The following is a 115,343-nucleotide window of genomic DNA, read 5'->3' as shown; positions in this document are numbered from 1 at the left end:
CTGCTCTGGCGCGGCATCGTCGGCCGCGGCGCCGAGCGCGTGAGCTTTGACGGCGCTACCATCGGCGTGGCTGAGCCGATCCACACCCGCAAGCTGCCGGCGCAAGGCGAGCCCTGGATCGCAGCGGTGAGCCGCTCGCACGGCGATCCCAGGAGCGAAGCGTTCATCGATAACAGGCCCAACGCCGTCAGGCGGACGGTCGGCTCGGCCGTGAAATTCGGCCGGATCGCGGAAGGCAGCGCCGACATCTACCCCCGCTTCGGGCCCACTTGTGAATGGGACGTCGGGGCCGGCTCTGCGGTCGTGACCGCGGCCGGCGGCAAGGTGACCGACGGCAAGGGCGGCGAGCTCCGCTTCGGCGAGCGGCACGCCAGCGGCTTCATCATCCCGGAGTTCATCGCCTGGGGCGACCCGCGGGCGGCCAAACTCTGAAGGCTGCTACTGACCGAGCCTGTCCTGAAGGGCGGGCCAGCGTTTGCCGACCTCATAGAGGAACCGCTCGGGATTGGCGGCGAAGGCGTCGCGATTGGCTTCCCGGCTGAACAGATAGAGCCGCTGCGCCACGATCGCGAAGAAGCGGGGATTGCCGGCGACGGTCACCCCGCGGGCGATATCGGCGGGGTCGTAGCCGCCGAATTGCGGCCCATAGATTTCGGGATAGGCCAGGAAGGAAGCGCGGTTGCCCTCGTTGCGAAAGCGCCAGACCGCACCCCAGAGGTTCGCCTCGAACTCCGCCGTGCCCCGCAAGGCCCGGCCATCGACGAAATAGGCGACGGGGTCGAACCCTTCGATGGCGACGCCGGTGAAGCGGTTGACGACGACCCGCTCGGTGGTGGCGGCCCCGGCCGGCGTGACCGGGCCGGTGACCCATAGGCCCGACAGCAGGCAGACGAGGAGGCCGATCAAGGCAATTCCGGGGCGCAAAGGGCTATCTTCCTGCCGTTGTGCCGTCATAGTTGCTGCGGATAACATCCGAGTCGAGGGGACATCCGGCGCAACCTAGAGCCTCGCCTGTTGGCGTCAGGTTAAGGAAGCGACCGGTTTCGGTACCAGGGGTTCTTTTATGACTTTCGCATCACGCCTTGCTGCGCTCGCGCTTGCCGCGATGGTCGGCTGGATCGTGCCGGCCTCGGCCCAGCAGGCGCCGCCGCCCAATCTGCCGCCGCCGCAGCGGACCCCGACGCCCAGCACCTACGGGCCGGATGAGCTCGTCGGCGCCGGGCACCGTTTCTTCGGCAACGTCTCGCGCGGGCTCGCCTCCATCATCGAGAAGGCGATCAGCCAATGGGGCCTGCCCAACGGCTATATCCTGGGTGAGGAAGGTTCCGGCGCGTTCGTCGCCGGCCTGCGCTACGGCGAAGGCACGCTCTACACCAAGAACGCCGGCGACTTGCGCGTCTACTGGCAGGGCCCCTCGCTCGGCTTCGACTGGGGCGGCGACGGCGCGCGCACTATGACGCTGGTCTATAACCTGCCCGCCACCAACGCGATCTACCAGCGCTTCGCCGGCCTCGACGGCTCGGCCTACATCATCGGCGGCTTCGGCATGACGGCGCTCACCGCCAACAACATCGTGCTGGTGCCGATCCGCTCCGGGCTCGGCCTCAGGCTAGGCGCCAATATCGGCTATCTCAAATACACGCCGCGTGCGACCTGGAACCCATTCTAAGGTTTTCCTCTCCCATCGGGCTTACGGATCAAGGTTAACGACAGGCCGGGGCTGGCTTTTTGCCGGGCCGCCATGGCATGGTCGTTGGTGAATTTTTCCTTAAGCTTGGGAGTTCTGCCCCATGGTCGAACCGATCATGTACCTGGCGATCGGTTTCCTGCTGTCGATGCTGTGCGGGCTCGCGATCGTGCCGCTGGTGCATAACCGCGCCGTGCGCCTGACCACGCGCCGGTTAGAGGCCGCAACGCCGCTGTCGATGGCCGAGATCCAGGCCGACAAGGACCAGCTCCGGGCCGAATTCGCCATGTCGGCGCGGCGGCTCGAGATGAGCGTCGACCAGCTCAAGAACAAGACCACGAGCCAGCTCGCCGAGCTCGGCAAGAAGAGCGACGCCATCAACCGCATGAAGATCGAGCTCGGCGAGAAGAACGCCACGATCTTCGCGCTGGAGGCGCGCGAGAAGGCGGTGAAGGAGCAGCTCCGCGCCACCGAAGAGGAATTCAACGCCAAGACCGAAGCCTTGCGCGCGGCCGAGAACGCGCTGACCGACAAGCAGAACGAGCTCGCCAAGATCAACTCCGAACTGTCCGACCGCTCGATGATGGCGGAGAGCCGCCAGGTCGAGCTGGTCGCGGTGCGCGCCCAGATCGAGGAATTGAAGAACCGCGTCGGCGATGCCGAGAAGGAATTTGCCGCAACCCAAGCGCGCCTCGCGCAGGAGCGGACCGAATCCGAGACCGCCTCGCGCGAGCTCGGCGATGCCCGCGGCCGGGTCGAGAATCTGAGCCAGCGCGTCACCGAGCTCGATCGCCAGCTGATCGGACAGGTGAAGGAAGCCGAGATGCTGTCGGGCCGCGTCGCCGACCTCGAGGGACGGCTCGCGACGCAAGGCAAGCTGCTCGCCGAGCGCGACTATGAGAACAACCAGCTCCGCCAGGCCCATGAGGGCGATGAGCGCACCATCAAGGAGCTGCGCGTCCAGATCGCCGCCTTGAGCGGCGGCAAATCCTCGGCCGCCATGGAAGCGCTGCGCGCGGAAAAGACCGCGCTCGAGGAGCAGCTGCGCACCGCCCGCGACGAACGCGCCAAACTCCAGCGCGACATCAACGCGATCCAGCAGCAGGCGGAAAGCTCCTGGGCGACCGAGCGCATGGAGAATGCGCTGCTCCGCGAGCGCATCAACGACATCGCCGCCGAGGTGGCAAAACTCGCGATGCAGCTCGAAGGCCCGAACTCGCCGATCGAGGCGCTGCTGGCGGCCGAGGCCGGCCAGCCGCCGAAGCCGGCGCCACGCCCGGCCAACGACGCCGCGACCAACGGCGCGGCCGCAGGCAGCCTGCCCGAAGGCGGCGGAACGCTGGCCGAGCGCATCCGGGCGCTGCAGGCCCACGCCTCCCGCGCCCGCCAGCAGGGCGCGTAAGCGGCCCGAAATCCGCCCTCCCTTGCGAATTTGCGCGACCGGCCAAGGTTTTCCGCCCCCGCGGCGCCTGGAAACTTGACACCTTAAGCCCGCACTTCTAAATCGCGGGCTCCGATGCGCCGGCCGGCCGAACAGGTCCGGCCGTCTGCATGATGGTCCCGGGCGCATAGCTCAGCGGGAGAGCGTTCCCTTCACACGGGAGAGGTCCAAGGTTCGATCCCTTGTGCGCCCACCATTCGTTTCCTGAACCCAGCCGGATGCGGACGATCGCCCAAGCCTCATGGCTGTCGGGACCGTCGGCATCAAAAATGTCGAAAACAACCCCATGCACAGTAGCCGGCCCCAGCCGGATCAATGGGTTGCGCCTTTACCGAACCCTGGTTTGGCTCGTCAGGCAAGACAGGAGCAGGACGGCATGATCTGAAGAGAGGCGCGCGTTCTAATGAGCCATCAGGACAGGCAGCTGCGCATGCTCCATGATATAGCTGGTCGCCCCGCCGAATATCATTTGCCGCAAGCGGGTGCGGGTGAAGGCTCCCTTGATCAAGAGGTCGCAGCCTTCAGCTCTGCAGGCATCGAGCACTGCCTGTCCGGTATCGCGGTTCTCCAGCTCAACCGTTCTCACCTGCGCTGCAATGTCATTGTACCGCAGTTGCTGGAGGATCTGATCGGCAGACGGTCCTGGTACCGCTTGGCCGCCGACGACGGTTAGGACCGATACTCTTTCGGCCAGACGAAGCAACGGCATGGCAAATGCGTTGGCCCGAGCTTGCTCGGTACTGCCGTTCCAGTGGATCATGATGTTTGTTGCGACGCTTCTCGGTGCATTCGATGGCACAAGTAGAACGGGCCTGCCGCTCTCGAACAGCGCGGACTCAATCGCGCGACGGTGGGGGCCCGCAGCATCAATGTCAGACCTTGCCATCACGATCAGATCGAAGGCGCGCCCGTAACTTCCGACAAAGTCTTCGCCCTCAGGCGCGGTCTCCAGCCAGCCGAAGCACGGTCGACCCGATCCGGCAGGGGATCGAGGAACATCGTGCTTCAGCATGAATGCTTCGAAAAAGTCGCGCATGTCGTTCAATTCGGCTTCGCTCTTCACTTCATACGTATCTAACAGAATACCGGTGGCCAATTCCGCGGCTAGATATTGCGGGATGCCGAACCGGAGCGGAAAGCCTTCGATATAGGCGCCGGTACGTTGCGCAAGGCGTACGGCGACATCGAGCGTGGATGTCATCATCGGAATATTCTGAAGCGGGACCAAGAGCGTCTTCATTTTCGACCTCCGGTGTTTGCAGTGGGCAGTGACGCAGGATGCCTAGTTTCGCTTGAATTGATGCCTACGATAATTTCACTTCGCCTCGTTCCGGTTGTCATCAACAATGCTTGCAGTCATGCGACCTGCTCAAGCCTCGCATCGATCTCCTGGCGAAGCGCCGCGAAGTCGATTGGCTTGGTCAACAGGTCGGCTGCGCCGTTCGCCAGCGCCTTGCGCCTGGTCTCGGCGTCACCATAGGCCGTGATCATGATGACCGGTACATCGGGGCGGGCCGAGCGCACGATAGGCAGCAGCTCCAGCCCGCTCATTCCGGGCATGTTGATGTCGGACAGGATCAGAATCAGGGTTGCATCCTCTGTCTCGGCCGCGCGCTGCAACGCCAGCGGTGCCGACGGTACAAATTCCATGCGAAAACGACCGCAGCGCAGATCGCGCCGAAACTGCTGGCGGAACAGCACCTCTACATCGGGCTCGTCGTCAACCACCATTATGAAGACGCTCAACTTCTGCCTCCGGTCTGCAATGGCGCCGCCAGCCTACGCGGCAGCCTGATGATGAACTCCGTATAATCGCCGGGCTCGGTATCGACCTCGATGCTGCCGCCGTGCTGTTTCACGATGATGTCGTGGCAGATTGAAAGGCCAAGGCCAGTTCCTTCGCCTGCGGGCTTGGTCGTGAAGAATGGGTTGAATATCTTCTCTCTCACGTCGGCCGGGATGCCGGCGCCATTGTCGCGAATCCGGATCTCGACGGCGCCGCCGAGGTTTGTGGTCGTCGCGCGCAGCCTTGGCTCGAAGCCGTCGCCGGCGGCGTCCTTTCGTTTGCTCGCCGCGTAGAAGCCGTTTGAAACGAGATTGAGGAACACCCGCGTGATTTCCTGCGGATACAGATCGAGCGCGCCCGCAGACGGATCGAGGTTCCTTTCAAGCGTGATATTGAAGCCTGCTTTCTCGGCGCGCGCTCCGTGATAAGCAAGGTTGAGGCTTTCCTCGAGGATGGCGTTGATATCGGCCGCGCGGCGTTCGCCAGACCCTTCGCGAGAGTGCAGAAGCATATTCTTGACGATGGAATCGGCGCGCGTTCCGTGCTGCACGATCTTTTCCAGGTTGCCTTGCAGCATGTGTATCAGCGCGTCGATGTCCAGCCTTGCTGCCTCGCCGAGCCCGGCCGAACGCAGCGCGTCGCCGAGTTCGTCGATGAGTTCGGAGGAAAGCGCAGCGAAATTGTTGACGAAATTGAGCGGGTTCTTGATCTCATGCGCAATGCCGGCGGTGAGTTGCCCGAGCGAGGCAAGCTTCTCGGTCTGGATCAACCGATCCTGCGCATTTCGCAATTCCTCGAGCGATTGCGACAGTTCCATTGTGCGCTCGCGCAGCTCGTTCAGCAGGCGTGCATTCTCGATCGCGATCACGCCCTGGTGCGCGAAATTGGACACGAGCTCGATCTGCTTGTCTGTGAAGGGTTTCACTTCCTGGCGGAAGATCGTGATGGTCCCGATCAGCTCATCTTCCCTGAGCATCGGCACGATGACGAGCGTCCTTGCGCCGGCAAGGTCGGCAAGCGCGCGAACGTTCGGGTTGCCTTCGACGTAGGGCGGCTGAGTTCTGATATCGTCGATGTGAACCGTCTGATGAGTTTTCTCGACGGTGCCGAGCCCGCTCGCCGGATGGGGACGAATGCTCTGGTACAGCCGGGTATCAACATAAGCTTGCGGCGCGTTGTGCAGTGCGACCGTGCGAAAGCCGCCGTCCTCATAGAGATTCATGGTGCCGAAGCCGGCGCCGCAAATTCGCGTCGCGTTCTCCAGCATTTTGTCGAACACCGGAGTCAATGCGCCCGATGAAGCGCTTATGATCTCCAGCACCTCCGATGTTGCCGTCTGCCGCTCCAACGATTCGTTCAACTGCTCGAACAGACGCACGTTGCCGATGGCGATGACAGCTTGATCTGCGAAAGTCTGAAGCAGAGTGATCTGCTTGTCGTCGAATGGGCGCACCTCCATACGACGCAGTACGATCGCCCCCATGCTCTCGCCTTCGCGCAACAGCGGCACACTCAAAACAGTCCGAACGTTGGAGCGAACCGCATATTCGCGTCCTATCGGGTATTCCTCTCCATCGGGCCCAAGCAAGTCGCGCACTTGAACGGTGCGACGATCGACAATCGCCCGGCCGGTGGGCGATTTGACACTGATCGCCCGCCGGCTCCACACCACGGGAACTTGTCCATGGTGCGCCTCGATGACGATATCTTCGCCATCCCTCAGAACCACCAGGGCGTCATATGCCTCGCAGAGCCCGCATGCGCTTTCCACGATCGCCTTGAGCACCGGACCGACCTCGGTCGGCGAGGAAGCGATAACCCGCAAGATATTGGCGCTGCCGGTCTGGTACGTCAGCGCCTCGGACAGATCCCGCGTCCTGGTCTGCAATTGTTCGAACAGCCGTACATTCTCGATGGCGATCACGGCCTGGTCGGCAAAGGTCTGCACGATCTCAATCTGTCGCGGGGTAAACGGGCCCGGCTCCGGTCGCGCCAAACTGAGCACCCCGATCGCGGCGCCCTCGCGTACCAGAGGTATGTTGAGGGTCGCGCGATAGCCGCCGATTCTCGCGAGGTCATGCCGCGAGAAGTCGGGGTCTTTCATGAGATCGGCGACATGGTCGACCCGGCCAGTGAGCGCAGCCCGGCCGCTCGGCGTGTCGCGGCTCGGCGCAAGCGGTTGGCTCTTGCGTAGCGCGACCCATTCCGGTGGGTTGTTATGGGCGGCCTCCAGGTGCAGCAGCCCATCGCGAATGAGATAGATCGCTGCTCTGGGGTCGCCGCAGAGCCGTGCGGCCGAGCTGACAAGCGTTTCGAGAACATTGGGCAAGTCGAACGCCGAACGGCTGATTACCTTGAGCACGTCGGCCGTTGCGGTCTGCTGGCGCAGCGACTCGCTGAGATCCTCACTGCGTTGGCGCAATTCCTTGAGCAACCGCGCATTCTCGATGGCGATCACGGCCTGGTCGGCAAATGTGGCGACCAGCTCGATCTGTTTTTCCGTGAAGGGCTGCACGCGCTTGCGAGCGATCACGAGCGCGCCGATCGGCTCATTTTCGCGCATGAGGGGAACACTGAGCGCCGTGCGCTGACCAGCCATGGTCGTCGACTCGCGCAGCCCGTATTCGGGGTCGGCAGCGACATCGAGGATCTGCACCGGGCGGCGCTCGAGTACGGCCCGGCCTGTAACCGTGCTCCGGCCGGGCGTAATCGGGTGCCCCTGCAGAAACGCGATGTATTCCTCCGAAAATCCCACCGCTGCTCCGGCCTGGTACTCATCGCCCTCGCGACGCATGATGAACGCCATCTCCGCTTCGCACAGCCGTGCCGCCGAATCGACCAGCGTGTTGAGCACGGTCTGCAGATCGAAGGTCGAGCGGCTGATCACCTTCAGCACGTCTGCAGTTGCGGTCTGCTGCTGGAGCGATTCGGCGAGATCGCGGGTCTTCGCTTGGACCTCATCGAACAGCCGGACATTCTCAATCGCGATCACGGCCTGATCGGCAAAAGTGGAGACCAGGTCGATCTGCTTGTCCGTGAACGAGTTCACGGCCTTGCGACCCAGGAACAGCACGCCGATCGTTTCTCCGGATCGAAGCAAAGGTACGCCCAGGAGGGTCCGGTAACCGCCGGCCCTCTGCTGCTCGGGATAAGCGTATTCGGGATCGGCCACGACATCCTGGATCTGGACAGCCTTGCCGGACAGCAGGACGCGCCCAACCACGCTGCCGCGTCCAGCATTGAGTCGAATGCCCGCCGAGACTTCGGCCCACTCGGGCGAGAAATTGTACCGAGTTGCATGATAGAAGGCGCCGTCGGCGTCCCGCCGGACGATTGCCGCCATGTCGGCACCACTCAGCCACGCCGCCGATTCCGTGAGCGTGTCGAGGACGGTTTGCAAATCAAACGCGGAGCGGCTGATGACCTTCAACACATCGGCGGTCGCCGTCTGCTGCTGCAGCGATTGCCGCAAGTCGTCAGTGCGCGCCTGCACCTCATCGAACAGCCGCGCATTCTCGATGGCGATAACGGCCTGATCGGCGAAGGTCTGCAGAAGTTGCACATGATGCGGAGCGAAGTTACCGGGCTCGACCCGCGTTACGCTGATCATGCCGATCACCACGCCTCCGGTCGCGAGCGGAACGAACAACATGCTGCGAAAGCCGCGGGCGCGCGCGATGAATTTGATGTCGTTTGTCAGCGCTTCGGTATCGGGGGTCGGCACCACCTTACCGGCCCGCGTCCTTTCAAAACTCTCGAAATCGGCAATCGGCCGCGGAAACATCTGCTGCAAAGCATGATCGGCGGCAGAATTGGTCGGCGTGAAGGCCGCCAAATGGGCAGTGCCGTCGATGAAGCGGAATACGGTCGTCGAAAAGCCGCCGAGCAAGGCATTGGCGCGCCTCGCAATCGCATCGAATACCGGCTTTACCTCCGATGGCGAACTGGCAATGATTTTGAGGATGTCCGCGGTGGCGGTCTCGCGATCTTGTGCGGCGCGCAATTCGGCCAGGAGCCGCGCGTTCTCGTGCTGCAATTCCGCCACAACGCCCTGAGGAAGCGCGGCCATGATGAAAATCCAGGTCGCCAGCCGGTTCGCGGCCGACGTCAAAATCCAATCAAGAAAGCGTCGGAATTATTCCACCATCAGGTGCCTCCGACCAGACGTATCGTTAGTTGATTTTCAATCGACCACGCGTCAATTCGCCTCCTCGATCTACCGAAGCAGCGAGCTCCACAAGTCGCGCTGCTTTGGTCCACATGGTGGCAGATCGCCGGATCCAAGTGCGGCTATTGCGGCGGCTGATTTCGGACCGCCTCTGATCTCCCAATGCGAGATACGGGTTGATTTAATTTTGCGCTAGCTTTTTCCGCACCAATGCTTCAGACTTGCCTTTATTATGGATTTAATTTTAAGGGCGTTCCGATGGGAAAACCTGCCGTTTCCCGCGATGCTTTCCGTGGGCTGTTTGCTTTATATGCTGCGAGGGCGCATCACGACCGTAAGACCGAGGGCGAACATTGTCTCTTGAAGCTGTTCGGATCTGCGGAAGATTTACCCGATGCTTTACCGCTGCAGTGTTCGGACAGAGCTGAGCTGCTCCGCTCTGAAACTGTTGGTCGCTTGGTGAGCCCGCGCGTCCGTCAAATCACGAACGGCAACGCTCAATATGACCATGCCAGCGACTTTCTGCACTCGCTACTGAGAGACCTTGAGCAAAAAGTGCACTAATCGATACTCGCTGCGCTATCGTCGCTGATCCAGGAGCAATTGAATCTGGTGATGCGAGCCGACTCATGCTGGGCGAAGCGGAGCGATCAATCAGCTGCACCAGATACCCGGAGCATGGCAGGGAAGCCTACGGGCCAACGCGACGAGCCAAATGTTATGTCCGTTTACGATCCACTACGGGAAGAGCTACAGCGCACAGGAGCGCAAACGATTCGGCTCACGTTCTCGGAAATTGAAGCAATTCTCGGCAGACCGTTGCCGCCGTCAGCGTACAAGTTCAATGCCTGGTGGGGAAACAGTTTGCGCAAAGCTGGGCACACGCAATCTATGGCTTGGCTCCATGCCGGCTTTGCGGCCAGGGTTTCATTAAGACAGCGAGCTGTGGAGTTCATCGATCTTGAAGAACTTCACCGCGCTGGGCTGTGCGCTGCCCGTACCGACAAGGTCCATCAGAGATCATCGCCAGAAGCGCACGTCAGGAGCGCATCGCGTCAATCGCGTGGGCTATCAGGACCGCAACGCTGACGCCGATAAGAATAACGAGGACCCAGTTCAAAAACACGTTCGCCTCCACCTTTGGAATTGAACGCGAGCAACTGTGCACAGTCAAAAACAACCGGCCAAAATCATTAATTTCGGCTTGGGTTGAGGATTCAATGTAACTGTTGCGTCCGTTGTCGGCCCTATCGATGGAATGCCATGAATAGAAGAACACCGACAACGCACGCCGCGAGCGAGAGCAAGTAAATACCCACGGCAAATCCCGACTCATCTCGAACTGGAGATTTAAATGGGAACTCGCATTATGCGTCGGTCAAGCCCAAAGCTTACTGGAAACGGTTGATATGACCTTTAAGCTTCCTGCTGCGGCAATCATGGCACGGCAGCCGAAAGTCTCTGCCGCGACACTCCAGCTTTAAATGACTGAATTAAAAGCACTTTACCACGGAAACCAGGTTTGATTTAATTCCGCTCTCACGCGACTGCAACCGGCGCATTCAAAGCAAGAAGCGCGCGATTTGCGTTGCTCGCACACGCCTTGCCGACGCCTTTTTCCACATTTATGACAAGCGACCTCGGTTTGGGGCCGAGGTCGCCAACCTTGGGGAAGGTTTGCTCCCGACGGGGGCTTTTGATTTGGGGACTTGTCGGGAGCTTGGATTCGACTCGGAATTGGGAAAGTCGTTCCGCTTACCGAGCAAATAAAAGCGGCCTCAGCGAACGGGTGCCGGGGCCGCTGCATTTCCGACCATTCATTCAGCTCACCTGTCCTATCGGGGCTCGTCCTCATAGTCATCGGACTTGTAGGCGCTATCGGTCCACAGCAGCCCTGGCCGCGCGTTCTTGAAGCAGTCTGGGCCGCTGAGGCCGGCTGGGCTCTGCTTCGGCCTAGAGAGCCCATGGGCCGGAGCAAAACAGCAATCCACACTTCACGGTCGCGTGCACGAAACCATTTTGGCGGCCAAACGAAGCGGCGTTGAAACATCGCCGTCCGATGCTGAGATGGAGTGAGGGAGGATTAAATGCGCAGCCTAATTTTCGGGGTAGTGCTCGTAGCGCTAGCAACGATCGGATCTTCATCTTTTGTTTCGGCCGCTCTTTCGGCAACGCGGGATGCGAAGTCCGCAACGATCTCAACGCGGTTCGCGCCAGCACCAAATGCTGCCTGCACTTTCGCCCCCAGGCCGCGGGCGGGTTTGAGCGTGCGTTCTTGAGCGGCTGTTTTCCAAACCATGGAACGGCACTCCGCTGGTCGATCAGAACCTGATTCAATCTCAACGGCTTGAACGAACAACAATTGCAACCAAGGATAATTGCGCATTGCGCGTAGCTTGGGGATACCTGCTACTAGGTCAACGCATCTGCATTTTCCGAATCGACGTTCCATGGTCGCTGGCTCATGCGTCGTATTCGGGGGTGCAGGTGTGAGCCAGTTTCTATCAATGCTGCTTCTAACAACAGCCGTGGTTCTAACCGTCTGCTTCGGGGTGGCGGCCTGGCGCCTCTCTGACGAAAAGGACACCGACATCACTGGCCAGATCGCGCGCCAGTCGTACGGATGGAAAGCGGCACCGGCCAGATAACCTTTTCGCTTGCCTCCCGCGCGCTCTCTGGCCTGAAATGCCGGCTGCGCTTCCCTGGCACGGTCCTTGCCAATCCCGGCCTATCTTTACCGGTCCTGGCAGGGAGCCGTTTCGCGATGAAACAGAAATCTCGAACCCCAAAGCCGCAAAGGCCTACTCTGGCACACATAGCTTCCGATTTGGTGAGATTGCTTAAGGCAATACAGGATCTCGAGGGCCTCAGAGAGAAAGTCCGGCTAGCAGAAGCCGCTCGCGTATTGCACTAAGCCTGGCGGGTAAAGGCGCATTATTAGCGTGTGGCTAGATCAGCGCCGTCGCCCTGAAGCCTGTCGATTGCAGGCGATCACGGCGCCCGCCGGCGGAGGTGTAAGACGGAGCAAGCTTCAGGCAACCCGCTCCGACCGCCAGGCCGCGTAGAGACCAACAAGCGTCCCCATGGCGGCCAGCGCTGCCGCCAGCAGCACCTGCAATTCGCCGTCATCAGCAGGGCCGACGGACGATACCAACCTGGTCACGATCACGAACAGAATGCCCACGGCGGCGGCTGCGCCCACACAGAGATAGGCGAGCTCCCGCGTCAGGCTGCGGCCGAGAAGTCCGAGCGCCGTGAAATACATCGCGCAGGCGTTGGGATGAACGAACAAGGCGATGCGGGCGTAAGCGCCATAAGCGTCGAACAGGGACTCACATCGGCGCAGGGCCGCCTTCGAGGCCACCCGCTGCAGGAACGGCCTGAAGAACCGAGCCTGTCCGTAACTCAAGACGGCGCCCAGGATGATGGCGAGCCACGCCACGACAAAGACGGAAGCATCCGCCGACTTCGGATTGAGCGCCACGGACATCAGGATGAGGGCGGTTCCGGGAAAATAGCCAAAATACGGGAAGACCGACTCCAGCAGCACGCAGACGAACATGAAGACCAGAAACCATGACGACCCTGTCGCGCCATGGACGATGGCGTTCAGATCGAAAAGGTTCGTCCTGTACAGGACGAGGTACATGCACATGGCCAGTACAGCCAGCGCGTAGAACGGCAACGCTCCCGACAGAAACCGTCTCATCCAACCATCGGGCTTTGTTTCGCGGACACGGCGGAGACCATCGATATCAGGACAAGACAACGGAAACGCATGGCTCATGCTTTAGGCGAATGGGATTGCTCCCGCAATCCTCGCCTCACCCTGCACACCCCATGCAATCGATCAAATCTCCATGTTTCTGCGCGCCTGAAGTGCCGGACGCGGGTCATTCCGTTCGACTTGCCGATTCGACTTGCCGATTCGGCTTGCCGTTCTACTTGCCGCGGTATCGCAGCGCCTCTACCAGCAGCGAGAAGGCCGGGGAAGGCTGGCGCCGGCTGGCATAGTAGAGATGGTATCCCGAGAACGGCGGACACCAATCCGAGAGCACGCGGACAAGACGTCCCTCTGACAAATACGGCTGCACATGTGCCTCGGTGAGGTAGGCAAGGCCGAGGCCCTTCAACGCTCCGTTCAAGAGAAGCCCCGCGCTGTTGAACACGAGCTGGCCCTCCACCCGCACATTGAGCTCCCGCCCGTTCTTCTCGAATTCCCAGGCATAGAGGCTGCCGCCGTGCGTGGGCAGGCGCAGATTGAGGCAATTATGCTGGGTCAGATCCTGCGGTGTCTTCGGGCGCTTGCGGCCAGCAAAGTAGGACGGAGAGCCGACGACGGCCATCCGGAGATCGGGGCTGACGCGCACGGCGATCATGTCCTTGGCGACAAGCTCGCCGGGACGGATGCCCGCATCGACCTGCTGCGCGACGATGTTGGTGAGCCCGTAGTCGATGATGATCTCGACATGGATGTCGGGGTATTTCGGCAGGAGCTTTCCCAGCGCCGGCAGCAGGATTTCGCTGGCGGCATATTCCGTCGCGGTCAGCCGCACGGTTCCGGCAGGCTTTTCGCGAAACTCGCCGAGGGCAGCGAGATCGTTGTCCATCTCGGTAAACTTGGGGCCGATGCTCTGGAACAGCCGCTCGCCGGCCTGCGTCGGCGTGACGCTCCGCGTCGTTCGATTGAGCAGCCTGACACCCAGCCGCTCCTCCAGATTCCGGATGATCTGGCTCAGCGCGGACTGTGTCATGCCCAGCTTCGCCGCCGCGCGCGTGAAGTTGCGCTCCCGCGCCACGGCCAGGAAGGCAAGAAGGTCGCTCGCGTCGTCCCGATGCATTGATTAGCGGCTCTAATAACTTCATTCGAAATCTATCACCTAATCAAGGCACGGCGAAGGTCCTAGGTTCGGAGCATCCACCAGGAGCCCTGAATGAGCATGCCCATGACAGCCATGCAGCCCGTCGCCTCGCTTCGCGTCACGGCGAATTTGCTGCCGATCATGGCGGTTGTCTTCGCAGTCTTCCTCGTCATCGGCATGGCGATGCCCGTGCTTCCGCTTCATGTGCACGACGGATTGGGGTTCGGCACGTTCGTGGTCGGCCTGGTCGCCGGCAGCCAATTCGCGGCATCCCTGGTCTCGCGGCCATGGGCCGGTCACGTCTCGGACAGGAGCGGGGCGAAGCGCGGTGTCATCGCCGGCCTCATCGCGGCCGCGGCGTCCGGGCTGTTCTACCTGCTCTCGCTCGGCTTCACTGGGGCTCCACTGGCCTCGGTGACCATTCTGCTGCTGGGCCGCGGCCTGCTCGGCGCCGCCGAGAGCTTCATCATCACGGCCGCGGTCAGTTGGGGGCTGGTCCTCGTCGAGAGCGGCAACACCGGCAAGGTCATCGCCTGGGTCGGTTCGGCGATGTTCGCCGCCTTCGCTATCGGCGCCCCCGCAGGCTCAGCGCTTTACGCCGCCTACGGCTTTGCCGCGATCGCGCTCGCGACGACGGCAGCGCCGCTGCTGGCTCTGCTGTTCGTGGTGCAGCTTCCCGCGGCGGCCCCGGTGCAGCAAGTGCGCCTGTCGTTCGCCAAAGTGCTCGGCGCGGTATGGGTGCCGGGCCTCGGATCGGCCCTCGGCAGCGTCGGCTTCGGCGCGGTGACGACGTTCGTCGCCTTGCTGTTTGCCAGCCGGGGATGGGCCAATGGATGGCTTGCTTACACGGCCTATGCCCTCGCCTTCATCCTGGCGCGCGTCTTGTTCAGTCATCTGGCCGATGCGATCGGCGGCGCCAGGGTTGCGCTTCTCTGCGCCCTGGTCGAAGCCGCCGGGCAGGCCCTGATCTGGCTTGCGGCACGACCCGAGATGGCGCTGGCCGGTGCCGCGCTCACCGGATTCGGCTTTTCGCTGATCTATCCCGGCTTCGGCGTCGAGGCCGTGCGCCGCGTCCCCGTGCAGAACCGCGGCCTGGCCATGGGCGCCTACACCGCCTTTCTCGACCTGGCCCAGGGGATCGCGAGCCCGGCGCTTGGATTGATCGCCACCGGAGCAAGGCTGAACGTTTTGTTTCTCGCCAGCGCCGTCACCGTGCTCTGCGCCGCGCTGGTCGCCTGGTGGCTGCTGGCGCACCCGTTCACCGTCGAAGGACATCCGCAATGAGAACGCTCGCAACCACCTTGTTGTCATTCTGGCTCATCGCCGGCGGCCCGGTCGCCGCGGACACGGCAGCCGTCAAAGGAGCAAATCCCATGTCGACATCGGAAGACATCCGCGCCGTTGCGCCGGCGCTCGAAGCCTACGCGCAAAAGTTCGTCATCGGCGATCTCTGGAAGCGTCCCGGTCTTTCGCCGCGAGACCGCAGCATCGTCACGGTCGCGGCGCTGATCGCGCGCAACCAGACCGTGGAGCTGCCGGACTATCTCGCAGGCGCGCTCGACAACGGGGTGAAGCCGGCGGAGATATCGGAGATCATCACGCACCTCGCCTTCTACACCGGCTGGGCCAACGCGGTGGATGCGATCCCGGCGGCGCGCGACGTCTTCAAGAGCCGCAACATCGGGGCTGATCAGCTCCCGCCGGCCTCTGGGCCGCAACTGCCGCTCGACGAAGCCGCGGAGAAGCAGCGGGCGACCCGCGTCGGCGAGCAGTTTGGGCAGATCACGCCAAGCCTCGTCCAGTACACGACCGACGTGCTGTTCCGCGACCTCTGGCTGAGGCCGGCGCTGGCGCCACGCGACCGCAGCCTGGTCACCGTGAGCGCTCTCATCGCGACCGGTCAGGTCGCGCAGATCACCTATCATTTGAACCGCGCGATGGATAACGGGTTGACGCGGGAGGAAGCCGGCGAGGTGCTCGGCCATCTCGCCTTCTACGCCGGCTGGCCCAACGCATTCTCCGCGGCGCCGGTGATCAAGGACGTCGTCGAAAAGCGGCAGCGCTGAGCGGAGACGTGCCGTGGTCAGGCGCAGGGACGTGCTCATTGGCGGCAGCGCCGCCGTTATCATCGGAATTCGCCGCGCGCAGGCGCGCGCGTCGGACGCACAGGAGACGCACATGACCATGGACTTGGACATCGACATCAAGCGAAACGGATCGCGCCCGTGCCAGAAGGGGCCGCAGGACTGGTTCACCGGCGCGGTACGCATCGACCCGCTGTTCCAGGCCCCCGATCCGGCTCGGGTGGGCGCGGGCCAGGTCACGTTCGAACCGGGTGCCCGCACCGCCTGGCATACGCATCCGCTCGGACAGACGCTCATCGTCACAGCGGGACTGGGTTGGGTTCAGCGCGAAGGCGGAACCATCGAGGAGATCCGGCCGGGCGACGTCGTGTGGTTTCCGCCGGGACTGAAGCATTGGCATGGCGCCTCGCCGACGACGGCGATGACCCATATTGCCATCCAGGAATCCTCCGGCGGCAAGAACGTCGACTGGATGGAGAAAGTGAGCGACGAACAATATCGGAAGTGATGGCGGGCGCTGTAGAGTGCGTCCTGAAACATCCGGAGAAGCAGCGCATGGCGATCATCTTCATCACCGGCAGCACGGACGGCCTCGGCCGGGCAGCGGCGCAATCGCTCGTTGATCAAGGTCACCGCGTGGTGCTGCACGCGCGGTCGGCGGATCGCGCCGCCGGTATCGGCGCGTTCGCGCCGCGTTGCGCCGGGATCGTGGTCGGCGATCTCCGCAGTGCCGCAGATGCAAGAAGCATCGCAGATCAGGTCAACGCAATCGGGCGCATGGATGCGATCATCCACAACGCCGGCGTCTACACACGGCCTAGCCGTGGCGCGACGCCGGAAGGCCATGCCGAAACCCTGGCGATCAACACGCTTGCGCCGTACATGCTGACGGCCCTGATCGAGCTGCCCGACCGATTGGTGTATCTCAGCAGCGGATTGCACCGCGGTGGAGAGGGCTCGCTCGACGACCTCGATTGGACAGAGCGGGCCTGGGATTCGGCCAAGGCCTATGCCGAGAGCAAGCTGCACGTTGTCGCGCTCGCGTTCGGTCTGGCACGACGCTGGCCCAAGGTCCTGAGCAACGCCGTCGATCCCGGATGGGTACGCACCAAGATGGGTGGCTCGGGCGCCCCGGTCGATCTCCACACCGGACAACAGACGCAAGCCTGGCTCGCGGTGAGCGAGGAGCCCGCCGCTCTGGTCAGCGGGCGCTACTGGCATCATCTTCGGCGGGAGGAGCCGGCCGGTGAGGCGACCGATCCGGATTTTCAGGACGCACTCATCGAAAGATTGGGCAGGCTGACCGGAGTTCTGCTTCCGCAGGCCTAAAGCGCGATGCGATTTGGATGAATCATCATCGCGCTTTAGGTTGTTGTTTGCGCATGATCTTTCCGGAAAACCGCTTCGCACTTTTCCGGATCATGCTTGAGGCAGACCAATACGGGCTCCGCCCCCTACCCGATCGACAGGATCTCGATCTCCTGCGCGCCCGTCCCTACGACGTCACCCACCGCCTTCCCCATCAGCGACCGCGCGACCGGCGCGACGAACGAGATCGTCCCCGCCTTAGGGTCGGCTTCGTCCTCGCCGACGATGCGGTAGGTTTGCACGCGGCCGTCGCTGCGGCTGAAGGTCACGGTGCTGCCGAAGGCGACTGTTTCGGTCGAGGTCGGATCGGGAACGAGCTGCGCCGTGCGCAGCCGTTCGGTGAGATAGCGGGCGTCGCGCAACGGCACCGCCGACTGCCGGCGCTTTTCGTTGACGTCCTCGATGGCCTGCGCGGCCTCATAGGCCTCGCGGGCCTGCTGAAGCTGCGTCTGCAACGCCTGCAGCCCTGCTTCCGTCACGAGGTTGGGATGCGGCGAGATCGGGCGATCCGGCAACAGCGTCTCGGACGCGGTTTCGGCGCTTTCTTCCTTGGTAAAGGCGACGCTCAATTCAAAGATCCTGTCAAACTGTCCGGAGTGGCGGCGCCGCGCGCCGCCGATTGCCCTGGACTATATCTCAAGTTCGACGAAACGACGGAGCTTGAAGACGAGATCCGGCATGGCTTGGCGGAACCGCGTCGCGTTCTGGAAATTGGTCGAGAACGGGGCGAAGGTGATCATGGCGTTCCAGTGCCTGTAACCGTAGACCGTGACCGAGGCGCCGGTCGCCGGGAAATTCTCCAGCTTTCGGAGCTCGCCAAGCACGAGATCGGCGATCGCTTCTGCCGGCAACAACTGCTTGCCATCCCGCGTCGTGACGATTTTCGCAGCCGGCTGGACCGGTTCCGCAGTGGCCGGCGCAGCGCTGGCCGCATCCTCCTGCCCGGTCGACGTCGCCTCAGGGACGGGCGCCGCGACCGCGTCCGCTCCGTTCGACGGCACGGTCGGCGGACCCTCGGTGAGCGGCGGCGGTGCAACACTGTCTGCGCGCTTGTTGCCTCCAAGGATGCTGCTGATCATGGCCACAAGGCCAGCATCCTTCACGTCGTCACTCATCACTCCCCCCCGGGATTCGGCCTACTCTAGCACTGCGCTCGCAGATCGCCATCGGGGATGTGACCGGAAGCCGCCCGGCAGAGGCGGTTGGTCGCAGGCCGTTCGTCGAAGCGCCGGTTCTTCGAAAGCACCGGCGGCGCGAAGCTGAGCATCCCGCGCCGCCATGCGATCCGTCACTGCTTAGCGAACGGAATATATTGCTGGTACTGCTTGGGCACCGAACTGCGATAGCGCGCGGGCACGGTGCCGGTGTCGACGGAGCGATCGATTTCCTGCTGCCGCGTCATCTTCTTCTTCGCCGGCTTCTTCGACGCACTCTTCTTGGAGTCGGTCGGCTGGCTGGAGCTGTCGGTGGTCGCGGCCGGCGCCGCCGTCGTTGCCGGCGCAGCGGTTGTCGCCGCAGGCGCAGCTGTTCCGCCGGCGGCCGGCGCGCTTTGGGCCAGGGCATGCGGCGTTTGCGTCATGAGCGCCAGTGCTGCCACCGCAGCCAGCAAATATGATTTCTGCATGAGAACCTCCAAATGCCTTGATCCGAACGAGGCAAGCCTAGTCCCACCGGATCGAGGCGTGCAAGTTCGCTGAGGATAGGTCGGAACCCGTGTGCGATCTGTGGCCGAGATCACAGTGCAAGGCGCCGGCTGCGTCACGATGGTCCTCGCTTCGAACGCATCCGGCGCCGGGGAGACCAACACAGCATGACCCCGCGTCAGACAAGCCACGGGAACGCCAAGGCTCGGCCGTTCCACCTACCATGAAGGAGATTGAAATGCGTCGCACCATCCTCACGCTTGCATCGTTCGCAACCTTGATCGCCGCGTCGTTGTCGGCGGCCCCGGCCCAGGCCGGAAGCGACAGATACTGCCTGCAAGGCCGCAACTGGGGTTATCCCGGCAACTGCCAGTTCGCCAGCTACCAGCAATGTGCGGCGACGGCCTCCGGCACATCGGCCTATTGCGGCATCAACCCGCGCTACGCCTACTCGCAGCCCTACGCCTACTGACCACGTCGCGGCGTGCGCGGCGATCGCGCACGCCGCACGTCTCTATGCGCGAGCTCCAAGGCCGATCTCCTCGAGCCGTAACGCGAACCAGCGCGACAGCGGGTCGTCGACGGCGCCGCTGACATAGACCTCCGACGTCGTCACCTGGTCCTTGTCCAGCACCAGCAGCACGCCGACCCAGTAGGGAAACCAGACGTGGACGTCGGTCAGCGCCCTCAGCTTGTGCTGGTCGTGCTCAATCGGGGTGTGATTGCTCGCCTTGCGGATCTCCACGCTGAGCAGATTGTTCGGGATCTCGCGCTGATGCACGACGACGTCAGGGTAGATCGACTTGCCGAGATGGTCGTCGGTCGAGATGATGGTGCCGTGCGGCAGATGCAGCGTACGCTCGCCGAGCCGGTCATAGTTGCAGTCGACCGACCAGCCAGAGAACTGCTTTTCCAGATGCACGGCGAAGCGGTGCGTGACCGCGCGTTCGCCGATGTCCTTCTCGAACAGGAAGCCTTCGTGGGCGTAGAAGTCCCGCAGCGCCGCGATTACCTTGTTCAGCTCGGTCTGCATCGTGCCTCCGGGCCCATCTCGCGCACCTGGTTCGGTGTCGTCCCGGCGAACGCCGGGACCCATGCCGCGAGGTCTATCGAGTGTACACGGCGCACGTACCGAACTCCGAGTCTTCGCCAAACCTCTCCGTGGGGTTATGGGTCCCGGCGTTCGCCGGGACGACGTGGGGAGAGAGCTTGTTCAATCAACCCCCTACATCTGGACTTCGATCAGCCGCGGCCCCGGCTCGGCGACGGCTTCGGCCAGCGCCTTGTTGAACTCGTCGGCATTGGTGACAGCACGGCCGGGCACGCCCATGCCCTTGGCCAGCGCCACGAAATCCAGCGTGGGCCGGTCGAGGCGGAGCATGTCGTTGGCGCGCCGACCGGGCTCGCCGGCGCCGACATTGTCGAACTCGCCGCGCAGGATCTGGTAGATGCGGTTGGCGAACACGATGGTGACGATATCAAGGTTCTCGCGCGCCTGCGTCCACAGCGACTGGATCGTGTACATCGCGCTGCCGTCACCGACCATGGTGATGACCTTGCGGTCCGGGCAGGCGATCGCAGCGCCGATCGAGAGCGGCGTCGAGAAGCCGATCGAGCCGCCCATGTTCTGCAGCCAGTCGTGCGGCGCCGCCGCCGCCGTCGGCGGGAAGAAGCCGCGGCCGGTGGTGAGGGACTCGTCGACCATGATCGCGTTTTCGGGAATCGCACAGGCGATCGCCTGCGCGATCGAGGCGAAGGTGAGCGCGCCGGTCGGCTTGACCAGCTCCTGCACGGCCTGCGGCTTGACGTCCTTCGCGCTCGCCTTCACCGCACCCGCAAGCGCCTCGAGCGCTGCGACCGAGTTCTCGCCCCAGGAGGTCATGCGATGGACGTCGCAGCCCTCAGGCTTGAGCATGCTCGGCTTGTTCGGATAGGCGAAGAACGCCACGGGATCGTCAGACTCGACCAGCACGATGTGACGGAACTTGGCCAGCATCGGCAGCGCGTTCTCGATCACGTAATGGATGCGGTCGATCGAGTAGCGGCCGCGGCCGCGCGCCATCTTGGGGCGGAAGGTCGGGCCCATCACGGTGCAGCCGGTCTTGGCGGCGATGCGCTCGGCCAGCGCCAGGCCCTGCTCGCTCAGCGCGCTGCCGGTCATCAGCAGCAGCGTGCCCTCGCCGTCACCGTGCAGGATCTTCGCGGCCCGCTCGACCGCCTGCGGCGAATAGCTCGCGCGCTGCTGCTCGGCCGGAACCTCGGCGATGCCGTCGGCCTCGTTCCAGGCGGTGTCGGCGGGCAGGATCAGGGTCGCGATCTGACCCGGCGCGCTCTTGGCGGCGGCGATCGCGGCGGCGCCGTCGGCGGCCACCGATTTGGAGTTCGGCGAGGTCCGGACCCAGGACGACATCGGCCGGGCCAACCCCTCGATGTCGGAGGTCAGCGGCGCGTTGTAGTCGATGTGATAGACGGCATGCTGACCGACGATATTGACGATGCCGGAATTGGCCTTCTTGGCGTTGTGCAGGTTGGCAAGACCGTTGGCGAGGCCGGGGCCAAGATGCAGCAGGGTCGAGGCCGGCGTACCTTTCATGCGGTAGTAGCCGTCGGCCGCGCCCGTCACCACGCCCTCGAACAGGCCGAGCACGCAGCGCATGCCGGAGACCCGGTCGAGCGCTGCGACAAAATGCATCTCGGAGGTTCCCGGGTTGGAGAAGCAAATGTCCACCCCGCCCTTGACCATCGTCCGCACCAGGCTTTCCGCACCGTTCATTCTTCTTGCTCCCGCAACCGCCGATTTCGAGTGAGGTATCCGACCAATCATTGTTCGCAGGCCCCGTCAAAGCAATAGGGGCCATCGCGGCCCTGCCCCGCGCGAGGATGCGCTGGCTTGGATAACGCTTTTCGTCAAATTGGCGCGGTTGCGGATCTGGTGACGTCAATCGTTAAGCATGGCATCCCTCACGGGGCCGTGGCTTGCGAAAAGCCCGCAAATATGGCCTGTGGCCCTTGTTGAATCGATTTTTTGCTGGGGGAAACAATGATCCGGTTTTTTGCCGCGCCGATTGCCGCCATCGCACTGCTGTCGGCCATGGCGGGCGGCGCGTTCGCCGAAGAGTTCGACTCGCGCGACATCATGGGCGGCGGACCGAACTTCTTCCGTTCCGGCGCCAATCCGATCCCCCGCACCACCGTCATGTATAACGGCAATTACGCCCCCGGCACGATCGTGGTGAACACCAGCGAGCGGCGGCTGTATCTGGTGCTGCAGAACGGCCAGGCGCTGCGCTACGGCATCGGCGTCGGCCGCGACGGCTTCCGCTGGGGCGGGGTCCACAGGATCACCGCCAAGAAGGAATGGCCGGACTGGACGCCGCCGTCGCAGATGCTGGCCCGCCGGCCGGACCTGCCGCGCCACATGAAGGGCGGCGTCGAGAATCCGCTCGGTGCGCGCGCGATGTATCTGGGCTCGACACTCTACCGCATCCACGGCTCCAACGAGCCGGAGACGATCGGCCAGGCGGTCTCCTCGGGCTGCTTCCGCATGACCAATGACGACGTCAGCGATCTCTACGGCCGCGTCTCGGTCGGTACCACGGTGGTGGTGCTGAACAACTGACGCACGCTTCCGGGGCAAAGCCGGAGGCATGCCCACCACTGACTGCGGTTGCGGCGCGATGGTGGGCACGGCGCTTTCGCGCCTTTGCCCACCCTACGACACTGTAACTCTCTTGCTACAGACAATGCCGGGAACCCGCAGGCCGCGTGAATCTGCGGCCTTGTGCGCGCGACGTGAATACGGCAGCGTCGCACGACGATGAGCGCACTCAATCCGTCCTCGGCTGCCCTTCGCATCGCCCTGCTGGCGCTCGCCGCGCTCACATGCGCGCCCGATCCCGCGACCACGGCGGTGGCGGGCGAGTTGCCCGCGGTCTCCTCGCGCCAGCGCTCCGAGAAGAAGAATTTTACCGACGGAGAGATCGTCGAGGGCTTCCTGAAGACGGCGTTCGGCGCCGAATATCACCTCGCCGGCCGCGTCGACCGCATTCGCAAATTCGACGGGCCGGTGCGCGTGTACGCCGAGAGCGACCGCGCCGACCGCAAGACGCAGCTCGCCAGGGTCGTGGCCGACATCGCCCATCGCGTGCAGCATCTCGACATCGCCATGATCGCGACCGCCGAAGCGGCCAATGTGCGGGTGAAGCTGGTGCGCGACCGCGACCTCTTCCGCACCATCTCCAGCTTCTACGGCGCCGAGAAGGCGCGCGAGATCCGTACCTCGCTCGACCCGCAATGCCTGTCCGGCTTCCGCAAGAACGACAATTTCGAGATCGAGCATTCCGACGTCATCCTCACCGTCGACAACGGCGATTTCGTCTTTCTCGACTGCGCCTATGAGGAGCTGCTGCAATCGCTCGGGCCCATCAACGACACCGCGAGCGTGCCGTGGACGATGTTCAACGACAACGTCTCGATGGGCTATTTCGACGTCTACGACCAGTACATCCTCAATCTGCTGTACGATCCCCGCATCAAGCCCGGCATGACCGTGGCCGAGGTCAAGGCGGTGCTGCCCGCCGTGCTCGCCGACGTGCGCAGCTGGGTCAAGCAGGTGAATGATCTGAAGGAGTGAAGGCGCTTGCTCGCTGCACCCTCTCCCCCTGTGGGAGAGGGTGGCTCGCCGCATAGCGGCGAGACGGGTGAGGGGTCTCTCTCCGCAAGTTCAATTTCATTGAGTGGAGAGAGACCCCTCATCCGGCGCTTCGCGCCACCTTCTCCACAAGGGGAGAAGGAGCACGTGCGATCGCGGCGGCTTATCGCTTCAGCCTCACACCTTGCTTGCCTTCGACATCAGGAACTGCTGGCGCATCACATTGTGGCCGGGGTCGAAATATTCCGAGATCAGCGCCTCGAATTCGGCTCGGAAGCTCTTGAGCTTGTCCGGCTCGTCCTTGTACTGGGCGACGAGCTTGATCAAAGGCCCAATCGTCGTTTCCATGGTGCGGCGGAAATGCTGCGGGCTGAGGGCGGACGGCGTCATCATGTCCATCTCGAAGGAGAGGTCCTTCGCTTTCCCCGCGAGACGCTCGGCGACGATCTTCGGATCGCCCCACAACACCGGCGATGCCACGCCCTCGGGCGGCGGCAGATGGCGACCGATCAGCGCGAACATCCGCCCGACATACAGATGCGGCGGCCAGGTGGAGAAGGCGATGGTGCCGCCGGGCTTCAGCACGCGCAGCATCTCGCCGATCGCGACGTCCGGGCGCGGCGCGAACATGTGGCCGAACTGGCTGAGCACCACGTCGAACTCGTTGTCGCCATAGGGCAGGCTTTCGGCGTCGCCGTCCTTGAAGTCGACATCGAGGTTCATCAATTGCGCATGCTCGCGGGCCCGTTCGATCAGGACCGGCGACAGATCGAGACCCCTGACCTTCGCACCGCGGCGCGCCGCCGTGATCGCGACAACGCCGGTGCCGCATCCGACGTCGAGCAGGCGTTGGCCGGCGGCAACGCCGGCAAAACCGACGAGCTTGGCGGCGGTCGGTGTCGTGAAAACTTCCATCGGCGTGAACAGCGACCAGGCTTCCTTCTGGACTGCCTTGAAACCTGCAAACGGATCCTGCGCGGTCATGGAACTCTCCCCTTTGCGCGAGCTGGATCTTCATGAGGCTGGCGACGGGCGCCGAAGGTTCAACGCGGCCGCATGGCTCCGCGGCAACGCGGATGCCCGGGCCTTCTGCAACGCCCTCGTCCCGCGGCGGCCGCGCCGCAACACGGCCCAACAGATCGGACCCTACTGGACGAGATCGGCGACGGTGGTTGCGGCCTTCAGGCCGGTGCCGGTGAGGACGGCGACCGTGGTGTCGGTCGCCTTGATGGCGCCGGTGGCCGAGAGTTTGTCCAGCGCCGCAGCCGCGCTGGCGCTGGTCGGCTCGGCGAACAGGCCCTGCCGGGCCAGTCGCCGCAGGGCGGCGACGATCTCGTCCTCAGTGAGCGCGACGGTGCCGCCGCTGCTCTCGCGCAAGGCCGCAATGATCTCGCGCAGGCGCAGCGGGTGCTTGATGGCGGTTCCTTCGGCAATGGTCTTGTTGACCTCGCGCGCGACAGGCGTATCGACACCGGCCTGAAAGCTCGCATCGATCGGCGAACAGTTGAGTGGCTGCGCCGCGAACAGCCGCGGCAGCTTCGCGATCTGGCCGGCCCTCAACAGCTCGCGGAAGCCGAAGGCGCACCCGAGAAGAGAGCTGCCGGCGCCAACGGGGACGATGATGTTATCGGGGGCGCGGAAGCCGAGATCTTCCCAAATTTCATAGGCGAGCGACTTGGTGCCTTCGAGGAAGAACGGCTGCCAATTGTGGCTGGCATAGAAGGTCTGGCTCGACTGCCGGATCGCCTCGGCTTCCGATTCCTCGCGCGGGCCCTCGACGAGCTGCACCTCGGCGCCGTAAGCGCGCACCTGCGCGATCTTCGCCGGCGAGGTCGAGGCCGGCGCCAAGATCTTCACGCGCATGGCGCCGGCGGCGCCCAGCCCCGCCATCGACGAGCCGCCATTGCCGGAAGAGTCTTCCAAGATGGCGTCGACGCCGATCTGGCGCAGGAAGGACAGCATCACGGCCGAGCCGCGGTCCTTGAAGCTGCCGGTCGGGTTGAACCATTCGAGCTTGAACAACGGCCGCAAATCGCCCCAGCCCTGCTGCACCAGCGGCGTGCAGCCCTCGCCGAGCGTGATCGGAGTCTTGATCTCGACCGGCAGCGCCGCGCGGTAGCGCCAGAGCGAGCGCGTGCGGCCGTCGATGTCCTCACGCGAGATCCCCGCCCCCGGCGTCACCAGAAGCGGCGTGCGCTCGTCCGAGCACCAGCGCGGCTGGTCGAGCGCATAGAGCTTTCCGTTGCGGGGGTCGATGTAGCTGGCGGGCATGGGGGTCTCCGGGGCGGTCAACCGATCCAGTCGATATGTCTGAATATATGGGCTTTATCCAGTCACGCGTTTGCAAGGGTGTGGACGCAGCCCGATTTGTGCACGATACGCCGTCTCACTTGCAGGGAGCGCGGACAGGCGATGGCAGTTCGATGGACCAAAGGTTACAGTCAGCGCGAACTCGACCGTGCGCAGATTCAACCTGGTCGCACGATATGGCCATAGCCTGGAAGAACTCGAGAAGAAATCGGATCGCTAGCCATGCTTCGTCTTGACCACATCACCGTCGCCGCGAACGACCTTGCCGAGGGCGTCGCTTATGTCGAGACCGCGCTCGGCATTGCGCCGCCGGCCGGCGGCGCGCATCCGCTGATGGGCACGCATAATCACCTGCTGCGGTTGAGCGAGACAGCGTTCCTCGAAGTGATCGCGCCGAACCCGTCGGCTCCCGCGCCCAGCCGGCCGCGCTGGTTCGCGCTGGACGATGCACGGACGCGCGCGGTGCTCGCAGTTTCGCCGCGGCTCATGACCTGGGTCGTGAGCACGTCCGACATCACGTCCGCGCTCGCGACGATCCCGCATGTCGCAAAACCCGCCATCACGGTGACGCGCGGCCATCTCGAATGGCTGATCTCCGTCCCGCCCGACGGCTCGATGCCGTTCGACGGCGCGTTTCCGACCGTGATCGAGTGGCCGGCCGGACCGCATCCAGCGTCGCGCATGGCCGATCTCGGCTGCTCCCTGGTGGAATTCGAGATACGGCACCCCGAGGCGGACACGATCGCCGCGTCGCTGGCGGGCTTTCTGGACGATCCGCGCATCCGCTTCAGTCACGATTCCGCGCCCTCGTTTCGCGCGGTGATCCGGACGCCGGGAGGCGACCGGCAGCTGGTCTAGCCGGCCTCGCCGGCCGGTGGCCCCTTCAAAAACACAAATAACTACATAGATATAGCCTGTATACCGGTGCCGTGCGCCATTCAGCTGGGCATGGCAATGGCTGGTGACCGGCATCGGCAGCGGAGGCCCTGCGCGCGCAGCACGATTAACTTGTCTGTCGCGTCTTGCCGCTACAATATGTTGGATTGAGCTTGCGTCGCCGATGTTCCGCGTCGGCAACGCGACCGAGCCAGGCCCGTCCGAGCGGCGGGCCGTTGGCTTTTTGGGAGTTTGGTCATGAGCCGCGCGAACCGTACCGACCACATCCGCCTGACTTCGCATCCGGAGCCGGGCCGGAAGTCCGCCTTCCCGATCCACTGGGGCGCCGCTGACGCGCGCGCCCGCGGACCGATCATCGGCACGGTCTCGCGCGCCGGGGATCGCAACGTGATCGGCAGCCATGGCGGGTCCTACGCGATGTACCGTGCGCTCGCGGTGTCCGCCGGTGCGCTCGATCCGATTCGCAGGCCCGACCTCACCAATACGTTTCCGGCGGCGACCATCGGACCGTTCGAGCAATGGCGCGATCCCGCCAAGATCGTCGCGCTCGATCCCTGGGGGCATCTGGTCGCGGAGAATTTCGGTAAGGAGATCGCAGAAGGCTCCGACATCCGCCCGAGCATCGCCGTGACGCGAGCGCGGCTCGACCTGCCGGAGATCCGCGAGGCGCTGGCCGCAAAACGGCTACGCGCCGACGGCGAGGTCGTGCATGCCAATGGCAGCGTCTCCGTCGTGAAAATCGCGATTGATCCGGTCTGGTACCTGCCGGGGCTTGCGGCGCGCTTCGGCACCGCCGAGACCGAGCTGCGGCGCACGCTATTCGAGCAGACCGCCGGCATGTTCCCCGAGCTGGTGACGCGGCCGGACATGAAGGTGTTTTTGCCGCCGATCGGCGGTACCACCGTCTACATGTTCGGCGATGTGACGAAACTGCCGGACCATCGCACCAAGATCACCTGCCGCGTGCATGACGAGTGCAACGGGTCCGATGTGTTCGGCTCCGACATCTGCACCTGCCGTCCGTATCTCATCCACGGCATCGAGGAATCCGCGCGCGGCGCGCAGGAAGGCGGGCTCGGGCTCGTCGTCTACAATCGCAAGGAAGGCCGCGCGCTCGGCGAGGTCACCAAATTCCTGGTCTACAACGCGCGCAAGCGCCAGGAGGACGGCGATGCGGCCGCCGCCTATTTCGAGCGCACCGAATGCGTCGCCGGCGTGCAGGATGCCCGCTTCCAGCAATTGATGCCGGATACGATCCACTGGCTCGGTCTGAAGCGCATCGACCGCTTCCTGTCGATGAGCGACATGAAATACGACGCGCTGACCTCGCAAGGCATCGACATCGTCGAGCGCGTGCCGATCCCGCCGGAGCTGATTCCCGCCGACGCCTATGTCGAGATCGCCGCGAAGAAAGCCGCCGGCTATTACTCGACCGACATCGCGCCCGAGAAGGACGTGGACGGCGTGGTCGGGCGTTCGCTGGAAAAATACTGATCGCGCGATGCGGGAGGCTTTGGAATTGCAAGCACGCTCGCTGCTCACCGCAGATGCGGTGCGCGCGCGGGCCGCGCAGATGCTGGAGATCGGCCTTGCCGGCGGCCTCCGCCACTTCACGATCGATCTCGACCGGATGGATGGTGTCGCGGAGGCCGTGCTCGCGGTGACCCGCAAAGCCTATCCGGCGCTGGAGATTCCATTCCATGCGCGCTGGCGGCATTTTGTGCTTGGCGGCGCCGACCGCTGGGCGAAGCTTGCCGACGCGGCTTCGTGGCCGGACCGCGCCGCGCGGGCGCGCGCGGAGTTCGACCTTGCCATCGTCAGCGTGCTGCTCGATGCCGGCGCGGGCGCGGCCTGGCGCTACCGCGATGCCATGAGCGGCGAAAGCATCGGCCGGTCCGAGGGGCTCGCGATCGCCAGCCTCGACATGTTTGCGAGCGGTCTTTTTTCGCGCGACGCCGGCTCGCCATTCAGGGCCGATGCGAACGTGCTCGCGCAGCTGCCGCTCGCCGCACTCACCTCCGCTTTTCAGGTCAGCGACACCAATACGCTGCTCGGGCTCGAGGGGCGCGCGGATCTGTTGCGGCGTCTGGGCAAGCTGGTCGCGGAGCGCGCCGAGATTTTCGGCCTGCAAGATACACCGCGGCCGGGCGGGCTGTTTGATCACATCGCGGCGCAGGCGAAGGGCGGCGCCATTGCCGCGCCTGCGATCCTGTCGGCGGTGCTGAACCAGCTCGGACCGATCTGGCCGTCGCGGCTGGAGCTTGCAAAGATTCCGCTCGGCGATTGCTGGCGCCATCCGGCGCTTAGGGCGGATGATGCGACCGCGGGCCTCGTGCCGCTGCACAAGCTGTCGCAATGGCTGAGTTATTCCCTGATCGAACCGCTGCAGCGCGCTGGCCTCGACGTCACCGACATCGACGGCCTGACGGGGCTTGCGGAATACCGCAACGGCGGACTGTTCGTCGATTACGAGGTGCTGCGTCTGCGCGATGCCGCGGATGCCGAGCGTGCGCATGCGGTGGACTCGCTGCTCGTCGTGGAATGGCGTGCGCTGACGGTCGCGCTGCTGGACCGGCTTGCCGAGCTGGTTCGCGCAAAGCTCGGCCGCACGCCCGAGACATTACCGCTCGCCAGCATTCTGGAAGGCGGCACCTGGGCCGCCGGCCGCGCCATTGCCTTTGCGCGCCGGCCCGACGGTTCGCCGCCGCTGAAGGTGATCAGCGACGGCACGGTTTTCTAAACCCTCTCCCCTTGCGGGAGAGGGTGGCTTCGCCAAAGCGAAGCCGGGTGAGGGGTCTCTCTCCGCGGGGGATCTCTCAATTGGAATACGCGGAAAGATACCCCTCATCCGGCGCTTCGCGCCACCTTCTCCCACAAGGGGAGAAGGGAAGAAGAAGAGCATCCCATCATGGAAGGCGTCACGATCGTCGATCATCCGCTGGTGCAGCACAAGCTGACGCTGGTGCGGGACAAATCGATCTCCACAAAATCGTTCAGGGAGCTGATCAAGGAGATCGGCATGCTGCTTTGCTACGAGGTGACGCGCGATTTGCCGCTCGCGGATACCGTGATCGAGACGCCGCTGGCGACGATGCACTCGGCCAAGATCGCCGGCAAGAAGCTGGTGTTCGTGCCGATGCTGCGCGCCGGCACCACCTTCGTCGACGGCATGATGGACCTGGTGCCGACTGCGCGCGTCGCCCATATCGGGCTCTACCGCGAACCGCACAGCTTTGCGGCGGTCGAGTATTTCTTCAAATCGCCGTCCGACCTCGGCGAGCGCCTCGCGATCGTGGTGACCCCGGTGGTAGCCACCGCCAACACGGCCGTCGCCGCCATCGACCGCCTGAAAGAGCGCGGCGCCAGGGACATCCGCCTCGCCTGCCTGATCGCCGCGCCGGAAGGACTCGAACGGCTGCGCGGCTTGCATCCGGACGTGCCGATCTGGACCGCGGCGGTGGACGAAGGTCTCGACGAGAACGGGTTCATCCTGCCGGGCCTTGGCGATGCCGGCGACCGCGCCTACGGGACGCGGTAGGCGCGCTCTAAAGCACCTCTCCCGCTTGCGGGAGAGGGAGCGCACCTCCGCCGTTGCAGCGATCAACCTTCAGATCTTCCCGCTGCCGCAGATTCCCTTCAGCGACTGCCATTCCTTGTCAGTCAGCAGCGGCGGGCCGCTGACAGGGCGATCTTCCCTGGTCATGCGAGCGAGGCGGTCCTCGGTCAGCGGGTGGCTGGCGAGGATCGACGTGAGCGTGGAGCCGCCTTCCTTGCCGGTGATGCGGTACATCAGCTCAAAAGCGGGCTTCGGCGAGCGGCCGAGCTTGTGCATGATCTCGATCGCGAACGTATCGGCAGCAGTCTCGGCCTCGCGCGAATAGGAGGCTTCGACGACGGTGCGCGAGGCAAAGATCACGGCGGATGAGCCGGTGACGTCGCCGAACAACAGGCCGATCAGGAATGAGGTGCCGCCGTTGTAGATCAGCCCGCGCATGTTGTCGTAATGCTTGAGATGGCCAAGCTCGTGCGCGAGGATGCCGGCGAGCTCGTCGGGGTTCTGCGCCTTGTCGAGCAGGCCCCTCAGCACGTAGACCTTGCCGCCGGGCAGCGCGAACGCGTTCGGCACCGCGGTCGGCAGCACGCCCGCTGTCATGGAATCGTCGTCGAGGCCGGCGGCATCGCGCAGGCGGTTGACCAGCTTTGTGAACGCGGCCTTACCCGCGGGGTCTTCGCACACGCTGCGACCGAAGATGGTCTTCACCTGGACTTCGGAGGCATCGCCGATGCGCCGCTCGATCGGTTTCGGCACCAGCGGTGCAAGCCGGTCGGCGGCGAGCGGCACGCCGAACAGCACGACGCAGACGATGGAGACGGTGGCAGCCACCGACCAGCCGACGATCTTTGCGACGCCGCGGCGCGAGGTTCGGTGCTCGTCGAGATCGGTGCAGCGGACGGTCACGTCCGCCGCGAGTACAGCGTCGCGGATCTCGAGCCGCGCCAGCGGCGGCGCCGTGGTGCAGGCCAGGCGCAAAATCCCGGGCGGACTGTCGGCGCGGCGAATGTCGGCATAGGACCAGCGAACCGGCGTTCCGCCCTCCTCGAGGATCTCGAGCGCATCAGCGAACGTCAGCGTCACCTGCCGCCGGCGGCTCGACGTGCCGTCGAAGAAGATGGTCGGCTTGGCGGCCTGCGCCGGCGCCTCGGCAAATACGTCACTCACAGCTCAGAATCCCGCGACATCGAGCCCGTCAGCAAAACCTTCGCCGAGCGCACTGGCAAGTACGCCGCGCCCCTGCACATCCGACGCCGCGCCGATGTCGTGCACCTTGACGGTCTCCAGCACCTTGGCCCAGAGATCACGCTGAAGATAGACCCGCATGACGATGTTGATCGCAAGCGCCAGCGCGAGATAGCCTGCTACCATCATCACCACCATCGGGATGCTCCTGGCGGCATTGTCGGAGCCGAACACCTGATCGGCCGGAACGCCGCTCAGCTGGACGACCAGCAAGGCGGAGCCGCCGAGATAGGCGGAGAATACCATCGAGAGCAGCGTCCACCAGCCGATCACCTTCCAGTACAGGCCGTAGAAGGCATCGTGCGGCAGGTCCGAGGACAGGCTGACGCCGCCGATGCGGATGCCGTCGAGCCACCAGCGCCATTCGCGCGCCTTGAACTCCGCATAGAAGAACGGCGCGAGCGGGAAGATCACCAGCGCGATCGGGCTGAGCAGCCACAGCCACCAGCCACGCTTGAAGAAGGTCCAGCCGTTGCCCTCGAAATCGCCGCGAAGATCGCCGTAATGGGTGTGCTGCATCTTGTAGCGTTCGAGCGCGGCCTCGCGCCAGGGCAGCGCCAGGCCGAGCGTCAGGAATACGAGCAAGCCCCACGCCATGGCGCGGAACGAATAGGCCCAGCCCGAGCCGTCCATCCAGAATCGGACGCCGCGCCAAACGGTGCGCGTCAACCGGTAACGTCGCGCACGAAAAATCGCGAACTGGCCGAAGGCGTAGAAGCCGATGAACAGCGGCGTCGAGGCAAAACCCTGCCAGCGCTCGAACTCGATGCCGATCAGGAAGTAGGCGAGATAGATCGGCACCAGGATCGCGAGCGCGAACAGGAAGCCGACCAGGAGCTCCTTGGCCCGCCCGGTATATTCGGCGGCATCGCCGTCGATCGCGGTGTTCGCCCACAGATGACGACGGATGTCGGTGACGAGCCAGAACCGGTAGAAGCCGAAGGTGACGAGCTCCAGCATGGCCCCCTTGGTGACCATTTTCCGGAACTCGGAGCGGTCACCGCTGAAATCGACCCGCGTGGGCGGCAGCGGCGGCGGTAAGGGCTCGGAGCCGATGGGGGTCCATTGCATGTCGTTCACGGCGGCAACCTCGGGATGCGGTCTTGATCGGGTCAAACTATAGATCAGAGCTTGGTCGGTCCCCAAGATGGCGGGGTTCGATTTACCTTGATTCCAGTCGGTTTCTGGCACGATTTCACGACAAATGGTGTGCGGCGGGTCACGCTGATCGAGATCCCGTCAGCGCAGTCCGGGATCGTGCCCCAAGTCACGCCGGCCCCGGATTACGCGGAGCCTGTCATCGGGCGGCGCTTTGCGCCGACCCGTTGGCTCCATCCGGGCTACGCGCCCGGCCACGCCCAAAGGTTGGATGTGACAAAACTCTCCCTTGCTCCGGCGCAGACAACCGGCTGTAATTGCAAATCAAATACCGCAGCGCAGAATTCAACGAGAACGCGCGGTTCATGCCAGGGAGAGCGGTCATGCATGGGACCATGGAGAGCGCGGCAAAGCTCGACGCATTGCGCGAGCGCGCCAACTCACTGCCGCTGGAGCAGTACGATCCGGGCGACCCGGAATTGTTCAGGACCGATGCGTTCTGGCCGTATTTCGATCGGCTGCGCCGGGAAGATCCCGTGCACTATTGCAAAGACTCGATGTTCGGGCCGTACTGGTCGGTGACGCGCTACAACGACATCATGGAGATCGAGACCAACCATTCGGTGTTCTCCTCGGCCTCCGCGCTCGGCGGCATCACCATCCGCGACATCGATCCGGACCTGCGCCGCGAGAGCTTCATCTCGATGGATCCGCCGCGCCATGCGGCGCAGCGCAAGACCGTGGCGCCGATGTTCACGCCGACGCATCTGGACAATCTCGCCCTCAACATCCGCAAGCGCTCGGCCGAGTGCCTGGACAACCTGCCCCGCGGCGAGGTGTTCGACTGGGTCGACCGCGTCTCGATCGAGCTCACCACGCAGATGCTCGCGGTGCTGTTCGACTTTCCCTGGGAGGACCGCCGCAAGCTGACGCGCTGGTCCGACATCGCCACCACCATCCCCGGCCCCGACGGCCTCGTCGCCACCGAAGACGAGCGTCAGGCCGAGCTGACCGAATGTGCCAGCTATTTCGCACGGCTGTGGAAGGAGCGCATCGCGCAGCCGCCGAAGAGCGATCTGTTGTCGATGATGGCGCATGGCGCCGCGACGCGCGACATGGACGCCAAGAACTTCCTCGGCAATCTCGTGCTTTTGATCGTCGGCGGCAACGACACGACGCGCAACACCATGTCGGGCTCGCTCCACGCGCTGAGCCAGCATCCGGAACAGTATCGCAAGCTGCGCGAGAACCCCGCATTGCTCGACAGTTTCGTGCCCGAAGTAATCCGCTGGCAGACGCCGCTGGCGCATATGCGGCGCACCGCGCTCACGGACTTCGAGTTCCGGGGCAAAGAGATCAAGAAAGGTGACAAAGTCGTGATGTGGTACGTCTCGGGTAACCGCGACGAGGAGGCGATCGAGAAGCCCTACGAATTCATCATCGACCGCGCCCGCCCGCGCACGCATCTGTCCTTCGGCTTCGGCATCCACCGCTGCGTGGGATTGCGGCTTGCCGAACTCCAGCTCAAGATTATTTGGGAAGAAATCCTTAGGCGGTTCGACCATATTGATGTGGTCGGCGAACCCAAGCGGGTCTATTCGAGTTTCGTGAAGGGTCTGGAAGAGCTGCCGGTGAAGATCGCGGCGTGAGTTGCGAACTATGCCACGACAATGCTGCGCCCCCTCTCCCGCTTGCGGGAGAGGGCTGGGGAGAGGGTATCTCCGCAACGGGACAATCCGGAGAAAACCCTCACCCGGCGCTACGCGCCGACCTCTCCCGCAAGCGGGAGAGGTCAGACAACCAATTGGAGCCACGACGATGAACATCCAAGCGCCGGTTAAAGTGGACAAGGCCGAACGCATGCGCAGGGCCCGCGAGGAGGCCTATGCGACGCCGTTGTCCCAATTCCACCCCGGCGCGCCCCGGCTGTTCCAGGACGACACGCTGTGGCCGTGGTTCGAGCGACTGCGCAAGGAAGAGCCGGTGCATTACTGCACCAACGCGCCGATCGAACCGTACTGGTCGGTGGTGAAGTACAACGACATCATGCATGTCGACACCAATCACGGCATCTTCTCCTCGGACTCTACGCTCGGCGGCATCTCGATCCGCGACGTGCCGGAAGGCTACGACTATCCGAGCTTCATCGCGATGGACCAGCCCAGGCATTCGTCGCAGCGCAAGACGGTGTCGCCGATGTTCACGCCGACACATCTGGACGAGCTGGCAAAGCTGATCCGCCAGCGCTCGCAGACGGTGCTCGACAATCTGCCGCGCAACGAGACCTTCAATTTCGTCGAGCGCGTCTCGATCGAGCTGACGACGCAGATGCTGGCGACCCTGTTCGACTTCCCCTGGGAGGAGCGGCGCAAGCTGACGCGCTGGTCGGATGTTTCGACCGCGCTGCCCAAGAGCGGCATCGTCGCCTCCGCCGAGGAACGCCGCCGCGAGATGGACGAGTGCTACGCCTACATGTCCAAGCTGTGGAACGAGCGCGTCAATTCGGCGCCGCGCAACGATCTGCTGTCGCTGATGGCCCACAACGACGCCACGCGGCACATGGACCCCGACAACCTCATGGGCAACATCATCCTGCTCATCGTCGGCGGCAACGATACCACGCGCAACACCATGACCGGCTCGGTGCTGGCGCTGAACGAGAACCCGGAGCAATACGACAGGCTACGCGCCAATCCGGAGCTGATCGACTCCATGGTGCCCGAAGTGATCCGCTGGCAGACGCCGCTGGCGCATATGCGCCGCACCGCGTTGCAAGACACCGAGGTCGGCGGCAAGCACATCAGGAAGGGCGACCGCGTCGTGATGTGGTACGTCTCCGGCAACCGCGACGAGGAGATGTTCGACAGGCCGAACGACTTCATCATCGACCGCCCGCGCCCGCGCACCCACCTCTCCTTCGGCTTCGGCATCCACCGCTGCGTCGGCATGCGCCTCGCCGAGCTGCAGCTGCGCATCGTCTGGGAAGAGATGCTGAAACGCTTCGACCGCATCGAGGTGGTCGGCGAGCCCAAGCGGATCTATTCGAGCTTCATCAAGGGGTACGAGACGCTGCCGGTCAGGATTCCGGGGTAGGCTGCTAATCGACTGCCCTGGGGCAATCGATCTCCTCAATCTCCACTGTCATGCCCCGCGAAGGCGGGGCATGACAGTACGCCGCGGCTTCTCGATTCTAGCCGCGCGGCCTCTGGAATACTGGATTGCCCGCCTTCGCGGGCAATGACACCGAGTGTGAATAAAGAGCGCGCTCCGAACGCCCCTAGAGCTCGCACCGCAGCTATAAAATTTCGGCATGACAGCTCGCGCCAGATGCGAAGGCAAGGCGGCGCCTGACTGTTCTACGACGTCAGCGCATCTAACTCAATTTGATGTCCCAGACGCCTTCCTTGCGGCAGGCCGCGACTTCCTCGCGCAGCAGCGCCGTGACGGCGAGCGAGGCCGTCGAGACCGGGCGGTCGATTGGAGAAGCGAAAATGAGCTCGCGTGTCATCGGCTTGGATACCGGCGCGGTTTCCAGCCGTCCCTCCGCGACCTCGCCGTGGACCGACGACGGCGGCAGCAGCGCGAAGCCGAGGCCCTTCTCGACCAGGCTCGTCAGCACGCGAAACGAATCCGCCTCGAGCTGGACGTCGAGCTTGATCTTGCGCTGGGCGGCCGCGTGCTCGATCAGCGCGCGGAGGCCGTGGGAATGACTGGGCAGCACCAGCCGTTGCCGGAGCAGCCAGCCGATGTCGACGCTCTTCTTGCGCGCGAGGCCGCAGCCGCGCGGGCCGACCGCCACGATGTTGTCGCGCCCCAGGCTCTCGACGTTGAGATGCAGATCGGCGGAGCGGCCGTAGAGGATGGCGAGATCCATCTCGCCGCGATGCAGCCATTCGACGAGATGGCCGCTGTAGCTCTCGACGATGCGCAGCGAGATGCCGGGGAATTTTTCGACGCAGCGCCGCGCAAAGCGCGCCGACAGCACGCAGCTCACGGTTGGAACGAGGCCAAGCACGACCTGGCCCGACGGCGGCCCCTTGGACGACTGGATGTCGTCGCGGATCTGGTCGATCTGCCGCACGATGCCGGAGGTGCGCGCCAGCAGCAGCCGGCCGGCTTCGGTCAACACCATGCCGCGGCCGTTGCGGGTGAAGAGTTCAGTTCGCAGCTCATGTTCCAGCAGCTTGATCTGCCGGGAGAGCGCCGGCTGCGCCACGCGCAACGTGTCGGAGGCCTTGGAGAGGCTGCCGAGCTCCGCCACGCAACTGAAGGTCCTGAGCTGCCGGAAATCCATGCTTGCCAATCCTGGAAGGCTACTCCATACGCTATAACAAATGAGCATAGGGGGCTGGCGTTGTTTTCACAACGCCTGAGGATCGGCCGGCGTTATCTTAACTGCCGCTAAGAACTGGAAACGCCATGAGTGAAGAACACCACACCGAAGATTACGCCGACATCCGTGAAGCCGTCGCAAAGCTCTGCGCCCAGTTCCCCGGCGAATATTGGCGCAAGCTCGATCGCGAGATGGCCTATCCCAAGGCCTTCGTCGACGCGCTGACAGCGGCCGGCTATCTCTCGGTGCTGATCCCCGAGGAATATGGCGGTGCGGGGCTGAAGCTCTCGGCGGCCGCGGCGATCCTGGAAGAGATCCAGCGCGCCGGCTGCAACGGCGGCGGCTGCCATGCCCAGATGTACACGATGGGCACCGTGCTGCGGCACGGCAATGCGGAGCAGAAGGCGAAATATTTGCCGAAGATCGCCAGCGGCGAATTGCGCCTGCAGGCCTTCGGCGTCACCGAGCCGACCAGCGGCACCGACACCTCCTCGCTGAAGACCTTCGCGCGCAAGGATGGCAACGACAGCTACATCGTCAACGGCCAGAAGATCTGGACCAGCCGCGCCGAGCATTCAGACCTGATGGTGCTGCTGGCGCGCACCACGCCGAAGGAGCAGGCCAAGAAGCGCACCGACGGACTGTCGGTGTTCATCGTCGACATGCGCGAGGCCAAGAACAACGGCCTCGAGATCCGCCCGATCCGCACCATGATGAACCATGCCACCACCGAAGTGTTCTTTACCGACATGAAGGTGCCGGCGGAGAACCTGATCGGCGAGGAAGGCAAGGGGTTTCGCTACATCCTCTCCGGCATGAATGCCGAGCGCATTTTGATCGCGGCGGAATGCGTCGGCGACGCCAAATGGTTCATCGCCAAGGCAACGAACTACGCCAAGGAGCGCAGCGTGTTCGGCCGGCCAATCGGCCAGAATCAGGGCATCCAGTTCCCGATCGCCAAGGCCTATGCCTCGATGCGCGCGGCCGAATTGATGGTGAAGGAAGCCACCCGCAAATACGAGGCCGGGCTCGACTGCGGCGCGGAGGCCAACATGGCAAAAATGCTGGCGGCGGATGCGTCCTGGGAAGCGGCGAACGCCTGCATCCAGACCCATGGCGGCTTTGGCTTCGCCGAGGAATACGACGTCGAGCGCAAGTTCCGCGAGACGCGGCTCTATCAGGTGGCACCGATCTCGACCAACCTCGTGCTCTCCTTCGTCGCCGAGCATGTGCTCGGCATGCCGCGCTCGTACTGAGGCCACCATCATGGGAGCATTGGACGGGATCAGGGTGATTGCGGTCGAGCAGGCGGTGGCGGCGCCGTTCTGCTCCTCGCGCCTGGCGGATGCCGGCGCCGAGGTGATCAAGATCGAGCGGCCCGAGGGCGATTTCGCCCGCGGCTATGACGCGGCGGCTAAGGGCCAGAGCAGCTATTTCGTCTGGCTCAACCGCGGCAAGCAATCGGCGGTGGTCGATCTCGCGACGAAAGAAGGCTGCGCCGAGCTGGAAAAGCTGATCGCCAGCGCCGACGTGCTGATCCAGAACCTGAAGCCGGGCTCGATGGACAAGCTCGGCTTCTCGCGCGAGCGGCTTTTGAAGGACTATCCGAAGCTGATCTCGTGCACGATCACCGGCTATGGCGACGAGGGTCCCTATGCACATCGCAAGGCCTATGATTTGCTGATCCAGGCCGAGAGCGGCCTCGCCTCGATCACCGGCAATCCCGATGGCGCCTCGCGCGTCGGCATGTCGATCGTCGACGTAGCCACCGGTGCCACCGCGCATGCGGCGATCCTGGAAGCGCTGATCGGACGCGGGCGCACCGGCAAGGGCTGTGACATCCGCATCTCTATGTTCGACGTGATGGCGGACTGGTGCACCGTGCCGCTGCTCAACTCCGAGGCCGGCAATCCGCCCAAGCGCATGGGCCTGCGCCATCCCTCGATCGCGCCCTACGGCGTGTTCACCTCGAAAGACGGCAAGGACATCCTGATCTCGATCCAGAGCGAACGCGAGTGGAAGACGCTGTGCGCGAAGGTGCTGGATCAACCCGATTTGCCCGCCGATCCCCGCGTCGCCAACATGGTCGAGCGCGTGCGCAACCGTGATTTCACCGACACGACGGTGGCGGATATCTTCGGCAAGATGACGCGCGACGAGCTGCTCAAGCGGCTCTCGGACGCCGACATCGCCTTTGCCGAGGTCAACACCATGGCCGACCTCACCAACCACCCGCATCTGCGCCGCATCGAGGTGGACACGCCGCAGGGACGTGTCAGCTATCCCGCGCCGGCGCCGATCGTCGTCGGCGAGACGCGCGCTTACGGCGCTGTGCCCGCCATCGGCGAAAAGCCAAAGTCCAAGAAGTAAGAAGAGCGAGGCGTCATGACCGAGAAGCTCGACATCGAACACTTGCGGCAATGGATCGGCCGCAGCACGGAGGCCACCGACATCGTCACCGCGCAGCTCGTGATGGGTTTGCGCGCGACGCTGTTCCAGGAGGTCGGCGAGCCCAGGAAGGGCGATGCCGCGCCGTTCACGGTGCATTGGTGCCTGGCGCAGCCGGTGTTTCCGATGTCGATGCTAGGGCCCGACGGCCACCCGACCCGCGGCGGCTTCCTGCCGCCGGTGCCGCTGCCGCGCCGGATGTGGGCCGGCGGCGAGATCGAGTTCCTGCAGCCGCTGCAGGTCGGCGATGAATCGACGCGGACCTCGCGCATTGCCGACGTGCAGGTCAAGACCGGCTCGACCGGCACGCTGTGCTTCGTCTCTGTCGAGCACAGCATCTCCTCGCCGCGCGGCACCGCGATCCGCGAGCGGCAGGACATCGTCTATCGTGAGATGACGAGCAACGCGCCCGCTGGCGCCAAGGCCCCGCCTCCGCCGCCGAAGGCGCAGCACCGCGATACCCATGTCTCCGATCCCGTGCTGCTGTTTCGTTATTCGGCGCTGACCTTCAACGGCCACCGCATCCATTACGACCGCGACTACGTCACCAAGGTCGAGGGTTATCCGGGCCTGATCTTCCACGGCCCGCTGCAGGCGGCGCTGATCATCGAGATGGCTGCGAAGCTGCACGGCGGCGAGGCGCCGAAGAAGTTTTCGTATCGCGGCCTGCAGCCGCTGTTCGAGGGCACCGAGTTCTCGGTCAACGCCAACGAGACCGCGGATGGCATGGAGCTGTGGACCGCGAATGCGGAGGGGCAGCCGACGATGAAGGGGACGGCGGTGTGGTGACGGCCTCTCCTCGTCATTGCGAATGTAATGACGATGTAGGAAGTTAGACCCTCAGCCTGAGGAGCGCGCCTCTTCGCGCGCGTCTCGAAGGGCGAGGCCACCAGCCGGGCCTTCATCCTTCGAGACGCGCGAAGACGCGCTCCTCAGGATGAGGAATTGAGAAGGGACGGAAACCATGGCCAAGAACGGCAAGCCCGGCAGCAAGTCCGTCACCGTCAAGCAGGCGACGCTCGACCTGCTGCGATCGTTCGGCATCGACAGGGTGTTCGGCAATCCCGGCTCGACCGAGCTGCCGTTCCTGAGCGACTGGCCCGATGACATCGACTACGTGCTGGCGCTGCAGGAGGCCTCCGCCGTCGGCATGGCCGACGGCTATGCGCAGGCAACCCGCAATGCCGGCTTCGTCAATCTGCATTCGGCCGCCGGCGTCGGCAACGCGCTCGGCAACATCTACACCGCGCACCGCAACCAGACCCCGCTGGTGATCACTGCGGGCCAGCAGGCGCGCTCGATCCTGCCGCTGCAGGCGTTCCTCTATGCCGAGCGCGCATCGGAATTTCCGCGGCCTTACGTGAAATACAGCGTCGAACCGGCGCGGCCCGAGGACGTGCCGGCCGCGATCGCGCGGGCCTATTACACCGCGATGCAGCCGCCATGCGGACCGACCTTCGTGTCGATCCCGATCGACGACTGGGCGCATGCCTGCGCGCCGATCGAGGCGCGCATGGTCAGCCGCGAGATCGGGCCCGAGCTTGAGCCAATGAAGGCACTGGTCGCTGCGCTCGCTAGCGCAAAGCACCCAGCCCTCGTCGTCGGCCCCGGAATCGACCGCGCCGGTGCGGTCGACCTGATGGTGCGCGTCGCCGAGAAGGCGAAGGCGAGCGTCTGGGTCAGCCCGTTCTCGGCGCGCTGCTCGTTTCCCGAGCGGCATCCGCAATTCTCAGGGTTTCTGCACGCCTCGCCGGCGCAACTCTCCGACGCACTGCGTGCGCACGATCTCGTCGTCGTCATCGGCGCGCCGGTGTTCACCTTCCATGTCGAGGGCCATGCCGCGATCTTCGACGGTGGTGCGACGATTTTTCAGATCACCGATGATGCGGATGCCGCGGCGGTCACGCCGGTCGGCACCAGCATCATCGCGACGATGAAGCCGGCACTGAGCACGCTGCTCGACCTGCTGCCGGAGACCAAACGCGCGGCCCCAAAGGGCCGCACGCTGCCGCCGGCGCCGCAGGCCGCCGATCCGCTGCCGGTCGAGTTCCTGCTGCATTCGCTGTCGCAGGCGATGCCGGATGGTGCGTCGCTCGTCGAGGAGGTTCCCTCGCACCGGCCGGCGATGCAAAAATTCATGCCGATGCGCGGCCATGACAGTTTTTACACCATGGCGAGCGGCGGCCTCGGCTACTCTCTGCCCGCCGCCGTCGGCATGGCACTCGGCAAGCCGAGCAGCCGCACGGTCTGCCTGATCGGCGACGGCTCGGCGATGTACTCGATCCAGGCGCTGTGGACCGCCGCGCAGCGCAAGCTGCCGCTGACCATCGTCGTCATCAACAATTCCGGCTACGGCGCGATGCGCTCGTTCAGCCAGGTGATGCAGGTGCGCAACGTGCCCGGGCTGGAGCTGCCGGGCATCGATTTCGTCCGGCTCGCCGAAGGCATGGGCTGCCATGCGGTGCGGGTCAGCAAGGCCGCCGAGCTCGGCGAGGCGCTGAGGCAAGGGATGGCATTCGAGGGCACGAGCCTGGTCGAGGTCGTCGTGGATTCGGCGGTGCCGGTGCTGTACGGGCAGAAGCATTGACGCTGTCGTCCCTGCCTAGTGTGCAATTGCGCACGGGGCGCAGGGACCCATACCGCGTGATCTATCGGTAAGGCGCGGTGTCAGTACCGCGGGCAAAAATACAACCAGTCTTCGCCAAACTTCTCCCTGGGGTTATGGGTCCCCGCGTTCGCGGGGACGACACTGAGTTTGTTGCGCCACCGTCCAAAAACCTACGACGCCAAAAACCCCCCGTCCGCCGCGAGCACGTGCCCGACCACATAGGACGACGCATCCGACGACAGCCACACCACCGCCTCGGCCACCTCCTCCGGATTCCCCATCCTCCGCAACGGCAGGCCGGCGCTGACGGTTGCGACATCGCCGACGCCGGCGCGCAGCATCATGTCGGTGACGACGCGGCCCGGCGCGATGGCGTTGATGCGGATGCCGCGCGGGGCGTTCTCCAGCGCGGCCGAGCGCGTCAGCGAGATCGCGGCGGCCTTCGAGGCCGAATAGAGCGAGAAGCCGGGGTTGGGATTGCGCACGCCGCTGACAGAAGCGTTGACGACGATGCTGCCGCGGCCCTGCGCCAGCATCGCCGGCAGCTGATGGCGCAGGCACAGGAACAGCGCGCGGACATTGGTGTCGAACACGCTGTCGTAGATATCAGTGCCCTGCTCTTCCAGCGGCGCGCGGCGCTCCTGGAAGCCGGCATTGTTGAAGGCGACGTCGAGCCTGCCGCAACGTTCAATGGCGGTGCCGACGAGGCGCGCGACGTCGTCCTCGCGCGTGATGTCGGTCTTGAGCGGGATCGCCTCGACACCGAGTTCGCGGCATGAAGCGGCGGTCGCCTCGATCTCGGCCTCGCGCCGGCCCGCGACGATGATCGCCTCGGCGCCTTCGGTCGCCATCCGCAACGCTGTGGCGCGGCCGATGCCGCTGCCGCCGCCCGTGACGAGGCAGACCTTGCCCCGCATCCGCTGACCTGCCGGCAAAGCTCCGCTCATGGCTCACTCCAAAACCCTTGCGCGCGCCGCTGCACGCATATAGTTGTATGATACAACTATACACCAGGAGTCAAGATGGCCGAGCTTGCGCTGATCGACGACATTCGCGCCGCCTCGCGGTTGATGGTGCGCGAGCTCGGCTTCATGGATGCCACGGTGGCGGCCTCGGACTATCCGCCGTCGGCCGTGCACACCATCCTGGAGATCGGCATCCGCGGTCCGATGACCTCAGCCGAGCTCGGCGATTTCCTGCGGCTGGAGAAATCCAGCGTCAGCCGCCTGGTGCGCAAGCTGATCGACTGCGGCGAGCTCAGGGAGACGCCGGATGAGAATGATGCCCGCAGCAAGCTATTGTCGCTGACGGCGAAGGGCCGGCGCACGCTGGAGGCGCTGCACGCGTTCGGCCGGCAGCAGGTCCGCGGCGCGCTGGCGGCGCTGACGGCGGCGGAGCAGCGCACCGTGCGCGACGGCATGATGCTCTATGCGCGGGCGCTGCGGGCGAGCCGGGTGGAGGAGACGTTGCCTCGGTAACCACCGGTGTCGTCCCTGCGAACGCAGGGACCCATACCGCGTGATTTATCCGTAAAGCGCAGGTGTCAGTACCGCGCGCAAGAACATCTACCAGTCTTCGCCAAACTTCTCCCTGTGGTTATGGGTCCCTGCTTTCGCAGGGACGACAGCGAGTGTTTGGCGCGAGTGTGCCTCAATCGCACCGACATCACGGCTACTTCCCGAACTCCTCCCGCATCTTCGCCTGGATCTTGGCCATGCCGCCGATCCAGCGATCGTAATTCTCGGTCTTCTTGCGCATATAGCCGAGCACTTGCGGATGCGGCAGGATCAGGAACGTCTCCTGCTCGAGGCCGGCGAGCACGTCTTTCGCCACCTGCTCCGGCGTGAGATCGCCGTCACCGGATTGCGGGCCCTTCGGGATCGAGCGCAGCATGTTGGTGTCGACGCCCTGCGGGCAGAGGATCGAGACCTTGATGTTGTCGGCCTTGTGCGAGATTGCGAGATTCTCGGCAAAGCCGACCGCGGCGTGCTTGGTGGTGGAATAAGCCGGGCTGCCGACCTGCGACAGCAGGCCCGCGGCCGAGATGGTGTTGAGGAAATAGCCGCCACCGCGCGCCTTCATGCGCGGGATCAGATGCCGCGCCGCATAGACATGGGCCATGACGTGGATCGCCCAGCTGCGCTGCCACGGTTCATCCGAGGCGCCGCCGGCATTAACCGACATCGGATCGAAGCCGCCGCCGATGCCGGCATTGGAGCAGAACAGGGCGATGGGGCCGAACTGCCGCTCGGTCTCCTCGATGACGTGCGAGATGTCTTTCTCCTGCGCGACATCGCATTTGAAAGCCGCGCCATCCACCATGGCCGCGACCGCCCTCGCATTGGCGGCGTCCATATCCGCGACGACGACCTTGGCTGCGCCCGCATTGTAAAACGCCTCGCACAGCGCCTTGCCGATGCCGTTTGCGCCGCCCGTGACGACCACGACCTTGCCGGTCACCTGCATGCGACGTCTCCTCTTGTCTTATACCGCTTCCTGGAAGACCCCTTTGGGTCTTGCTCAGCTCAACATGAGGTCGAGCACCGCAGTATAATGGCACGCCGCGCCGGCCAACACAAAGCCGTGCCAGATCGCATTCTGAAAGCGCAGCCGCCGCCAGGCATGGAAGATCACGCCAAAGCTGTAGAGCAGTCCGCCCGCAAGGATGAAGCCCAGCACCAGCGCGGGCAGCGCCCGGACCACGGCGTCGTAGAGCATCACGCCGCTCCAGCCCATCGCGAGATAGATGCCGACCGAGACGCGGTCGAACCGGCCGGGATAAAAGAGCTTCAGCACGATGCCGAGGATGGCGACACACCAGACGCCGGCGAGCAGCACCAGCGCGAATCCACTGTCCTTCACCTCTAGGATGAACGGCGTATAGGTCGCCGCGATCAGCAGATAGATCGCGGAGTGGTCGAACCGCCGCAGCAGCCATTTGGCTGGCGACACCGGCCAGAGATTATAAGTTGCCGACAGCACCAGCATCGAGAGCAGGCCGGCGACGTAGATCGAGACGCCGACGATGTCGATCGTATTGGCATAGACCACCGTCAGCACCACCAGCACGGTCGCGGCGATGAGGCCGAAGAGGACGCCGATCGCGTGGATGACGCCGTCGGCGATCAGCTCGGCGCGGTCGTAATTCCAGCCGATCACGTCGGCTGCGGCGTGGACGGAGGTGGATGCGAATTCTTTCAGTTGGAAGACGGTCATGGCAATCCGCAAGATGAGGCAATGTCCTCTTGTATGGGTCTTTCGGGATCGGCGCGTCGTTCAAACGGCTGATTTTCCGACAAAGACGGTGGAAGTATGGAGCTTGATTTTCTTCACGCAATTGCCACTTTTGTGATCGGTCACACAGTCCCGCCGCCCCCGATCCATTAACGTTCATATGGCATTCAGTTTCCAGGATATGGTCGAAGAAGCGCGCTTGTCCGCGCAGGCGCTGATCGACTATGGCGAGCACTTCTTCAACCCGACGGTGCGGTTAGGCGTTACCGGCCTGTCGCGGGCCGGCAAGACCGTGTTCATCACCGCGCTGATCCACGGCCTCACCCGCGGCGGCCGCTTTCCGGTGTTCGACGCTTACGCCTCGGGCCGGATCGCGCGCGCGCATCTGGCGCCGCAGCCCGACGATGCCGTGCCGCGTTTTGCATATGAGAGCCATCTGCGCGCGCTGGTCGAGGAGCGACGCTGGCCGAACTCGACCGTCGACATCAGCGAGCTCAGGCTCGTCATCGACTATCAGCGCCCGAACGGCGCCGATCGCACGCTGACCCTCGACATCGTCGACTATCCCGGCGAGTGGTTGCTCGACCTGCCGCTGCTGCAGAAGAGCTTTGAGCAATGGTCGGCGGAGAGCCTTGCGCTGTCGCGCGAGGCGCCGCGCGCTCCTCTCGCCAGCGAATGGCACGCGCATCTGGCAACGCTCAAGCCCGACGCACGCGAGGACGAGCAGGCGACGCTGACGGCCGCAAGCCTCTTCACCGACTATTTGCGCGCCTGCCGCGACGAGCGCTTTGCGATGAGCCTGTTGCCGCCCGGCCGCTTCCTGATGCCCGGCAATCTCGCAGGCTCCCCGGCACTGACCTTCGCGCCGCTCGACGTGCCGATCGGCGGGCAGGCGCCGGAGGGATCGCTGTGGGCGATGATGGTGCGCCGCTTCGAGGCCTACAAGGACGTCGTGGTGCGGCCGTTCTTCAGGGATCATTTTGCCCGGCTCGATCGCCAGATCGTGCTGGCCGACGCACTGTCCGCGTTCAACTCCGGACCCGAGGCGCTGCACGATCTCGAAGCCGCCCTCGCCGGCATTCTCGATTGCTTCAACATCGGCCGCAGCACGTTTCTCTCCAGCCTGTTCCGCCCGCGCATCGACCGCATCCTGTTCGCGGCGACCAAGGCCGACCATCTGCACCATTCCAGCCACGACCGGCTCGAGGCCGTGCTGCGCCGCGCCGTCTCGGGCGCCGTTGCGCGCGCGGAAAATACCGGCGCGGCGATCGACGTGGTGGCGCTCGCCGCGGTACGTGCCACACGAGAAGCCCAAGTCGCGCGCGGCCGCGACAAATTGCCGTCGATCCTGGGAACACCGGCCGCGGGCGAAAGCGCCGGCGGTGAATTCTTCGACGGCAACACGGAAGTAGCGACCTTTCCGGGCGATTTGCCGCTGGATCCCGAGCCGCTGTTCAACGGCAATGCCGCGTTCCGCGGCCTCGCAACCGAGACCGCCGGGACAAGCGATTTCCGCTTCCTGCGCTTCCGTCCGCCCACACTCGACCGCGAGGGCACCGAGCCGCCGACGCTGCCTCACATTCGCCTCGACCGTGCCTTGCAGTTCCTGATCGGAGACAAGCTCGCATGAACGACCGATCGAAGCCACGGCGGCCGGCAACGTTCCGGCTCGACGATCCCGGCGTCGTCGTCACCGAAGCCGACGAGACGGCACGGCTTGGCCGCGCCACGATCCAGATCACGCCGGAGCACGATCCGCAGGCGCTGCCGGTGCCGATCGAGGCCGCGCGGCCGGCGCGGCGCGGATTTCCCTGGGGTACGCTGTTCTGGTCAGGCCTCGCCGGGCTGACGCTGCTCGGCACCGGGCTCGGCGTGGTGCATCTGATCGAGGACCTGTTCGCGCGCAGCGAAACGCTCGGCTACCTCGGTCTCGCCTTTGCGCTCGTCACCGCGCTGGCGCTTGCGGTGGTGATCGGCCGCGAGGCACTCGGCCTGGCGCGGCTGGCGACGATCGAGCAGTTGCATGCGCGCGCCGCCGCTGTGCTCGCCAGCGACGACCGCAAGGAAAGCCGCGTCATCGTCCAGGATCTGCTCAAGATCGCGCACCAGAACCCGCAGCTCGCACGCGCCCGCGCGACGCTGGAGAGTCACACCGGCGAGATCATCGACGGCGCCGACATGATCCGGCTCGCCGAGCGCGAGCTGATGTCGCCGCTGGATGCGGAGGCACGGCGGCTGGTATCGTCGGCGGCGCAAAAGGTTTCGATCGTGACCGCAGTCTCGCCCCGCGCCGCGATCGATGTGCTGTTCGTGTTCGTCGCCGCACTGCGCCTGATCCGCCAGCTCGCTTATCTCTACGGCGGCCGCCCCGGCGCGCTCGGCATGATCCGCCTGCTCCGCCACGTCATCGCCCATCTCGCCATCACCGGCGGCATGGCCGCGAGCGACAGCCTGGTGCAGCAGATGCTCGGCCACGGTATCGCGGCAAAGCTGTCGCAGCGCTTGGGCGAAGGCGTGCTGAACGGATTGCTGACGGCACGGCTGGGACTGGCGGCAATCGCCGTCACAAGGCCGCTGCCGTTTGCGGCATTGCCGCCGCCGAAGCTGTCGGACCTCGCGACGGATCTGCTGCGGAAGAAGGACGAGGAGGAGTAGCGGCAAGACGGGTGAGGGCTCTCTCCGCAAGACCGGAATCGTAGGGTGGGCAAAGGCGCGCTTGCGCCGTGCCCACCATCTCTCTCGATCGCAAAGATGCGTGGGCACGCTTCGCTTTGCCCACCCTACGATACTGCCCGTGTGGAGAAATCACCCCACACCGCTCGCGCTGCGCGCTCCCGCTTTTCAAACTCCCCCGCCAGCACCTTCCACCAAAACAGCGGCGAATCCTTCGGCGGTGACAACTCCGGCGTCCAATCGGTGAGCTTCTCGATCACGTAGGTATCCGCGAGAACACCGCGCCAGCGGCGCTCGACTTCGCCGAGATGCTCGCGCTTCGCCGGGATGTTCTCCCACAACGAAGACCGATTGTCCGGCTCGCGGCCGACATAGATGCCGGCATGGCCCTTGATCCGGTCCATGCCGGGATCGCGGAAATCCTGGAAGCGGCCGCGCTCGTTGATCTCGATGACGGGCACGCGGCCCCGGAACAGCCAGCGCATCATGGCATAGGTGCGATAGTCCGTGGTCGCGATCCAGGTCGCGCCTGTTTCGTCGAGCGCGGCCTGCGCGCGCGCGGCGACCTGCTCGTAGCCGGCTTCCGCGCCGATCGGGTCGATCTTGCCGAGCAGATTCCAGGGCGCGGCGACGTAATAAAGGAACACGATCACGACGAAGGCGATGCCGGAGACGACAGCGGTCTTGGCCCAGAACAGCGACGACCTCAGCATGCGTGGCGACCAATCCTCCTTCATCATCGCCGCGAGGTTCACGGCCGCGGCGGCGAAGCCGACCGGCCACATGAACATCGGCCAGGTGTCGCCGACCCGAAGCGTGGTCGACTTAAAGAGGAAATAGGCGAACGGCACCAGCACCGCCGTCGACAAGAGAATTCCAACGGGCTCGCGCGTGCGATAGCCGCGCCATGCCGTCAGCACCAGGCCGGTCAGCACCACCGGCAGCATGACGAAGCCGACCAGACCGAACTGCAGGCCGATGAAGTCACCGATGGTCCGCAGCGAGATGCCGTAATTGGCGGTGGCGCGTACGCCCTGGAAACGAAACGAGGCCCAATCGTGCTGCGCGTTCCAGATCAGCACCGGCGAGAACACGGCGATTGCGACCAGCACCGCGAGATAAGGATAGGGGCTGCGCAGCCAGCGCCAGCGCCAATCCGGTACCAGCAGAAAAGCGGCAACCGCCGGGGCGAACATGATCGCGGTGAATTTCGACAGCATCGAGAGGCCGGCGAACAGACCGGCCGCAAGCCACCAGCGTCCGTCGCCGCTCTGCGCCAGCCGCACCAGCGACCACATCATCGCCACCGCGAACGGGATCATGGCGACATCGGGCGCCACCTTGGCCATCAGCAGGCCGTAGTAAAGTGCAGCTTCCGGCATCAGCACCGCGAACAATACGGCGCGCACATCATGGGTGAGGCGGCGGACAATGTCGGCGAGCAGCAGCTGCGTGACGAGCATCGCGACGATGCCGCCGAAGCGGACCCCGAGCGTGGTGTCGCCGAAGTTCGCGGTTCCGAAACGGATCAGCCAGGCGATGCCCGGGGGATGATCGAGGAAGCTCAGCGCCCCCTCCTTCGACCAGGTCCAATAATAGGCCTCGTCGGTGCGCAGCTCGATGGCGGAGGCGTAGACGATGCGCAGCAGCGTCATTGCGGCGATGATCGCTACGGCCATGACGAGGGGACGGCGCGAGGCGCCGCCAGAGGGCATGGTGATGTCAGGGGCTGTCGTCACGGCCGCGCTTTTCGCCAACCTGGGAGGGGGAGTCAATGCGGGGGGATGGGCAAGCGGCGATCCCAGCCTCAACGCGGACGCCGTAGGGTGGGCAAAGCGAAGCGTGCCCACCAGCAGGATATGATAGAAAAACGGTGGGCACGGCGCGCAAGGGCGCGCCTTTGCCCACCCTACGAATTCGTAACCTTTGCCGCGCATGTGATCCCGCAACCTGTCCACATCGGGAATTAAACGCTACGCTGGCTGTTCTCCTTCATGAACTGATACAACCGAATCATGGGCACCGCTGCTGCATCCATCTCCGAACTCGTCCGCGGGACCAGCGTGCGGCAGGTGCGGCTCGTCTGCGGCGTGATCCTGTTCTGTTATGTGATCAGCCATTTCCTCAACCACGCGCTCGGCAATATCTCGGTCGAGGCCATGGAGGCTGGGGTCTACTACCACACCGCCTTCTGGCAATTTCTCCCCGTCTCGATCGTGTTCTACACCGCCGCGCTCACCCATATGGGGCTCGGCATCTATGCGCTGTACCAGCGCCGGCAGTTCCGCTGGCGGACGATCGAGCCGCTGCAGCTCGTGCTGGGCCTCAGCATCCCCGCACTGGTCATGGCGCACGTGGTCGGGGTGCGGCTCGGCTATACGCTGTACGATCACCAGAAGCTCTATCCGCAGGAGCTCTATCTGTTCTTCGTCGCAGCGCCCGGCCGGCTCTGGCAGATGACGATCCTGCTGCTCATTGCCTGGGTGCACGGCTGCATCGGAATCTATTTCTGGCTCCGCCTCAAGCCGTTCTTCACACGCGCCGCGCCCTATCTGCTCGCCGCCGCGGTGCTGGTCCCGACGCTGTCGCTGCTCGGCATCTACCAGGGCGGCCGCAGCGTCGCGATCGAGGCCGATGACGGGGAATGGCGGACGCACAATCTCACCCGACGCCAGGTCGGCACGGTCGCGGAAGGCAACACGCTCGATCGCATCACCGGCGCCTTCACCATCACCTATTTTGGGCTGCTTGGCCTGGCGCTGGCGGCACGCGGCGTGCGGGCCTGGCGCGAGCGGCGCGGCGGCATGATCGCGCTGTCCTACGGCAATGGCAGGACGGTGCGGGTTCCCAAGGGCCTCTCCGTGCTGGAAGCGAGCCTGCGCCATAATCTGCCGCATGCCAGCGTCTGCGGCGGCCGCGCCCGCTGCTCGACCTGCCGCATCCGTGTCATCGGCGATCATGGGGTCCTGCCCGAGCCGTCGCAGCGCGAGGCCTTCGTGCTGACCCGCGTCGGCACCAACGACCCCTCGATCAGGCTGGCCTGCCAGCTGCGGCCGACGTCGGATCTCTCCTTCTTCCAGCTGTTCACCCCGCAAACGTCGTCGGCCAACGCGCAGGCCTCGGCGCCGGCTAGGATCGGCCAGGAGCGCTATCTCGTCAGCCTGTTCGTGGACATGCGCGGCTCGACCCAGCTCGCCGAGAAGCGGCTGCCGTTCGACACCGTCTTCATCGTCAACCGCTTCCTCGGCGCGGTGTCGCAGGCCGTGATCGAGAATGGTGGCCAGCCGAACCAGTTCGTCGGCGACGGCATGCTGGCGCTGTTCGGGCTCACGGCCGATCCGCAAACCGCCTGCCGGCAGGCGCTGAAGGCTGCCAGCGGCATCGCCACGCATATCGACGAACTGAACCAGCTGTTGAGCCATGATCTGCGCCAGCCGATCCGCTTCGGCATCGGCATTCACGGCGGCGAGGTCATCATCGGCGACATCGGCTATCGCGATCACATCGTCTTCACGGCGCTGGGCGATGCCGTCAACGTCGCCGCCCGGCTGCAGGACATGACCAAGACGCTGGCCTGCGAGGCGATCGTCTCGGACGAAATCCGCAGCACGGCGGGCCTCGCCGACGATACGCTGCCGCAACAGGAGGTCGCGATCCGCGGCCGCGACGAGCCGATGGCGGTGCGGGTCGTCGCGGATGCGCGGGAGCTGACGGCGCTGGTCGATCGAACCGAGCGCGTCGCAGCGTGATTTGTGAGCGACGGAGGCGATGCGCTCCCTCCCCCGCTTGCGGGGGAGGGTTGGGGAGAGGGTGTCTCCGCAATGGGACACTCCCCTACAGGAGAAAAGCCTCACCCGCGCGCGCGACGATGCTTCGCATCGCCCGGGCGCGACCTCTCCCGCAAGCGGGAGAGGTGCAGCGAGCGCGCGGCGACATTGAGACAACCAAAATCGTCCACGTAACACCGGCGTGCTGCAACGCAGCGGCATGGGCCTGCTGCGAAAGCACGAATTGACTTCGTTCAAATCGTTGCGACAGATGAGCGCGGCTCGCGGTGATGACCACAAGCCAACGAAAAGCTCCGGGAGGGGACCAGATGTTCGATCGACGCGACCTGCTCAAACGAGCGGGGCTTGCCACACTCGCCGCCACACTGAATTCCACCAGGGCACTGGCACTCGATACCGTGACCCTGCCCTTCGCCAATGGCGAACGGCCGCTGGTGAAATATCCGCAGAAGCGAGCGATGATTGGGCTCACCAGCCGGCCGCCGCAGCTCGAGACGCCGTTCGCGATCTTCAACGACGGCCCGATCACGCCAAACAATGCGTTCTTCGTGCGCTATCACCTCTCGGACCTGCCCTACAATCTCGACCCCGACAAGTTCACGCTCGAGGTCAAGGGCAAGGTCGACAAGCCGCTGAAACTTTCGCTGAAAGACATCAGGAAGATGAAGGCGACCGAGATCGTCGCCGTCAACCAGTGCTCCGGCAACAGCCGCGGCTTCTTCGAGCCGCGCGTTGCCGGCGGCCAGCTCGCCAACGGAGCGATGGGCAATGCGCGCTGGCGCGGCGTGCCGCTGAAAGCGGTGCTGGAGATGGCCGGTGTGCAGAGCGGCGCCAAGCAGGTCACCTTCAACGGCATGGACGGGCCGGTCAGCGACAAGACGCCTGACTTCGTCAAGGCACTCGACATCGATCACGCCAGAGACGGTGAGGTGATGCTGGCCTATGGCATGAACGGCGAAGATTTGCCTTTCCTCAACGGCTTCCCGCTGCGCCTGATCGTGCCGGGCTATTACGGCACCTACTGGGTCAAGCACCTCAACGAGATCACCGTCATCGACAACGTCTATGAAGGCTTCTGGATGAAGTCGGCCTATCGCATTCCGGATACGCCTGATAACGCGATCGAGCCCGGCACTACGCCGAAGGCGACGATCCCTATCAACCGCTTCACCATCCGCTCCTTCATCACCAGCGTGCCTGATGGCGCCAAGCTGAAGGCCGGAGCTACGACCCTGCGCGGCATCGCCTTCGACGGCGGCAAGGGCATCAAGGAGGTCCAGGTCTCCACCGACGGCGGCAAGACCTGGACGAGCGCCAAGCTCGGCAAGGATCTCGGCAAATATTCGTTCCGTGAATGGAAGCTGCCGGTGAAGCTCGCGGCAGGCAGCGTTGAGCTCAAGGTGCGTGCCACCGGCAATGGCGGCGAGACGCAGCCGGATACGCCGCGCTGGAACCCGGCGGGTTATCTACGCAACGTCGTCGAAACCGTCCGCGTTACCGTGGCCTGAGGGAGAATGACCATGCAGCGCACCGTTCTCCTCGCTATCACGCTCGCCCTCGCCACCGGTCTCGGCGCCGTGACCGCGGCCCCCGTCAACTACCAGCTTCCGGACGAGGTCGCCGCATTCAAGCCCGGGCCCAATCTCGAAGTGGTCCAGGGCAATTGCAGCGCCTGCCACTCGGCCGACTACATCAAGACGCAGCCGCCGATGAAGGACAAGAAAGGCTTCTGGCAGGCCGAGGTGACCAAGATGATCAAGGTCTATGGCGCGCCGATCGACGATGCCGATGTCGGCAAGATCGTCGATTACCTGGCCGCGACGTATTGAAGGACCGGAGCGTTTTCTCTTTACCCTCCCCTGGAGGGGGAGGGTAAGGAAGAGTGGCTGCTCGCTCCTCCTGTCTACAGTACATCCGCCGCGCTCCGGCCATTTGACCGCGAAACGGGCAAAACCGGCAAAAACGCCGCGAAGTTGAGCGGAATTCGGCAAAAGGCCGATGTGGTTTGAGCTACCAAGCCGGCCACATTCCGCGTATCCTGTTAGGACCGAACCGGCCGGTTGGCGGGGACTGGCGGTTCGAGATCTCGGAGGAAGACCCGCGGAGAAGTCGTGATGGCTAAAGGTACGGTCAAGTGGTTCAACCCGACGAAGGGTTATGGATTTATCCAGCCTGCGTCGGGCGGCAAGGATGTGTTCGTGCATATCTCGGCAGTGCAGAAAGCCGGTCTGTCGTCCCTGAACGAAGGACAGACGGTGGAATACGAAGAGATCGCAAACCGGGGCAAGACCTCCGCAGAGAACCTCAAAGTATAAGCCCGCCAGCTTTTGCTGCCTCCCGGACCCTTCCGGGAGCCGGGCCAAGAAAATTTTAGAAGACGGCCAGTGCATTCGACGACAGGCGTTGCGACTGCACACAGAGAGCTATTTCCCGCGAGGACCGCTCGTTCAACGCCTCAGCAATGACAATCGCGACGGCACTTCGTCAGCCCACCGGTAACGGTGCGTCGCGCTTGATCTCCTCCATCACCGCATAGGTCCGCGTCTCGCGCACGCCCGGCATCGACAGCAGGGTCTCGCCGAGGAAGCGTCGATACGCCGCCATGTCGGCTAGCCGCGCCTTCACAAGATAGTCGAAGCCCCCGGCAACCATGTGACACTCCAGCACCTCGGGCGCGAGTTTCACCGCGCGCGCAAAACGTTCGAAATTGTCCGGCGTGGTCTTGTCGAGCAGCACCTCGACGAACACTAACAAACCGAGGCCGAGCCGATGCGGGTTGAGCCGCGCGCCATAGCCTTCGACAAAGCCCTCGCGCTGCAAGCGCTTCAGCCGTTCGCCGATCGAAGTCGGCGACAGCCCGATGCGCTCGGCAAGCTCGACATTGGCGATGCGCCCATCCTCCTGCAAAATCGAGAGGATCTTCCGGTCGATTCGATCGAGTTCCATAATTTATCAGGTCAGATCGCTTCCGATCTTCATTTTCTAAGGCAAATCGGCTAGATTGTCTATCGAACTACGGTCATGCGAGCCTTATCCTGGATTGAGCCACAGGACACGCCATGCCGAACATCCCACCGCCCTTCACCGCCGCCTATGCGCCCGATGATGCCGAGATCGCCGCGCGGCTGTTGCCGGCGTCGCATCTGTCCCCGCCACAGGAAGCCCGGATCGACCGCACTGCGACGCGGCTGATCGAGGCGATCCGCAAGCGCGACGACCGGCTCGGTGGGGTCGAGGACATGCTGCGGGAGTTTGCGCTCTCGACCAAGGAAGGGCTCGCACTGATGGTGCTGGCGGAGGCACTGCTGCGCGTGCCGGATGCGCGCACTGCCGACCAGTTCATCGAGGACAAGCTCGGCGAGGGCGACTTCATCCACCACGAGACCAAGTCCACCGCGTTCCTGGTCAACGCCTCGGCCTGGGCGCTCGGCCTGTCGGCGCGGGTGATCCAGCCCGGCGAGACGCCCGACGGCACCATCGGCCGCCTCGTCAAGCGGCTGGGCGCGCCGGCGGTGCGCACCGCCACGCGCCAGGCGATGCGGCTGATGGGCAATCATTTCGTGCTGGGCGAGACCATCGAGCAGGCGCTGGAGCGGGGCAAGCCGCGCTCCGGCCAGAAGCCGCGCTATTCCTTCGACATGCTCGGCGAAGGCGCGCGCACGGCGGCGGATGCCAAGCGTTACTTCGATGCCTATGCGAGTGCGATCGAGACGATCGGCAAGGCTGCGGGTCCCCATCCCCTGCCCGACAGGCCCGGCATCTCGGTCAAGCTCTCGGCACTGCATCCGCGCTTCGAGGCGATCAGCCACGAGCGCGTGATGGCCGAACTGGTGCCGCTGCTGCTCGATCTCGCGCAGCGCGCCAAGGCACATGACCTCAACTTCACCGTCGATGCCGAGGAGGCCGACCGGCTGGAGCTGTCGCTCGACGTGATCGCGGCAACGCTCGCCGATCCCTCGCTGGCCGGCTGGGACGGATTTGGCCTCGCAATCCAAGCCTATCAGAAGCGCGCCAGCGCGGTGATCGACTATGCCGACGCGCTCGCCCGCGCGCATGACCGCAGGCTGATGGTGCGGCTGGTCAAGGGCGCCTATTGGGACACCGAGATCAAGCGCGCGCAGGAACGCGGGCTCGACGGGTATCCCGTGTTCACGCGCAAGGCGATGACGGATCTGAACTACGTCGCCTGCGCGACGAAGCTTTTGAGCTTGCGGCCGCGCATCTTCCCGCAATTCGCTACCCACAATGCGCTGACGGTCGCGACCGTGCTGGAACTCGCCGGAAAGAGCGGCGGGTTCGAATTCCAGCGCCTGCACGGCATGGGCGAAGCGCTGTACGAGCAGCTTGCCAAGGATCATCCCGAGACTGCCTACCGCACCTATGCCCCGGTCGGCAGCCATCGGGACCTGCTCGCCTATCTGGTGCGGCGTCTGCTGGAGAACGGCGCCAACTCCTCGTTCGTGGCGCAGGCCGCGGATTATCGCGTGCCTGTTACGGCGCTGTTGCAGCGTCCGGCGGACGCCATCGTCCGGCCGCAAGCGGCGGCGCATCCGAAAATCCCGTTGCCGGCCGATCTTTTCGCGCCGGAGCGGCGCAATTCGCGCGGCGTCGAATTCGGCGCGCGCGTCGCGCTCGATCATTTGCTCGCTGACGTCAAAGCGGAAGCGACCGATCTCGAGCCGATTGCGGACGCCACTCCGGATCAAGCCAATGCGGCGGTGGCCGCGGTACGCGCTGGCTTCGCCGCCTGGAGCCGGACGCCGGCGGCCACGCGCGCGGCGGCGCTGGAGCAAGCCGCGCATCTCCTGGAGAGCCGCAGCGCCCGCTTCATCGCGCTGCTGCAAAGCGAGGGCGGCAAGACGCTCGACGATTCGCTGTCGGAGCTGCGCGAGGCCGCCGATTTCTGCCGCTATTATGCTGCGCAAGGCCGCAAGCTGTTTGGCGGTGATGCCGCGATGCCGGGCCCGACCGGTGAGAGCAACGCGCTCGCGATGCGCGGCCGCGGCGTCTTCGTCGCGATCTCGCCGTGGAATTTTCCGCTGGCGATCTTCCTCGGCCAGGTCACGGCGGCGCTGATGGCTGGCAACAGCGTTGTGGCAAAGCCCGCCGAGCAGACCCCGCGCATCGCGCGCGAGGCTGTCGCCCTGCTGCACGAAGCCGGCATCCCGAAAGATGCGCTGCATCTCGTTGTCGGCGACGGCCGCATCGGTGCCGCCCTGACCGCGCACGCCGATATCGCCGGCGTCGTCTTCACCGGCTCGACCGAGGTCGCCCGCAGCATCAACCGGACGCTCGCCGCCAAGGATGGGCCGATCGTGCCGCTGATCGCGGAGACCGGCGGCATCAATGCCATGATCGCGGATGCAACCGCGCTGCCCGAGCAGGTCGCCGACGACGTCGTCACCTCGGCGTTCCGCTCCGCCGGCCAGCGTTGCTCGGCGCTGCGGCTCTTGTTCGTGCAGGAGGACGTCGCCGACCGCATGATCGAGATGATCGCGGGCGCCGCGCGCGAGTTGAAAATCGGCGATCCCTGTGACGCCGCGACCCATGTCGGCCCTGTGATCGACGCGGAGGCCAAGCAGCGCCTCGTTGCCCATATTGCGCGGATGAAGAGTGAGGCGAAGCTGCATTTTGCAGGCACGGCGCCGCGAGGCTGCTTCGTGGCACCGCACATCTTCGAGCTCAGGGACGCCGGCCAGCTCACCGAGGAGGTGTTCGGCCCGATCCTCCACGTCGTGCGCTACCGTGCCGAAAATCTTGAACGCGTGCTGCAGGCGATCGAGCGCTCCGGCTACGGGCTCACCCTCGGCGTCCATTCCCGCATCGACGACACCATCGAAGCCATCATCGACCGCGTGCAGGTCGGCAACATCTACGTCAACCGCAACATGATCGGCGCCGTCGTCGGCGTGCAGCCGTTCGGCGGCAACGGCCTGTCCGGAACCGGCCCCAAGGCCGGCGGCCCGCACTACCTCGCCCGCTTCGCGACCGAGCAGACCGTGACGATCAACACCGCCGCGGCGGGCGGCAACGCGGCGTTGCTTGCGGGGGAGGAGTGAGCGGCAAGTCCGGATTCGGATCTCACAGTATCGCAATAGCAGTTCCGTCATCCTGAGGCGCGAGTGGCGCAATGCCAGGCATCGCGCCGGGAGCCTCGAAGGATGAACGGCCCCGATACAGCCGGGCCGTCGCCCTTCGAGGGCCGCTGAAGAAGCGGCCACCTCAGGGTGACGGGGATGGAATTAGCGCCCACCGGACGCACGCCGACCGCCGCAATGGGCCCTGCGCCGGGCGCCGTTGCATCCCGGCAAAACATCAGTCTAATTGCTCCATCACCTGCCCGCGCCAATTCCAGCGCGCGGGAAACGACAAGAGCGAGGGAGCAACGCCGCGATGGAAAAAGGCATTTTTGCGGGCCTGAAGGTTTTGGACTGCGCGAGCTTTATCGCAGCGCCCGCGGCCGCGACCGTGCTGTCGGATTTCGGCGCCGATGTCATCAAGATCGAACCGCCCGGCGCCGGCGATCCCTACCGCAATCTGCCGAACCTGCCTGGCTATCCCACCGGCGAGCACAATTTCGCCTGGCTGCTGGAGGCCCGCAACAAGAAGAGCATCGCGCTCGACCTCGCCAAGCCGGAAGCGCAGGCCGTACTCTACAAGCTGGTCGCAGAGGCCGACGTCTTCATCACCAACATGCCGCCGCCGGTGCGCGCCAAGCTCGGCATCACCCACGATCACCTCGCTCATCTCAACGACCGGCTGATCTACGCCTCCTTCACCGGCTATGGCGAGAAGGGCGAAGAGGCCAACAAGCCCGGCTTCGACAGCAACGCCTATTGGGCGCGCTCCGGCCTGATGGACCTGGTCCGCGCCGACACCGACACCACGCCGGCCCGCTCGGTCGCCGGCATGGGCGACCATCCCTGCGCGATGGCGTTCTACGGCGCCATCGTCACCGCGCTCTATCAGCGCGAGAAGACCGGCAAGGGCTCGCACGTCGCCTCCAATCTGATGGCGAACGGGGTGTGGGCCGCGAGCGTGCTGGCGCAGGCAAAGCTCTGCGGCGCCAAGTTCGGCGAGCGGCGTCCGCGCGAGCGCGCGCTGAACGCTGTCGCCAACCACTATCAATGCAAGGACGGCCGCTGGCTGATCCTGTCGCTGCTGAGCGAAGAGAAGCAGTTTCCGACACTGGCGAAGTGCCTGGGGCGCGAAGACCTCATCACCGATCCGCGCTTCGCCACCAAACCCGACCGTCACGCCCGCTCGGTGGAGCTGATCAAGATCTTCGACGAGACCTTCGCGACCAGGGATCTGGCCGAATGGCGCAAGATTCTCGACGGCAACGGCCTCGTGTTCGGCGTCGTCGCCATCCTGGACGACATCCCCAACGACAAGCAGATGCTCGACAACGAGGTGCTGGTGCCGTTCGAGAACGACACCATGCTCACCATCTCCAGCCCGATCTGGATCGACGGCACCAAGAAGGTCCAGCCGCGCAAGCCGCCCGTCGTGGGCGAGCACAGTGACGAGATTTTGCGCGAGGCGGGATACGACGAAGCGGCGATCAAGCAGCTGCGCGGATCGGGGGCGGTGGGGTAGGAGCGCGCTAGCGCTACATACTCGCAATGACGATGCCGGGCGATCTCGCTATAAGCTACCGGCAAGACAACGCCGCGAGGTCCCATGCCCGGCTACCGCCTGCACTACTTCCCCGAATCCGGCAACAGCTACAAGCTGGCGCTGATGCTGACGCTTTGCGGCGAGAGGTTCGAGCCGGTCTGGACCGATTTCGGCGGCGGCGTCACGCGCACGGCGGAATGGCGCAAGGCCGTCAACGAGATGGGCGAGATTCCCGTGCTCGAAGTCGACGGCGTGAAGATGACGCAGACCGCGCCGCTGCTCTTGAAGCTCGCCGAGCAATATGGGCGTTTCGGTGCCGACACGGAGGACGAGAAGTTCGAGCTGCTGCGCTGGCTGTTCTGGGACAACCACAAGCTCACCGGCTACATGGCGACCTATCGCTTCATGCGCGCCTTCACCGAGAAGAACGATCCGCAGGTGCTGAAGCACTTTCGCCGCCGGCTCGAGGACTTCCTTGGCATCCTCGACGGACATCTCCAGCACAACGAATTCGCGATCGGCGCAAAGCCGACGGTCGCCGATATCTCGATGATGGCCTATCTGCATTATCCGAGCGATGAGCACGGCTTCGATTTCGCCACGAGCCATCCGGCCATCCACGCCTGGCTCGGCCGCATGGCCGCGCTACCTGGCTGGAAGCCGGCGTACGAGCTGCTGCCGGGCAAGCGGATGACGAATTACGCGAAGTGAAGACTCCTTCTTTCCCCTCTCCCCGCACGCGGGGAGAGGCGAAGGGAAACTACCTCAACGACAGCCAGCCGAGCGTGAACAGGATGCCGCCGACGATCACGGCCACCGCGATCGTCCAGATGCTGACGCGGGCGCTGCCGGTGACCTGCTTGACTTCCTCATTGCGCGCAATCTCGCGATTGCGCTCCTTGTTGGCGTCGCCAGTATTCGTCATGAATCATCCAAATCGCTTTGTCGTTTTGCGCATGATCTTGTCGGAAAACCGCTACACACTTTTCCGGATCATGCGCTAACGCGTCTTGATGAAGCACATGCCGATGCGGCGCGAGGCCGCGGCGGCCTGACAGGTGAGACCGTTAGCACAGCTCCATGACGTAAAACTCTCATCTCGCGTTCCCGATCCCGCCTCCTGCAGGGAACAATGCGCGCCCCAGCCGTCCTGATACTCGCTCCCGGCGAGCTCCCGGCTGCCGCGGGTCTGCGGCCGGCTGGCAAATCCGCGGGAGAAATCAGGGCGTTTGCCCGCGGCGAATGCGGTCAGGATGTCGCGGCGGCGAGGCTGGTCGCCGAGAAAGTGTGGCGAGGCCGGCACGATGGCGGAATTCGACGGCTTGTCCGCCAGCCAATCGACGCCCGGAAAGTGAAAGCCGCCGATGCCGCGGGTCTGGTGGCAGCCCGAGCAGGTGACGTCGTTGAGACGGCGCTGGAAGCCCGCGACCGAGCGGATGTTCTGCATGTCGCCGCGCGTTGCCGCCTGCTTCAGCGCACCGACCACGTCGTTGTCGGTGAAGACCGCTTTGCCCTCCCCTTCAGCCTGCATCATGCCGAACTCCGGCTGCAGCACTGATGCATCGAGGCCGGCCGGCGTCGGCACCACCGCACTCCTGGCCAGGAATTTCTCGGGGATCAGCACGGTGCCACGATCGAACTCGCGAAGATGTTCGGGTGCGAGCAGCCAATCCTTGAAGTCGCGCCGAAGCGCATCGTCAGCCACGATCCGGTCGCGGTCGATCTGGTTCTCCAGCGTCGATTCCTCGAAGGCCTTCGTGGCGGAATTGTACTTGAACACCTTGAGCAGATAGTCGGAGCGGAAATCATGCAGCGCCGACTTCGCCGCGACCGAGAGCTGGATGTTGGTCTCGATGCGATCGAGCATGGCGTCGTCCCGGCTGCCGATCAGCTCCTGCCAATTGCCGTTGTCGAGCCAGCGCCGCGCGAGTTCAGCGCAGCTGATCGGCTTGCCGTTCGCGTCCGTCTGGCGCACATCCCGTGCCTTCATCACCAGATTGAGCGTCATCGGCAGCCGCGTCGCGGTTGTGCCGTCGAAACGCGCCAGCCGATAGAGCAGCCGGATCTCGCCGCAGGACTCCTCCGAGGCGTAGGCGCGGTCCATGCGGTTGACGATGCCGGCCAGCACGAAGCGCGTGTCGCGGGAATTCAGCACGGCCCGATCGAACAGCTGCACGTCAAAGCCCTCGCCGACGCCGATGGTCTCGCTCGGATAGGCCGCCTTTTGCCCTTTGATGTGGCGGTCGACCTCCGCATCGATCGCCGGCGGAATGTCCTTGAGCTGCGGCAGCTCTGAAAACAGCAGGTCGGTCGTCAGCGAAGCATCCGCCTTGCGCTCCGGCGCCAACAGGCGCTGGAGCGTGAGAGCGTCACCCTCATCGAGCCTGCGCAGGAGATCGGGATCGGTGATGGCGGTGCCGCGCGTCAGCGGCGCGGTCTCCGCGGCCGATAGCGCGGCGGTGCCGCCAAACAAGACGGCGGCAGCAAGGAGAATTCGCAACGCGCGGCTCATGCCTGAGGTAACACCGCGGCGGTCCGCCTATTCAAGCAAAAAGGCGCTTCACATGGTGGTGAAGCGCCTTTCGAAAGTCGTATCTGGGCCGCTCAGCGCGCGACGATCAGGCCCTTGCTGGTGACCACCACCCAGCGGCCGTCCTGGCGACGGATCGCATCGACGCGGCCGAGGCCGGGAATGGGATCGCCGGGATAGACCTCGTAAAGCCCGTCGCGGCCCTCGATCAGCGCACCGCCATTGGCGGCGTTGCGCAGCCGCCAGCCTTCGACCGTGGGCAGGCGGCCGACCTCGGTCTTGGGCGCGGCTGCCACTGGGGCCGGTGCGGCCGCGGCGGTCGCAACCTGGGTCGGCGCGATCGAGCCGGTGGTCTCCTTGGGCACCGCTGCTGCGGCCTGCGCGGGGGCGGCGGGCGGCGTGGCGCGGAGCTTGTCGACGGTCTCGGACAATTTTGCGATTTTGGCCATCGGCTCGGCCTGCGCCTTCTCGAGCTTGTCGAGGCGGTCGTTGGCCCGATTGAACTGGGTGACGCCGGTTTTCGAGCTGTGCTCGACGTTAGCCTTCAGTGCGACGAGGTCGGCATCGATCCGGGCGACCGAAGCATCCAGCGCGCTGGTGTCGGTGACCTGCACCGGCGCCTGGGCCGGGGCGGCGAAATGCATCATGCCCGCGGTCGCGAGCGCGCCGCTGATGGCGCCGACGCTCGCCGCGATCGCCACCACCGCGGCCATCGCCGACAGGCGGCGCTTGCTGCCGGTCTCGCGCGGCTCCTCCGCCTTCACATGCGGGGCAAAATCCTCACGGTCCCAGGAGCGTTCCGACGGCGCCATGACGATCAGCTTGCCGGGCTTTGGCTCGGGCTTGGCTTCGGCTTTGGCTTCGAGCTTCGGCACCTCGATCCGCGACGCCTCGATCTTCGGCGGCTCGACCTTCACCGGATCAGGTTTGGGCGGCGCCTCATGGTCCGGGGCAATCGAGGGAGCCTCGATCCCAGCGGCCTCGACGGCCTGCGGCGCGGTCGCAGCAGCCTCGACGACGCCGGTGTCCTGGGCAGCCTGCTCGGGCATTGGTTCGCTCACGGCTCAAATACTCCAGTCTGGGTTGACCTTTTGGTAACTTTCATTGCTTGCGAAATCCTTACCTGCGGACCCGCTTACCGAAATTTTAGGAAGTTATCCGGGGCCGAATTTGGCCGGGAAAGTGGAACCGGTGTGGCGGGCGTGAAACAAATTGTAATCGGGTGAAGATGAACGGCCGCGGAATGAGCGCCTCTGTAGCTACCGTCATCCTGAGGTGCGAGGCTTGCGATGCGATGCATCGCAAGTGGAGCCTCGAAGGATGAACGGCCGAGCTGCAGCAGCCGGGCCGTCGCCCTTCGAGGCTCGCCGAAGAGGCGAGCACCTCAGGGTGACGGTGCGAGAGTTGACCTAGCTCCTCGTCACATCACGACCGGCGCATCCGGCAGCTCGTTCGCATGCGATGCGCCGGGCGGAAAATGCCGCGCCAGTTCGCGCGACACCGCCGTGATGCCGGCGATGACGCCGCGCTCGAACTGGCCGGAGCCGAACTCGGCCTCCATCGCGCGGCAGATGCTTTCCCATCCTTCGGCACCAACCTTCGCGTGGATGCCGCGGTCGGCCACGATCTCGACGTCACGGTCGGCGAGCAGGAGATAGATCAGGACACCGTTGTTGTGTGCGGTGTCCCAGATGCGCTGATGCGCGAACACGTCGAGGGCGCGCTCGCGGGCCGGCTGGTTGCGGAACAGCGGCGCGCCGTCGAGTGCGCCTTCGACCACGAAGCGGACCTGGCCGGAATGGGTGGTCTCGCCCTGCTTGATCGCCTGCTCGATGCGGGCGAGCACGGCCGGCGGAAAGATCTGCCTTGCGCGCCAATGATGCTGCACGAGATGTCTGGCAATGCGCTTGATGCTCATGACCGCTACCAGCTCCCCGAGGCGCCGCCGCCGCCGAAACTGCCGCCACCGCCGCTGAAGCTGCCGCTGTCACTGGAAGACGACCCGCTGCTCCAGCCACCCGACGAAGAGCCGCTCGACCACGAGCCGCCGCGCGAACGGCCAGTGCCCGGCGCGATCGCCGAAAACAGATCGGCGACGAATCCGATGACGAAGCCGAGGACTCCGACAGCGATGGCGAGCGCGAAGGAGCCGAGAATGAGCCAGGTCAGCCCTGCGATGATGCCGCCGGTCACCAGGGATCCGAGCAGCCGCCCCAGCATGGCCCGGAAGAACCCGCCGACCCCGATCGAGGCGAACAGCGTCACGATGAATACCGGCGCGAGGTCGTCCAGATGACCGAAGCTCACCGTGGGTGACGGAACCGGCAGCGGCTCGCCGTCGATGACCCGGATCATGCGATCGACGCCATCCGAGATGCCGCCGCCGAAATCGCCTGCCCGGAATTTCGGTGTAATGATCTCATCGATGATCCGCCGCGAGGTGACGTCGGTGAGCGCGCCTTCGAGGCCATAGCCGACCTCGATGCGCAAATGCCGGTCATTCTTGGCGACGACGAGGATCGCGCCGTCGTCGACCTTCTTGCGACCGATCTTCCAGGCCTCCGCAACGCGGATCGAGAATTGCTCGATCGTCTCCGGCTGCGTGGTCGGCACGATCAGGACGGCGATCTGGCTGCCCTTGCGCGTCTCGAAGTCGCGCAACCTTTGCGACAACGCGGCAACGTTGCTGATGGACAGCGTCCCGGTCTGGTCGACCACGCGGCCGGTGAGCTCGGGGATGGCGACGTCGGCTGAGGCGGGGAGCGCGAAGGCGAGGACGAGCGTCGCAACGAAAACCGCGCGCCGCACACTCAGTGTCATCGCCCGGCTTGCCGTCTTCGCTGACGCTTCGCCGGCCCAATACCGCTGTGCCCGGCGAAGCCCTTGGCGTAGCCGGGACCGGGCGATCCAGTATTCCAGAGACGCCAGAGGCCTACGGAGAGGCCGCGGCGTACTGGATTCCCCGCTTTCGCGGGGAATGACGGCGGTGGGTGGAGCTAGGCGCATTCGCAAAACGGCGCGCGCTTACTTCGACGGCGCCGGCGCCGGGTTGAAGTCGACCTTCGGCGCGGTCGAGATTTCCTTCTCGTTTGCGACCGAGAAGTTCGGCTTCTCCTTGTAGCCGAACATCATCGCGGTGAGGTTGCTCGGGAACGAGCGGATGGTGACGTTATAATCCTGCACCGCCTTGATGTAACGGTTGCGCGCCACCGTGATGCGGTTCTCGGTGCCCTCGAGCTGCGACATCAAATCCTTGAACAGTGCGTCCGACTTGAGCTGCGGGTAGTTCTCGGTGACGACCAGCAGCCGCGACAGCGCGCTGGAGAGCTCGCCCTGCGCGGCCTGGAACTTCTGGAAGGCGGCTGGATCGTTCAGCACCTCGGGCGTCGCCTGGATGCTGCCGACCTTGGCGCGCGCATTGGTGACGCCCAGCAGCACATCCTTCTCCTGCTGGGCAAAGCCCTTCACCGAGTTGACGAGATTGGGCACGAGATCGGCGCGGCGCTGATACTGGTTCACGACCTCGGACCAGTTGGACTTGATCTGCTCGTCCTCGCTCTGGATCGCGTTGTAGCCGCAATTGGTGAGACTCAGCGAGGCCAGCGCCGCCAGCACGGTCAGGATCTTGCGCATTAAATTTCTCCCGGTGGAATCCTGTAACTCAATATCAGATAGCGATAACGCGGTACCAGCTTTTCGGGTTCATTCCGGGGCGCGAAGCGAGCTATGGTGCGCCCTTGCGCACCTGAAAATCTCGAGATTCCAAGTCTGGTCCTCCGGACCATCCCGGAATGACTGCGCCGGATGAGCGCACCTCAGCCGACTGACGCAAGCCTCTTGCCTATCCCTGACCGACATAGTCAACTCGACGAAACGATAAGACAGAACACCGGGGGAAACGCGATGACCTCGTTCGAGACCATCCTCGTGGAGAGGCCGGATCCGGCGATCACCCGGATCGTGATGAACCGGCCAGAAGCGCGTAACGCGCAGAACCTGCAAATGACCTACGACCTGAACGCCGCCTTCGACGCGGCGGTGCAGGACGATACGGTCAAGGTGATCATCCTCGCCGGCAACGGTCCGCACTTCTCCTCCGGCCATGATCTGCGTCCCGGCGGCAAGAATGCCGCCGGCGTCGATTTTCCACCGATCGGAAATTGGGGCGGCTTTGCCGAGCCGAATGCCCATGGCCGCTTCGCGCGCGAGCAGGAAATCTATCTCCAGATCACCCGGCGCTGGCGCAATCTCGCAAAACCGACCATTGCCGAGGTGCACGGCAAGTGTATCGCCGGCGGGCTGATGCTGGCCTGGGCCTGTGACCTCATCATGGCCAGCGACGATGCGCAGTTCTGCGATCCCGTGGTGACCATGGGCGTCTGCGGCGTCGAATGGTTCGTGCATCCCTGGGAGCTCGGCGCGCGCAAGGCCAAGGAATTCCTGTTCACCGCCGACAATTGGAGCGCCGAGGTGGCGCAGCAGCTTGGCATGGTCAATCAGGTCGTACCGCGCGCAGAGCTATCTGCGCGCACGCTGGAGCTGGCGCGCAGGATTGCGGCAAAGCCGGCCTTCGCGCTGAAGATGACCAAAGAAGCGGTGAACCGCTCGGTCGACGTGATGGGCCAGCCTGCCGCAATCGACCAGGCTTTTGCGCTGCATCAGCTCTGCCATGCCCACAACCTTCAGGAGTTCGGCATGATCGTCGATCCCTCGGGCCTGCATCCCTCCGTGCGCAAGCCGCCGGCGGCCGCGGAGTAATTGCGATGGATCTCAATCTCAGCGACGAACAAAGGCTGCTGCGCGAGAGCGCGGAGCGCTTCGTGGCCGGAAGCTACGATGCCGATCACCGCCGCAAGATGGCGAACGATCCGCTCGGCTTTAGCCCGGCGGTGTGGAAGCAGTTCGCCGAGCTCGGCTGGCTGGCGTTGCCGCTTCCCGAACAGTTCGGCGGCCTCGGCGGCGGCGCGGTCGAGATCGGCATCCTGATGGAGGCGTTCGGCCGTGGGCTGGTATCGGAGCCCTATGTCGCGACCGTGGTGCTGGGAGCCGCACTGATCGCCAGATGCGGCACCAATGAGCAGAAGCAGGAGAGCCTGCCGAAGATCGCGGACGGATCCTTGAAGCTTGCGTTTGCGCATTCCGAGCGCGCGGCGAGGTTCGATCTCGCCAGGGTCGCAACCGCCGCCGACCGGACCGCACAGGGCTGGCGCCTTGCCGGCAGCAAGATCGCCGTGCTCGACGGCCATGCCGCCGATGAGATCATCGTCTCCGCGCACATTCATGATCATCAGAGGCCTTCGGGACGGACCGGCCTGTTCCTCGTGCCCGCGACGACGCCTGGCCTCGTCGTCAGCGACTTTCCGCGCCTCGGCGGCGGGCGCGCCTGCAACCTCGAGCTATGCGACGTGCATCTGCCCGAGGACGCCCTGCTCGGCGACGGTCACGACGCACTGCCGGCCATCGAATGGGCTGTCGACTGCGCCATGGCTGCGCTCGGTGCGGAAGCCGTCGGCATCATGCAGACGCTGCTGGACACCACGCTCGAATACACCAAGATCCGAAAGCAGTTCGGACGGCCGCTGTCGGCCAACCAGGTGATCCGCCATCGCCTCGCCGACATGGCGATGCAGGTCGACGAGGCGCGCTCGATGGCACTGCGCGCTGCGCTCAAGGCAGATGCCGCGCCAGTCGAGCGGGCACGGGCCGCGTCCGGCGCCAAAGCCAAGATCGGCAAATGCGCGCGCTTCGTCGGCGAGCAGTCGATCCAGCTCCACGGCGGCATGGGCGTCACCGAGGAGCTCGAGGTCGGCGCGTATTTCAAACGCCTCGTCGCCTTCGACACGCTGTTCGGCGGCAGCGCGCACCACTATGCCCGTCACGCCGAACTTGGCCGCAAGGCCTGATACCGGGAGAGCCTCATGGACCTGTCGTTCAATGCCGAGGAGCGCGCCTTCCAGGACGAGGTACGCAGCTTCATTGCCAAGAATCTCACCGAGGAGATGAAGCGCGCGACCGCGCTGACGCCCTCGGTGTTCTCCGACCCTGATATCGGCATGGCCTGGCAGCGCGCGCTACACAGGCAGGGCTGGGGCGCACCGGGCTGGCCGGTCGAACATGGCGGACCGGCCTGGACGCCGGCGCAGCGCTGGATCTTCGAGACGGAGTCCGCGCGGGCAGGCGTGCCCAATGTGAATGTCATGGGCGTGAAGATGGTTGGCCCCGTCATCATCGGCTTCGGCTCGCCCGAGCAGAAGAACTTCTACCTGCCGCGGATTCTCTCCGGCGAGGATTATTGGTGCCAGGGCTATTCCGAGCCGGGCTCCGGCTCCGACCTCTCTTCGCTGAAGACGCGCGCGGTTCGCGACGGCGACGACTACATCATCAACGGCACAAAAATCTGGACCACGCATGCGCATCACGCCAATCGCATGTTCGCGCTGGTGCGCACCAGCGACGGGCCGCGGCAGCAGGACGGCATCAGCTTCATCCTGATCGACATGAAGACGCCTGGCATCACCACGCGTCCCATCCTCACCATCGGCGGCGACCACGAGGTCAACCAGGTGTTCTTCGACGACGTCCGCGTGCCCGTGGCCAACCGGGTCGGCGAGGAAGGCAAGGGCTGGACCTACGGCAAATATCTGCTCGAGTTCGAGCGCGGCTCGGGCATCGCCTCGGCCAAGCTGCGCGAGGGCTTGAAGGCGATCGCCGACCTCGCCGAGTCCGACCTGACCGGCCGCGCCATCGACAGTCCCGATATCGCCGCGCGCATCTCGGAGGTGGAAGTCGATATCGACGCGCTTGAAATGACCGAGCTGCGCGTGCTCTCCGCGCTGCAGACCGGACAAAACCCCGGCGCGGTGTCGTCGATCCTGAAGCTGCGCAACAGCGAAATCCGCCAGGCCGTGACGCGGCTCGGCGTCGACGTCATCGGCCACGACGCCCTTGCCGTCGAGCCGATGCGCCCGCTCTACAAGCTCAACCACGAGCCGCCGACGCCGGAGGAGATGCTGACAATGGTGCCGGAATATCTCAACGGCCGCGCCTACACCATCTTCGGCGGCACCTCGGAGATCCAGCGCGACATTATTGCGAAGATGATGCTGGGGATTTGAGATCTAGGACTTCAGCTCGAATTGGCGCGGCATCCTCCGCTGTCGTCCCCGCGAAGGCGGGGACCCATCACCACAGGGAGATGTGGTTGCGGGGACTCGGAGTTACCAGTTTTGCGCCAAACTCCTCCCTGTGGTGATGGGTCCCGGATCGGCGCGCGCTTGGGCGCGCTTGTCCGGGACGACAGCGGAGTGTGTGGCAGCAGCTAGCGCAATAACTCGACGCTAACCCGCCGCCTTCGCATCCCTGATCGCCTGCCAGATCTTCTGCGGTGTCAGCGGCGTATTGAGCTGGGTGACGCCGAGCTCGGCGAGCGCGTCCATCACGCCGTTGGTGACGCAGGGCGGGCCGCCGATGGCGCCGGACTCGCCGCAGCCCTTGGCCCCGAGCGGATTGGTGCGGCAGGGCGCGGAATCATCCAGCGTCACCACGATCGGCGGCACGTCGTCGGCGCGCGGGATGCAATAGTCCTGATAGCTCGCGGTGAGGAGCTGGCCGTCCGCATCATACGAGACGCCTTCATACAGCGCCTGACCGATGCCCTGCGCGACGCCGCCATGGATCTGCCCCGTCACCAGCATCGGGTTCACGGCGACCCCGACATCGTCGACCGTGGTGTAGCGCACGACCTTGGAGACGCCGGTTTCGGGATCGATCTCGACCTCGCAGATATGCGTGCCGTTCGGCCAGCTCGGACCATCGACCTCGCCCTCGGAATCGACGCTGAGCTTGGCGCCGCTCTCCTTTTCGGCGATGTCGAACAGGCTGATACGGCGGTCGGTGCCGACCACGGTCAGCATGCCGCCCTGATATTCGATGTCCTCGACCGAGGTCTCCAGCACGTTCGCCGCCTTCTCGCGCGCCTTCTGGATCAGATCGTTGGAGGAGACCGCGACCGCCGTGCCGCCGACGAACAACGAGCGCGAGCCGACGCTGCCAAAGCCCATCGCGAGATCGGTGTCGCCTTGCACGACATCGATCTTGTCCATGGCAATGCCGAGCGTGTCGGAGATCATCTGGGTGTAGGTGGTCTGCAGCCCCTGCCCCATCGCCATGGTGCCGGAATGCAGCACGACGCGCCCTTGAGAGGTCGCGTGCAGGCTGACCTTCTCGGTGTGGGCGCGGCCGCCGGTCCATTCGATGTAGGAGGTGAGCCCGCGGCCGTAGAGCAGGCCCTTCTTCTTCGCCGCCTTCTTGCGCGCGGCAAAGCCGTCCCAGTCGGCCAGCTTCACGGCGCGGTCGAGCATGTGCGCGAAGGCGCCGGAATCGTAAACCTGGCCCGCCGCATTGGTATAAGGCAGCTGCGCCGGCTTGATGTAGTTGGCTTTGCGGATCGCGCGCAGATCGATGCCGATCTTTCGCGCGGCGGCGTCGAACAGGCGCTCGACGATGAAGACCGCTTCGGGCCGGCCGGCGCCGCGATAGGCACCGACGGGCGCGGTGTGGGTCATCACTGACTTCACCTCGAAATGTACCAGCGGCAGGTCGTAGACGCCAGTCTGCACGAACGGGCCGAGCACCAGCGGGATGATGTTCGCCGCGCCCGAGGAATAGGCGCCGGTGCAGCCGATCGACTTGACGCGATAGGCCAGCACCTTGCCCTTCTCGTCCAGCGCAAAGGAGGCAGTCGAAGTGAGATCGCGGCCGTGGGTGCCACCGACGAATTCGTCGGTGCGATCGCCGCGCCAGCGGATCTTCTTGCTCAGCTTGGTCGCGGCGTAAGCGACGATGCCGTCCTCGGGATAGAGGTTGGTCTTCTGGCCAAAGCCGCCGCCGATATCGCCGACCAGCACACGCACACTGTCCTTGGGACGCTTCAGCACGGCCTCGGCGAGCACGTCGCGGGTCGAGGCCGGGGTCTGCGACTGCACATGCAGCAGCAGGCGGCCGGTCTTCTTGTCGATCTCGGCAATGGTCGAGCGCGGCTCCATCGCCGACGGCACGAGGCGCTGGCTGACGAGGTCGAGCTCGACGGTGTGCGCGGCCTTGGCGAACGCCTCGTCCACCTTGGCGGCATCGCCGTAAGCCATCGCACCGACGATGTTGTCGGGCGCCTCCGGCCACACCACGGGCGCGCCGGGCTTGACGGCCTCGACAGGGTCGACCACCGCAGGCTGCACGTCATACTCGACCACGATCGCCTCGGCCGCGCTCTGCGCCTCGACGCGGGACGAAGCCACAACGGCCGCCACGGCCTCGCCGGCGTAGCGGACGACCTCATGGGCGAGCAGCCGGCGCGGCGGCACCGTCATCGGCTTACCGTCGGGGCGCTTGAAGATGCTCAGCGTCGGGATGCTGCCGACATCGTCCTTGACGAGGTCGGCGCCGGTGTAGATCGCGGCAACGCCCGGCATCGCGGCGGCCGCGCTGGTGTCGATCGAGACGATGTTGGCGTGGGCATGCGGCGAGCGCAGCACGTACAACCACAGGGCGCCGTCGCCTGGCTTGTCGTCGATGAATTGCCCCTTCCCGGTCAGCAGCCGCTGGTCTTCCAAACGCTTGACGGGCTGCCCCGCTCCGAAACGCAAATTGCCGGGAAGAATGTTCATTCCGTGGGGTCCTCGAAATCCGCAAAAACGACCGCGGCGGTTTTAACCGATTTTGCGCGCCAGACAACCGAGCCGCGACACATCTGCAATGCGCGTCAGCCACCCTTGCGGGCGGGGAATTCGCCGTCAGGAACGCTCGATATCGATGATGCCTACATTGACGTCGCGGCTGTCCGAGCCGCGTTTGACCGTGAGGCGAACGGTCTTGCCCGCTCCGGCCTGCTCGAGCGCATCGGTCAAATCGGAGAGGCGCCGCACCGGCTTCCCTTCCACCGCGGTGATGATGTCTCCGACCGCTCCCGTCGAAAAGTTGACGCCGCGAATCCCCGCCCGCTCGGCGGGGCTGCCGGGGGCCGTCCTCACCACGATGACGCCTTCGACGCCAAGCCGCGTCGACACATCCTCGCCGGCGGCGACGATGCCGATGCCGGGCGTCGGCACGCGGCCGTTGCGGATGAGCTCGGGGACAATCCGGTTCACGACATCGACCGGCACGGCGAAGCCGATGCCGGCATTCGAGCCGGACGGCGATATGATCGCCGTAGTCACGCCGATCAGCCGGCCGGCGGAGTCCAGCAGCGGCCCGCCTGAATTGCCCGGATTGATCGCAGCATCGGTCTGGATGACGTTGGCGATCTCCCGGCCGCCATGGGTTGGAAGCCGGCGCTTGAGCGCGCTGATGATGCCAGAGGTCATCGATTGATCGAGCCCGAAGGGGTTGCCGATCGCAAAGGCGGATTGGCCGACCTTCAGGTCGTTCGAACTGCCGAGCGCCACCGGCTGCGGGAGCTCGCGCACGCTGCGGATCCTCAGCACCGCGAGGTCGTAATTGGGCGCCGTGCCGACGAGGTCGACCTGCGCGACTTCACCTGAGGCGAAGCGCACCGCGATCTCGCCACCATTGGCCACGACGTGATTGTTCGTCACGAGATGGCCCTCGCGGTCCCAGACGAATCCCGTGCCGGACGCGCCGCCGCCCTGGCCTTCCTCGCCCATGAGCGGACTCGCCGCCGATTTCACCGCCACCTGAACGACCGAGGGCGACACGCGTTCAAAGATGTCGATGGTCGCCTTTTCGCCATCGGACAGCGGGCCGCGCTGCTCGACGGCGCGTGCGGAGGGCGCCGCCCATGGGGCATAGGAGACCGGGACATGCAGGATTTTCGCGGCCGTGACGGCGAGCAGCAGGGCGGCGAAGGCTGCCGCGGCAATCGCGTAGCGACGATTCATGGGTGATCACCGTGTCTTGTGCTGAATGCGGGCTCTGAGATGCACATTGCATGGACAGAAATCGCTCACGCGGCAACGTCGCAAACGCTCGGAAGTTTCTCGATTGCGCAGGTTGGGACTTTTGGGGCTCCCGCACGAGCGCCGGGGCATATTGCCGCGTGACAACGAGCTATGTCAGCTCGCGCAGCGCCGCCTCCACCACCTTGCGCGCCTCGGCCGTCAGCGCCGCCTGCGGCGGGACGGGGTCGCCGACGTCGTAGCCCTGGATCGCAAGCCCCGTCTTGATGCAGGCGGCGAGATTGAAGCGGGCGAAGGCTTCGTTGATGCGCCAAAGCCGGCGCTGCAGTGCCATCGCCTCGTCCCAGCGGCCGGCCTTGCAGAGGTCGTAGAGCGCGACACTCTGGCGCGGGATGATGCAGGCCGGGCCCGCCATCCAGCCGAGCCCGCCGATCAGCATCACCGCGGCCGGGATGTGGGCGGAGGCCGAGAACACCCGCAAGGCATCGCCGCAGCGGTTCATGATCGAGAGCAGCCGGCCGGTGTTGGTCGAGGCGTCCTTGATGTAGCCGATGCGCGGGTGCTCGGCGAGGCGCGCGATGGTGTCGAGGGTGAGGTCGGAGCGCTGGAATTGCGGGTTGGTGTAGATGACGACGGGAATGTCGACGGCGTCCGCGATGTCGCGGAAGTAGGATTCGACCTGGGCGTCGCTGAGCGGAAAATACGCTTCCAGGATCGCGAGGATTCCGTCGGCCCCACGCTTCTGGTAGGCTTTCGCCTGCGCCACCGCATCCGCCGTCGAGGTCGAGGCGACGCCAGCGACAACAGGCACGCGGCCCTGCGCGGCTTCGATCATGGTCTGCACGACCGCGGTGCGTTGTGCGGCATTGAGATAGGCGAACTCGCCGGTCGAACCCAGCGGCGTCAGCCCGTGCACGCCGGCGCCGATCAGATCATCACAGAGCTTTGCGAGCACGTTCGTCCGCACTGTGCCGTCGGCATCGACGGGCGAGACGAGATAGGGGAAGACGCCGTGGAATTCGGACATGTCGGGGGCTCCGGAAGCTGGCACCCGACGGGTCTTAGCAATGCCCGCCCCCGCGATCAAACCTTGAGCAAGCGTACCCGCGTGCCCCAGGGATCAATCGCCTCCGCGCCGTCGGCAAGCGCCGTGACCGTCGCACCGCCCTTGCGCAGGCGTTCTTCCTGCGCGGCGAGCAGCTCCGGCTTGGCCATGACCAGCGAGAACCAGGCGAGACCCGTCATCTGGTCGTCGCGCTGGCCGGCGCCCTGGCTTTGCCAGACGTTGATGCCGAGGTGATGATGATAGCGGCCCGACGACAGGAACGCGGCGCCGCTGCGGCTGCGGGTCGGATCGAGGCCAATCGCGCCATGATAGAAGCCTCCGGCCTGCGCGAGATCGCCGACCCGCAGATGCATGTGGCCGATGCGCATTCCGTCCGGCGCCTTGGCGTAATCTGGCACGCGCGTATTGGTCAGCGACAACAGGTCCGGAATGTTGAGCTCGTCGGACGCCATCTTCACGCTGCCCTCGCTCCATTGCCATTGCGAGGGATCGCGGTCGGCATAGACCTCGATGCCGTTGCCTTCGGGATCGTCGAGATAGACGGATTCGCTGACGAGGTGATCGGCAAAGCCCGACAGCTTCACGCGGTGCGAGGCCGCGTGCACCAGCCAGCGCGCCAGGTCCTTGCGCGTCGGCATCAGGAAGGCGGTGTGGTAAAGGCCGGCGGCATTGCGCGGCTCGATTTCCGCATTGGGGCGGGCCTCCAGCACCAGCAGCGTGACGCCTGATGTGCCGAGCTTCGCCGCAGTCGCCGAGCGTTCCATCACCGTGAGGCCGATCACATCGCGGTAATAGTCGGCGACCTTGTCGAGATTCTTCACCCGCAGCGTCACCATGCCGACCCGCATCGGCGTGCGGCTGGCATAGGTCGGCCCGCCGCCCTGCGGCGTGCCCTCGGCCCGTGCGGCAGCTGCGGCGGCCATGGCAAGCGAGGTCGCGCCGGCGAGTTGCAGCAGGGTGCGGCGGGTGAGGTCGATGGTCATCGGTCAGGGCTCGCTGAAACTGGTTGGGGCCGTGCGGCGCAATGTCGGGCCGATTGCTACACGTTCCCGTGAGCGGCTCCCAATCACATGTTCGTCGGCCGTAACAGGCGGTGTCCTGACCACCCGGCCAGTTTCGCGATTCCCCGCGACATCCCAGATTGAGGACAGCTTATAGGAGCCAGCTATGACTGACCCAACTCCCCTGTCCTCACTATCGTCCGCCCTCGCGGATGTGGTGGCGCGCACTGCGCCCGCAATCGTCTCTGTGCACTCGCATCGCTCCCGTGCGACCGGCTTCGTCTGGAAAGGGGGGCTGATCGTCACCGCCGACGAGGCGCTGGCCGACGAGGGCAAGGTCGAGATCGGTCTCGCCGACGGCAGCCGCGTGGCTGCCACGATCGCCGGCCGCGACCACACCACCGACATCGCGCTGCTGCGCACTGAGGCCGCTGCTACGCCGGTCAAGCTCGCCGCCACGGTCCCGCCCCTCGGCGCGTTGTCGATCGTGGTGGCCACCAACCGCGAGACGCCGAGTGCCGCGCTGGGGATGGTATCGGCGTCCGGCAGCGGCTGGCGCTCCCTGCGCGGCGGCGAGATCGATGCGCGGATCGAGCTCGATGTCCGCCTGCGCGGCAGCCAGCAGGGCGGCCTTGCGCTCGATGCATCGGGCGAAGCCTTTGGCATGGCCGTGCTCGGGCCGCGGCGCGTGCTGGTGATCCCGACGGCGACGATCGAGCGCGTCGCGGCGCAACTCGAGACGCGCGGCCGCATCGCGCGCGGATATCTCGGCCTCGGGCTCCAGCCGGTCCGGCTCGACGACGGCATCGGCGCCATGGTGATGAATGTCGACAAGGCCGGCCCTTCGGCCGCGGCCGGCATCCGCCAGGGCGACGTCATTGTGGCAGTTAACGACCAGAAGCTGTCAGGCGTGCGCGCGCTGTCGCGAACGCTGGGTCCTTCGAGCGTCGGCGCGGTGGTCGACGTCGCGGCGCGCCGCGGCGGCGAGCCGATCAGCTTCAAGGTCACGGTCGGCGAGAGGCCGGAGGCGTGAGCGAGGACCGGACGCCGGAGATCGTGCTTGCCCTGGAGATTGACGATCCCGCCCTCGCCGATCGCCTGGCGGCCTTGCTCGGCAGCGTCGCCGGGCTTCGCCTTGCCGCGCCCGGCGAGGCTGCCACGGCGACCGTCGTCGCCCGCGATCCGCGCGTGATGCCCGCCGACATCGCGCTGACGCAGCGCGAGCTCGACGTGCTGGCGCTGATGGCCGAGGGTGCCTCCAACAAGATGATTGCCCGCCGGCTCGGCATCTCCGTGCACACCGTCAAATTCCATGTCGGCTCGCTGCTCGACAAGCTGGACGCCACCGGCCGCACCGACGCGGTGGCGCATGCGGCACGCCGCGGCGTGATTGAGCTATGATGTCGCGGGGAAGCGGAGCTCGACCGTCAGGCCCGGCGCATTGTCATGCAGCGCTACTCCCGCGCCGTGAAGGCGCGCGACCGCAGCGACGAGGCTGAGGCCAAGGCCGTTGCCCGGCGTGTAGCGGCTCTGCTCGAGCCGGTAGAAGCGCTTGAAGACGTGATCGCGCTCCTCAGTGGGAATGCCCGGACCATCGTCGGCGATGGCGATCACCGCACCGCCATCGGCGCTGCGGCACGTCACGGTCACCTGCCCGCCTTTGCAGCCGTGCTTGATCGAATTGTCGACGAGATTGGCGATGGCATCGAACAGCAGGTCGCGATCGCCGGTGATCGGCACCTCGCGGTCTCCGGCGAGGCTGAGGCGCGTTGAGACCTGCTCGGCGGCGGCGTCGTAGAGCTCGACGACCTCGCCGGCGATCTCAGCGAGGTCGAGCGCGCGGAAGGCGCCGGTGCGGGCGCGGCTCTCGATCTCGGAGATCCGGGTGATGGAGGCGAACATGCCGAGCACGGCGTCGAGATCGGCGATGGTGTCGCCGATCAGCGCGGCATCCGCCTCGCTGTTGCGTTGGTGGTGATAGGCCTTCTCCAGCCGGCCGCGCATCCGCGTCAGCGGCGTGCGCAGATCATGGGCGACGTTGTCGCTGACCTGCTTGACCTCACCCATCAGCGTCTCGATGCGGTCGAGCATCTGGTTGAGGTTTTCGGCGACGCGGTCCCATTCGTCATGGCTGCCGCGCAAGGGGATGCGCTGGTCGAGGCCTGAGAGCATGATGGCGCGGCTGGTGGCGTTGATCTCCTCGATCCGCCCGACCGTGCGCCGGGTCACCAGCACGGCGGCAAGCCCGGCGAGCACCAGCAGCAGCACGGCAACCGCCGCCATTGCAAGCTTGATCATCGCGGTGAAACCGCTGTGATCGCCGGCGTCGCCGACCCGGCTCTCCACATAGGCCAGCGTGCCGAAATAGACATAGGCCATGATCGCCGCAACGATCAGCCCGAACGCCGCGATCGCGATCAGCGCCAGGCGGAAAGTCGAGGAGCGGAGCGTCTTAACCAGGAGCACGGAGGCAATATCCGATGCCGCGGATGGTGTGGATCAGCGGATAGGCCTGGGCATCGTCGACCTTGCGGCGGACGCGCCCGACATAGACGTCGATGATGTTGGTGGAGGGGTCGAAATGCAGGTCCCAGACGTGCTGGAGCAGCATCGCGCGGGAGACGACGCGGCCCTCGTTGCGGACGAGATATTCGAGCAGCTGGAACTCGCGCGGCAGCAGCGGGATCTTGCGGCCGCGGCGGCTGGCGTTGCGCGCGATCAGGTCGATGGCGAGATCGCCGACCCGCAGCAGCGTCTCCTTGGCGATGGTCTCGCTGCGGCGGCCGAGCGCCTCGAGCCGCGCCAGCAATTCGGTGAAGGAGAACGGCTTGACGAGATAGTCGTCGCCGCCGGCGCGCAGGCCGCGGACGCGATCATCGACCTCGCCGAGCGCGGAGATGATCAGGAACGGCGCGGCAACGCCGTCGTCCCGCAATTGCCGCATCACGCTGATGCCGTCGATATCGGGCAGCATCCGGTCGATCGTGATCACGGCATAGTCGCGCGCGGCGCCGTGGCTGAGGGCTTCACGGCCGCTAGCTGCGAGATCGACGTCGTAGCCGGAGGTCGTCAATTCCTCGACGAGCTGGCCTGCTGTTTCCGGATCGTCCTCGACGACCAGGATGCGACGGTGACCTCCGGTCATGCAAAACTCCGCGCGACAATCGCCACCAGACTATCCCGTTCCGGGGCTGGACGGAACCGCCCGGTGGCGATCGCGACAATGGTGCGGTACGGCGATGCGACTACCAATAGTCTCCGCACACATTGACCCATTGCCATCCATAGGGCGTCCAGCTCCTGCGCCAGCAGCCATCGTTGTAGCCGGCGTAAATGAAGGGCGCGCCGAAGACGGCGAAACGACGGAAATGGTGATGATGGTGGAAGCCGCGATGGCCGTGCCAGCCGGCCCCGGCGAAACGCGGCCCGATCGCCGCATGGGCGAAGCGTGCGCCGCCAAAAGCGGGACCGCCGGCATGGGCGAAGCGTGCACCGCCAAAGGCAGGACCGCCGACATGGGCGAAGCGCGCACCGCCCATCCCGCCGGCGCGCATGCCGCCGAAGCCGCCTGCGTGCATGCCGCCACCGAAATGTCCACCGCCGCCGAAATGACCGCCGCCGCCGAAGCCGCCATGTCCGCCGCCGCCACGGGCGAGCACCGGTGAAGCGAGCGCCATCGCCGCGGCGATCGTCACCGCGGTGAGGCCTTTGAGAAGCCTGTTGTTCATCGAAGCATCCTCCTTGCAGTGCGGCGGTTAGCGCGTCGCACGAGGATGATCAGATGAGAGCAAGAGATCGGCGCCTTCAACTTACAAACGCGCCAGATTCTGACGCGAGTGTTAGGGAGAGGACGCTCTATCACTCCCTCTCCCCGTTCTTACGGGGAGAGGGTGGGGTGAGGGGCTGCTTCCGCGAATGTGATTTGAATTGAGGGCGTGTGTGGGAGCCGGGGGGACCATCGATTCGGCGCGCAGGTTGCCACGCCCCTCACCCGGAATCAGCGCTACGCGCGAATTCCGACCTCTCCCCGCAAAGGGCGGGAGAGGTCAAGATCTCACGCCCGCTTGCCGTTGTTCTTCTCCGCCGCGCGGCGCAGCGCTTCGGCGAGGGCGCCGCCGCCGGAGGATTCCTGCTTTCGCGGGGCGGACGACGTCATGCGGGAAGGGTTGCGCGCGCTGTTATCGCGCTGCATGCCGGGGGCGTCCTTCTTGGCACCGACCTCGTCGTCGAGACGCAAGGTCAGCGAGATGCGCTTGCGCGCGACCTCGAAGTCCAGCACCTTGACCTTGACGATGTCGCCGGGCTTCACCACCTCGCGCGGGTCCTTGATATAGGTCTTGGACATCGCGGAGATGTGCACGAGGCCGTCCTGGTGCACGCCGATATCGACGAAGGCGCCGAAGGCGGCGACGTTGGTCACGGTGCCCTCGAGGATCATGCCCTTCTGGAGATGCTTGATCTCCTCGACGCCCTCCTTGAACACGGCGGCCTTGAACGCCGGACGCGGATCGCGGCCGGGCTTCTCCAATTCCTTCAAGATGTCGGTGACGGTCGGCAGACCAAAGGTCTCGTCGACGAAATCCTTCGGCTTCAAGGTGCGCACGATCTCGCTGCTGCCGATCAGCGCCTTGATGTCGCTCTTGGTGGCGCTGAGGATCCGGCGCACCACCGGATAGGCTTCCGGATGCACGCCGGAGGCGTCGAGCGGGTCCTCGCCGCCGAGAATGCGCAGGAAGCCGGCGCACTGCTCGAACGCCTTCGGCCCGAGCCGCGGCACGTCCTTGAGCGCCTTCCGCGACTTGAACGGGCCGTTGGCGTCACGGTGCGCCACGATGCTCTGCGCAAGGCCGGAGCCGACGCCCGACACGCGGGCAAGCAGCGGTGCGGACGCGGTGTTGACGTCGACACCGACGGCGTTCACGCAGTCCTCGACCACGGCATCGAGCGATTTTGCGAGCTTCGCCTGGCCGAGATCGTGCTGATACTGGCCGACGCCGATCGCCTTGGGCTCGATCTTGACGAGCTCGGCGAGCGGATCCTGCAGGCGCCGCGCGATCGAGACCGCGCCGCGTAGGGTGACGTCAAGACCGGGCAATTCCTCCGAGGCGAAAGCCGAGGCCGAATAGACCGACGCGCCGGCTTCCGACACCACGATCTTGGTCATCTTCAGCTCGGCCAGCCCCTTGACGAGATCGCCTGCGAGCTTGTCGGTCTCGCGCGAGGCGGTGCCGTTGCCGATCGCGATCAGCTCGACACGATGCTTCAATGCGAGCTTGCCGAGGATCGCAAGCGACTCGTTCCACTGCCGCTGCGGCTCGTGCGGATAGATCACGGCGGTATCGACGACCTTGCCGGTGGCATCGGTGACGGCGACCTTGACGCCGGTGCGATAGCCGGGGTCGAGCCCCATGGTGACGCGGGTGCCGGCCGGCGCGGCCAGCAGGAGATCGCGCAAATTGGAGGCGAACACGCGCACGGCCTCGGTCTCGGCGGCGTTCCACAGCCGCATGCGCAGGTCGATATTGAGATGCACCTGGATCTTGGTGCGCCAGGCCCAGCGCACCGTGTCGATCAGCCAGCGGTCGCCGGCGCGCTTGAGGTCGGCGATGCCGAACCGCTTCATGATCTTCAGTTCATAGGCGCTGGGCACGCCCGGCGGCAGCGCCTCGGCCTCGGCCTGAATCTGCAGGTCGAGGATCTCCTCCTTCTCGCCGCGGAACATCGCGAGGATGCGGTGCGAGGGCAGCTTGGTCAGCGGCTCGGAGAACTCGAAATAGTCGGCGAACTTCTCGCCCTCGGTCTTCTTGCCGTCGCGCACCTTGGAGGCCATGCGCGCGTTGGTCCACATCTCCTCGCGAAGCGCGCCGATCAGGTCGGCGTCCTCGTCGAAGCGTTCGACCAGGATGGCGCGGGCGCCGTCGAGCGCGGCGGCGGCATCCGCAACGCCCTTCTCGGCGTTGATGAAGCCTTCGGCCACCACCTTCGGATCGTTGGTGGGCTCCGCCACCAGCTGGTTGGCGAGCGGCTCGAGGCCGGCCTCCTTGGCGATCTCCGCCTTGGTGCGGCGCTTCGGCTTGAACGGCAGATAGATGTCTTCGAGACGGGCCTTGCTGTCGGCGGCGAGAATGGAGGCCTCGAGCGCCGCATCGAGCTTGCCCTGCTCGCGGACTGATTCGAGGATGGCCTTGCGGCGATCCTCGAGCTCGCGCAGGTAACCCAGGCGCTCCTCCAGGGTGCGCAATTGCGCGTCGTCGAGCGCACCGGTCGCTTCCTTGCGGTAGCGGGCGATGAAGGGAACCGTGGCGCCGCCATCGAGCAGCGTCACCGTCGCCTCGACCTGCTCCGCCCGAACCCCAAGCTCCTGCGCAATTTTCTGGTTGATATTTGCCACGCGAGAATTCCTCTATCCAAGCACGCAACGCGGGGGCGAACCACCGGCCACGGGACGCCGCTTATGGACCAACCGGGGTTGATTCATCAAGGTACTGCGGCGGACCGTCGACAGGGGATTTTTTGTCGAACCGATGCGATCTCGCCACATTCGTGGGGACGGCGCGCGAACACCCTCGCGGATCCCGGATGCGTCTGCGCGGGCGATGACACCGAGTGTATGCGGCAGACACGGTGCCGTAGGGTGGGCAAAGGCGCACCGCGCCGTGCCCACCAAATTAAACGCGGCACGAGATGCGTGGGCACGCTTCCGCCGTCGCTCTTCGAGCTATGGCGGACAAGTCGCTTTGCCCACCCACGACGCCGGTTGTGTGTTGCAGACATGCCTTCACCTCCTCGCGGCGCTTCCGCCCGAGCTTCGCGCTCCGCATCGCGCCCTCAACGAAAGGACGCAGGGAAGGCCGGGCGCCGGCTGGCACCCGCGGGTCCGTCGTGCGATGAGATGCACACGCAATGCACAACGGATCAACAGGTAAAGCCGAAACGTCCGGCCTTCCCTGCGCGATGTTTGACGGCCTATGGCGCGCTCTCCCCGGAGACGAGTTCCTGCTTGCCTCCGTCACCCCGCGGATGGCGGCGCGCTTCGCCCGGTCGGGCTCGGCGCACCTCCGCAAGGCTTGGCTGTAGCAACGACAGCCAGGACCACGCGATTTGGCCGTACGCTTGAAGCGCCGTTCGTCCGCACGAAGCCTGGACCTCACGGGGGTCATCCCGCCCTGCTCCCGCCTCTCGTGCACGACGCTGCGCGTCCACCGCTCCCCGATCCGCGGCTCGTGACGACGTACGACCGCCCCTTTCGCCGGATCAGGATGGCCGACACATACGTCGAAACCGAATTTCGGTAAAGTGGAATATTTTTGTGCGCGGCAATTGACAGCGGGCGACACAGCAACGATGGCGTAGCCCGGATGGAGCGCCAGCGTAATCCGGGACGGTGCCAGATGCCGGGCGAGCGCCCCCGGATTACGCTGCGCTCCATCCGGGCTACAGGCTCCTCCGGGTTGCAACGGTCGGACAACTGCCGGATTGGGATGACGCCGCCTTGCGACCTCTCCGCCCCGTGCAACCCTGCCCCTCGTGCCGGCTCAGTTGATTCAGGCGGTCCCTTGCGAAAAAGGTGGCGCCGCATCTTAAGGAGATCAGGACTTCATGACGTTGCCGATGAGCTGGACGGAATGGGCGCAGCACGATGGCGTCGCGCTGGCGGGGCGTGTCCGCAAGGGCGAGCTGACGGCGAAGGAGCTGGCGCGCCAGGCTGCCGCGGGTGTCGCCAAGGTCAATCCGGCGCTGTCGGGCGTGGTCGAGCTGTTCGAGGACGTGATCGCCGATCCCGCCAAGGACGGCGCCAATCTCGCAGGTCCGTTCGCCGGCCTGCCCTTCCTGATGAAGGACCTCGGGCCGACCATGAAGGGCCGGCTGCAGGAAATGGGCTCGCTGTTGATGCGCGGCAATCGCGCCGCGGCCGATACGTTCCTCACCGGCAAATTCCGCCAGGCCGGCCTCAATTTGATCGGACGCACCACGACGCCGGAATTCGGCGTGTGCTCTTCGGCCGACAATCCCGCCGTCTACGTCACCCGCAATCCCTGGAATACCGACTACACCACCTGCGGCTCCTCGGCAGGCAGCGCCGCGATGGTCGCGGCCGGCGTGGTGCCGATCGCGCATGCGACCGACGGCGGCGGCTCGATCCGCATTCCCGCCGGCGTCAACGGCAATATCGGGCTGAAGGTCTCGCGCGGCGTGTTCTCGCTCGCCCCGCACATGTCCGACCTCACCGGCCTCGTCTCGATCCAGGGCTGCCAGTCGCGCAGCGTGCGCGACACCGCCGCCTTCGTCGATCATGCGCGGGGGCCCGCGCCCGGCGAGTTCATGCCGTTCTGGACCACGGCGCAGCCTTATTCCGAGATGATCAAGCGCGATCCCTCGAAGCTGCGCATCGCATTGTCCCATACATGGGGCAACTACACCGCGACGCCCGAGATCGCAGCCGAGCTGGAGAAGGCCGGACGCTTCCTCGAAGGCCTCGGCCATCACGTCGACTATGCGCTGCCGGAGATCGACCTTCCCGCTGCATTCGAGGCGCAGACCACCTGCTACATCTCGAACTTCGCCGTGGTGATCTCCAACATGCTCGCCGCCCGCGGGCTGGAAAAGCCGCCGGAGGATCTGATCGAGCCGATGAACATCCGCATCTGGGAAGCCGGCCGGCACACCAGTTTCGCCGAGCGTGCCAAGATGCAGGGCGTATTCAACACCACATCGCGCGGCTTCGGCACCTTCTTCGAGCAATGGGACGTGATCCTGACGCCGATCACTGCGCTGCCGACACCGAAGGTCGGCACCAGAGAATATCTCACCATTTCCGACAACCCCGATGTGCGCGACTGGTTCGACAATCTCTGGCGCTTCTTTGCCTTCACGCCGCTGGCCAATCTCTGCGGCATGCCGGCGATCTCGATGCCGATGGCAACGCAAGACCACGGCCTGCCGCTCGGCATCCAGGCCATCGCCAAGCAGGCCAATGACGGCCTGCTGCTGCAACTCGCCGCCCAGATCGAGCGCGCGCTCGACGGCAAGTGGAACGGCGGCAAGAAGCCGAAGGTGCATGTAGGCTGAGGCTTGGCTGTTTGTTTCAGCCTTGCGCTTGCGGCCATCCTTCGAGACGCCCGCCGTTGGCGGGCTCCTCAGGATGAGGTCTGATTTCGCAGCGATATCTTAGACCCTCATGGTGAGGAGCGCCGCCTTGCGGCGCGTCTCGAACCATGAAGGCCGACGCAGTCGCACCACCAGCTTCAATTCTTCACCGTCGGGATCTCCTCCGTCACCGGCTGCTGCTGGCCCTGCCGGTACATCGCCAGCGCCTTGTCGAGGGCTTCGCGCAGCGCCAGCGCGGCGGCCACGCTGCAGCGCAGGTGCGCGGTCTGGATCACGTCGACCCTGACCGCGGCACCGACCGGCATGAGCAAGTTCGCGGCGAGCTCGATCTGGATCGCGCCGTTGTGATGACCGAAGCAGGACGCGCCGTCGAAATAGATGATCGGCGCCCGCTCCGAGCTGGAGCTCGAAATGGTGACGGGCCCCTGATTGTTGGCAGGCGTTTCGGGGTCGGCCATGGGCGCTCCTTGCGGCTAGTCGGCGAACGGAGCGCCCACCATCGGTGCTTCGGCCTGCTCTGTCGAGGCCAATTCGGGGTTTTGCGCGGCGCCCGACACTGGTCTAAAACGTCCCCATGAGCACCATACCGACCACGCTCCCATTCGAGGAACTCGCCGACGCCATCAAGGGCCGCCGCTCCGATTACGGCCATATCAGCGGGCTCCAGCTGGATCGCTTTGCACCAGCTGAGGCCTGGTCGAGCCTGCCCTACCGGCCCGTCTTCGTCGGCGACACCGAGACCGGCGTGCTGCATGGCGGTGTCGTCACCGCGATGCTGGACGAGAGCTGCGGCATGGCGGTGCAACTTGCGCTCGACGGCACGCGCGCGATCGCAACCCTTGACCTGCGCATCGACTATCAGAAGCCGGCGACGCCGGGCCTCGACATCAAGGCGCATTCGGTGTGCTACCGCACCACGCGCTCGATCGCCTTCGTGCGCTCCACCGCCTATCAAGAATCCGAGGACGATCCGGTGGCGACTGCGACCGCCTGCTTCATGATCGGTGCCAACCGCACCAACATGCTCGCCGACCGCAGGATGGATGCGCGCAGCATCCCGGTGCTGGAGGCGCCGGAAGATCCGGATGGCCCGTTCGCGCGCAGCCCGTTCGCGCGCGCGCTCGGCATCTGCGTCAATGACGACGGCACGCTGACGATGCCGTTCTCGCCAATCATCATCGGCAACCCGATCCTGCCCGCGATCCACGGCGGCATGACTGGGGCCTTCCTCGAGACCACGGCCATCATCGGCGTCGGGCGCGAGCTCGGCGCCGCCGCGCCGCCGAAGCCGATCGGGCTCACCGTCAACTATCTGCGCTCCGGCCGTGCGCTCGATACGTTTGCCAACGTTTCGATCGTCAAGCAGGGCCGGCGCATCGTCGCCTTCGAGGCGCGCGCCTGGCAGGACGATGCGGACAAGCCGATCGCCACCGCCTTCGGCCATTTCATGCTGCGCCCGACGCCAGGAAGTGACGAGGAATAAGCGCATTTTGACTTGACGGCCGCAGCCCCGGCCACAACGATAGCACGTCCCCGCGAGAGGTATTGGATTGCGGCATCCGCTCGACATCGTCGCCATGTTCGCCGCACTCTGGCTGCTGGCCTCGATGATGCTCGACGCGTTGACGCCGAAGGAGCTGACCGCGATCATGATCGGCGTGGCGATCGGACCCGCCATCGTCATCACCGCCGTGTTCTACTACCTGCGCTGCCCGCGAACGGACTTTGCGGTGATGTTCGCGGCGCTCTGGATGATCTCGGACATCGCCATCGCCTTCGTCTCGCCGAAGGAGCTGCCGCACTTCCTGATCCTGCTCGGCTTCGTGCCGGCCCTGCTGATCGGCTCAGTGATGCACTGGCAACGCTTCCAGAATCGGCACGAGCGGCTGCCCGCGCCGTCGGTGAAGCGGGGCTAACGCGGCAGCAGATTCGTCTTCGCGAGGTCGAGCACCTCGTCGCCGCGGCCGTTCATCACCGCGCGCAGAACCCAGAGGCTAAAGCCCTTGATCTGCTCGGGCATGATGGTCGGAGGCATCGACAGCTCCTGCTTGGCGGTGACGACGTCGAGCAGCGCCGGGCCGTTATGGGCCAGCATCTCCTTCACCGCGCCCTGAAGCTCGCCGGGGTCCTCGACGCGCTTGGCGAAGATTCCCATGGCGCGCGCCATCGCCGCGAAATCGGGATTCTTCAGGTCGACATTGGTGTCGACGAAGCCCGCGGCCTTCATCTCCAGCGCGACGAAGCCGAGCACGCCGTTGTTGAAGATCACGACCTTCACCGGCAGCTTCATTTGCGTCAGCGTGATGAGATCGCCCATCAGCATGGAGAAACCGCCGTCGCCCGACAGCGAGATCACCTGGCGGCCGGGCTGGGCGGCCTGCGCACCGATCGCCTGCGGCATGGCGTTGGCCATCGAGCCGTGCACGAAGGAGCCGACCAGCCGGCGGCGGCCGTTCATGTCGAGATAGCGCGCGGCCCACACCGTGGGCGTGCCGACATCGGCGGTGAAGACCGCATCGTCGGAAGCATGATCGCTGATGACTCTTGCGAGATATTGCGGGTGGATCGGCTTGCTTCCCGGCGTGCCCTTGGCCAGCGAATCCAGGCCCTCGCGCGCCTTCTTGTAATGCGCGACGGCATCGTCGAGATGCTTGCGCTGCGTCTTTGCTTTCAGCAGCGGCAGCAGCGCCTCGATGGTCAGCTTGACGTCGCCGACGAGGCCGAGATCGATCTTGCAGCGTCGTCCGAGATTTTCCGGACGGATGTCGACCTGCGCGATCTTAGCATCGGTCGGAAAGAATTGCTTGTAGGGAAAATCGGTGCCGAGCATCACCAGGGCGTCGCAGGCGTGCATGGCGGCATAGCCCGAGGAGAAGCCGATGAAGCCGGTCATGCCGACGTCATAGGGATTGTCGTACTCGACATGCTCCTTGCCGCCGAGCGCATGCACGATCGGACTCTTCAGCGCTTCCGCCAGCTGCATCAAGGGTGCATGCGCGCCGGCGCAGCCGCGGCCGCAGAACAGGGTGACGCGCTCGGTGCCGTTGAGGAGTTCGGCGAGCGCCTGCAGCTCATCGGCCTGCGGCACCACCTTCGGCGCCGACAGCGCGAGTCCGCGCGTCGTCGACAGCGCGCGCTTGGGCGGGCTACGGAATGCGACGTCGCCGGGCATGGCGACGACGGCGACACCGCGCAGGCCCACCGCCGCGCGGATGGCATTCTCCAGCACGTAAGGAAGCTGGCTCGGGTCGGACACCAGCTCGCAAAAATGGCTGCATTCGCGGAACAGATTTTGCGGATGGGTCTCCTGGAAATAACCGCCGCCGATCTCAGCGGTCGGGATCTGCGCCGCGATCGCCAGCACGGGAACGCGGCTGCGATGCGCGTCGAACAGGCCGTTGATCAGATGCAGATTGCCGGGACCGCAGGAGCCCGCGCACACCGCAAGGCTTCCGGTCATCTCGGCTTCGCCGGCGGCGGCGAACGCGGCGACCTCCTCGTGGCGGACATGGATCCATTCGATCGTGCCGCGGCGGCGCAATGATTCAGTCAGGGCGTTCAAGCTGTCGCCGACGATGCCGTAGATACGCTTGACGCCGGCCTGCTCGAGCGTTGCCACGAACAGATCGGCCACGTTGTTGATCGCCATGTCGGTCTCCTGATTCAGCCAGTCACATAATACGATGCGCAAAACGTCAGCATCGCGACACTATGTGGCACAATAGGCCATGTCAGGATCACGGCTAGTTTATTGTCCGTTCAATCTTTCTGAATTGCCCGATCGTAAGCCGCGATCGTTGCCTTCGCTCGGCCTGCGACATCGGCCGCGCTCATGCCGGGCTTGTAGAGGCTGGAGCCGAGCCCGAAGGCGGTGACGCCGCCCCCGATGTACTCCGCAAAATTCTGATCGGAGACGCCGCCGACCGCGGCGATCATGACGCCTGGCGGCAGCACGGCGCGGATCGCGGCGATGCCTGATGCGCCGAGCACGCTGGCCGGAAAGAATTTCAGGCCCGATGCGCCCGAGCGCGCCGCGAGCAGCGCCTCGGTCGGCGAGAACACGCCAGGCAAGGTCACCATGCCGTGCTGATGCGCACGCGCGAGCACCTCAGTGTCGACATTGGGCGAGACCATCAGCCTGCCGCCGACGTCGTCGAGACGATCGACATCCGCGGTGGTCAGCACCGTGCCGGCGCCGATCAGCACGCCTGAAGGCGCCTGCTTCACGGCCGTTGCGATGGAGCGGAACGGATCGGGCGAGTTCAGGGGAATTTCGATCGCGGTCATGCCGGCCTCGATCAGCACGGCGACGATCGCCTCGGCCTCCTCCGGCTTGACGCCGCGCAGGATCGCAACCAGCGGCCGCTTCATCGGCGGAAAGGGAACGCTCATCTCAAAAATCCTTCTGCTTCGTCCAGATCGCGGCAGCCGCCATCGACAGGCCGCGGCGGACGGCCTCATCCGCGTCGACCGGAATTGCGTTGACCGACAGCGCCTCGAACGCCAGCCGGTACAGCATCGCAAGCCGCCCCGATGCAATCAGCTCGACGCCCGCTTGGGGAACGGGGCCGGAGAGCCCCGCCGCCAGCTCGGCGCCGATCAACGTGCCCGACAGCGTCTCGCGCGCCGCGGCCGGCGTGCCGCCGAACAGCAGCTGGCGCGAGCGCGCGCCGAACAAGTGATTGGCGACAAAGGCGGGCGCCTCATAAGCAGCTTTCACCGCCGCCTTGAAGCTCGCGACATCCTCGGCCTCGTCGGCGCCGGCGACCGCGAGCGACAGGATGGTCTCGCGCGAGACGGCGCTGAACAGCTCGCCTGTCATGAAGGTGGAGAAGCGTTCGACCACGCCGTCCTTCACGCGCACCCATTTCGAATGCGTGCCGGGCATGCAGACCAGCGCCTCGCCCGCGGCCTTGAGGCCGAGCGCGCCGAGCAGCTGCGTTTCCTCGCCGCGCATCACGTCCGGCGCTTCTGTCTCGCGCTGCGCGATGCCAGGCAGGATGCGGATGTCGCGGGCTTCGCCGGGGACGCGCACGGCCTGTTTCAGGATGGCGGCCAGCGGCGCCGGCGTGTCGACATAGCCGGCTTCGACCCAGCCGTTCCTGGCGCCGGCCATGCCGCAGACGAGAACCGGCAGATGATCCGGCGCCTCGACCGCGGCAAGATGCGATTGCAGCACGGCGGGAAAGCCGGTCTTCGCCGCGGCGAGCATGCCCTCGCCGCTGCGGCGCTCAGTCAGTACCTGGCCGGCACGATCGACCAGCCACAGCCGGAAGCTGCTGGTGCCCCAGTCCACCGCGACATAAGCGGGTTCGGTCATGCGAAACTGTCCTCGTCTCACGGCTGGGACGCCGTCTCGCGACAGTGAGACGACGTCTTGCAAGTCTGTGCCGAGATACCGGCTATTGCGCGGGCAAACCAGCCCTTTCTCCGCAATTCGAGGCTCCGCCGTGCTGGCACAGCGCTTGCTGAACCGCTGGCACAGCGCTTGCTGAAGCTTCGGCGCTCAACTCCGTCAACGCGCGACAAGACGCGTCAACATCAGATGAGGAAACCCATGGAGATCGGCTATTTCACGATGCCTTCGCATCCGCCGGAGTGCGGCCTGAAGGAAGGGAACGACTGGGACCTGCAGGTCATGCGCTGGCTCGACGAGCTCGGCTATCAGGAAGCCTGGGTCGGCGAGCACCACACCGCGCCCTGGGAACCCAATCCCACGCCGGACCTCCTGATCGCGCAGGCCCTGATGCAGACCAAGAAGCTGCGCATTGGACCCGGCGGCTTCCTGTTGCCCTATCACCACCCGGCCGAGCTCGCCAACCGCGTCGCGATGCTCGACCATCTCTCCGAGGGCCGGCTCAATTTCGGCGTCGCGGCGAGCGGCTTGCCGAGCGACTGGGCGATGTTCAACGTCGACGGCATGAGCGGGCAGAACCGCGACATGACCCGCGAGGCGCTGGAGATCATCCTGAAGCTGTGGACCGAGCCGGCACCCTTCACCCACAAGGGCAAATTCTGGACGGTGACCAAGCCGGACACGATGTTCGACTTCCTCAAGCCCCACATCAAGCCGTTGCAGGCGCCGCATCCGCCGATCGGCGTTGCCGGGCTGTCGAAGAACTCGGACACGCTGAAGCTCGCCGGCGAGCGCGGCTTCATCCCGATGAGCCTCAACCTCAACCCGGCCTATGTCTCCAGCCATTGGGACTCGGTCGAGATCGGCGCCGCCAAGACCGGGCGCAAGCCGAACCGGCAGGACTGGCGCCTGGTGCGCGAGGTGTTCGTCGCCGACACCGACGAGGAAGCCTGGAAGCTCTCGACCGGCGACATGATGGGCCGGATGATGAGCGAGTACTTCCTGCCGCTGCTCGGCCATTTCGGCTTCAAGGATTATCTCAAGCACGCCCCTGATGTCCCCGACAGCGACGTCACGGTCGAATATTGCGCCAAGCGGAACTGGATCGTCGGCTCGCCCGCGACCGTCGCCGAGAAGATCGAGAAGATCTACGACGAGGTCGGCGGCTTCGGCGTGCTGCTGGTGTTCGGCTTCGACTACAAGCACAAGGCGGAAGCCTGGCACCACTCGCTCTCGCTGCTGAAGAACGAGGTGATGCCGCGCCTTGCGCATCTCGGCTCCGCGAAGAAGGCGGCTTGACGCTCAGCGGGTGCGGCGCGATCGTGTCGCACCCGCTTCTGTTTTCGGAGATTTCCGCGTGACGGTCGACGCCAATCCTCTCGACGTGAAGGATTTCAAGCAGGCGATGCGCCAATGTGCCGGCGCCGTCGCGCTGGTCACGGTCGGCGCCGAGCACGGCAAGCGCACGGGATTGACGGTGACCTCGGCCTGCTCGCTGTCGGATAGCCCGCCCTCGCTGATCGTCTGCGTCAACCGCAACGCCAGCGCACATGCGCGCATCCGCGAGGAAGGCGCGTTCGCGATCAACTTCCTGCACGAGGACCACGCCCTGCTCGCGCTGACCTTCAGCGGCCAGAAGGGCGTCAACGGCGACGACCGTTTTGCGTTCGGACAGTGGACGCGTGGGGCCACGGGCGCCCCGGTGCTGACGGATGCGGTCGCCGCATTCGACTGCGTGCTGGCGCAGGAGTTCGAGACGACGACGCATTCGATCTTCGTCGGCGAAGTGCGCGGCGTGTCGCATCTGGCGTCCGCAGCGCCGCTGGTGTACCTGCGCAGCAGTTTTCACACGCCGCATGAGATGCGCGAAACGGTGACGGTCGGCGACCTCGATTCACGGCATCTGAGCTGGACGGATTTTTCTTAATCGTCACTCTCGCTGCGAATACAGTATCGTAGGGTGGGCAAAGCGAAGCGTGCCCACGTACTGCAACATTCGGTTAGAGATGGTGGGCACGGCGCAAGCGCGCCTTTGCCCACCCTACGATTCCGAGCCAGCGGAGAACGCGCGCCACGTGCAGCTGATCCCTACTGCGCCGTCTCGATCTTCAACTGCTTGATCTTGCGATAGAGCGTGGCGCGGCTGAGCTTCAGCGCGCGGGCCGCTTCCGTCACGCGGCCGCCGTGCTTACGCAGGGCTTCGACGATCGTGGCGCGCTCGGCCGCTGCAAGATCAGGCTCCGCTGCCCTCCCTCCGAACGGCGGCAGATCCAGATCCGCCTCGGTGATGACCCCGTTCTCCGCCGTGCAACCGGCGAGCCGCAGCACGTGGCGAAGCTGGCGCATGTTGCCGGGATAGGAATAGGCCGAGAGTTGCGACCACGCCTGGTCCGAAAGCCTGCAGTTCGGCGCCTCCTCGCGCGCGATCTGGCGGATGACGTCGTCCCGGTCGGCACGCTCGCGCAAGGCTGGCAGCCGCACCTCGAGGCCGCGCAGGCGGAAATAGAGGTCGGCGCGGAAGCCGCCTTCTTCGGCCATGCGGCCGAGATCGCGGTGGGTGGCGCTGATGAGGCGGATGTCGACGGCGACGGGCTTGAGCGCGCCAAGCGGCCAGACCTCGCGGTTTTCCAGCACGCGTAACAAGCGCGTCTGCAGCGCGATCGGCATATCGCCGATTTCGTCGAGGAACAGCGTGCCGCCGTCGGCCTGCACGATCAGGCCCTTCGAGCCGTCGCGCCGCGCGCCGGTGAAGGCGCCGGCCTCGTAGCCGAACAGCTCGGCGTCGATCAGGCTCTCCGGCATCGCCGCGCAGTTCAGCGCCACATAATTGCTGCGCGCGCGGTTGCTGGCCGCGTGAATGGCGCGCGCGAACACGTCCTTGCCGACGCCGGTCTCGCCATGGAGCAGCACCGGCAGATTGTGATCGCCTATGCTTCGGAGCCGCTTCACGCTTCTGATCAGCCCGGGATCGCGGCCGGCGAGCCGATGCAGGGCGTCGAAGCGATCGACAGCTGCATCGCGGCGCGGTGCAAGCGGGCGCGCCGATGATCTCGCCCGCAGCGGCGGCGCAACATGCCCTCGCCCTAACGCACTGCCATCGGCGCGGCGCAACTCGACCGTCTCGTCCGCGCCGCGGCCGGCATGATGATCGAACTTGACGTAGCGCGACAGATCGATGCCGGATGCGATCAGGCCGTCGGTGAGACCCAGCAGTGCCCGCGCCGAACGGCAGGCGCCGACGATGCGGCGGTCGTCGTCATAGGCGAGCAGACCGCTGCCGCCGTCGCCCGGCACGGTCGCGATCCAGGCGTTGCGGAAATGACCGCGGAAGATCGCACCCTCCATGCGCCGCGTCGCCTCCATCGTCACCGCGAGCGCGAGCTGATGCGCAGCGCGCTCGAGATCCTCTCGGCATGAGGTGATGTTCACGGCACCGGCGAGGCGACCGGCCTGGTCGAACAGCGGCGCCACGGCGCAGGAGAACATGTGCCACTGCGCGCGAAAATGCTCGTCACGATGCACCAGGATCGGCTTCTGCTCCGCGAGTGCGGTGCCGAGCCCGTTGGTGCCTTCGAAAGCCTCGGAAAAATTCGAGCCGGTATAGACCTTCCAGCGCATGAAGATTTCAGTATCGGCCGGGCCGGGCAGCCGGCTCCACAGCATCGTGGCGCTGGGGTCGGCGAGATTGACGCAATAGCCGGCCTCGCGCAGGACCCGCGCGAGGTCTTCGAGCTCCGGCGTCGCCAGCTGGATCAGCTGCTCCATCGGTTCGGCGACATGCCGGACCTCGGCTTCAGTCAGCGTCTGCGGCGGTCCCTGCCGGGCGGGGTCGAGCTTGTGGCTGATCAGGCAGCGCCGCCAGGAATCGGCAATGCGCGAAGAGGCATCGACGTCGGCCAATTGATTGGCGACGGACAAGACACGGGCGACATGGTTCGAGGCCGACAGGCTGGCCATCGCGGACGTCTCCACCCTGTATTATTGTGCAAAGTCTGGCACCACAGGCGGGGATGTCAATCGGGAACCGGGAACGGCTTGGAGGCACGCTGTCTCTTCTCGTCATCCCGGGGCGATGCGAAGCACCGAACTAGGGTGTGCCCTTGCGCACCCTAGGATCTTGAGATTCCGGGTTCGCGCTGCGCGCGCCCGGAATGACGGGCTCATCTATTGCTGCACCGCCCTCACCACGTATCGATGCATGGCCGCTTCTTCCCGGCCCTGGCCGGCGGCTTCGGCACCGAACGGAGTCCGGCCATGATCCAGCGGCGCGTCTCGGCGGGGTCGATCACGTTGTCGATCTCGAATACCGATGCGATCGAGACCGCCTTGCCGTTGGCATAGAGCTCGGCGACCTTGTTGCGGTAATAGGTCTCGCGCTCCTCGGGGTCAGTGATCGCCTCCATCTCCTTGCGGAAGCCGAGGCGGACGTAGCCCTCCAGGCCCATGCCGCCGAATTCGCCGGTCGGCCAGGCCGCGGTGAAGAACGAGGCGTGGAAGCCGCCGCCGATCATCGACTGCGCGCCGAGACCGTAGCCCTTGCGCAGCACGATGCCGAACAGCGGCACAGTGAGGCTCGCGCCCGTGACGAACATGCGCGAGACGTGACGCACGATCGCGGTCTTCTCGGCTTCCGGGCCGACCATGAAGCCGGGCGTGTCGCAGAGCGAAACGACGGGAAGGTCGAACGCGTCGCAGAGCTGGAGGAAGCGGGCGGCCTTATCGCCGGCATCGGCGTCGATGGCGCCGCCGAGATGGCGCGGATTGTTGGCGATCAGGCCGAACGGCTTTCCTTCGATGCGGATCAGCGCGGTGATCATGCCGACGCCGTAGTCGCGGCGCAGCTCCAGCACGGAATCCTTGTCGGCGACGAGATCGATCACGCTGCGGATGTCGTAGACGCGCAGCCGGTTCTCGGGGATGGCGCGTCGGAGCAGGCGCTGGTCGGCGGCCTCCCACTCCGTCACCGCGCCCTGGAAATAGGACAGATACTTTTGCGCGACGGATGTCGCCTCCTCCTCGTCCTCGACGAGGATATCGATGACGCCGTTCGGCGACTGGAACGAGACCGGGCCGACCTCGGCCGGATGATAGACGCCGAGGCCGCCGCCTTCGATCATCGCAGGGCCGCCCATTCCGATCGAGGCGTTCTTGGTGGCGATGATCACGTCGCAGCAGCCAAGCATCGCGGCGTTGCCGGCGAAGCAATAGCCGGAGACGACACCAATCACGGGCACGAGGCCGGAGAGCCTTGCGAATTGCACGAAGGACGGACCGTCGAGCCCGGTCATACCGAGCCGGTCGGTGTCGCCGGGCCGGCCGCCGCCGCCCTCGGCATAGAACACCAGCGGCACGCGCCAGTCTTCCGCAAGGGTCAGCATGCGGTCGATCTTCTTGTGGTTCATGTGGCCCTGCGTGCCCGCGAGCACGGTGTAGTCATAGGCCACGACGATGCAGCGCGCACCCTCGGGCCCGAACTTCTCGCCATTCACCGTGGCGACGCCCATCACGAGTCCGTCAGCCGGCGTGTTCTTGATGAGATCGTCGAGCTTGCGGCGGCGGCGCTGCGCCGCGATGGCGAGGCTGCCATATTCCATGAACGAGCCTTCGTCGACGAGCTGGGCGACGTTCTCGCGCGCGGTGCGCTGGTTGGTGTTGCGGCGGCGCTCGACCGAGGCGGGGCGATTCGCATCCAGCGTGTTCGCCTGGCGGGCAATCAACTCGGCGAGATCGGGCCGGATGTGATCCAGATCGATGTCGGCTTCGGCCGTGGCCCTATCCGCCGCAACGTCGAGCGGCTCGAGATACATGATCGGCTCGCCATGCATCAGCGTGGCGCCGTCGCCGGCGGCGAGCGTCATGACACGGCCGCCCTGCTCGGCCATCACCAGATGTTCCATTTTCATGGACTCGATCACGGCGAGCTGCTGGCCGGGGCGCACGATCTCGCCTTCCTTCACCTGAATGGTGACGATGGTTCCCTGCAACGGTGCGGCGACCATCACCGTGCCTTCAGGCACCACTTGCGCGACGTGCGTCTCGGCACCGTGAACGCCACTTCCTTCGGTTGGCGCAAAGTAAAGCGGCTTGGCCGCGCCATCGGCCGCATCGACGAGCTTTGCGATATTGCGATCGATGAAATCGGTCGCGATGCGGTTGGTCCTGAAATCAGGATGCGCCAGCACCGCCTGGAGGAAGGCGATATTGGTGACCACGCCGTCGATCCGGAACTCGCGCAGGGCACGCGAGGCTTTTGCAACGACATCATGCCAGGCTTCGCCCGGCGTATGCACGATGACTTTTGCGAGTAACGAGTCGAAGGCCGCACTGGTCTTGTAGCCGGCGTAACCAAAACTATCGACACGAACTCCGGGGCCTGATGGGGGCTCGAAAACGGCGAGCACGCCGCCGGTCGGATGCGTCGCGCCCGTCTCGTCCAGCGTTTCCATGTTGACGCGAACCTGCATGGCATGGCCTCGTGGCTTCGGGATCGATGCCTGCGCAAGGCCAAGCGAGGCGAGCGTGCTACCCTCCGCGACCGCAAGCTGGGCGCGGACGAGGTCGAGCCCAAGCACTTCTTCGGTGACGGTGTGCTCGACCTGCAGCCGCGGATTGGCCTCGATGAAGGCAAAACTGTCCTCGGCCGTGCCGTCGACCAGGAACTCGAACGTGCCGAGATTGTCGTAAGCCGCCGCCGTCGCAAGTTGCTTGGCCGCCTCGATGATGCGGCCGCGCAAGGGATCGCTCAGCGACGGGCTCGGCGCCACCTCGATCAGCTTCTGGTGCCGGCGCTGGATGGTGCATTCACGCTCCCAGAGATGAGAGATCGCGCCGTGACGATCGCCGATGATCTGCACCTCGATATGCCGCGCCTGCCGGATCAGCCGCTCGGCATAGAAGCCGTCGAAGCCAAAGGCCGCCTTGGCCTCGGACTGGCAGCGCGCATAGGCTTCCGCAAGATCGGATGCGTTCTCGACCACGCGCATGCCGCGACCGCCACCGCCGGCCATTGCCTTGATCACGATCGCAGCATTGCTGCCGAGGGAACTGAAGAACGCCGTGATCTCCTCCAGCGAGGACGGCCCGCTGGTGCCGGCAATGATCGGCACGCCGCAACGTTTTGCCAGTTGCCGCGCCGCGACCTTGTCGCCGAACAATTCGAGCGCCGCCGGCTTCGGCCCGACGAAGGTGAGGCCCACGTCCGCGCACGCCTTGGCGAATGCGGCATTCTCGCTGAGGAAGCCGTAGCCGGCATGCACGGCATCGCACCCGACGCTTTTCGCCGCCGTCACCACCGCATCGATGTCGAGATAGGCCCGGGCGCCGCGGCCGGGGATTTCGACCGCCTCGTCGGCCACACGCACGTGCAGCGACAGCGCATCATCAGTGGGATGGATCGCAACGGTCGCGATGCCGGCATCGGCCGCCGCGCGCGCGATGCGGATGGCGATCTCGCCGCGATTGGCGATCAGGAGTTTCTTGAACGACATCGTCTCTCTCACTCAGACAGCAGCAGGAAGATTCGGATCGAGATCCTGCTTCTTCACCTTGCCCGTCGCCGTCAGCGGCAGGGCATCGATAATACGCACTTCCGGGACCTTGTAGACGGCCATGCGCTCGGCGCACCAGGCGCGCAGATCTTCCGCAGAGATGGTGCCGACCGCCTCCGGCTTGAGCTGGATATAGGCCACCGGCACCTGCCCCTTGTCAGGATCGTCGCGCCCGACCACGCCCGATCCCAGCACTTTCGGATGCTGGCCGAGCAGCGCCTCGATCTCCGGCGGAAACACGCTCATGCCCTTGACCTTCAGCATCTCCTTGCGGCGGCCGAGGAAGTGCAAAAAACCGTCCTTGTCGATGTTGCCGATATCGCCGGTGCGCAGCCAACCGTCGACGAGCGACTCGGAGGTCGCCTCCGGCTTGTTCCAGTAGCTCTTCAGCAGCGACGGCGTCCGCACGCGGATCTCGCCTTCCGCGCCGAGCGGCAGCAATGCGCCGGTCTCGAAATCGGTGATCTTGAACTCGGCGCCGGGGACCGGCAGGCCGACGAAGATCGGCTGATTGTTGAGGTCGAAATCGTCATCCTGGAAGCCCGCCGTGAAGGTGTTGGAGGTGTGGGTTTCCGTCATGCCCCATGCCGCCTCCATCAGGATCGTGCCGGTCAGACCCTTCCAGCGCTTGCGATAATCGGCGTTGAGCTTCTTGACGAAGGAGACGACGCGGACCTGCTGCAGCGACGACAGGTCGAACTCGCTCCAGCGCGGATGGTCCATCAGCTCGACCGCGCCGTCGACCGGCATCGCGGTGATGGTGACCTTGTATTTGTCGATCGCCGCCATCGCGCCGACGGCATCCCAGCGCGCCAGCAGCACCAGCGTCGCGCCGGAGAACAGCGGGAAGATCAGGCCAAAGTTCTCGCCGGCGATCCAGAATTCCGGAAAGAACGACAGGAACACGCTGCTCTCGTCGGACAGCACCGAGATGCCGTAATTGGCCGCGGCCGTGTACACCATGTCGCGATGGGTATGGACGCAGCCCTTGGGCATGCCGGTGGTGCCGCCGGTGTAGTTGAGCGCGGCAACGTCATCGAGCCCAGGCGGCGGCAGCGGCATAGGCGTGGGCATTGCCGCCAGCGTCGGCAGCAGATCGGTCGCGCCCGGGACCGCAACGCGCGGCGCGCGGATCGAGTCCGGCGTGGGGAACGCGGGCGTTACCGGAATGACATCGGCGAAGCTGGTGACGATGATTTCGCGCAGGCGCACCTCGCCTTTCACCTGCTCGACGACGGGGACGAGCTGGTCGAGCGCCACGATCACATCGGCCTGGGTGTCGTTCAGCTCGTAGGACAGCTCGAACGCGCGCGACAGCGGGCTGACGGGGACATGGATCGCGCCGAGCTTCAAAATGCCGAAGAACACGATGTGGAATTGCGGGCAGTTCGGCAGGAACACGGCGACGCGGTCACCCTTGCTGACGCCCTTGGCTTGCAGCAGCGCCGCAAAACGGTCGCTCAGCCGGTCGAGCTCCGCGTAGGTGGTGACGTGGCCGTAGAAGTTGATTGCGGGCCGCTCCGGGCTGCGCTTCGCCCAGGCGCGCAGATATTCCGTCAAGGGAACTTCGCCGTGCAGATAATTCGGCGAACGCGGCATGCCTTTCGGCCAGGCCCTATCCCACAGGCCACGCAAGGTGGCGAGATAATCCTTCTCGTTGAGGCCCGCGCTCATGACGTCTTTCCCGTGTTGCTTTTCTTTTCGAAGGCACGCACGTGCCGTCAATCGACATCGCTACACGTCGAGCACGGCAGAGGTCATGTCAAGAAAAACAGCATCGGCGTCGCGGCCGATGCCGCGACGCGGAAAAAGAAAGTCTCTCGCAGCGCGTTTCTTTACGCTGCGCGCACGCCCGCGACGAAAGCGCTGACCTCGTTTTCGAGCGATTGCAGCTTCTGCGTCAGCCGGCCGCTCGATTGCAGCACGAGGCCTGCGGCCTGGCCGGTCGCCGCGGTCGCGTCGGTGACGCCGGAGATGTTCTGCGAGACCTGATCGGTTCCGGAGGCAGCCTCCTGCACACTGTGGGCGATCGCCTGCGTCGCGGCGCCCTGCTCCTCGACGGCGGCGGCGATCGACGAAGAGATCTCGTTGACCTCCATGATGGTGGCGCGGATGCTCTCGATGTTGCCGACGACCTGGTTGGTCTCGGCCTGGATCGCGGTGATCTGCGCGCCGATCTCGTCGGTCGCCTTCGCGGTCTGGCTCGCCAGCGACTTCACTTCGCTCGCAACCACCGCAAAGCCCTTGCCGGCTTCACCGGCGCGCGCCGCCTCGATGGTGGCGTTGAGCGCGAGCAGATTGGTCTGCGAGGCGATCTGGTTGATGAGGTCGATGACCTCGCCGATCTTGTGCGCGGCCGCTGCCAGCCCCTGCACGGTGTCGTTGGTGCGCTGGCCGTCGGCGGCGGCCTTGTCGGCCACCGTCGCGGCCTGTGCGACGCGCTGGCTGATCTCCGAGATCGAGGACGACAGCTGGCCGGCGGCGGAGGCCACCGTCTGCACGTTGCTCGAGGCCTGCTGGCAGGCGGAGGCGACGAAGCTCGCGCGGTCGGTCGCCTTGTCCGCGGTTTCCGACATGCCCTGCGCGGCCTGCTGCATCGCGCGCGCCTCGTTGAAGACATCGCGGACGACGGCCTGGACGCTCGCCTCGAACTTGCCGGCGAGGTCAGTCATGGCCTTGCGCTTCTCGTCGTCGGCCCTCTGCTTCAGCTCCTGCTGCTCGGCATGCATGCGGCCGACGGCCGACGCATTGTCCTTGAACACGGCCAGCGCCTTGGCGAGCGCGCCGACCTCGTTGTTGCGGTCGGTATAGGGCACCTCGAACGCGCTGTCGCCGGCGGCAAGCCGCTCGGTCAGCGCGGTGATTTTTGCCAGCGGCCGGGTCACGCTGCGGCCGATCACGAAGGACGCGCCGAGAACCAGGACCAGCACGGCCAGACAGACATAGCCGAACGTCGTCGCGGCCTGGCGGAAGACGGCGTCGACATCGTCGAGATAGATGCCGGTGCCGATGATCCAGCCCCAGGGCGCAAAGCCCTTCACATAGGAGATTTTCCCGACCGGCTGGTCGAAGCCGGGCTTCGGCCAGAGGTAGCCGTAGAAGCCCGCGCCCTGCTTCTTGACGACGTCGACGAAGCCCATGAACAGCGCGTTGCCGGCGGGATCCTTCATCCCGGACAGATCCTTGCCGTCGAGCTCGGGCTTGATCGGATGCATGACCATCTTGGGGGCCATGTCGTTGATCCAGAAATACTCGACCTTGTCGTAGCGCAGGCTCTTGATCTCGGCGATCGCGGCGGCCTGGGCCTGCTCGCGCGGGAGTTTCCCCTCGCTCTCGAGCTTTTGGTAGTGGGCGAGAATGCCGTAGCCGACATCAACCATCTGCTGCGTCTTGGCCTGGCGATCGGCGACCATCTGCGTGCGCAGGGTCGACAGGGCGATCGGTGCCAGCGCGATCATGCCGAGGAGGCTGATGCCGACAATCAGGACCAGCTTGAAACTGATGCGGGAGAAAATCATCGGAGCTCACGAAATTTGGCGGGACAGACATGCCAGATTATCCCGATCCCCTTAGCAAAGCTTTAAGCATTCGGGTTCCCCAAGCGGCCGCCGAAGCCCTGCGGCCGCGCACGGTTTTCGCACCCTCGCGGCGCCGCCCCCGCTTGCGAATATAAACCTCTTCAAAACTAGAAGACCTCGATATCGCCCCTGCGAGCGTTGACTTGGAGAGTGCTCCGGCAGAACGATCGATGCAGACAATCAGCGCCAGCTGTGGCGTGAGCGCAGCCAAGGGCCAGAGGTTTCATGCATCAATCGACATCATCAGGGTCTCTCGACCTTCCCGCGCTCAGTGCGGCCGAACGGCTCTTCATCTGGGGATTCCGGGCCAAGGCACGCAGCGGAGGCGCCGTTCCGACTGCAGCCGATATCCAGGAGGTGTACGACCATTTCCGCGTGGGCGATGCCGTGCTCTCGCTGGAATCCATCATCGAGATCTTCGCCTGCACGGCCCATACCGCGATCGAAGTGCACTGCCCGACCTGTCCGCGCATGTCGGACAGCGAGCGCGGGATTCTGCAGGCCATCGCCGCGGCCCAACAGGATCGCATCGACATCGTGCGCGAACGGTTCGAGAGCTGGCTGCCGCCGGTCGGCGCCGATTGGGCGCTGGCTCCCGTGCGGGGGCTCGCCACGATCTTCCGCATGGCAGGCCTCATCCTGCCCGACCGGCAGGTGCGATCATTCGACCATGACCGCACCATGGCGATGAAGAGCTGGCTGGTCGGAAGCCCGACATTGCACTGACGAGATCGGTCATGACCCCAGCTATTTGCGCCTCGGTGCCGGAAGCCGGCCCATCGCGGCTCTGTCCGCTCCAGGCCGCGCTTGGAGCGCGCCCCTGCGTCGACAGCTACGATGATTTCTGCCGCGTCGCGCTGTCGCTGTTCCGCTTCATCGGGGCGGCCTACACCACCGGCGCCTCCGATTGCTGGGAAGCCGCCTATCGCTTTGCCGACGAGGCGACTGGCGTTGCCGACAGTCCGCTGCTGGTCGCGCGCGTGGCAGCGCTGGTCAGGATCCTGCGCAGCGGCCGGCCATGCGAACTGTGCTTCATGCCGCCGTCCTGCCGTCGGCTGTCGAAGGACGAGACGGAATTGATGCGATTGCTGGCGGTCGCGCGAAGCAAGCAGCCGGGCGAGCTCGAATCCATCGTCTGCGCCTTCGTCGGCTCGGGCAAGGAAGCTGCGGCAACGCGAGCGGTCAACGCGCTCGCCTTGTGCTGAGGGCTGTTGTTTGCGCATGATCTTTCCGGAAAACCGCTTCACACTTTTCCGGATCATGCGCTAGCCGCCCTTCCTGCCGAGCACGAGATCGATGGTGTGCGCGGCGATCTTGCGCAATTGCGGCTCGTCGCCGAAGGCACGTTCGAGCACGGCGAGGCCGCGCGTCACGGTGATGATGTGCAGCGCCGCGGCCCCGGCGTTGCCGTTGAACTCGCCGCGCTCGGCGCCTGCCGACAACGTGTCCTGAACCAGTGCTGTGATGCGCGAGATAAGGCCCGCAAAGACCTGGCGCGCTTCTTCGTCCAATCCCTCGCCTTCCGCGGCGCCGAGCTCCATCAGGCCGCGCGTGGTCGGACATCCGCGCGGGGGCGTGCCCGAGCGGAAATTGGTGATGGTCAGATCGAAGAAAGCGGTGAGGCGCTTTCGCAGGCTGCCCGTCCCGAGCGCCTTCTGCAGCGCGAGGAGATAATCCCCGGCATAGCGTTCATAGGCCTGCAGGAACAGCGCTTCCTTGCTGCCGAAGGCGTTGTAAAGGCTGCCGCGCTGGACGCCGGCATCGCGCGCGATGTCCGACAGCGAGGTGCCGCGCACGCCCTTGCGCCAGAACTGGTCGAACGCAATGCGCAAGACATCGTCATGGTCGAATTCGCGCGGCCTCAAGCTGGGCTCCTTTTTGAAGTATTTGACACGACGTCAAGAACATGCTTTCTCGACATCGTGTCAAAAACCAATTGGAATTGATAGCCCATTTCAACACTGGGCCGAACAGCGGCGTACGCATTCGCCCTGCTGGTCGGGCCCGCATGCAAAGGGACGCGCGATGCCTCTGCTCCACATCTCGATGCGCGCCGGCAAGCCGCAAGCCTACCGGCAGGCGATTCTCGACGGCCTCTACCGCGCCATGCGCGAGGCGCTGAACGTGCCCGTGGACGACGCGTTCATGGCCATCACCGAGCATGAGCCGGCGAATTTCCGCTGCGGCAATGCCTACGGCGTCGAGCGCAGCGACGACGCGGTGCTGATCCAGATCACCGTGTTCGCCTCGCGAACCCCTGAGCAGAAGAAGGCGCTGTATCGCCGGATCGCGGACCTTCTCGGCGAAAGCCCGGGTATCCGGCCCGAGGACGTGTTCGTGAACGTGCTCGATGCCCCCAAGGAGAACTGGTCCGTCGGTCATGGGCTGGCGCAATTCGCGTGAGCTGGGCGGACCTGCCGGTGCCCTGCCGATCGAGGATTGAGGCGCCTGATACGCCCTGCGATCGGCGCGGATTGCCCTACTCGCCTGCAACGCACGCTTCCATGATGCCGTCGAGCTCGGCTTTCGACAGCACCCCGAGCTCGGCGATGAACACGATCCGCGTCCGCGGTATGCCCGGCGCGGGCGCATCGCCCGGGGCGAGCGTGGCGCGGCCGGCGGCGAATTGAAACACCATCTGGCGGCCGGGCTGCTCGACCGTCTCGAACAGGCCTTTCGCACGCGCCAGCTTCGGCGCGAGACGGCCGATGGCCTGCTGCAGGCGCGGCAGCGAGATCGGGCGGTCCGAGGTCCAGCTCAGCGTCTCGAAGCGCTCTTCTGCCGGTCGTTTCGGACCCGGGTCACGCGGCGCGGGCGCACGCTCGACGTTCGCGGGGAACAGGAGTGCGGACGGAATCTCGCCATGTCGCGCATCGACCACCACGGCGGGAAAGCGCAAGGCGCGGATGGCCTGACGCATCCGCGCCCCCGCGTCCTCGTCCGCCAGATCCAGCTTGGTCAAGGCCACGATATCGGCGACGCGCAATTGCGAGCGCTGGAGAGCGTCGTCCAGTGCGGCCGGCGGTGTCGCGGCGTCGATCACGCACAGCACCGTCTCCAGCGGCGCCTCGCGCAGGATCACGGGGTCCATCAGATTGCGGACGATGTCGGTGGGATCGGCGACGCCGCTGGTCTCGATGACGATGTGTTCGGGCTTCGGATCGCGCCGCAGCAGCGTCGAGAGCGTGCGCAGCAGATCGCCTTCGAGCGAGCAGCAGATGCAGCCATTGGCGAGGCTGACCACGCCGTCGCTGGCGCCCGCGATCAGCTCCGCATCGATGTTGATGGCGCCGAAATCGTTGACGATCGCGGCGATCCGCCGTCCCTCCGCATGCGCCAGGAGATGGTTCACGACCGTGGTCTTGCCCGCCCCCAGAAAGCCCGTCACCAGGAGAATGGGGACCGGCACGGGTCAGCCCCCGACCACGGGCCGGCGCACCGGCTGACCCGGACGCGCCGCGAGGTCCAGCACGCCATCGCTGATCAGCACCTGGCCGCTGACCACGAGATGCCGCACGCCTTCGGACGGACGGTTCATCGCCGTGAAGGTCGCGCGGTCCGAGAGTTTTTCGTAGTCGAACACGACGATGTCGGCGTCCGCGCCCTTCGTCAGCCGGCCCTTGGCGCGCATCGCCGGCGTGCTCTGCGACAGGATTTCCGCCGGGATCAGCGCGCATTTGCGCACGCCTTCCAGCAGCGACACGGTCTTGCGCTCGCGCACCCATTCGCGGATGAAGCGGGTGAAGCAGCCGGCTGAGCGCGGATGCGAGGTGGCATCGTCAGGCAGCGGCCAGGCATCGCCGGTGTAGGTCTTGCCGTCCGACGTCGTCCACGGCATCGCATCGGACGCGATCGCGCCGCCGGGATACAGCACCGACATGTCGAGCAGATCGCGGTGATGCGAATTGTTCTCGATGTCGAGGATGTGCCAGAGCACCAGCGAGGACGGCTCCTCGGCCTGCGCCTTCAGGAGCTCCTCGCGGTCGTGGAAGCGATAGCCGTCGGTCACGCGCTGCACCGAATCGTAGCCGGTGCCGTTGCGTTCGACGAATTCGGGGTCGCTGAAGAAGGCGGCGGCCAGCACGGTCGAGCCGGTGCCGTAAGGGTAGGCTTCGACCGTGATTGGCAGGCCCTGCGCCTGCGCCTTCGCGATCAGCACACGGCAACGCTCGACGTCGGTCTTGCTCGACGAGTTGAAATGGCAGATGTGCATGTGCGCGCCGGTGGCGCCGGCATAGCCGATCAGGCGGATATAGGCTTCCACCGCGCTCTCGGGGTCGATGCGCGACATGAAGGCGACGTGGGTGAAGGTCGGCACATCCTTGGCGGCGGCGAGCTGGCAGACCGCGGTCAGCTCCTGCACGCCGGCGCCCGGCGCATAGGCATTGAGGATGCCGACGCCGATGCCGCCTTCATCGAGACCGCGCCCGAGACGCTCGAGAATGCCGGCGACCTCCGCATCACTCGCCACGTTGTCCATCCAGCGGCGGTCGCGCATGGCGTTGCCGAACGCCTCCAGCGAGCTCTCCGCATTGGAGCCGGTCATTGCGCCGATGCGCGCAAACGCCCAGTTGGTGGCGGCGCCGTAGTTCAGCACGCGGCCTTTTCTCGCCTGGCGCTCATACCAGGACCCGACCGGCAGCACGCCGGCCTCGAGATCGAGCGTCGTCGTCACCCCATCGAACGCCTGCATGCGGTCCGCCGGGATCGATTGGCCATGCGCGTGCAGGTCGATGAAGCCGGGGGCGACCACGAGCCCGGTCGCGTCGATCACGCGCTCGGCGCCGCCAAGGCCCGTGCCGACCGCGGCGATCCTGCCATCCACCACCGCCACGTCGCCGACGGCGTCCATCCCACTCGCGGGATCCACCACCCGGCCGCCAGAGATCACCAAGCCGCTCATATCGTCACTCCCTCCACCTCGAAATCGCATCAAGGCAGATTCCGGAAGCGACGACCACCTCCACTGAAGCCGACGCAGCATGCTCGCACGGAAGGTCATTTCGCAGGCAACCCGCGGACGCGCGCCCGCGTCCTCGCGGCATGTTTTGCCCGAGTGATGCTGCTCTCCTCACCCTCTCGAAAGAAAGGGCGCAGGGAAGGCCGGGCGCCGGCTGGCACCCGTAAAGACCCCCGTGCTGAACAGATTGCACACGCAATGCACAGGGGAGACACAGGGCAGCCGAAACCAGGCCTTCCTTGCGCGATGGTCTGACGGCCAATATGCCGCGCTCTCCCGGGAGCCGAACTTTCCTTCTGGCCTCCCTCGCCCCGCGAATTGGATGATGCAGTCTGCCCGGTTGGGCTCGCTCGCATCTCCGCGAAAGGCTTGACCGTAGCAACGACGGCCAGGACCACACGGTTTTGCCGTACGCAGGCCATCCGGCTTCGCCAAGAGGCTCCGCCGGACATGGGCGCCGTTCGTCTTCGCAGGTCACGCATGCTCACGAGGTTCTCTCGCCCTGCACGCGCAAGCTCCGCCTTAACGCCGCCCGCGTCCACCGCAACTCCCAGCCCGCGCTCGAAACGACGTACGACCGCCCCTTTGGTGGGCTGGAATGGCCGACACATACGACAAATCCGAATTTCGGTAAAGTGGAATATTTTTGCGTGGAGGGGTTGACAGAACTTTGGCCTGTTTCGCTTGACGGGCGCCGATCGATCTGTGGCACGCCTCGAATGCGCGGTCCCGGCTTGAGAAGCAAACGGCCGGCGAGTAACCTCCGTGGTCTCCGGTAGGCCGCCTGTGGCCGACCAAAGGAGTACGCAGATGGCAAGGAAACTCCCGCCGATTCATCCGGGAGAAATCCTACGGGAAGAATTTCTCGTTCCGCTGAAGTGACGCCCTGCGCGGTCGCGGCGGCCCTGAATGTGCCACGCACTCGGATCGAGCGCGCGAAGAAAAACCCGTCACGGCCGACACTGCGCTGCGGCTCGGAAAGTTCTTCAAGACAGGCGCCGCGTTCTGGATGAACATTCAGACCCGCTTCGACCTCGAAACGGCAGAGGACGTGCTCGCACCTCAGATCAAGAATATTACGTCCTACGAGGCCGTTTGAGAGTGCGCCATGACTTGAACCCGCCGCGAACCGGCTCCGCCGTCTTCTCGCCTGCATTGTCATTCAGTGAGCTAGGCGGGGCGGCGTGAGGTGGGCAAAGTTCCCAAAGGTTCCCAGTGATCGTCCGACGTCCTCTGCAACGCGATTCCCGTCACTCCGTTTCGCGCCGCGCTTTCCTCGGCGGACTTATGTCGGCAGGGAGTGCCCTCGCGCTCGGCGGATGCGCCGGCCTGGGTGCGACCGGCGCGCGCTTCGATGCGTCGTCCCTCTCCGCTGACCCGACAGTACTCGTCACCACCACGCGCAAGCCCGTCAACGGCGCCCGTGCCAAACCATGGTTTGGGCCGGAACGCGCGACGGCCATGACGGTCGCACGGGCCAAGCTTGCGGCGCCGGACGAGAGCCGTCTGTCCCTCGCCTCGGTTGGACTTGGCGATTGGCGCCTTGATCGGGTCGAACCGGTGCCGGCCGACGCTGGCGATCTCGCTGCGCAGGCCGGGACAGGAGACGTGCTGATCTATGTGCACGGCTTCAAGCAGACGTTCGAGACGGCCGTGCTGGACGGCGCCCATCTCTCCGACGGGATCAAGTTCCGCGGCCGGACCATGGTGTTCTCCTGGCCCTCCAAGGCCGGCCTGTTCGACTATGCCTATGACCGCGACAGCGCGATGTGGTCGCGCGACGATTTCGAACGCGTACTCTCTGCGCTGGTGTCGGCGCCAAGCGCCGGCCGCGTGCACATCGTCGCCCACAGCATGGGAACCATGCTGACGCTCGAAAGCCTGCGGCAGCTCCATGCGCGTTACGGCGACACGGTCACGAGCAAGATCGGCGCCGTGGTGTTTGCCGCGCCTGATATCGACATGGACGTGTTCTCGTCGGCGATCCAGCGCATCGGCCCGCTGGCCGGCAAGATCACCGTGATCGCCGCGACGAACGATCGCGCACTCGCGCTGTCGGGACAGCTCGCAGGTGGCATGACGCGGGTCGGCGCGGCCGAGAAAGCGGTCATCGCGCGGCTCGGCGTGCGTGTGGTCGATGCCTCCCAGGAAGGCTGGGGCATCATCAACCACGATCTGTTCCTGTCGAATTCGGAGGTGCAGAAAGTGATCCGCCGCTCGATCGACGGCACGACGGCGTGAGGGAGTGGCTGTGCCGAGCCATGCGCGAAGCTTGCCCCTGAGTGCCAGTCTCGACCGATGGCGCTCCGCGCAGAAGAAAACCGCGAACACTGAATTGCAGCTTGCGGATGGAAGACCTATGTTGGGTCTCTAGTCAGGCAGCCGCCCATCGTATGGCGAGAGTCTGCAGGGTCGACCTCGCGGTGGATGGTTTGCATTCCGCATCGGAGGTGATGCCATGGCCATTGCTCCCACGCTCCAGAAATACCTCGCCGCTGAGAACATCCAGTACGAGGTGATCCCGCACGAACTCAGCATGACGTCCGCTCGAACGGCCGAGGCATGCCATATCTCGGGCGACCGCCTCGCCAAGGGCATCGTGTTGCGGCGCGATGGCGGATACATGCTGGCCATCCTGCCCGCATCGCATCACCTCCGCCTGTCGGACCTGAGGACAAGCCTCGGCGACAATGTCCACATGGCCAATGAAACCGAGGTCAATCGGCTGTTCAGCGACTGTGCACACGGTGCGGTTCCCGCCGTCGGCAAATGCTACGGATTGGACATGATCGTCGAGGACAGCATCGAGGCACAGCCAGACATCTATATGGAAGCCGGCGATCATGAGACGCTGCTCCATATGGGTCACGCGCAGTTTGCGCGCCTGACGGCCAACGCACCGCACGGGCGCTTCAGCGCGCATGACTGAGGTTTTGTAGACCGCCGATTGCCGTTGCGATCTTGGGCGGGAACTCTGGCCGTGAGGTCGCCGTCATACTGTTCCGCAGGGTGGCGGCGAGAGTGTCTGCGCTTGTCTGGTCGGAGTTCGGAAGATTGGGGGTGCCGTTGCATTGCATCAACGCACTTGAAACCCACGAACGGAGGCTCGCCATGAAAGTCAAAGACGTGATGCACAAGGGTGTCGACTGGGTCAGCCCCAACACCCCAATCAACGAGATTGCCAAACTGATGCGGGCGCATGACATCGGCTGCATTCCGATTGGCGAGGATGACAAGCTGGTCGGAATGGTGACCGACCGCGATATCGTCTGCAAAGGGCTCGCGAGCCACGGCTTCGATGCCGGCCGCGCGACGGCGCGCGACGTGATGACCGAGGGCATCCATTGCTGCCGCGAGGACGATGACCTCGCTAAGGCGATGCATCATATGGAGAAGCTGCAGGTCCGCAGGCTGCCGGTGATCAACAAGAGCAAGCGGATGGTCGGCATCATCAGCCTGGGCGACGTCGGCCATTCCGCGTCCGGTGATATGCTCACCGAGACCGTCAGGAGCATTTCGGCGCATCACTGAACTTGCGGCCAGGACTTACGGCCAGGGCTTGCGGCCAGGGCTTGCGGCCAGGGCTTGCGGCCAGGGCTCTCTCGCGATCGCCGCTCAAACAGGCGTTGAGGGGGAGCCCGAGCCACGCGCTCGTCATGCAACCATCGCGCGGCACAGAAGCGACGGCGCGATGTGGCTTACTTTGCGCCGGAGTGAATGTCAGGGGCGGGCTCACTCGATCGCTTCATCAGCGTCGACGCTGCGGCGCGCAACCTATGACCAAGCGAGATCGCGCGGCCGGACGGGGCCGCCGTCGGATAGGGTCGCAGCAAAAAGTCGAGGAATATCGCGGATTTGGCGCTCCCTAGGGGAATCGAACCCCTGTTTCAGCCTTGAGAGGGCCGCGTCCTAACCGCTAGACGAAGGGAGCGTGAGGGCTAGCCAATAGCCTCGAAATTTGTCCGCCGCAAGGACCCCGAGGAGCCTTTTACGGCTCATTGGCGAATTTCAGCCGCCCGGCCGGCTTGAGCGTGTGGGCGTCGAAGGTGCGGATCTCGATGACGCCGCCGACATCCAGGCTGACCACGAGGCGGTCGCCGGCGAGGCCGGTCGAGACGATTTTGGCGCCCTTCGGCAGGATGGCGGTGACGTCACTGGCCGCCTCGGCCGCCCTTCCCTCCGACTTGAAAAGGCGGTAGCCCACCGCGATTAGCACGGCGCAGATCGCCAGCGCCGTGGTCAACCCCGCGATCAGCATCATCCGCCGCACCCGCGCGAACAGCGCGGCCTGCTCGGGGCTCGGTTCGGGAACAGCGGTATCAGTCGTCGTCATGGAAAATTTTGGCTCTGCGCAAAGGTTGGAGGTCGTGGTCGCCGGCAACGAGGGGTCGGCCCGGCTCGACCGCGTGCTGGCGGCACACCTCACCGACCTGTCGCGATCGCGGCTGAAAGCCCTGATCCTGGCGGGCGCGGTGAGCCTGAAGGCCTCCGCGGTCCGCGACCCCGCTTATCACGTCACATCCGGCGATACGATCATAATCGACGTGCCGGCGGCGGCCCCGCCGGAGCCGAAGGGGGAGGATATCGCCCTCGATATCGTGTTCGAGGACGATGACATCGTCGTCCTCAACAAGCCGAAGGGGCTGGTGGTGCACCCCGCGGCCGGCCACGAGACCGGTACGCTGGTGAACGCGCTGATCGCCCATTGCGGCTCTTCGCTGTCGGGCATCGGCGGGGTGCGCCGGCCCGGCATCGTGCACCGACTCGACAAGGACACCACAGGGCTGATGGTGGTCGCCAAGAACGACCTCGCCCATGCCTCGCTGACCGCGCAATTCGCCGACCACGGCCGCACCGGTGCGATGCGCCGCGGCTACATGGCCTTTGCCTGGGGCGTCCCAGGCCGCCATCGCGGCACCGTCGACGCCCCGATCGACCGCCATCCGCATGCACGCGAGAAGATGGCGGTGCGCCAGGGCGGCCGCGAGGCGGTGACGCATTGGGAGATTCTGGAGAGTTTTAACGGACGCGACGGCAAGCCGATCGCGACGCTGCTCGCCTGCGAGCTCGAGACCGGGCGCACCCACCAGATCCGCGTCCACCTCGCTCATATCGGCCATCCCCTGATGGGCGATGCCGTCTATGGCCCGCATTTCAAGACCAAGGCGAACCAGTTGGCGCCCTCGTCGCAGGGCGCTCTGGCCGCGCTTGGGCGGCAGGCCCTGCATGCGTATTTGCTGGTATTGGAGCACCCGAGGACCGGAGAATTACTCCACTGGGAGGCGCCTTTGCCGGAGGATTTGCTTCTCCTCCAGAGCACCCTGAAAGCGGCGGTATGACGCAGGCCCTTTAAGAAAAGCGTTACATTACAAAAGATTATAGCTGCCACACGGGGTCGTGACGTCAGCAATCCTTCCCTTTTTGCCCCCCCATGGGGTATATTGCGGCTGCGTTGGAAATGACCAACGGAACATCGCAGCTACGGCCGGCTTTAACACAGCGGTCGTCTGCCTGGCCCGCCGCTATCGGGGGCCTGAACCTTTGGAGGGCTTCAGTATGGCCCGTACCGCTGCTTTGCCGGTCCTCAATGGAGAATCCGGCCTTTCCCGTTACCTCGCCGAGATCCGCAAGTTCCCGATGCTGGAACCCCAGCAGGAATACATGCTCGCCAAGCGTTGGCGCGAGCATGACGATCGCGACGCGGCGCACCAACTCGTCACCAGCCACCTCCGGCTCGTGGCCAAGATCGCCATGGGCTATCGCGGCTACGGCCTGCCGATCTCCGAGGTCGTCTCGGAAGGCAATGTCGGCCTGATGCAGGCGGTGAAACGTTTCGAACCCGAGAAGGGGTTCCGTCTCGCCACCTATGCGATGTGGTGGATCAAGGCGTCGATTCAAGAGTACATTCTGCGTTCCTGGTCGCTCGTGAAGATGGGCACCACCGCGAACCAGAAGAAGCTGTTCTTCAACCTGCGCAAGGCGAAGAGCAAGATCAACGCGCTGGACGAGGGCGATCTGCGTCCCGACCAGGTGAAGATCATTGCCAAGCGCCTCGGCGTCACCGATCAGGACGTGATCGACATGAACCGCCGCCTCGGTGGCGACGCGTCGCTCAACGCACCGATCCGCGACGACGGCGAAGCCGGCGAGTGGCAGGACTGGTTGGTCGACAATACGCCCAACCAGGAAGCCATGCTGGCCGAGCACGAGGAGTACGACGAACGCCGTGACGCGCTGAACGGCGCCATGGGCGTGCTCAACCCGCGCGAACGCCGCATCTTCGAGGCTCGCCGCCTCGCCGATGAGCCGATGACGCTGGAAGACCTCGCTGCCGAGTTCGGCGTGTCGCGCGAGCGCGTCCGCCAGATCGAGGTCCGCGCCTTCGAGAAGGTGCAGTCCGCGGTCAAGGGCACGATCGCAAGGGCCGAACAGGCCGCGCTGGAAGCCGCGCACTAAGCGGGGCTTTTCCGCGGTAAGAGATTGGCGGATCGAGAAAGAGAAAAAGCCGGCGGCAACGCCGGCTTTTTTGTTGGGTGAGCTGCGCCAGCTTCGCGAAGCTGGCGGGGGCACTTGAACGCCTATGACGGGTCGCCCGACACATGATGGTCGGATCACATCACAAGAGCGGGCACGCACCGTGTCGATCATCCTGCAATCCACCGTCGGCGGCTTCTCTCCCCAGTTCATGCGCAAGCTGCCGCTGGTCGAGCAGGCGATGCGCGAGCATGGGCTCGAGCCGTCGGAGTTCGTGATCTCCAAGGACTATGCAGGCACGGCGACGATCCCGCTGATGGGGCCGTTCTTCTTCAGTTACAGCGTGTTCTTCGGCGAGGAGACATTCACCGTCACCGAGCCGAACGACATGGTGTTTCTGGATTACTTCTTCAAACGCGTGCTGGCGGTCGATGATCCGCCGGAATTGCCGCAGCGGCCGGGATTGATGCGACGGTTCTTCGGTTGGATGGCGCAGGCGGTGTAGCCAATCCGGGCCGCCGGTCGTTCACCTCGCCCCGCTTGCGGGGAGAGGTCGAATTTGCGCGAAGCGCAAATTCGGGTGAGGGGGACTCTCCGCGAGTCCAACTCTCAGCGTCCCCGTCCCCGCAAGCGGGGCGAGGGAGCGCACCTCCTACTCCCCCCACATCCTCGCCAGCGTGGCGAGCCAGCAGCCTTCGCAATAGCGCGCGTCCTTGTAGTCGATCCAGTTGTGGGCATAGACGCGGTCGAGCGGGATGTCGTAGCGCGCGCGCAGGACCTGAACGAGCACGCGCCACGCCGCGACCTGCGCGTCGGTCGGACCGGTCGTCACATCAGGATAATTGCCGGCGAACTCGACGCCGATCGAATTGTCGCGCACCACTTGCCGATAGGTCGCGCTGTTGTCGATGAACTTGTTGTCGTTGCGATTGGCGCCGTCGCCATGGGTCGGCACCAGGTTTTCCGCGACCGCCCAATAGACCGTGCCGTCGGTTTCCACCCACACGGTGACGCCGCGCCGCGTCGGGGTCTTCGCTTGCGCTTGCGCACCGCCGCGCGCCGAGCCCGCCGGCCCTTCGGTCTGGTGCACGATGATGTTGCGCCAGGGTCTTGCGTTCCGGACGTCACCCCAGGGCGCCAGCCAGACCAGCTTCAGGCCGGGAATGTCGGGCGTGCCGGAGGCGCGTGCGAGCTTTGCGAGCTCGGCATCTTCGGCAGCGGCGGGGGCGATCAGAAAGAAAGCGGCCAGAACGGCCGCGAGCAGGCGAGCGATCATCATGCGGGTCCAACGGTGACCGCAACCTAGCATGGCCTCAGGCGAAATGGCGCGCGGTCTCGCCCCGGCCGATCGGCTCAGGCGAGAGCGGCGGCGACGGATCGTAGACGGCAAAATCGTTCTTGCCGTTCTTCTTGGCGGCATAGAGGGCGTGGTCGGCATTGGCCATCAGGCGATCCGGGAATTCGCCGATGCCGCGATCCCACTGCGCGACTCCGATCGAGATCGCGATCGGGATCTCGCTGCCGGTGCAGGCCTCGGCATCCTGACGGCAGACCTCGAGCACGCGGCGGGCGATCGCGGCGGCCTCGCGCAAGGACGAGGACGGCAGCACGACGCAGAACTCGTCGCCACCGGTGCGGGCCAGCATGTCGCCGGGCCGCAGCCGCGTCTGCGCCATCAGTGTGAAGTGCTGCAGGCAGGCATCGCCGGCGGCATGGCCGTGGGTGTCGTTGATGGTCTTGAAGCCGTCGAGATCGATCACCAGCAGCGAGAACGGCGCACCGCTGCGCTCCGAGCGGGCGCATTCCTCGGTCAGGCGCTGCAGCAGATGCCGCCGGTTGGCGACGCCGGTGAGATCGTCGAGCAGCGCGAGGTCGGCGACCTCGCCCCGCAGCCGGTCCATCGCCATCAGCAGGAAGCCGAAATTGAGCGTCATCGACAGGAACAGCAGCCCCAGCACCATCACGGCATGGGTCTGGCCGCCGGCCTTCGCCGACAGATCGTGGCCGAGCAGATTGCCGATCGTGCGGGCAATGAGGATCGCGATGATGGTGAGGATGACGATGCCTGACAGCCGCGCGCCCGGGCTGACGCGCCCTTCCGGCGGCGACAGCAGCAGGCGCAGCGCCAGCATCAGCGGCAGGGCCTGACCGAGCGTGTAGCTGAGCATGCGCAGCTGCATGTGCTCGAAGCCGACCATGAAGACCACGACGCCGGCAAGGCTCAAGGCTCCCGTCGCCGTCATCAGGCGCCATGAGACCGGCCGGCCATAGAAGCGCTGAATGCCCATCGCGGCGAGGCAGCTCGCGGCGATCACACCGGCCGCACCGAGCAGAAGCGGAAGGGGAGACGCCACGAACAGGCGCACCAGCGCCGTCATCGCCCCGATCGCACCGACAAAGGACGATGCCATCCAGAACCGCGCGGCGGCAAATTTCGGATAGGAGCGCGTCACGTAGGCCCAGATCACGCCGAGCGCCAGGAAGTTGACGACGAAGACGGTCCAGAGCGTCGGTACGTTCAGCATGACGCGCGCGGCATGCGCAGCGTCGCGCCCCCCGTCCCTGGCAGCCGTCCGTCCATGACCCATCCCCGTTTTCTTGCGGAGAAGAATGCGGCCTTCGCGCTTAATGGAGTCTCACCGCGTTCCGGCAAAACGCGCCTTTGGTTTTGGATTCATGAACGGCGCCGCTCCGTTGTCGGATCGTTAGGGATGTCGGCGGCGACGCCGCTTCGACGCCGCGATGCGGATTCGCGCACCAAAATCACCCGAAAATGCATCTGAGCTGTGGATAACGCGATGACACGGATGTGACAGCGCGGGGCAGGAAGGCGCGAATCTGCTGAGTTTGTCGTCGAGGATGTTGCGAGGCTGGCCCTCCGCCGAGCATCCCTCGTGTCGCGTTCCACCATTAACCCTTAAGAGGATCCTATGGCTAAGAAAGCGAAGAAGGCGACGAAGAAGAAGGCGAAGAAGGCCAAGAAGGCGAAGAAGAAGTAACGAGGCTTGTTCTTTGCCCGGGTGGAGCTTGCTCCGCCCGGGCGTCGGGTAAGTTTGAAGGTGGCGGGCGCGAGGCCCGCTTTTTTATTGGGTGGTGTTGAGAACGCTGCCCCTCCTGGACGCCGCATCAAGAACGTGGATGCCCGGGACAAGCCCGGGCATGACGAACCTTTCAAAAGGTGAAGGAGAAACTACCTCTCCGCAAAGGCCAGCTTGGCGCCGAGCGCGGCGAAACCGGCGGCGAAGCTGCGGCGCAGCCAGGCCATGATGCGCGGGCGGGAGATGACGTGCTCGCGCACCGAGGCGGCGCAGAGGCC

The 115,343-nt window shown here is 65.2% G+C and carries 102 protein-coding genes and 2 tRNA genes (2 of these 104 running past the window's edge); 52 read left to right on the top strand and 52 right to left on the bottom strand.

Translation table 11 applies throughout. The features are described 5' to 3' along the window. On the top strand, positions 1–432 hold the 3' portion of the coding sequence (locus BM190_RS27900) for a 3'(2'),5'-bisphosphate nucleotidase CysQ family protein (RefSeq protein WP_092260834.1). The gene continues 351 nt to the left of window position 1, outside the view; 432 of the gene's 783 nt are visible here — the last part of the coding sequence; its start codon lies beyond the left edge, outside the window; its stop codon occupies positions 430–432. Positions 433–438: 6 nt separating this feature from the next. Here BM190_RS27900 and BM190_RS27895 read toward each other — a convergent pair whose 3' ends face one another. Next, complete coding sequence (locus tag BM190_RS27895) at positions 439–924, bottom strand: YHS domain-containing (seleno)protein (RefSeq protein ID WP_092260794.1); 486 nt, start codon at positions 922–924, stop codon at positions 439–441. Between the two features lie 139 nt (positions 925–1,063). On the opposite strand from BM190_RS27895, the gene BM190_RS27890 reads away from it, so the two are divergent. The 3 genes from BM190_RS27890 to BM190_RS27880 all read left to right on the top strand — a co-directional run bounded on the left by BM190_RS27890 (position 1,064) and on the right by BM190_RS27880 (position 3,324). Further along, on the top strand, positions 1,064–1,669 hold the full coding sequence (locus BM190_RS27890) for a DUF1134 domain-containing protein (RefSeq protein ID WP_018322430.1): 606 nt from the start codon (positions 1,064–1,066) through the stop codon (positions 1,667–1,669). A gap of 121 nt (positions 1,670–1,790) precedes the next feature. Further along, entirely contained in the window at positions 1,791–3,089 is a 1,299-nt protein-coding gene (locus tag BM190_RS27885) for a coiled-coil domain-containing protein (protein ID WP_018322431.1), read from the top strand. 160 nt (positions 3,090–3,249) lie between these two features. Further along, positions 3,250–3,324 (top strand) — tRNA-Val (locus tag BM190_RS27880). A 204-nt stretch (positions 3,325–3,528) separates the two neighbouring features. Here BM190_RS27880 and BM190_RS27875 read toward each other — a convergent pair. From BM190_RS27875 to BM190_RS27865, 3 genes are all read right to left on the bottom strand, one after another. Continuing rightward, positions 3,529–4,368, bottom strand: a complete 840-nt coding sequence (locus BM190_RS27875) for a universal stress protein (protein ID WP_092260792.1) — start codon at positions 4,366–4,368, stop codon at positions 3,529–3,531. Positions 4,369–4,484: 116 nt separating this feature from the next. Continuing rightward, a complete protein-coding gene (locus BM190_RS27870; RefSeq protein ID WP_092260790.1) occupies positions 4,485–4,874 on the bottom strand; it encodes a response regulator in 390 nt (129 codons plus the stop codon). Further along, entirely contained in the window at positions 4,871–8,983 is a 4,113-nt protein-coding gene (locus tag BM190_RS27865) for a GAF domain-containing protein (protein WP_244550747.1), read from the bottom strand. The genes BM190_RS27870 and BM190_RS27865 overlap by 4 nt, the downstream gene beginning before the upstream one ends. Before the next feature lie 357 nt (positions 8,984–9,340). Here BM190_RS27865 and BM190_RS27860 point away from each other — a divergent pair, with 357 nt between their 5' ends. Together BM190_RS27860 and BM190_RS41940 are read left to right on the top strand one after the other, a co-directional pair. Beyond that, entirely contained in the window at positions 9,341–9,646 is a 306-nt protein-coding gene (locus BM190_RS27860) for a hypothetical protein (RefSeq protein ID WP_244550746.1), read from the top strand. Positions 9,647–9,697: 51 nt separating this feature from the next. Next, positions 9,698–10,171: a DUF7662 domain-containing protein gene (locus BM190_RS41940; protein WP_502687011.1), complete on the top strand. Its 474-nt coding sequence runs from the start codon at positions 9,698–9,700 to the stop codon at positions 10,169–10,171. A 994-nt stretch (positions 10,172–11,165) separates the two neighbouring features. Here the strand turns inward: BM190_RS41940 and BM190_RS39795 are convergent. The 3 genes from BM190_RS39795 to BM190_RS27845 form a co-directional block, all read right to left on the bottom strand. Further along, entirely contained in the window at positions 11,166–11,534 is a 369-nt protein-coding gene (locus tag BM190_RS39795; protein WP_143109092.1) for a hypothetical protein, read from the bottom strand. 579 nt (positions 11,535–12,113) lie between these two features. Then, on the bottom strand, positions 12,114–12,791 hold the full coding sequence (locus BM190_RS27850) for an SNARE-associated domain-containing protein (RefSeq protein WP_092260782.1): 678 nt from the start codon (positions 12,789–12,791) through the stop codon (positions 12,114–12,116). A gap of 232 nt (positions 12,792–13,023) precedes the next feature. Then, positions 13,024–13,923 carry a LysR family transcriptional regulator gene (locus tag BM190_RS27845; protein WP_092260780.1) on the bottom strand — a complete coding sequence of 300 codons (900 nt, stop codon included), beginning with the start codon at positions 13,921–13,923 and terminating at the stop codon, positions 13,024–13,026. Between the two features lie 99 nt (positions 13,924–14,022). Here BM190_RS27845 and BM190_RS27840 point away from each other — a divergent pair, with 99 nt between their 5' ends. From BM190_RS27840 to BM190_RS27825, 4 genes are all read left to right on the top strand, one after another. Next, entirely contained in the window at positions 14,023–15,228 is a 1,206-nt protein-coding gene (locus BM190_RS27840; RefSeq protein WP_502687010.1) for an arabinose transporter, read from the top strand. Beyond that, positions 15,225–16,010: a carboxymuconolactone decarboxylase family protein gene (locus BM190_RS27835; RefSeq protein ID WP_092260776.1), complete on the top strand. Its 786-nt coding sequence runs from the start codon at positions 15,225–15,227 to the stop codon at positions 16,008–16,010. The genes BM190_RS27840 and BM190_RS27835 overlap by 4 nt, the downstream gene beginning before the upstream one ends. 130 nt (positions 16,011–16,140) lie before the next feature. Continuing rightward, complete coding sequence (locus BM190_RS27830) at positions 16,141–16,536, top strand: (R)-mandelonitrile lyase (protein ID WP_210189095.1); 396 nt, start codon at positions 16,141–16,143, stop codon at positions 16,534–16,536. Between the two features lie 47 nt (positions 16,537–16,583). Beyond that, positions 16,584–17,357, top strand: a complete 774-nt coding sequence (locus BM190_RS27825; protein ID WP_092260774.1) for an SDR family NAD(P)-dependent oxidoreductase — start codon at positions 16,584–16,586, stop codon at positions 17,355–17,357. A gap of 125 nt (positions 17,358–17,482) precedes the next feature. Here BM190_RS27825 and greA read toward each other — a convergent pair whose 3' ends face one another. From greA to BM190_RS27810, 3 genes are all read right to left on the bottom strand, one after another. After that, positions 17,483–17,965, bottom strand: coding sequence for a transcription elongation factor GreA (gene greA / locus BM190_RS27820; RefSeq protein WP_018317206.1), 483 nt, complete (start codon positions 17,963–17,965; stop codon positions 17,483–17,485). 60 nt (positions 17,966–18,025) lie between these two features. Beyond that, positions 18,026–18,511: a hypothetical protein gene (locus BM190_RS27815; protein WP_092260772.1), complete on the bottom strand. Its 486-nt coding sequence runs from the start codon at positions 18,509–18,511 to the stop codon at positions 18,026–18,028. A gap of 173 nt (positions 18,512–18,684) precedes the next feature. Next, complete coding sequence (locus BM190_RS27810) at positions 18,685–19,020, bottom strand: hypothetical protein (RefSeq protein ID WP_092260770.1); 336 nt, start codon at positions 19,018–19,020, stop codon at positions 18,685–18,687. Between the two features lie 257 nt (positions 19,021–19,277). On the opposite strand from BM190_RS27810, the gene BM190_RS27805 reads away from it, so the two are divergent. After that, a complete protein-coding gene (locus BM190_RS27805) occupies positions 19,278–19,511 on the top strand; it encodes a DUF3551 domain-containing protein (protein WP_018317209.1) in 234 nt (77 codons plus the stop codon). 42 nt (positions 19,512–19,553) lie between these two features. On the opposite strand, the gene BM190_RS27800 is transcribed toward BM190_RS27805, so the two are convergent. Together BM190_RS27800 and BM190_RS27795 are read right to left on the bottom strand one after the other, a co-directional pair. Continuing rightward, positions 19,554–20,072 carry a hypothetical protein gene (locus tag BM190_RS27800; protein WP_092260768.1) on the bottom strand — a complete coding sequence of 173 codons (519 nt, stop codon included), beginning with the start codon at positions 20,070–20,072 and terminating at the stop codon, positions 19,554–19,556. Positions 20,073–20,264: 192 nt separating this feature from the next. Then, positions 20,265–21,812, bottom strand: coding sequence for an acetolactate synthase large subunit (locus BM190_RS27795; protein WP_177237319.1), 1,548 nt, complete (start codon positions 21,810–21,812; stop codon positions 20,265–20,267). Between the two features lie 267 nt (positions 21,813–22,079). On the opposite strand from BM190_RS27795, the gene BM190_RS27790 reads away from it, so the two are divergent. Both BM190_RS27790 and BM190_RS27785 read left to right on the top strand, forming a co-directional pair. Continuing rightward, positions 22,080–22,658, top strand: coding sequence for a L,D-transpeptidase (locus tag BM190_RS27790; protein WP_018317212.1), 579 nt, complete (start codon positions 22,080–22,082; stop codon positions 22,656–22,658). A gap of 198 nt (positions 22,659–22,856) precedes the next feature. Continuing rightward, positions 22,857–23,672: a DUF2927 domain-containing protein gene (locus BM190_RS27785; RefSeq protein WP_092260764.1), complete on the top strand. Its 816-nt coding sequence runs from the start codon at positions 22,857–22,859 to the stop codon at positions 23,670–23,672. A 195-nt stretch (positions 23,673–23,867) separates the two neighbouring features. Here the strand turns inward: BM190_RS27785 and BM190_RS27780 are convergent, their stop codons facing one another. Both BM190_RS27780 and BM190_RS27775 read right to left on the bottom strand, forming a co-directional pair. Beyond that, a complete protein-coding gene (locus tag BM190_RS27780) occupies positions 23,868–24,674 on the bottom strand; it encodes a class I SAM-dependent methyltransferase (protein ID WP_092260762.1) in 807 nt (268 codons plus the stop codon). A gap of 162 nt (positions 24,675–24,836) precedes the next feature. Further along, positions 24,837–25,961, bottom strand: a complete 1,125-nt coding sequence (locus tag BM190_RS27775) for a threonine synthase (protein ID WP_092260760.1) — start codon at positions 25,959–25,961, stop codon at positions 24,837–24,839. Positions 25,962–26,222: 261 nt separating this feature from the next. Between BM190_RS27775 and BM190_RS27770 the strand changes: the two genes are divergently transcribed. The 4 genes from BM190_RS27770 (at position 26,223) to upp (ending at position 30,435) form a co-directional block, all read left to right on the top strand. Continuing rightward, on the top strand, positions 26,223–26,858 hold the full coding sequence (locus BM190_RS27770) for a VOC family protein (RefSeq protein WP_092260758.1): 636 nt from the start codon (positions 26,223–26,225) through the stop codon (positions 26,856–26,858). 276 nt (positions 26,859–27,134) lie between these two features. Further along, positions 27,135–28,391, top strand: a complete 1,257-nt coding sequence (locus BM190_RS27765; protein WP_018317216.1) for a GTP cyclohydrolase II — start codon at positions 27,135–27,137, stop codon at positions 28,389–28,391. A gap of 7 nt (positions 28,392–28,398) precedes the next feature. Beyond that, complete coding sequence (locus BM190_RS27760) at positions 28,399–29,637, top strand: URC4/urg3 family protein (RefSeq protein ID WP_092260756.1); 1,239 nt, start codon at positions 28,399–28,401, stop codon at positions 29,635–29,637. A gap of 168 nt (positions 29,638–29,805) precedes the next feature. Further along, positions 29,806–30,435, top strand: coding sequence for a uracil phosphoribosyltransferase (upp, locus tag BM190_RS27755; RefSeq protein ID WP_018317218.1), 630 nt, complete (start codon positions 29,806–29,808; stop codon positions 30,433–30,435). 69 nt (positions 30,436–30,504) lie between these two features. Here upp and BM190_RS27750 read toward each other — a convergent pair whose 3' ends face one another. Together BM190_RS27750 and BM190_RS27745 are read right to left on the bottom strand one after the other, a co-directional pair. Next, a complete protein-coding gene (locus tag BM190_RS27750; protein ID WP_092260754.1) occupies positions 30,505–31,617 on the bottom strand; it encodes a M48 family metallopeptidase in 1,113 nt (370 codons plus the stop codon). Between the two features lie 3 nt (positions 31,618–31,620). After that, positions 31,621–32,766, bottom strand: coding sequence for a YjgN family protein (locus tag BM190_RS27745; RefSeq protein WP_026201813.1), 1,146 nt, complete (start codon positions 32,764–32,766; stop codon positions 31,621–31,623). A 410-nt stretch (positions 32,767–33,176) separates the two neighbouring features. On the opposite strand from BM190_RS27745, the gene BM190_RS27740 reads away from it, so the two are divergent. Both BM190_RS27740 and BM190_RS27735 read left to right on the top strand, forming a co-directional pair. Next, positions 33,177–34,442 (top strand): cytochrome P450, encoded by a 1,266-nt coding sequence (locus BM190_RS27740; protein ID WP_092260831.1) that lies wholly within the window; start codon positions 33,177–33,179, stop codon positions 34,440–34,442. A 169-nt stretch (positions 34,443–34,611) separates the two neighbouring features. Then, positions 34,612–35,886 (top strand): cytochrome P450, encoded by a 1,275-nt coding sequence (locus tag BM190_RS27735; protein ID WP_177237318.1) that lies wholly within the window; start codon positions 34,612–34,614, stop codon positions 35,884–35,886. A 280-nt stretch (positions 35,887–36,166) separates the two neighbouring features. Here BM190_RS27735 and BM190_RS27730 read toward each other — a convergent pair whose 3' ends face one another. Continuing rightward, positions 36,167–37,087 carry a LysR substrate-binding domain-containing protein gene (locus BM190_RS27730; RefSeq protein ID WP_092260752.1) on the bottom strand — a complete coding sequence of 307 codons (921 nt, stop codon included), beginning with the start codon at positions 37,085–37,087 and terminating at the stop codon, positions 36,167–36,169. 125 nt (positions 37,088–37,212) lie between these two features. Here BM190_RS27730 and BM190_RS27725 point away from each other — a divergent pair, with 125 nt between their 5' ends. The 4 genes from BM190_RS27725 (at position 37,213) to mdlC (ending at position 42,161) form a co-directional block, all read left to right on the top strand. Further along, positions 37,213–38,382, top strand: coding sequence for an acyl-CoA dehydrogenase family protein (locus tag BM190_RS27725; RefSeq protein ID WP_018317224.1), 1,170 nt, complete (start codon positions 37,213–37,215; stop codon positions 38,380–38,382). Positions 38,383–38,392: 10 nt separating this feature from the next. Next, positions 38,393–39,496: a CaiB/BaiF CoA transferase family protein gene (locus BM190_RS27720; RefSeq protein WP_177237317.1), complete on the top strand. Its 1,104-nt coding sequence runs from the start codon at positions 38,393–38,395 to the stop codon at positions 39,494–39,496. 15 nt (positions 39,497–39,511) lie between these two features. Further along, the gene (locus BM190_RS27715; protein ID WP_092260748.1) at positions 39,512–40,363 is read left to right on the top strand and encodes an HTD2 family dehydratase; all 852 of its coding nucleotides are present in this window, start codon (positions 39,512–39,514) and stop codon (positions 40,361–40,363) included. 175 nt (positions 40,364–40,538) lie between these two features. Then, on the top strand, positions 40,539–42,161 hold the full coding sequence (mdlC, locus tag BM190_RS27710) for a benzoylformate decarboxylase (protein WP_092260746.1): 1,623 nt from the start codon (positions 40,539–40,541) through the stop codon (positions 42,159–42,161). A 191-nt stretch (positions 42,162–42,352) separates the two neighbouring features. On the opposite strand, the gene BM190_RS27705 is transcribed toward mdlC, so the two are convergent. Continuing rightward, positions 42,353–43,129, bottom strand: coding sequence for an SDR family NAD(P)-dependent oxidoreductase (locus tag BM190_RS27705; RefSeq protein WP_092260744.1), 777 nt, complete (start codon positions 43,127–43,129; stop codon positions 42,353–42,355). 75 nt (positions 43,130–43,204) lie between these two features. Between BM190_RS27705 and BM190_RS27700 the strand changes: the two genes are divergently transcribed. Next, positions 43,205–43,660: a MarR family winged helix-turn-helix transcriptional regulator gene (locus tag BM190_RS27700; protein WP_092260742.1), complete on the top strand. Its 456-nt coding sequence runs from the start codon at positions 43,205–43,207 to the stop codon at positions 43,658–43,660. Positions 43,661–43,853: 193 nt separating this feature from the next. Here the strand turns inward: BM190_RS27700 and BM190_RS27695 are convergent, their stop codons facing one another. After that, positions 43,854–44,648, bottom strand: coding sequence for an SDR family oxidoreductase (locus BM190_RS27695; RefSeq protein WP_018317230.1), 795 nt, complete (start codon positions 44,646–44,648; stop codon positions 43,854–43,856). Between the two features lie 54 nt (positions 44,649–44,702). Further along, positions 44,703–45,398 carry a PAQR family membrane homeostasis protein TrhA gene (gene trhA, locus BM190_RS27690; RefSeq protein WP_092260740.1) on the bottom strand — a complete coding sequence of 232 codons (696 nt, stop codon included), beginning with the start codon at positions 45,396–45,398 and terminating at the stop codon, positions 44,703–44,705. Positions 45,399–45,576: 178 nt separating this feature from the next. On the opposite strand from trhA, the gene BM190_RS27685 reads away from it, so the two are divergent. Continuing rightward, entirely contained in the window at positions 45,577–47,046 is a 1,470-nt protein-coding gene (locus tag BM190_RS27685) for a YcjX family GTP-binding protein (RefSeq protein ID WP_092260737.1), read from the top strand. Further along, positions 47,043–48,071, top strand: a complete 1,029-nt coding sequence (locus tag BM190_RS27680; RefSeq protein ID WP_092260735.1) for a YcjF family protein — start codon at positions 47,043–47,045, stop codon at positions 48,069–48,071. Before BM190_RS27685 ends, BM190_RS27680 begins: the two co-directional genes overlap by 4 nt. 125 nt (positions 48,072–48,196) lie before the next feature. Here BM190_RS27680 and BM190_RS27675 read toward each other — a convergent pair whose 3' ends face one another. Then, the gene (locus BM190_RS27675; protein ID WP_092260826.1) at positions 48,197–49,804 is read right to left on the bottom strand and encodes a glycosyltransferase family 39 protein; all 1,608 of its coding nucleotides are present in this window, start codon (positions 49,802–49,804) and stop codon (positions 48,197–48,199) included. Positions 49,805–50,104: 300 nt separating this feature from the next. Between BM190_RS27675 and BM190_RS27670 the strand changes: the two genes are divergently transcribed. The 4 genes from BM190_RS27670 (at position 50,105) to BM190_RS27650 (ending at position 54,192) form a co-directional block, all read left to right on the top strand. Beyond that, a complete protein-coding gene (locus BM190_RS27670; RefSeq protein ID WP_092260733.1) occupies positions 50,105–51,838 on the top strand; it encodes an adenylate/guanylate cyclase domain-containing protein in 1,734 nt (577 codons plus the stop codon). 347 nt (positions 51,839–52,185) lie between these two features. Continuing rightward, positions 52,186–53,385: a SorA family sulfite dehydrogenase catalytic subunit gene (gene sorA, locus BM190_RS27660; RefSeq protein WP_092260729.1), complete on the top strand. Its 1,200-nt coding sequence runs from the start codon at positions 52,186–52,188 to the stop codon at positions 53,383–53,385. Between the two features lie 12 nt (positions 53,386–53,397). Continuing rightward, a complete protein-coding gene (sorB, locus tag BM190_RS27655; protein WP_026201815.1) occupies positions 53,398–53,706 on the top strand; it encodes a SorB family sulfite dehydrogenase c-type cytochrome subunit in 309 nt (102 codons plus the stop codon). A gap of 285 nt (positions 53,707–53,991) precedes the next feature. Continuing rightward, entirely contained in the window at positions 53,992–54,192 is a 201-nt protein-coding gene (locus BM190_RS27650; protein WP_008134691.1) for a cold-shock protein, read from the top strand. 169 nt (positions 54,193–54,361) lie between these two features. Here BM190_RS27650 and BM190_RS27645 read toward each other — a convergent pair whose 3' ends face one another. Next, positions 54,362–54,823: an Lrp/AsnC ligand binding domain-containing protein gene (locus tag BM190_RS27645; protein ID WP_018317238.1), complete on the bottom strand. Its 462-nt coding sequence runs from the start codon at positions 54,821–54,823 to the stop codon at positions 54,362–54,364. 113 nt (positions 54,824–54,936) lie between these two features. Here BM190_RS27645 and putA point away from each other — a divergent pair, with 113 nt between their 5' ends. From putA to BM190_RS27630, 3 genes are all read left to right on the top strand, one after another. Continuing rightward, positions 54,937–57,936: a bifunctional proline dehydrogenase/L-glutamate gamma-semialdehyde dehydrogenase PutA gene (gene putA / locus BM190_RS27640; RefSeq protein WP_092260727.1), complete on the top strand. Its 3,000-nt coding sequence runs from the start codon at positions 54,937–54,939 to the stop codon at positions 57,934–57,936. Between the two features lie 334 nt (positions 57,937–58,270). Beyond that, positions 58,271–59,476, top strand: coding sequence for a CaiB/BaiF CoA transferase family protein (locus tag BM190_RS27635; RefSeq protein WP_092260725.1), 1,206 nt, complete (start codon positions 58,271–58,273; stop codon positions 59,474–59,476). 84 nt (positions 59,477–59,560) lie between these two features. Further along, complete coding sequence (locus BM190_RS27630; RefSeq protein WP_092260723.1) at positions 59,561–60,208, top strand: glutathione S-transferase family protein; 648 nt, start codon at positions 59,561–59,563, stop codon at positions 60,206–60,208. A gap of 49 nt (positions 60,209–60,257) precedes the next feature. Here the strand turns inward: BM190_RS27630 and BM190_RS40695 are convergent, their stop codons facing one another. From BM190_RS40695 to BM190_RS27600, 6 genes are all read right to left on the bottom strand, one after another. Beyond that, on the bottom strand, positions 60,258–60,422 hold the full coding sequence (locus BM190_RS40695; protein WP_177237316.1) for a hypothetical protein: 165 nt from the start codon (positions 60,420–60,422) through the stop codon (positions 60,258–60,260). A gap of 75 nt (positions 60,423–60,497) precedes the next feature. After that, positions 60,498–62,009, bottom strand: a complete 1,512-nt coding sequence (locus BM190_RS27625) for a hypothetical protein (RefSeq protein WP_092260721.1) — start codon at positions 62,007–62,009, stop codon at positions 60,498–60,500. A gap of 92 nt (positions 62,010–62,101) precedes the next feature. Then, positions 62,102–63,076: a hypothetical protein gene (locus BM190_RS27620; protein WP_177237324.1), complete on the bottom strand. Its 975-nt coding sequence runs from the start codon at positions 63,074–63,076 to the stop codon at positions 62,102–62,104. Between the two features lie 371 nt (positions 63,077–63,447). Next, positions 63,448–63,945, bottom strand: a complete 498-nt coding sequence (locus BM190_RS27615) for a TPM domain-containing protein (RefSeq protein WP_092260717.1) — start codon at positions 63,943–63,945, stop codon at positions 63,448–63,450. A gap of 5 nt (positions 63,946–63,950) precedes the next feature. Then, entirely contained in the window at positions 63,951–64,847 is an 897-nt protein-coding gene (locus tag BM190_RS27610; protein WP_177237315.1) for a TPM domain-containing protein, read from the bottom strand. Between the two features lie 204 nt (positions 64,848–65,051). Next, a complete protein-coding gene (locus BM190_RS27600) occupies positions 65,052–65,660 on the bottom strand; it encodes a LemA family protein (protein WP_018317247.1) in 609 nt (202 codons plus the stop codon). 270 nt (positions 65,661–65,930) lie between these two features. Here BM190_RS27600 and BM190_RS27595 point away from each other — a divergent pair, with 270 nt between their 5' ends. Genes BM190_RS27595 through BM190_RS27585 form a run of 3 tightly spaced genes read left to right on the top strand, consistent with a single transcriptional unit; the run spans position 65,931 to position 69,142 of the window. Continuing rightward, positions 65,931–66,785, top strand: coding sequence for an enoyl-CoA hydratase (locus tag BM190_RS27595; protein ID WP_092260713.1), 855 nt, complete (start codon positions 65,931–65,933; stop codon positions 66,783–66,785). A 5-nt stretch (positions 66,786–66,790) separates the two neighbouring features. After that, positions 66,791–67,930 (top strand): acyl-CoA dehydrogenase family protein, encoded by a 1,140-nt coding sequence (locus tag BM190_RS27590; RefSeq protein WP_092260711.1) that lies wholly within the window; start codon positions 66,791–66,793, stop codon positions 67,928–67,930. A gap of 15 nt (positions 67,931–67,945) precedes the next feature. Continuing rightward, positions 67,946–69,142: an acyl-CoA dehydrogenase family protein gene (locus BM190_RS27585; protein WP_018317250.1), complete on the top strand. Its 1,197-nt coding sequence runs from the start codon at positions 67,946–67,948 to the stop codon at positions 69,140–69,142. 222 nt (positions 69,143–69,364) lie between these two features. On the opposite strand, the gene BM190_RS27580 is transcribed toward BM190_RS27585, so the two are convergent. From BM190_RS27580 to BM190_RS27565, 4 genes are all read right to left on the bottom strand, one after another. Further along, on the bottom strand, positions 69,365–71,689 hold the full coding sequence (locus BM190_RS27580) for a xanthine dehydrogenase family protein molybdopterin-binding subunit (RefSeq protein ID WP_092260708.1): 2,325 nt from the start codon (positions 71,687–71,689) through the stop codon (positions 69,365–69,367). A gap of 126 nt (positions 71,690–71,815) precedes the next feature. Continuing rightward, positions 71,816–72,919, bottom strand: a complete 1,104-nt coding sequence (locus BM190_RS27575) for a S1C family serine protease (protein WP_018317252.1) — start codon at positions 72,917–72,919, stop codon at positions 71,816–71,818. Between the two features lie 169 nt (positions 72,920–73,088). Then, positions 73,089–73,964: a dihydrodipicolinate synthase family protein gene (locus BM190_RS27570; protein WP_092260706.1), complete on the bottom strand. Its 876-nt coding sequence runs from the start codon at positions 73,962–73,964 to the stop codon at positions 73,089–73,091. A 56-nt stretch (positions 73,965–74,020) separates the two neighbouring features. Next, on the bottom strand, positions 74,021–74,986 hold the full coding sequence (locus tag BM190_RS27565; RefSeq protein WP_092260704.1) for a VOC family protein: 966 nt from the start codon (positions 74,984–74,986) through the stop codon (positions 74,021–74,023). A gap of 184 nt (positions 74,987–75,170) precedes the next feature. Between BM190_RS27565 and BM190_RS27560 the strand changes: the two genes are divergently transcribed. Then, entirely contained in the window at positions 75,171–76,037 is an 867-nt protein-coding gene (locus BM190_RS27560; protein WP_092260702.1) for a S1C family serine protease, read from the top strand. Beyond that, a complete protein-coding gene (locus BM190_RS27555; RefSeq protein ID WP_018317256.1) occupies positions 76,034–76,405 on the top strand; it encodes a response regulator transcription factor in 372 nt (123 codons plus the stop codon). Before BM190_RS27560 ends, BM190_RS27555 begins: the two co-directional genes overlap by 4 nt. Here BM190_RS27555 and BM190_RS27550 read toward each other — a convergent pair. The 4 genes from BM190_RS27550 to BM190_RS27535 all read right to left on the bottom strand — a co-directional run bounded on the left by BM190_RS27550 (position 76,400) and on the right by BM190_RS27535 (position 81,395). Continuing rightward, complete coding sequence (locus BM190_RS27550; RefSeq protein WP_092260699.1) at positions 76,400–77,470, bottom strand: sensor histidine kinase; 1,071 nt, start codon at positions 77,468–77,470, stop codon at positions 76,400–76,402. The genes BM190_RS27555 and BM190_RS27550 overlap by 6 nt on opposite strands. Next, positions 77,457–78,149 (bottom strand): response regulator transcription factor, encoded by a 693-nt coding sequence (locus tag BM190_RS27545; protein WP_018317258.1) that lies wholly within the window; start codon positions 78,147–78,149, stop codon positions 77,457–77,459. The genes BM190_RS27550 and BM190_RS27545 overlap by 14 nt, the downstream gene beginning before the upstream one ends. A gap of 100 nt (positions 78,150–78,249) precedes the next feature. Next, a complete protein-coding gene (locus BM190_RS27540; protein WP_018317259.1) occupies positions 78,250–78,732 on the bottom strand; it encodes a hypothetical protein in 483 nt (160 codons plus the stop codon). Positions 78,733–79,058: 326 nt separating this feature from the next. Then, complete coding sequence (locus BM190_RS27535; protein WP_092260697.1) at positions 79,059–81,395, bottom strand: Tex family protein; 2,337 nt, start codon at positions 81,393–81,395, stop codon at positions 79,059–79,061. Positions 81,396–82,603: 1,208 nt separating this feature from the next. Between BM190_RS27535 and BM190_RS27530 the strand changes: the two genes are divergently transcribed. After that, positions 82,604–84,073 (top strand): amidase, encoded by a 1,470-nt coding sequence (locus tag BM190_RS27530; RefSeq protein ID WP_177237314.1) that lies wholly within the window; start codon positions 82,604–82,606, stop codon positions 84,071–84,073. Between the two features lie 176 nt (positions 84,074–84,249). Here BM190_RS27530 and BM190_RS40690 read toward each other — a convergent pair whose 3' ends face one another. Then, the gene (locus BM190_RS40690; protein WP_165637419.1) at positions 84,250–84,570 is read right to left on the bottom strand and encodes a hypothetical protein; all 321 of its coding nucleotides are present in this window, start codon (positions 84,568–84,570) and stop codon (positions 84,250–84,252) included. A gap of 116 nt (positions 84,571–84,686) precedes the next feature. Between BM190_RS40690 and BM190_RS27520 the strand changes: the two genes are divergently transcribed. Further along, complete coding sequence (locus BM190_RS27520) at positions 84,687–85,595, top strand: PaaI family thioesterase (RefSeq protein ID WP_092260695.1); 909 nt, start codon at positions 84,687–84,689, stop codon at positions 85,593–85,595. A 67-nt stretch (positions 85,596–85,662) separates the two neighbouring features. Continuing rightward, entirely contained in the window at positions 85,663–86,028 is a 366-nt protein-coding gene (locus BM190_RS27515) for a hypothetical protein (protein WP_177237313.1), read from the top strand. Here BM190_RS27515 and poxB read toward each other — a convergent pair. From poxB to BM190_RS27500, 3 genes are all read right to left on the bottom strand, one after another. Further along, the gene (gene poxB / locus BM190_RS27510; protein ID WP_092260693.1) at positions 86,025–87,761 is read right to left on the bottom strand and encodes a ubiquinone-dependent pyruvate dehydrogenase; all 1,737 of its coding nucleotides are present in this window, start codon (positions 87,759–87,761) and stop codon (positions 86,025–86,027) included. The two genes, BM190_RS27515 and poxB, sit on opposite strands and share 4 nt — an antisense overlap. A gap of 110 nt (positions 87,762–87,871) precedes the next feature. Further along, the gene (locus BM190_RS27505; RefSeq protein WP_092260691.1) at positions 87,872–88,504 is read right to left on the bottom strand and encodes a 2-dehydro-3-deoxy-6-phosphogalactonate aldolase; all 633 of its coding nucleotides are present in this window, start codon (positions 88,502–88,504) and stop codon (positions 87,872–87,874) included. Between the two features lies 1 nt (position 88,505). After that, positions 88,506–89,432: a 2-dehydro-3-deoxygalactonokinase gene (locus BM190_RS27500; protein ID WP_092260689.1), complete on the bottom strand. Its 927-nt coding sequence runs from the start codon at positions 89,430–89,432 to the stop codon at positions 88,506–88,508. A gap of 237 nt (positions 89,433–89,669) precedes the next feature. On the opposite strand from BM190_RS27500, the gene BM190_RS27495 reads away from it, so the two are divergent. Both BM190_RS27495 and BM190_RS27490 read left to right on the top strand, forming a co-directional pair. Further along, the gene (locus tag BM190_RS27495; RefSeq protein WP_092260687.1) at positions 89,670–90,767 is read left to right on the top strand and encodes an LLM class flavin-dependent oxidoreductase; all 1,098 of its coding nucleotides are present in this window, start codon (positions 89,670–89,672) and stop codon (positions 90,765–90,767) included. A gap of 58 nt (positions 90,768–90,825) precedes the next feature. Continuing rightward, on the top strand, positions 90,826–91,395 hold the full coding sequence (locus BM190_RS27490; protein ID WP_177237312.1) for a flavin reductase family protein: 570 nt from the start codon (positions 90,826–90,828) through the stop codon (positions 91,393–91,395). 161 nt (positions 91,396–91,556) lie between these two features. On the opposite strand, the gene BM190_RS27485 is transcribed toward BM190_RS27490, so the two are convergent. The 4 genes from BM190_RS27485 to BM190_RS27470 form a co-directional block, all read right to left on the bottom strand. Then, on the bottom strand, positions 91,557–93,425 hold the full coding sequence (locus tag BM190_RS27485; protein WP_177237311.1) for a sigma-54-dependent Fis family transcriptional regulator: 1,869 nt from the start codon (positions 93,423–93,425) through the stop codon (positions 91,557–91,559). Positions 93,426–93,649: 224 nt separating this feature from the next. After that, on the bottom strand, positions 93,650–96,955 hold the full coding sequence (locus BM190_RS27480; protein WP_177237310.1) for an acetyl-CoA carboxylase family protein: 3,306 nt from the start codon (positions 96,953–96,955) through the stop codon (positions 93,650–93,652). 12 nt (positions 96,956–96,967) lie between these two features. Next, on the bottom strand, positions 96,968–98,689 hold the full coding sequence (locus tag BM190_RS27475) for an AMP-binding protein (protein WP_092260681.1): 1,722 nt from the start codon (positions 98,687–98,689) through the stop codon (positions 96,968–96,970). A gap of 161 nt (positions 98,690–98,850) precedes the next feature. Beyond that, positions 98,851–100,533, bottom strand: coding sequence for a methyl-accepting chemotaxis protein (locus BM190_RS27470; protein WP_092260679.1), 1,683 nt, complete (start codon positions 100,531–100,533; stop codon positions 98,851–98,853). A gap of 285 nt (positions 100,534–100,818) precedes the next feature. On the opposite strand from BM190_RS27470, the gene BM190_RS27465 reads away from it, so the two are divergent. Together BM190_RS27465 and BM190_RS27460 are read left to right on the top strand one after the other, a co-directional pair. Then, a complete protein-coding gene (locus BM190_RS27465) occupies positions 100,819–101,319 on the top strand; it encodes a hypothetical protein (RefSeq protein ID WP_092260677.1) in 501 nt (166 codons plus the stop codon). 11 nt (positions 101,320–101,330) lie between these two features. Next, a complete protein-coding gene (locus tag BM190_RS27460) occupies positions 101,331–101,798 on the top strand; it encodes a hypothetical protein (RefSeq protein WP_092260675.1) in 468 nt (155 codons plus the stop codon). Between the two features lie 60 nt (positions 101,799–101,858). Here BM190_RS27460 and BM190_RS27455 read toward each other — a convergent pair whose 3' ends face one another. Beyond that, positions 101,859–102,458 (bottom strand): TetR/AcrR family transcriptional regulator, encoded by a 600-nt coding sequence (locus tag BM190_RS27455; protein ID WP_092260673.1) that lies wholly within the window; start codon positions 102,456–102,458, stop codon positions 101,859–101,861. Positions 102,459–102,618: 160 nt separating this feature from the next. Between BM190_RS27455 and BM190_RS27450 the strand changes: the two genes are divergently transcribed. Next, on the top strand, positions 102,619–102,996 hold the full coding sequence (locus BM190_RS27450; protein WP_092260671.1) for a tautomerase family protein: 378 nt from the start codon (positions 102,619–102,621) through the stop codon (positions 102,994–102,996). 76 nt (positions 102,997–103,072) lie between these two features. Here BM190_RS27450 and BM190_RS27445 read toward each other — a convergent pair whose 3' ends face one another. Continuing rightward, entirely contained in the window at positions 103,073–104,002 is a 930-nt protein-coding gene (locus BM190_RS27445) for a CobW family GTP-binding protein (protein ID WP_092260669.1), read from the bottom strand. A gap of 3 nt (positions 104,003–104,005) precedes the next feature. Then, the gene (locus BM190_RS27440; protein ID WP_092260667.1) at positions 104,006–105,496 is read right to left on the bottom strand and encodes an amidohydrolase family protein; all 1,491 of its coding nucleotides are present in this window, start codon (positions 105,494–105,496) and stop codon (positions 104,006–104,008) included. A 1,344-nt stretch (positions 105,497–106,840) separates the two neighbouring features. Between BM190_RS27440 and BM190_RS27430 the strand changes: the two genes are divergently transcribed. The 3 genes from BM190_RS27430 (at position 106,841) to BM190_RS27420 (ending at position 109,084) form a co-directional block, all read left to right on the top strand. Beyond that, positions 106,841–107,794: an alpha/beta hydrolase gene (locus BM190_RS27430; RefSeq protein ID WP_177237309.1), complete on the top strand. Its 954-nt coding sequence runs from the start codon at positions 106,841–106,843 to the stop codon at positions 107,792–107,794. A gap of 217 nt (positions 107,795–108,011) precedes the next feature. Then, the gene (locus tag BM190_RS27425; RefSeq protein WP_092260663.1) at positions 108,012–108,482 is read left to right on the top strand and encodes an aminoacyl-tRNA deacylase; all 471 of its coding nucleotides are present in this window, start codon (positions 108,012–108,014) and stop codon (positions 108,480–108,482) included. A gap of 182 nt (positions 108,483–108,664) precedes the next feature. Beyond that, positions 108,665–109,084, top strand: a complete 420-nt coding sequence (locus tag BM190_RS27420) for a CBS domain-containing protein (RefSeq protein ID WP_092260661.1) — start codon at positions 108,665–108,667, stop codon at positions 109,082–109,084. Between the two features lie 325 nt (positions 109,085–109,409). On the opposite strand, the gene BM190_RS27415 is transcribed toward BM190_RS27420, so the two are convergent. Then, positions 109,410–109,484 (bottom strand) — tRNA-Glu (locus BM190_RS27415). Between the two features lie 57 nt (positions 109,485–109,541). Next, positions 109,542–109,886, bottom strand: a complete 345-nt coding sequence (locus tag BM190_RS27410; RefSeq protein ID WP_028140457.1) for a hypothetical protein — start codon at positions 109,884–109,886, stop codon at positions 109,542–109,544. Between BM190_RS27410 and BM190_RS27405 the strand changes: the two genes are divergently transcribed. From BM190_RS27405 to BM190_RS27395, 3 genes are all read left to right on the top strand, one after another. Beyond that, a complete protein-coding gene (locus BM190_RS27405; protein ID WP_092260659.1) occupies positions 109,885–110,892 on the top strand; it encodes an RluA family pseudouridine synthase in 1,008 nt (335 codons plus the stop codon). The two genes, BM190_RS27410 and BM190_RS27405, sit on opposite strands and share 2 nt — an antisense overlap. A 217-nt stretch (positions 110,893–111,109) precedes the next feature. After that, complete coding sequence (rpoH, locus tag BM190_RS27400; protein WP_018318222.1) at positions 111,110–112,009, top strand: RNA polymerase sigma factor RpoH; 900 nt, start codon at positions 111,110–111,112, stop codon at positions 112,007–112,009. A gap of 181 nt (positions 112,010–112,190) precedes the next feature. Next, on the top strand, positions 112,191–112,532 hold the full coding sequence (locus BM190_RS27395) for a hypothetical protein (RefSeq protein ID WP_018318223.1): 342 nt from the start codon (positions 112,191–112,193) through the stop codon (positions 112,530–112,532). A 147-nt stretch (positions 112,533–112,679) separates the two neighbouring features. Here BM190_RS27395 and BM190_RS27390 read toward each other — a convergent pair whose 3' ends face one another. From BM190_RS27390 to BM190_RS27380, 3 genes are all read right to left on the bottom strand, one after another. Further along, positions 112,680–113,306, bottom strand: a complete 627-nt coding sequence (locus tag BM190_RS27390; protein ID WP_092260657.1) for a peptidoglycan recognition protein family protein — start codon at positions 113,304–113,306, stop codon at positions 112,680–112,682. A gap of 34 nt (positions 113,307–113,340) precedes the next feature. Then, on the bottom strand, positions 113,341–114,552 hold the full coding sequence (locus tag BM190_RS27385; protein WP_177237308.1) for a GGDEF domain-containing protein: 1,212 nt from the start codon (positions 114,550–114,552) through the stop codon (positions 113,341–113,343). Between the two features lie 665 nt (positions 114,553–115,217). Then, positions 115,218–115,343, bottom strand: partial view of a LysE family translocator gene (locus BM190_RS27380; protein WP_028140463.1) — the end only. It continues 486 nt past the right edge of the window; only the last 126 of its 612 coding nucleotides appear in the window; its start codon lies beyond the right edge, outside the window — the gene reads right to left on this strand; its stop codon occupies positions 115,218–115,220.

The organism is Bradyrhizobium sp. Rc3b, from assembly GCF_900114915.1.
Lineage (GTDB): Bacteria > Pseudomonadota > Alphaproteobacteria > Rhizobiales > Xanthobacteraceae > Bradyrhizobium.
Note: the sequence above shows the minus strand (reverse complement) of the source record. Positions and strands in the feature narration are given on the sequence as shown.

Bases quoted from the DNA above. Each gene is read 5' to 3' on its own strand.
- BM190_RS27890 (WP_018322430.1), top strand. From the start codon at position 1,064: ATGACTTTCGCATCACGCCTTGCTGCGCTCGCGCTTGCCGCGATGGTC.
- BM190_RS27885 (WP_018322431.1), top strand. From the start codon at position 1,791: ATGGTCGAACCGATCATGTACCTGGCGATCGGTTTCCTGCTGTCGATG.
- BM190_RS27875 (WP_092260792.1), bottom strand. From the start codon at position 4,368: ATGAAGACGCTCTTGGTCCCGCTTCAGAATATTCCGATGATGACATCC.
- BM190_RS27865 (WP_244550747.1), bottom strand. From the start codon at position 8,983: ATGGCCGCGCTTCCTCAGGGCGTTGTGGCGGAATTGCAGCACGAGAAC.
- BM190_RS27860 (WP_244550746.1), top strand. From the start codon at position 9,341: ATGGGAAAACCTGCCGTTTCCCGCGATGCTTTCCGTGGGCTGTTTGCT.
- BM190_RS41940 (WP_502687011.1), top strand. From the start codon at position 9,698: ATGCGAGCCGACTCATGCTGGGCGAAGCGGAGCGATCAATCAGCTGCA.
- BM190_RS39795 (WP_143109092.1), bottom strand. From the start codon at position 11,534: ATGGAACGTCGATTCGGAAAATGCAGATGCGTTGACCTAGTAGCAGGT.
- BM190_RS27850 (WP_092260782.1), bottom strand. From the start codon at position 12,791: ATGAGACGGTTTCTGTCGGGAGCGTTGCCGTTCTACGCGCTGGCTGTA.
- BM190_RS27845 (WP_092260780.1), bottom strand. From the start codon at position 13,923: ATGCATCGGGACGACGCGAGCGACCTTCTTGCCTTCCTGGCCGTGGCG.
- BM190_RS27840 (WP_502687010.1), top strand. From the start codon at position 14,023: ATGCCCATGACAGCCATGCAGCCCGTCGCCTCGCTTCGCGTCACGGCG.
- BM190_RS27835 (WP_092260776.1), top strand. From the start codon at position 15,225: ATGAGAACGCTCGCAACCACCTTGTTGTCATTCTGGCTCATCGCCGGC.
- BM190_RS27825 (WP_092260774.1), top strand. From the start codon at position 16,584: ATGGCGATCATCTTCATCACCGGCAGCACGGACGGCCTCGGCCGGGCA.
- BM190_RS27815 (WP_092260772.1), bottom strand. From the start codon at position 18,511: ATGAGTGACGACGTGAAGGATGCTGGCCTTGTGGCCATGATCAGCAGC.
- BM190_RS27810 (WP_092260770.1), bottom strand. From the start codon at position 19,020: ATGCAGAAATCATATTTGCTGGCTGCGGTGGCAGCACTGGCGCTCATG.
- BM190_RS27805 (WP_018317209.1), top strand. From the start codon at position 19,278: ATGCGTCGCACCATCCTCACGCTTGCATCGTTCGCAACCTTGATCGCC.
- BM190_RS27800 (WP_092260768.1), bottom strand. From the start codon at position 20,072: ATGCAGACCGAGCTGAACAAGGTAATCGCGGCGCTGCGGGACTTCTAC.
- BM190_RS27795 (WP_177237319.1), bottom strand. From the start codon at position 21,812: ATGAACGGTGCGGAAAGCCTGGTGCGGACGATGGTCAAGGGCGGGGTG.
- BM190_RS27790 (WP_018317212.1), top strand. From the start codon at position 22,080: ATGATCCGGTTTTTTGCCGCGCCGATTGCCGCCATCGCACTGCTGTCG.
- BM190_RS27785 (WP_092260764.1), top strand. From the start codon at position 22,857: ATGAGCGCACTCAATCCGTCCTCGGCTGCCCTTCGCATCGCCCTGCTG.
- BM190_RS27780 (WP_092260762.1), bottom strand. From the start codon at position 24,674: ATGACCGCGCAGGATCCGTTTGCAGGTTTCAAGGCAGTCCAGAAGGAA.
- BM190_RS27775 (WP_092260760.1), bottom strand. From the start codon at position 25,961: ATGCCCGCCAGCTACATCGACCCCCGCAACGGAAAGCTCTATGCGCTC.
- BM190_RS27770 (WP_092260758.1), top strand. From the start codon at position 26,223: ATGCTTCGTCTTGACCACATCACCGTCGCCGCGAACGACCTTGCCGAG.
- BM190_RS27765 (WP_018317216.1), top strand. From the start codon at position 27,135: ATGAGCCGCGCGAACCGTACCGACCACATCCGCCTGACTTCGCATCCG.
- BM190_RS27760 (WP_092260756.1), top strand. From the start codon at position 28,399: ATGCGGGAGGCTTTGGAATTGCAAGCACGCTCGCTGCTCACCGCAGAT.
- upp (WP_018317218.1), top strand. From the start codon at position 29,806: ATGGAAGGCGTCACGATCGTCGATCATCCGCTGGTGCAGCACAAGCTG.
- BM190_RS27745 (WP_026201813.1), bottom strand. From the start codon at position 32,766: ATGCAATGGACCCCCATCGGCTCCGAGCCCTTACCGCCGCCGCTGCCG.
- BM190_RS27740 (WP_092260831.1), top strand. From the start codon at position 33,177: ATGCATGGGACCATGGAGAGCGCGGCAAAGCTCGACGCATTGCGCGAG.
- BM190_RS27735 (WP_177237318.1), top strand. From the start codon at position 34,612: ATGAACATCCAAGCGCCGGTTAAAGTGGACAAGGCCGAACGCATGCGC.
- BM190_RS27730 (WP_092260752.1), bottom strand. From the start codon at position 37,087: ATGGATTTCCGGCAGCTCAGGACCTTCAGTTGCGTGGCGGAGCTCGGC.
- BM190_RS27725 (WP_018317224.1), top strand. From the start codon at position 37,213: ATGAGTGAAGAACACCACACCGAAGATTACGCCGACATCCGTGAAGCC.
- BM190_RS27720 (WP_177237317.1), top strand. From the start codon at position 38,393: ATGGGAGCATTGGACGGGATCAGGGTGATTGCGGTCGAGCAGGCGGTG.
- BM190_RS27715 (WP_092260748.1), top strand. From the start codon at position 39,512: ATGACCGAGAAGCTCGACATCGAACACTTGCGGCAATGGATCGGCCGC.
- mdlC (WP_092260746.1), top strand. From the start codon at position 40,539: ATGGCCAAGAACGGCAAGCCCGGCAGCAAGTCCGTCACCGTCAAGCAG.
- BM190_RS27705 (WP_092260744.1), bottom strand. From the start codon at position 43,129: ATGAGCGGAGCTTTGCCGGCAGGTCAGCGGATGCGGGGCAAGGTCTGC.
- BM190_RS27700 (WP_092260742.1), top strand. From the start codon at position 43,205: ATGGCCGAGCTTGCGCTGATCGACGACATTCGCGCCGCCTCGCGGTTG.
- BM190_RS27695 (WP_018317230.1), bottom strand. From the start codon at position 44,648: ATGCAGGTGACCGGCAAGGTCGTGGTCGTCACGGGCGGCGCAAACGGC.
- trhA (WP_092260740.1), bottom strand. From the start codon at position 45,398: ATGACCGTCTTCCAACTGAAAGAATTCGCATCCACCTCCGTCCACGCC.
- BM190_RS27685 (WP_092260737.1), top strand. From the start codon at position 45,577: ATGGCATTCAGTTTCCAGGATATGGTCGAAGAAGCGCGCTTGTCCGCG.
- BM190_RS27680 (WP_092260735.1), top strand. From the start codon at position 47,043: ATGAACGACCGATCGAAGCCACGGCGGCCGGCAACGTTCCGGCTCGAC.
- BM190_RS27675 (WP_092260826.1), bottom strand. From the start codon at position 49,804: ATGCCCTCTGGCGGCGCCTCGCGCCGTCCCCTCGTCATGGCCGTAGCG.
- BM190_RS27670 (WP_092260733.1), top strand. From the start codon at position 50,105: ATGGGCACCGCTGCTGCATCCATCTCCGAACTCGTCCGCGGGACCAGC.
- sorA (WP_092260729.1), top strand. From the start codon at position 52,186: ATGTTCGATCGACGCGACCTGCTCAAACGAGCGGGGCTTGCCACACTC.
- sorB (WP_026201815.1), top strand. From the start codon at position 53,398: ATGCAGCGCACCGTTCTCCTCGCTATCACGCTCGCCCTCGCCACCGGT.
- BM190_RS27650 (WP_008134691.1), top strand. From the start codon at position 53,992: ATGGCTAAAGGTACGGTCAAGTGGTTCAACCCGACGAAGGGTTATGGA.
- BM190_RS27645 (WP_018317238.1), bottom strand. From the start codon at position 54,823: ATGGAACTCGATCGAATCGACCGGAAGATCCTCTCGATTTTGCAGGAG.
- putA (WP_092260727.1), top strand. From the start codon at position 54,937: ATGCCGAACATCCCACCGCCCTTCACCGCCGCCTATGCGCCCGATGAT.
- BM190_RS27635 (WP_092260725.1), top strand. From the start codon at position 58,271: ATGGAAAAAGGCATTTTTGCGGGCCTGAAGGTTTTGGACTGCGCGAGC.
- BM190_RS27630 (WP_092260723.1), top strand. From the start codon at position 59,561: ATGCCCGGCTACCGCCTGCACTACTTCCCCGAATCCGGCAACAGCTAC.
- BM190_RS40695 (WP_177237316.1), bottom strand. From the start codon at position 60,422: ATGACGAATACTGGCGACGCCAACAAGGAGCGCAATCGCGAGATTGCG.
- BM190_RS27625 (WP_092260721.1), bottom strand. From the start codon at position 62,009: ATGAGCCGCGCGTTGCGAATTCTCCTTGCTGCCGCCGTCTTGTTTGGC.
- BM190_RS27620 (WP_177237324.1), bottom strand. From the start codon at position 63,076: ATGCCCGAGCAGGCTGCCCAGGACACCGGCGTCGTCGAGGCTGCTGCG.
- BM190_RS27615 (WP_092260717.1), bottom strand. From the start codon at position 63,945: ATGAGCATCAAGCGCATTGCCAGACATCTCGTGCAGCATCATTGGCGC.
- BM190_RS27610 (WP_177237315.1), bottom strand. From the start codon at position 64,847: ATGACACTGAGTGTGCGGCGCGCGGTTTTCGTTGCGACGCTCGTCCTC.
- BM190_RS27600 (WP_018317247.1), bottom strand. From the start codon at position 65,660: ATGCGCAAGATCCTGACCGTGCTGGCGGCGCTGGCCTCGCTGAGTCTC.
- BM190_RS27595 (WP_092260713.1), top strand. From the start codon at position 65,931: ATGACCTCGTTCGAGACCATCCTCGTGGAGAGGCCGGATCCGGCGATC.
- BM190_RS27590 (WP_092260711.1), top strand. From the start codon at position 66,791: ATGGATCTCAATCTCAGCGACGAACAAAGGCTGCTGCGCGAGAGCGCG.
- BM190_RS27585 (WP_018317250.1), top strand. From the start codon at position 67,946: ATGGACCTGTCGTTCAATGCCGAGGAGCGCGCCTTCCAGGACGAGGTA.
- BM190_RS27580 (WP_092260708.1), bottom strand. From the start codon at position 71,689: ATGAACATTCTTCCCGGCAATTTGCGTTTCGGAGCGGGGCAGCCCGTC.
- BM190_RS27575 (WP_018317252.1), bottom strand. From the start codon at position 72,919: ATGAATCGTCGCTACGCGATTGCCGCGGCAGCCTTCGCCGCCCTGCTG.
- BM190_RS27570 (WP_092260706.1), bottom strand. From the start codon at position 73,964: ATGTCCGAATTCCACGGCGTCTTCCCCTATCTCGTCTCGCCCGTCGAT.
- BM190_RS27565 (WP_092260704.1), bottom strand. From the start codon at position 74,986: ATGACCATCGACCTCACCCGCCGCACCCTGCTGCAACTCGCCGGCGCG.
- BM190_RS27560 (WP_092260702.1), top strand. From the start codon at position 75,171: ATGACTGACCCAACTCCCCTGTCCTCACTATCGTCCGCCCTCGCGGAT.
- BM190_RS27545 (WP_018317258.1), bottom strand. From the start codon at position 78,149: ATGACCGGAGGTCACCGTCGCATCCTGGTCGTCGAGGACGATCCGGAA.
- BM190_RS27540 (WP_018317259.1), bottom strand. From the start codon at position 78,732: ATGAACAACAGGCTTCTCAAAGGCCTCACCGCGGTGACGATCGCCGCG.
- BM190_RS27530 (WP_177237314.1), top strand. From the start codon at position 82,604: ATGACGTTGCCGATGAGCTGGACGGAATGGGCGCAGCACGATGGCGTC.
- BM190_RS40690 (WP_165637419.1), bottom strand. From the start codon at position 84,570: ATGGCCGACCCCGAAACGCCTGCCAACAATCAGGGGCCCGTCACCATT.
- BM190_RS27520 (WP_092260695.1), top strand. From the start codon at position 84,687: ATGAGCACCATACCGACCACGCTCCCATTCGAGGAACTCGCCGACGCC.
- poxB (WP_092260693.1), bottom strand. From the start codon at position 87,761: ATGGCGATCAACAACGTGGCCGATCTGTTCGTGGCAACGCTCGAGCAG.
- BM190_RS27505 (WP_092260691.1), bottom strand. From the start codon at position 88,504: ATGAGCGTTCCCTTTCCGCCGATGAAGCGGCCGCTGGTTGCGATCCTG.
- BM190_RS27500 (WP_092260689.1), bottom strand. From the start codon at position 89,432: ATGACCGAACCCGCTTATGTCGCGGTGGACTGGGGCACCAGCAGCTTC.
- BM190_RS27495 (WP_092260687.1), top strand. From the start codon at position 89,670: ATGGAGATCGGCTATTTCACGATGCCTTCGCATCCGCCGGAGTGCGGC.
- BM190_RS27485 (WP_177237311.1), bottom strand. From the start codon at position 93,425: ATGGCCAGCCTGTCGGCCTCGAACCATGTCGCCCGTGTCTTGTCCGTC.
- BM190_RS27480 (WP_177237310.1), bottom strand. From the start codon at position 96,955: ATGTCGTTCAAGAAACTCCTGATCGCCAATCGCGGCGAGATCGCCATC.
- BM190_RS27475 (WP_092260681.1), bottom strand. From the start codon at position 98,689: ATGAGCGCGGGCCTCAACGAGAAGGATTATCTCGCCACCTTGCGTGGC.
- BM190_RS27470 (WP_092260679.1), bottom strand. From the start codon at position 100,533: ATGATTTTCTCCCGCATCAGTTTCAAGCTGGTCCTGATTGTCGGCATC.
- BM190_RS27465 (WP_092260677.1), top strand. From the start codon at position 100,819: ATGCATCAATCGACATCATCAGGGTCTCTCGACCTTCCCGCGCTCAGT.
- BM190_RS27460 (WP_092260675.1), top strand. From the start codon at position 101,331: ATGACCCCAGCTATTTGCGCCTCGGTGCCGGAAGCCGGCCCATCGCGG.
- BM190_RS27450 (WP_092260671.1), top strand. From the start codon at position 102,619: ATGCCTCTGCTCCACATCTCGATGCGCGCCGGCAAGCCGCAAGCCTAC.
- BM190_RS27440 (WP_092260667.1), bottom strand. From the start codon at position 105,496: ATGAGCGGCTTGGTGATCTCTGGCGGCCGGGTGGTGGATCCCGCGAGT.
- BM190_RS27430 (WP_177237309.1), top strand. From the start codon at position 106,841: ATGTCGGCAGGGAGTGCCCTCGCGCTCGGCGGATGCGCCGGCCTGGGT.
- BM190_RS27425 (WP_092260663.1), top strand. From the start codon at position 108,012: ATGGCCATTGCTCCCACGCTCCAGAAATACCTCGCCGCTGAGAACATC.
- BM190_RS27420 (WP_092260661.1), top strand. From the start codon at position 108,665: ATGAAAGTCAAAGACGTGATGCACAAGGGTGTCGACTGGGTCAGCCCC.
- BM190_RS27405 (WP_092260659.1), top strand. From the start codon at position 109,885: ATGGAAAATTTTGGCTCTGCGCAAAGGTTGGAGGTCGTGGTCGCCGGC.
- BM190_RS27410 (WP_028140457.1), bottom strand. From the start codon at position 109,886: ATGACGACGACTGATACCGCTGTTCCCGAACCGAGCCCCGAGCAGGCC.
- rpoH (WP_018318222.1), top strand. From the start codon at position 111,110: ATGGCCCGTACCGCTGCTTTGCCGGTCCTCAATGGAGAATCCGGCCTT.
- BM190_RS27390 (WP_092260657.1), bottom strand. From the start codon at position 113,306: ATGATGATCGCTCGCCTGCTCGCGGCCGTTCTGGCCGCTTTCTTTCTG.
- BM190_RS27385 (WP_177237308.1), bottom strand. From the start codon at position 114,552: ATGCTGAACGTACCGACGCTCTGGACCGTCTTCGTCGTCAACTTCCTG.